At 72.9% G+C, this 115,343-nt stretch carries 96 protein-coding genes, 1 pseudogene and 3 riboswitches (1 of these 100 running past the window's edge); of the genes and pseudogenes, 52 read left to right on the plus strand and 45 right to left on the minus strand.

Going from position 1 to position 115,343, the window contains the following annotated elements; all coding sequences use genetic code 11:
• Window positions 1–109: 109 nt before the first annotated feature.
• On the minus strand, window positions 110–283 hold the full coding sequence (locus I3F58_RS04700) for a hypothetical protein (protein WP_240106902.1): 174 nt from the start codon (window positions 281–283) through the stop codon (window positions 110–112).
• A 363-nt stretch (window positions 284–646) separates the two neighbouring features.
• Here I3F58_RS04700 and I3F58_RS04705 point away from each other — a divergent pair, with 363 nt between their 5' ends.
• The 4 genes from I3F58_RS04705 to I3F58_RS04720 all read left to right on the plus strand — a co-directional run bounded on the left by I3F58_RS04705 (window position 647) and on the right by I3F58_RS04720 (window position 4,816).
• Window positions 647–1,300: a response regulator transcription factor gene (locus tag I3F58_RS04705; protein ID WP_240106903.1), complete on the plus strand. Its 654-nt coding sequence runs from the start codon at window positions 647–649 to the stop codon at window positions 1,298–1,300.
• A 4-nt stretch (window positions 1,301–1,304) separates the two neighbouring features.
• Window positions 1,305–2,537 (plus strand): HAMP domain-containing sensor histidine kinase, encoded by a 1,233-nt coding sequence (locus I3F58_RS04710; RefSeq protein WP_240106904.1) that lies wholly within the window; start codon window positions 1,305–1,307, stop codon window positions 2,535–2,537.
• A gap of 392 nt (window positions 2,538–2,929) precedes the next feature.
• A complete protein-coding gene (locus I3F58_RS04715) occupies window positions 2,930–3,226 on the plus strand; it encodes a DUF4193 domain-containing protein (RefSeq protein ID WP_010471668.1) in 297 nt (98 codons plus the stop codon).
• Between the two features lie 897 nt (window positions 3,227–4,123).
• Window positions 4,124–4,816: a hypothetical protein gene (locus tag I3F58_RS04720; protein WP_374207900.1), complete on the plus strand. Its 693-nt coding sequence runs from the start codon at window positions 4,124–4,126 to the stop codon at window positions 4,814–4,816.
• A gap of 512 nt (window positions 4,817–5,328) precedes the next feature.
• Here the strand turns inward: I3F58_RS04720 and I3F58_RS04725 are convergent.
• Window positions 5,329–5,826: a DUF3093 domain-containing protein gene (locus I3F58_RS04725; protein WP_240106906.1), complete on the minus strand. Its 498-nt coding sequence runs from the start codon at window positions 5,824–5,826 to the stop codon at window positions 5,329–5,331.
• A gap of 59 nt (window positions 5,827–5,885) precedes the next feature.
• Between I3F58_RS04725 and I3F58_RS04730 the strand changes: the two genes are divergently transcribed.
• The 6 genes from I3F58_RS04730 to I3F58_RS04755 all read left to right on the plus strand — a co-directional run bounded on the left by I3F58_RS04730 (window position 5,886) and on the right by I3F58_RS04755 (window position 10,050).
• On the plus strand, window positions 5,886–6,461 hold the full coding sequence (locus I3F58_RS04730; RefSeq protein WP_374207901.1) for a PaaI family thioesterase: 576 nt from the start codon (window positions 5,886–5,888) through the stop codon (window positions 6,459–6,461).
• Entirely contained in the window at window positions 6,461–6,985 is a 525-nt protein-coding gene (gene dut, locus I3F58_RS04735; RefSeq protein ID WP_240106907.1) for a dUTP diphosphatase, read from the plus strand. Before I3F58_RS04730 ends, dut begins: the two co-directional genes overlap by 1 nt.
• Before the next feature lies 1 nt (window position 6,986).
• Complete coding sequence (locus I3F58_RS04740; protein WP_240106908.1) at window positions 6,987–7,769, plus strand: DUF3710 domain-containing protein; 783 nt, start codon at window positions 6,987–6,989, stop codon at window positions 7,767–7,769.
• A 169-nt stretch (window positions 7,770–7,938) separates the two neighbouring features.
• Window positions 7,939–8,628, plus strand: a complete 690-nt coding sequence (locus I3F58_RS04745; protein WP_240106909.1) for a response regulator — start codon at window positions 7,939–7,941, stop codon at window positions 8,626–8,628.
• Window positions 8,629–8,826: 198 nt separating this feature from the next.
• Complete coding sequence (locus I3F58_RS04750; protein WP_240106910.1) at window positions 8,827–9,234, plus strand: OB-fold nucleic acid binding domain-containing protein; 408 nt, start codon at window positions 8,827–8,829, stop codon at window positions 9,232–9,234.
• 3 nt (window positions 9,235–9,237) lie between these two features.
• The gene (locus I3F58_RS04755) at window positions 9,238–10,050 is read left to right on the plus strand and encodes a DUF3159 domain-containing protein (protein ID WP_240106911.1); all 813 of its coding nucleotides are present in this window, start codon (window positions 9,238–9,240) and stop codon (window positions 10,048–10,050) included.
• 273 nt (window positions 10,051–10,323) lie between these two features.
• On the opposite strand, the gene I3F58_RS04760 is transcribed toward I3F58_RS04755, so the two are convergent.
• Both I3F58_RS04760 and I3F58_RS04765 read right to left on the minus strand, forming a co-directional pair.
• Window positions 10,324–10,986 carry a TrkA family potassium uptake protein gene (locus I3F58_RS04760; RefSeq protein ID WP_240106912.1) on the minus strand — a complete coding sequence of 221 codons (663 nt, stop codon included), beginning with the start codon at window positions 10,984–10,986 and terminating at the stop codon, window positions 10,324–10,326.
• Window positions 10,986–11,666 carry a TrkA family potassium uptake protein gene (locus tag I3F58_RS04765; RefSeq protein ID WP_240106913.1) on the minus strand — a complete coding sequence of 227 codons (681 nt, stop codon included), beginning with the start codon at window positions 11,664–11,666 and terminating at the stop codon, window positions 10,986–10,988. Before I3F58_RS04765 ends, I3F58_RS04760 begins: the two co-directional genes overlap by 1 nt.
• A 145-nt stretch (window positions 11,667–11,811) precedes the next feature.
• On the opposite strand from I3F58_RS04765, the gene I3F58_RS04770 reads away from it, so the two are divergent.
• The 3 genes from I3F58_RS04770 to I3F58_RS04780 all read left to right on the plus strand — a co-directional run bounded on the left by I3F58_RS04770 (window position 11,812) and on the right by I3F58_RS04780 (window position 17,329).
• Entirely contained in the window at window positions 11,812–13,140 is a 1,329-nt protein-coding gene (locus I3F58_RS04770) for a class I SAM-dependent RNA methyltransferase (RefSeq protein ID WP_240106914.1), read from the plus strand.
• 363 nt (window positions 13,141–13,503) lie between these two features.
• Window positions 13,504–15,492 carry a serine/threonine-protein kinase gene (locus tag I3F58_RS04775; RefSeq protein ID WP_240106915.1) on the plus strand — a complete coding sequence of 663 codons (1,989 nt, stop codon included), beginning with the start codon at window positions 13,504–13,506 and terminating at the stop codon, window positions 15,490–15,492.
• A 674-nt stretch (window positions 15,493–16,166) separates the two neighbouring features.
• Window positions 16,167–17,329 (plus strand): IS3 family transposase gene (locus I3F58_RS04780; RefSeq protein ID WP_240106916.1). Its coding sequence is split into 2 segments (ribosomal slippage): window positions 16,167–16,451 and window positions 16,454–17,329, totalling 1,161 coding nucleotides; the frame shifts between segments, so codons are not numbered across the junction.
• Window positions 17,330–17,697: 368 nt separating this feature from the next.
• Here the strand turns inward: I3F58_RS04780 and I3F58_RS04785 are convergent.
• A complete protein-coding gene (locus tag I3F58_RS04785; RefSeq protein WP_240106917.1) occupies window positions 17,698–19,569 on the minus strand; it encodes a DUF2075 domain-containing protein in 1,872 nt (623 codons plus the stop codon).
• An 815-nt stretch (window positions 19,570–20,384) separates the two neighbouring features.
• Window positions 20,385–21,416 carry a zinc-binding alcohol dehydrogenase family protein gene (locus I3F58_RS04790; RefSeq protein ID WP_240106918.1) on the minus strand — a complete coding sequence of 344 codons (1,032 nt, stop codon included), beginning with the start codon at window positions 21,414–21,416 and terminating at the stop codon, window positions 20,385–20,387.
• A gap of 145 nt (window positions 21,417–21,561) precedes the next feature.
• On the opposite strand from I3F58_RS04790, the gene I3F58_RS04795 reads away from it, so the two are divergent.
• Complete coding sequence (locus tag I3F58_RS04795; RefSeq protein WP_240106919.1) at window positions 21,562–21,918, plus strand: helix-turn-helix domain-containing protein; 357 nt, start codon at window positions 21,562–21,564, stop codon at window positions 21,916–21,918.
• 460 nt (window positions 21,919–22,378) lie between these two features.
• Here the strand turns inward: I3F58_RS04795 and metE are convergent, their stop codons facing one another.
• The 4 genes from metE to aceA form a co-directional block, all read right to left on the minus strand.
• A complete protein-coding gene (gene metE / locus I3F58_RS04800) occupies window positions 22,379–24,697 on the minus strand; it encodes a 5-methyltetrahydropteroyltriglutamate--homocysteine S-methyltransferase (RefSeq protein WP_240106920.1) in 2,319 nt (772 codons plus the stop codon).
• Between the two features lie 184 nt (window positions 24,698–24,881).
• A riboswitch (cobalamin riboswitch) is annotated at window positions 24,882–25,034 on the minus strand.
• A 260-nt stretch (window positions 25,035–25,294) separates the two neighbouring features.
• Entirely contained in the window at window positions 25,295–26,179 is an 885-nt protein-coding gene (locus tag I3F58_RS04805) for a 3-hydroxybutyryl-CoA dehydrogenase (RefSeq protein WP_240106921.1), read from the minus strand.
• Complete coding sequence (locus tag I3F58_RS04810; protein WP_240106922.1) at window positions 26,176–26,721, minus strand: hypothetical protein; 546 nt, start codon at window positions 26,719–26,721, stop codon at window positions 26,176–26,178. Before I3F58_RS04810 ends, I3F58_RS04805 begins: the two co-directional genes overlap by 4 nt.
• A gap of 121 nt (window positions 26,722–26,842) precedes the next feature.
• On the minus strand, window positions 26,843–28,132 hold the full coding sequence (gene aceA, locus I3F58_RS04815) for an isocitrate lyase (RefSeq protein ID WP_240106923.1): 1,290 nt from the start codon (window positions 28,130–28,132) through the stop codon (window positions 26,843–26,845).
• Between the two features lie 303 nt (window positions 28,133–28,435).
• Between aceA and I3F58_RS04820 the strand changes: the two genes are divergently transcribed.
• Window positions 28,436–29,851: a short-chain fatty acyl-CoA regulator family protein gene (locus I3F58_RS04820; protein WP_240106924.1), complete on the plus strand. Its 1,416-nt coding sequence runs from the start codon at window positions 28,436–28,438 to the stop codon at window positions 29,849–29,851.
• A 12-nt stretch (window positions 29,852–29,863) separates the two neighbouring features.
• Here I3F58_RS04820 and I3F58_RS04825 read toward each other — a convergent pair whose 3' ends face one another.
• The 9 genes from I3F58_RS04825 to I3F58_RS04865 all read right to left on the minus strand — a co-directional run bounded on the left by I3F58_RS04825 (window position 29,864) and on the right by I3F58_RS04865 (window position 41,482).
• Window positions 29,864–30,316, minus strand: coding sequence for an acyl-CoA thioesterase (locus I3F58_RS04825; RefSeq protein WP_374207902.1), 453 nt, complete (start codon window positions 30,314–30,316; stop codon window positions 29,864–29,866).
• A gap of 71 nt (window positions 30,317–30,387) precedes the next feature.
• A riboswitch (cobalamin riboswitch) is annotated at window positions 30,388–30,539 on the minus strand.
• A gap of 158 nt (window positions 30,540–30,697) precedes the next feature.
• Window positions 30,698–33,181, minus strand: a complete 2,484-nt coding sequence (locus I3F58_RS04830; RefSeq protein WP_240106925.1) for an HAD-IA family hydrolase — start codon at window positions 33,179–33,181, stop codon at window positions 30,698–30,700.
• A 94-nt stretch (window positions 33,182–33,275) separates the two neighbouring features.
• Window positions 33,276–34,343, minus strand: coding sequence for a 2-hydroxyacid dehydrogenase (locus I3F58_RS04835; protein ID WP_240106926.1), 1,068 nt, complete (start codon window positions 34,341–34,343; stop codon window positions 33,276–33,278).
• Window positions 34,340–34,999: a histidine phosphatase family protein gene (locus I3F58_RS04840; RefSeq protein WP_240106927.1), complete on the minus strand. Its 660-nt coding sequence runs from the start codon at window positions 34,997–34,999 to the stop codon at window positions 34,340–34,342. The genes I3F58_RS04835 and I3F58_RS04840 overlap by 4 nt, the downstream gene beginning before the upstream one ends.
• Window positions 34,996–36,489: an FGGY-family carbohydrate kinase gene (locus I3F58_RS04845; protein WP_240106928.1), complete on the minus strand. Its 1,494-nt coding sequence runs from the start codon at window positions 36,487–36,489 to the stop codon at window positions 34,996–34,998. The genes I3F58_RS04840 and I3F58_RS04845 overlap by 4 nt, the downstream gene beginning before the upstream one ends.
• Entirely contained in the window at window positions 36,482–38,023 is a 1,542-nt protein-coding gene (locus I3F58_RS04850) for an FGGY-family carbohydrate kinase (RefSeq protein WP_240106929.1), read from the minus strand. The genes I3F58_RS04845 and I3F58_RS04850 overlap by 8 nt, the downstream gene beginning before the upstream one ends.
• Window positions 38,024–38,239: 216 nt before the next feature.
• Complete coding sequence (locus tag I3F58_RS04855; protein ID WP_240106930.1) at window positions 38,240–39,493, minus strand: sugar ABC transporter permease; 1,254 nt, start codon at window positions 39,491–39,493, stop codon at window positions 38,240–38,242.
• On the minus strand, window positions 39,490–40,326 hold the full coding sequence (locus I3F58_RS04860) for an ATP-binding cassette domain-containing protein (protein ID WP_240106931.1): 837 nt from the start codon (window positions 40,324–40,326) through the stop codon (window positions 39,490–39,492). The genes I3F58_RS04855 and I3F58_RS04860 overlap by 4 nt, the downstream gene beginning before the upstream one ends.
• An 88-nt stretch (window positions 40,327–40,414) precedes the next feature.
• The gene (locus I3F58_RS04865) at window positions 40,415–41,482 is read right to left on the minus strand and encodes a sugar ABC transporter substrate-binding protein (protein WP_240106932.1); all 1,068 of its coding nucleotides are present in this window, start codon (window positions 41,480–41,482) and stop codon (window positions 40,415–40,417) included.
• Between the two features lie 326 nt (window positions 41,483–41,808).
• Between I3F58_RS04865 and I3F58_RS04870 the strand changes: the two genes are divergently transcribed.
• Both I3F58_RS04870 and I3F58_RS04875 read left to right on the plus strand, forming a co-directional pair.
• Complete coding sequence (locus tag I3F58_RS04870; protein WP_240106933.1) at window positions 41,809–42,630, plus strand: DeoR/GlpR family DNA-binding transcription regulator; 822 nt, start codon at window positions 41,809–41,811, stop codon at window positions 42,628–42,630.
• Between the two features lie 110 nt (window positions 42,631–42,740).
• A complete protein-coding gene (locus I3F58_RS04875) occupies window positions 42,741–44,810 on the plus strand; it encodes an RbtT/DalT/CsbX family MFS transporter (protein WP_240106934.1) in 2,070 nt (689 codons plus the stop codon).
• 284 nt (window positions 44,811–45,094) lie between these two features.
• On the opposite strand, the gene I3F58_RS04880 is transcribed toward I3F58_RS04875, so the two are convergent.
• The gene (locus I3F58_RS04880; protein ID WP_240106935.1) at window positions 45,095–46,345 is read right to left on the minus strand and encodes an MFS transporter; all 1,251 of its coding nucleotides are present in this window, start codon (window positions 46,343–46,345) and stop codon (window positions 45,095–45,097) included.
• An 86-nt stretch (window positions 46,346–46,431) separates the two neighbouring features.
• Between I3F58_RS04880 and I3F58_RS04885 the strand changes: the two genes are divergently transcribed.
• A complete protein-coding gene (locus tag I3F58_RS04885; RefSeq protein ID WP_240106936.1) occupies window positions 46,432–46,920 on the plus strand; it encodes a helix-turn-helix domain-containing protein in 489 nt (162 codons plus the stop codon).
• 93 nt (window positions 46,921–47,013) lie between these two features.
• Complete coding sequence (locus I3F58_RS04890) at window positions 47,014–47,202, plus strand: hypothetical protein (RefSeq protein ID WP_240106937.1); 189 nt, start codon at window positions 47,014–47,016, stop codon at window positions 47,200–47,202.
• A gap of 232 nt (window positions 47,203–47,434) precedes the next feature.
• Here the strand turns inward: I3F58_RS04890 and I3F58_RS04895 are convergent, their stop codons facing one another.
• The 3 genes from I3F58_RS04895 to I3F58_RS04905 form a co-directional block, all read right to left on the minus strand.
• Complete coding sequence (locus I3F58_RS04895) at window positions 47,435–48,820, minus strand: chloride channel protein (RefSeq protein ID WP_240106938.1); 1,386 nt, start codon at window positions 48,818–48,820, stop codon at window positions 47,435–47,437.
• Between the two features lie 7 nt (window positions 48,821–48,827).
• Window positions 48,828–49,352 (minus strand): hypothetical protein, encoded by a 525-nt coding sequence (locus I3F58_RS04900; protein ID WP_240106939.1) that lies wholly within the window; start codon window positions 49,350–49,352, stop codon window positions 48,828–48,830.
• Window positions 49,353–49,868: 516 nt separating this feature from the next.
• Complete coding sequence (locus tag I3F58_RS04905; RefSeq protein WP_240106940.1) at window positions 49,869–51,407, minus strand: aminopeptidase P family protein; 1,539 nt, start codon at window positions 51,405–51,407, stop codon at window positions 49,869–49,871.
• Between the two features lie 310 nt (window positions 51,408–51,717).
• On the opposite strand from I3F58_RS04905, the gene I3F58_RS04910 reads away from it, so the two are divergent.
• Genes I3F58_RS04910 through I3F58_RS04940 form a run of 7 tightly spaced genes read left to right on the plus strand, consistent with a single transcriptional unit; the run spans window position 51,718 to window position 59,118 of the window.
• On the plus strand, window positions 51,718–53,052 hold the full coding sequence (locus I3F58_RS04910) for an MFS transporter (protein WP_240106941.1): 1,335 nt from the start codon (window positions 51,718–51,720) through the stop codon (window positions 53,050–53,052).
• Between the two features lie 14 nt (window positions 53,053–53,066).
• Entirely contained in the window at window positions 53,067–53,957 is an 891-nt protein-coding gene (locus I3F58_RS04915) for a cupin-like domain-containing protein (RefSeq protein ID WP_275678143.1), read from the plus strand.
• Window positions 53,954–55,273 (plus strand): aminotransferase class I/II-fold pyridoxal phosphate-dependent enzyme, encoded by a 1,320-nt coding sequence (locus I3F58_RS04920; RefSeq protein WP_240106942.1) that lies wholly within the window; start codon window positions 53,954–53,956, stop codon window positions 55,271–55,273. The genes I3F58_RS04915 and I3F58_RS04920 overlap by 4 nt, the downstream gene beginning before the upstream one ends.
• On the plus strand, window positions 55,270–56,166 hold the full coding sequence (locus tag I3F58_RS04925) for a CoA ester lyase (RefSeq protein ID WP_240106943.1): 897 nt from the start codon (window positions 55,270–55,272) through the stop codon (window positions 56,164–56,166). The genes I3F58_RS04920 and I3F58_RS04925 overlap by 4 nt, the downstream gene beginning before the upstream one ends.
• Window positions 56,163–57,146, plus strand: coding sequence for an acetaldehyde dehydrogenase (acetylating) (locus I3F58_RS04930; RefSeq protein ID WP_240106944.1), 984 nt, complete (start codon window positions 56,163–56,165; stop codon window positions 57,144–57,146). The genes I3F58_RS04925 and I3F58_RS04930 overlap by 4 nt, the downstream gene beginning before the upstream one ends.
• On the plus strand, window positions 57,143–58,159 hold the full coding sequence (gene dmpG / locus I3F58_RS04935) for a 4-hydroxy-2-oxovalerate aldolase (protein WP_240106945.1): 1,017 nt from the start codon (window positions 57,143–57,145) through the stop codon (window positions 58,157–58,159). Before I3F58_RS04930 ends, dmpG begins: the two co-directional genes overlap by 4 nt.
• Window positions 58,156–59,118 carry an ornithine cyclodeaminase family protein gene (locus tag I3F58_RS04940; protein WP_240106946.1) on the plus strand — a complete coding sequence of 321 codons (963 nt, stop codon included), beginning with the start codon at window positions 58,156–58,158 and terminating at the stop codon, window positions 59,116–59,118. Before dmpG ends, I3F58_RS04940 begins: the two co-directional genes overlap by 4 nt.
• Here the strand turns inward: I3F58_RS04940 and I3F58_RS04945 are convergent.
• Window positions 59,102–59,620 carry a MaoC family dehydratase gene (locus I3F58_RS04945; protein WP_240106947.1) on the minus strand — a complete coding sequence of 173 codons (519 nt, stop codon included), beginning with the start codon at window positions 59,618–59,620 and terminating at the stop codon, window positions 59,102–59,104. The genes I3F58_RS04940 and I3F58_RS04945 overlap by 17 nt on opposite strands.
• Before the next feature lie 88 nt (window positions 59,621–59,708).
• Here I3F58_RS04945 and I3F58_RS04950 point away from each other — a divergent pair, with 88 nt between their 5' ends.
• Window positions 59,709–61,073 carry a hypothetical protein gene (locus I3F58_RS04950; RefSeq protein WP_240106948.1) on the plus strand — a complete coding sequence of 455 codons (1,365 nt, stop codon included), beginning with the start codon at window positions 59,709–59,711 and terminating at the stop codon, window positions 61,071–61,073.
• A gap of 13 nt (window positions 61,074–61,086) precedes the next feature.
• Here I3F58_RS04950 and murJ read toward each other — a convergent pair whose 3' ends face one another.
• Window positions 61,087–62,760: a murein biosynthesis integral membrane protein MurJ gene (murJ, locus tag I3F58_RS04955; protein WP_374207903.1), complete on the minus strand. Its 1,674-nt coding sequence runs from the start codon at window positions 62,758–62,760 to the stop codon at window positions 61,087–61,089.
• 226 nt (window positions 62,761–62,986) lie between these two features.
• Between murJ and I3F58_RS04960 the strand changes: the two genes are divergently transcribed.
• Complete coding sequence (locus tag I3F58_RS04960) at window positions 62,987–63,631, plus strand: 4'-phosphopantetheinyl transferase superfamily protein (RefSeq protein WP_240106949.1); 645 nt, start codon at window positions 62,987–62,989, stop codon at window positions 63,629–63,631.
• Window positions 63,632–63,853: 222 nt separating this feature from the next.
• Here I3F58_RS04960 and I3F58_RS04965 read toward each other — a convergent pair whose 3' ends face one another.
• A complete protein-coding gene (locus I3F58_RS04965; RefSeq protein ID WP_240106950.1) occupies window positions 63,854–64,540 on the minus strand; it encodes a phosphoribosyltransferase in 687 nt (228 codons plus the stop codon).
• A 477-nt stretch (window positions 64,541–65,017) separates the two neighbouring features.
• Here I3F58_RS04965 and I3F58_RS04970 point away from each other — a divergent pair, with 477 nt between their 5' ends.
• Window positions 65,018–67,135, plus strand: coding sequence for an RICIN domain-containing protein (locus I3F58_RS04970; RefSeq protein WP_240106951.1), 2,118 nt, complete (start codon window positions 65,018–65,020; stop codon window positions 67,133–67,135).
• Window positions 67,132–67,734: a hypothetical protein gene (locus tag I3F58_RS04975; RefSeq protein WP_240106952.1), complete on the plus strand. Its 603-nt coding sequence runs from the start codon at window positions 67,132–67,134 to the stop codon at window positions 67,732–67,734. Before I3F58_RS04970 ends, I3F58_RS04975 begins: the two co-directional genes overlap by 4 nt.
• 64 nt (window positions 67,735–67,798) lie before the next feature.
• Here I3F58_RS04975 and I3F58_RS04980 read toward each other — a convergent pair whose 3' ends face one another.
• A complete protein-coding gene (locus I3F58_RS04980) occupies window positions 67,799–68,350 on the minus strand; it encodes a histidine phosphatase family protein (RefSeq protein WP_240106953.1) in 552 nt (183 codons plus the stop codon).
• A 61-nt stretch (window positions 68,351–68,411) separates the two neighbouring features.
• Window positions 68,412–68,542, plus strand: a riboswitch (adenosylcobalamin (AdoCbl) riboswitch).
• 21 nt (window positions 68,543–68,563) lie between these two features.
• Between I3F58_RS04980 and I3F58_RS04985 the strand changes: the two genes are divergently transcribed.
• Both I3F58_RS04985 and I3F58_RS04990 read left to right on the plus strand, forming a co-directional pair.
• Window positions 68,564–68,794, plus strand: coding sequence for a CbtB-domain containing protein (locus tag I3F58_RS04985; RefSeq protein ID WP_240106954.1), 231 nt, complete (start codon window positions 68,564–68,566; stop codon window positions 68,792–68,794).
• Window positions 68,795–68,814: 20 nt separating this feature from the next.
• Complete coding sequence (locus tag I3F58_RS04990; RefSeq protein WP_240106955.1) at window positions 68,815–69,600, plus strand: CbtA family protein; 786 nt, start codon at window positions 68,815–68,817, stop codon at window positions 69,598–69,600.
• A gap of 61 nt (window positions 69,601–69,661) precedes the next feature.
• Here the strand turns inward: I3F58_RS04990 and I3F58_RS04995 are convergent, their stop codons facing one another.
• The 6 genes from I3F58_RS04995 to I3F58_RS05020 form a co-directional block, all read right to left on the minus strand.
• Window positions 69,662–70,726: a serine protease gene (locus I3F58_RS04995; protein WP_240106956.1), complete on the minus strand. Its 1,065-nt coding sequence runs from the start codon at window positions 70,724–70,726 to the stop codon at window positions 69,662–69,664.
• A gap of 16 nt (window positions 70,727–70,742) precedes the next feature.
• Window positions 70,743–71,885 carry a trypsin-like peptidase domain-containing protein gene (locus I3F58_RS05000; protein WP_240106957.1) on the minus strand — a complete coding sequence of 381 codons (1,143 nt, stop codon included), beginning with the start codon at window positions 71,883–71,885 and terminating at the stop codon, window positions 70,743–70,745.
• On the minus strand, window positions 71,882–74,962 hold the full coding sequence (locus I3F58_RS29285) for an AAA family ATPase (RefSeq protein ID WP_308354949.1): 3,081 nt from the start codon (window positions 74,960–74,962) through the stop codon (window positions 71,882–71,884). Before I3F58_RS29285 ends, I3F58_RS05000 begins: the two co-directional genes overlap by 4 nt.
• Window positions 74,943–76,136 (minus strand): hypothetical protein, encoded by a 1,194-nt coding sequence (locus I3F58_RS05010; protein WP_240106958.1) that lies wholly within the window; start codon window positions 76,134–76,136, stop codon window positions 74,943–74,945. Before I3F58_RS05010 ends, I3F58_RS29285 begins: the two co-directional genes overlap by 20 nt.
• Before the next feature lie 138 nt (window positions 76,137–76,274).
• Window positions 76,275–77,231: a hypothetical protein gene (locus I3F58_RS05015; protein ID WP_240106959.1), complete on the minus strand. Its 957-nt coding sequence runs from the start codon at window positions 77,229–77,231 to the stop codon at window positions 76,275–76,277.
• Window positions 77,231–78,100: a DNA/RNA non-specific endonuclease gene (locus I3F58_RS05020; protein ID WP_240106960.1), complete on the minus strand. Its 870-nt coding sequence runs from the start codon at window positions 78,098–78,100 to the stop codon at window positions 77,231–77,233. Before I3F58_RS05020 ends, I3F58_RS05015 begins: the two co-directional genes overlap by 1 nt.
• A 156-nt stretch (window positions 78,101–78,256) precedes the next feature.
• Between I3F58_RS05020 and I3F58_RS05025 the strand changes: the two genes are divergently transcribed.
• A complete protein-coding gene (locus I3F58_RS05025) occupies window positions 78,257–79,102 on the plus strand; it encodes a caspase family protein (RefSeq protein ID WP_240106961.1) in 846 nt (281 codons plus the stop codon).
• A gap of 273 nt (window positions 79,103–79,375) precedes the next feature.
• On the opposite strand, the gene I3F58_RS05030 is transcribed toward I3F58_RS05025, so the two are convergent.
• Together I3F58_RS05030 and I3F58_RS05035 are read right to left on the minus strand one after the other, a co-directional pair.
• A complete protein-coding gene (locus I3F58_RS05030; RefSeq protein ID WP_240106962.1) occupies window positions 79,376–79,990 on the minus strand; it encodes an HPP family protein in 615 nt (204 codons plus the stop codon).
• A complete protein-coding gene (locus I3F58_RS05035) occupies window positions 79,987–81,321 on the minus strand; it encodes a phosphoribosyltransferase family protein (RefSeq protein ID WP_240106963.1) in 1,335 nt (444 codons plus the stop codon). The genes I3F58_RS05030 and I3F58_RS05035 overlap by 4 nt, the downstream gene beginning before the upstream one ends.
• Before the next feature lie 77 nt (window positions 81,322–81,398).
• Between I3F58_RS05035 and I3F58_RS05040 the strand changes: the two genes are divergently transcribed.
• A complete protein-coding gene (locus I3F58_RS05040) occupies window positions 81,399–82,592 on the plus strand; it encodes a site-2 protease family protein (protein ID WP_240106964.1) in 1,194 nt (397 codons plus the stop codon).
• A gap of 42 nt (window positions 82,593–82,634) precedes the next feature.
• On the opposite strand, the gene I3F58_RS05045 is transcribed toward I3F58_RS05040, so the two are convergent.
• Window positions 82,635–84,107: an ATP-binding protein gene (locus I3F58_RS05045; RefSeq protein ID WP_240106965.1), complete on the minus strand. Its 1,473-nt coding sequence runs from the start codon at window positions 84,105–84,107 to the stop codon at window positions 82,635–82,637.
• A gap of 129 nt (window positions 84,108–84,236) precedes the next feature.
• On the opposite strand from I3F58_RS05045, the pseudogene I3F58_RS05050 reads away from it, so the two are divergent.
• From I3F58_RS05050 to I3F58_RS29740, 5 genes and pseudogenes are all read left to right on the plus strand, one after another.
• Window positions 84,237–84,482 (plus strand): annotated as a pseudogene (locus I3F58_RS05050) (DoxX family protein); the annotation flags it as partial.
• A gap of 252 nt (window positions 84,483–84,734) precedes the next feature.
• Complete coding sequence (locus I3F58_RS05055; RefSeq protein WP_240107045.1) at window positions 84,735–85,133, plus strand: cell division protein SepF; 399 nt, start codon at window positions 84,735–84,737, stop codon at window positions 85,131–85,133.
• A 103-nt stretch (window positions 85,134–85,236) separates the two neighbouring features.
• Complete coding sequence (locus I3F58_RS05060; RefSeq protein WP_240106966.1) at window positions 85,237–86,478, plus strand: AAA family ATPase; 1,242 nt, start codon at window positions 85,237–85,239, stop codon at window positions 86,476–86,478.
• Window positions 86,479–86,706: 228 nt separating this feature from the next.
• Window positions 86,707–87,075, plus strand: a complete 369-nt coding sequence (locus tag I3F58_RS05065; protein WP_240106967.1) for a nucleotide pyrophosphohydrolase — start codon at window positions 86,707–86,709, stop codon at window positions 87,073–87,075.
• A 125-nt stretch (window positions 87,076–87,200) separates the two neighbouring features.
• Entirely contained in the window at window positions 87,201–87,908 is a 708-nt protein-coding gene (locus tag I3F58_RS29740; RefSeq protein ID WP_374207904.1) for a DUF6099 family protein, read from the plus strand.
• 11 nt (window positions 87,909–87,919) lie between these two features.
• Here the strand turns inward: I3F58_RS29740 and I3F58_RS05075 are convergent, their stop codons facing one another.
• The 4 genes from I3F58_RS05075 to I3F58_RS05090 all read right to left on the minus strand — a co-directional run bounded on the left by I3F58_RS05075 (window position 87,920) and on the right by I3F58_RS05090 (window position 94,129).
• On the minus strand, window positions 87,920–88,159 hold the full coding sequence (locus I3F58_RS05075) for a hypothetical protein (RefSeq protein ID WP_240106968.1): 240 nt from the start codon (window positions 88,157–88,159) through the stop codon (window positions 87,920–87,922).
• A gap of 333 nt (window positions 88,160–88,492) precedes the next feature.
• Window positions 88,493–91,036: a polynucleotide kinase-phosphatase gene (locus I3F58_RS05080; protein WP_240106969.1), complete on the minus strand. Its 2,544-nt coding sequence runs from the start codon at window positions 91,034–91,036 to the stop codon at window positions 88,493–88,495.
• Window positions 91,033–92,553: a 3' terminal RNA ribose 2'-O-methyltransferase Hen1 gene (locus I3F58_RS05085; protein ID WP_240106970.1), complete on the minus strand. Its 1,521-nt coding sequence runs from the start codon at window positions 92,551–92,553 to the stop codon at window positions 91,033–91,035. The genes I3F58_RS05080 and I3F58_RS05085 overlap by 4 nt, the downstream gene beginning before the upstream one ends.
• 64 nt (window positions 92,554–92,617) lie before the next feature.
• The gene (locus I3F58_RS05090; protein ID WP_240106971.1) at window positions 92,618–94,129 is read right to left on the minus strand and encodes a helix-turn-helix domain-containing protein; all 1,512 of its coding nucleotides are present in this window, start codon (window positions 94,127–94,129) and stop codon (window positions 92,618–92,620) included.
• Window positions 94,130–94,238: 109 nt separating this feature from the next.
• Between I3F58_RS05090 and I3F58_RS05095 the strand changes: the two genes are divergently transcribed.
• Window positions 94,239–95,471 (plus strand): arginine deiminase, encoded by a 1,233-nt coding sequence (locus tag I3F58_RS05095; RefSeq protein WP_240106972.1) that lies wholly within the window; start codon window positions 94,239–94,241, stop codon window positions 95,469–95,471.
• Between the two features lie 146 nt (window positions 95,472–95,617).
• Here I3F58_RS05095 and I3F58_RS05100 read toward each other — a convergent pair whose 3' ends face one another.
• Window positions 95,618–95,833 carry a ferredoxin gene (locus I3F58_RS05100; protein WP_308354950.1) on the minus strand — a complete coding sequence of 72 codons (216 nt, stop codon included), beginning with the start codon at window positions 95,831–95,833 and terminating at the stop codon, window positions 95,618–95,620.
• Between the two features lie 5 nt (window positions 95,834–95,838).
• Window positions 95,839–97,044, minus strand: a complete 1,206-nt coding sequence (locus I3F58_RS05105; RefSeq protein WP_240106973.1) for a cytochrome P450 — start codon at window positions 97,042–97,044, stop codon at window positions 95,839–95,841.
• 233 nt (window positions 97,045–97,277) lie between these two features.
• Here I3F58_RS05105 and argF point away from each other — a divergent pair, with 233 nt between their 5' ends.
• The 3 genes from argF to I3F58_RS05120 all read left to right on the plus strand — a co-directional run bounded on the left by argF (window position 97,278) and on the right by I3F58_RS05120 (window position 101,527).
• Complete coding sequence (gene argF / locus I3F58_RS05110) at window positions 97,278–98,279, plus strand: ornithine carbamoyltransferase (RefSeq protein WP_240106974.1); 1,002 nt, start codon at window positions 97,278–97,280, stop codon at window positions 98,277–98,279.
• A 129-nt stretch (window positions 98,280–98,408) separates the two neighbouring features.
• Entirely contained in the window at window positions 98,409–99,242 is an 834-nt protein-coding gene (locus I3F58_RS05115) for an enoyl-CoA hydratase family protein (RefSeq protein WP_240106975.1), read from the plus strand.
• Window positions 99,227–101,527: a bifunctional salicylyl-CoA 5-hydroxylase/oxidoreductase gene (locus I3F58_RS05120; RefSeq protein ID WP_240106976.1), complete on the plus strand. Its 2,301-nt coding sequence runs from the start codon at window positions 99,227–99,229 to the stop codon at window positions 101,525–101,527. The genes I3F58_RS05115 and I3F58_RS05120 overlap by 16 nt, the downstream gene beginning before the upstream one ends.
• Before the next feature lie 57 nt (window positions 101,528–101,584).
• Here the strand turns inward: I3F58_RS05120 and I3F58_RS05125 are convergent, their stop codons facing one another.
• A complete protein-coding gene (locus I3F58_RS05125) occupies window positions 101,585–102,397 on the minus strand; it encodes a PaaX family transcriptional regulator C-terminal domain-containing protein (protein WP_240106977.1) in 813 nt (270 codons plus the stop codon).
• Between the two features lie 9 nt (window positions 102,398–102,406).
• Window positions 102,407–104,038 (minus strand): AMP-binding protein, encoded by a 1,632-nt coding sequence (locus I3F58_RS05130; RefSeq protein WP_240106978.1) that lies wholly within the window; start codon window positions 104,036–104,038, stop codon window positions 102,407–102,409.
• A gap of 90 nt (window positions 104,039–104,128) precedes the next feature.
• Between I3F58_RS05130 and I3F58_RS05135 the strand changes: the two genes are divergently transcribed.
• Both I3F58_RS05135 and I3F58_RS05140 read left to right on the plus strand, forming a co-directional pair.
• Complete coding sequence (locus I3F58_RS05135) at window positions 104,129–105,265, plus strand: acyl-CoA dehydrogenase family protein (RefSeq protein WP_240106979.1); 1,137 nt, start codon at window positions 104,129–104,131, stop codon at window positions 105,263–105,265.
• The gene (locus tag I3F58_RS05140; RefSeq protein WP_240106980.1) at window positions 105,262–105,660 is read left to right on the plus strand and encodes a RidA family protein; all 399 of its coding nucleotides are present in this window, start codon (window positions 105,262–105,264) and stop codon (window positions 105,658–105,660) included. Before I3F58_RS05135 ends, I3F58_RS05140 begins: the two co-directional genes overlap by 4 nt.
• 105 nt (window positions 105,661–105,765) lie before the next feature.
• Here I3F58_RS05140 and I3F58_RS05145 read toward each other — a convergent pair whose 3' ends face one another.
• Complete coding sequence (locus I3F58_RS05145) at window positions 105,766–107,160, minus strand: aminopeptidase P family protein (RefSeq protein ID WP_240106981.1); 1,395 nt, start codon at window positions 107,158–107,160, stop codon at window positions 105,766–105,768.
• Window positions 107,161–107,370: 210 nt separating this feature from the next.
• Between I3F58_RS05145 and I3F58_RS05150 the strand changes: the two genes are divergently transcribed.
• The 7 genes from I3F58_RS05150 to I3F58_RS05180 all read left to right on the plus strand — a co-directional run.
• On the plus strand, window positions 107,371–109,779 hold the full coding sequence (locus I3F58_RS05150; RefSeq protein ID WP_240106982.1) for a collagenase: 2,409 nt from the start codon (window positions 107,371–107,373) through the stop codon (window positions 109,777–109,779).
• A gap of 52 nt (window positions 109,780–109,831) precedes the next feature.
• A complete protein-coding gene (locus I3F58_RS05155; protein ID WP_240106983.1) occupies window positions 109,832–111,016 on the plus strand; it encodes an FAD-binding oxidoreductase in 1,185 nt (394 codons plus the stop codon).
• A 47-nt stretch (window positions 111,017–111,063) separates the two neighbouring features.
• The gene (locus I3F58_RS05160) at window positions 111,064–111,384 is read left to right on the plus strand and encodes a (2Fe-2S)-binding protein (RefSeq protein WP_240106984.1); all 321 of its coding nucleotides are present in this window, start codon (window positions 111,064–111,066) and stop codon (window positions 111,382–111,384) included.
• Entirely contained in the window at window positions 111,368–113,005 is a 1,638-nt protein-coding gene (locus I3F58_RS05165; RefSeq protein WP_240106985.1) for an NAD(P)/FAD-dependent oxidoreductase, read from the plus strand. Before I3F58_RS05160 ends, I3F58_RS05165 begins: the two co-directional genes overlap by 17 nt.
• A complete protein-coding gene (locus I3F58_RS05170) occupies window positions 113,002–113,934 on the plus strand; it encodes a dihydrodipicolinate synthase family protein (RefSeq protein WP_240106986.1) in 933 nt (310 codons plus the stop codon). Before I3F58_RS05165 ends, I3F58_RS05170 begins: the two co-directional genes overlap by 4 nt.
• Before the next feature lie 64 nt (window positions 113,935–113,998).
• On the plus strand, window positions 113,999–115,000 hold the full coding sequence (locus I3F58_RS05175) for a proline racemase family protein (protein ID WP_240106987.1): 1,002 nt from the start codon (window positions 113,999–114,001) through the stop codon (window positions 114,998–115,000).
• A 50-nt stretch (window positions 115,001–115,050) separates the two neighbouring features.
• Window positions 115,051–115,343, plus strand: partial view of a GntR family transcriptional regulator gene (locus tag I3F58_RS05180; protein ID WP_240106988.1) — the 5' portion only. The gene runs 379 nt beyond the window's last position; the window shows 293 of its 672 coding nt (coding positions 1–293); its start codon is at window positions 115,051–115,053; its stop codon lies off the right edge, out of view.

Consider the following 115,343-nt stretch of genomic DNA (forward strand, 5'->3'; position numbering starts at 1 on the left):
CGAGCGTCTACGTGATCTACTCACCACCTGAAACCAAGTGGTGTTGCGACGACCCCTGGAACCCAAGCAGGGGACGCCGGGGCCCTCAGAGCGCAGCGGGTGCTCCGCGTCAGACGGCGGTGGGGGAGACCTCCACGCCATGCTCGACGGCCAGGCGTCGGAGGTCCTCCAGCTCGGCCTCCTCGACATCGGCCAGGAAGTCGTCTCCCGATTCGCGAGCGCGCCTCAGGTCACTCTCCGTGGCCCTTATGCGCTGCAGCAGTCCTGCGGTGAAAGCGTCCATGGTGCGCCCCCTCGTCATGGGTCAGCGGCACGGGGGTGTGCCGAGGGTGGGTCCGATCACGCACAGCGCCTGACGCTTCTCCGCACAACGCCTGACGGACTCCGGGGACAGAGCGGCCCGTGGCGTGCCACACACAGGGCGTGATCTCGGGTGTGCAGTCGTCCTCCCCCGCACCACCCTCAGAGAAACCTCAGAAGACCGGGTGTGTCGGGATCCCGGGGGTCGCCCCGCGGCCCCACGAGTCGCCCGCGGGCCGCCTTACAGCGGGTTTACTGGCATTGGGGGCAGGATGGGCGCCGCACCGCCGATCCTGTCGGTGTCGAAGATCTGCCCGTATCCGGGCTCGGAGGAAGGAACAGCGCCGTGCGCGTACTCGTCGTCGAGGACGAGCAACTGCTCGCCGATGCGGTGGCGACCGGACTGCGCCGGGAGGCCATGGCCGTCGACGTCGTGTACGACGGGGCCGCCGCCCTGGAGCGCATCGGCGTCAACGACTACGACGTGGTCGTCCTGGACCGTGACCTGCCGCTCGTCCACGGTGACGACGTGTGCCGCCGGATCGTCGAGCTGGGCATGGCCACCCGTGTGCTGATGCTCACCGCGTCCGGCGACGTCAGCGACCGCGTGGAGGGCCTGGAGCTGGGCGCCGACGACTACTTGCCCAAGCCGTTCGCGTTCAGCGAGCTGATCGCGCGCGTGCGGGCCCTGGGGCGGCGTACGACGACGGCGCTTCCCCCCGTCCTGGAGCGCGCGGGCATCAGGCTCGACCCGAACCGGCGCGAGGTGTTCCGCGACGGCAGGGAGGTGCAGCTGGCGCCGAAGGAGTTCGCCGTGCTGGAGGTGCTCATGCGCAGCGAGGGCGCTGTGGTCTCCGCCGAGCAGCTCCTGGAGAAGGCGTGGGACGAGAACACCGATCCGTTCACCAACGTCGTCCGCGTCACGGTGATGACGCTGCGCCGCAAGCTCGGAGAGCCCCCGGTGATCGTCACCGTGCCCGGCTCCGGCTACCGGATCTGATCCCGTGGCGGGCAACTCCGCGCCGCGTCCGGCGCCCCCGAAACCGACCTGGGACCCCCGGATCCCGGCCCGGCCCCTGCTGCGGCCCACGATCCGGATACGGCTCACCCTGCTGTACGGCGGCATGTTCCTGATCGCCGGCATCCTGCTGCTGACGATCATCTATCTGCTGACCGCGCAGGCCCTGAGCAGCGCAGGCCTGCCCTTCCGGGTCATCAGCGGCGTCGTCCAGGGCACGACTCCCTGGTGTTCGCTCCCTCCGGACGGCTCCACCGGCGAGCAGCTCCACGAGGCCGTCTCGGCCTGCCTCCAGAAGCAGCGCAACCTGGCTCTGGAGGATCTGCTGCGGCGCTCGCTCTTCGCGCTGCTCGGTCTCAGCATCATCGCCTTCGCCTTCGGCTTCGCCATGGCCGGGCGTGTGCTGTCGCCTCTCGGACGGATCACCCGTACCGCTCGCCAGGTGGCCGGCTCCGACCTGAGCCGCCGTATCGAGCTGGACGGGCCGGACGACGAGCTGAAGGAGCTGGCGGACACCTTCGACGACATGCTGGAGCGGCTGGAGCGGGCCTTCACCGCCCAGCAGCGGTTCGTCGCCAACGCCTCGCACGAGCTGCGCACCCCGCTGGCGATCAACCGCACTCTCCTGGAGGTGCACCTCTCCGACCCGGACGCCCCCGTCGAGCTGCGCGAGCTGGGCAAGACGCTGCTCGCCACCAACGAGCGCAGCGAGCAGCTGGTGGAGGGCCTGCTGCTGCTCGCCCGCAGTGACAACCAGATCATCGAGCGCAAGCCCGTGGACCTCGCGGAGGTGGCCTCCCGTGCCATCGACCAGGTACGGGCCGAGGCCGAGGACAAGGGTGTGGAGCTGCGCGTGCGGACCGAGCCGACCGTGGTCCAGGGCAACGGCGTCCTGCTGGAGCGGATCGCCCTGAACCTGGCGCAGAACGCCGTCCGCTACAACGTCCAGGAGGGCGGGTGGACGGAGGTCACCACGGGCGTGGAGCACGGCCAGGCGGTGCTGGTGGTGGCGAACACGGGGCCGGTCGTTCCCGCCTACGAGATCGACAACCTCTTCGAGCCCTTCCGGCGGCTGCGACAGGAGCGCACCGGCAGCGACAAGGGCGTGGGCCTCGGGCTGTCCATCGCACGGTCGGTCGCGCGGGCTCACGGAGGCCACATCAGCGCGGAGCCGCGCGCGGGTGGCGGCCTTGTGATGCGCGTCACGCTGCCCCGGTGACACCGGCTCGGAGGGTACGGCTGTTCGCTGTACGCGGAATTTTTCCGCGGCGCTGACCCTGGTTCCCTGTGTGATCGCTCACAGCGACTTACTTCCGGTCACTTACCATGGGTGATCGAGTTTCGACCAGGAAAACTGGGAAAAGTCCGAGTTTTTGCGGGTCGAGATAACGGGAAGTACACGGGGTGGTGCCTGTGAAGCGCGCGATCTCGACCGTGTACGGTCCCGTTCGCCACCCAAACCGGATCACTCGTGAGGGGCCCGGTTGGGTGTCGATTGAGTAACAGACCTTGATGTGAGGCAAAATCTCCGCCTCAGGTCGGGCACAAGTCCGGCCTCTCACGCGTTACGTGCGCTGGAGACACCGCAAACACCCAGAGGGGGAGAGTGACATGGCTACGGACTACGACACCCCACGCAAGACCGATGACGACGTCGACCAGGACAGTCTCGAAGAACTCAAGGCCCGGCGGAACGACAAGTCGACCTCCGCGGTCGACGTCGACGAGTTCGAGGCCGCAGAGGGTCTGGAGCTGCCTGGCGCCGACCTCTCCAACGAGGAGCTGGCGGTCCGGGTCCTCCCGAAGCAGGCCGACGAGTTCACCTGCATGAGCTGCTTCCTGGTGCACCACCGCAGCCAGCTCGCCCGGGAGAAGAACGGCCAGCCGATCTGCCGGGACTGCGACTGAGGCCGGTCGGCCGTGGCAGGTGACACCCCGCACCGGAAACGGCGCTTCCGGCTCCCCGCTAGGCCGGAGGCACCTCACCAGGGCGGTACGGGCCCGGCACAGGGCGCCCACGAGGCGCCCGCCGAGCACTCCGCAGCCCTGCCCTCCCCTGAAGCGCGTGACCCCGAGCGAGGCCGACCGGCCTCGCTCGCGTCAGATCGGGCCCCTTCCCCGGACCCGGCCGACGCCGCCACCGGACGCCCGAGCCGGCGGCCCGCGCGCCGCCACCGGGGCCGAGAGACGGATTCCGAGCCGGCCGGAACCCCTGACGGGCAGACCGGGACGCCTCCACGCCGCCACGGCGGTGAGCAGACCGGCATCGGCAGCTCCACCCCCGAGTCCGGTCGCTTCCGCGACGGCGAGGACGCCCGAGACGCGAACGGAGCCGGACCCGTCGGGCGGACCGCCAGGCCCGCGAGGCGGCGCGGAGCCGACGAGGACCGCCAGATCGAGCGCGCCGCCCCCGAAACCACCGAGGCCCCCGAGCAGGGGGCTGATCAGGCTGCCGGACGCGACGAGCGTCGACACCGCGCGGGGGACGAAGCCCCCTTCGGGCACCCCGCTCCGGAGAGCACCGGCCGCACCCATGAGACGGCTGACGGGCCCGAGCCACCCGACGGGAGCGCCGCGCACCGCCCCGGCGGCGGGGACGGGCCGGATGATCCTTCCACCGCTGGGGTCGCCCCTGCTCGCGACCAGGGCGGGCACCGCACCCGCGAAGCCCCTGGCGGGCCCGGGGGAGAGACCGGCCGTGCCCCGCGTGACGCCGTCGGCCGGCCCGGTGGCCGCGGCCGCCTGTCACGGCGGGCCCGGAGCCGTACGAGTGGGGCGAATGCCGTTCGGGCCGCACGTGCGCGTGTGCGCGCGGTGGAGGCGGTCCGCCGGAGCGTGCGGAAGAGCGGCCGGGGCGCGCGGGTGGGGGTCGGCTATCTGGCCGACAGGATCATGGAGAACGCCCCGCGCATCCCGGTGCGGGACCTGGCCACCCTCCGCCGCCAGTTCCCCGGCCTCGGCCCGGAGGAGCTCGCGGACAAACTGATCGCGGGCGCGGCCGGCGCCACCGCGACCGTGGGCGCCGGTGTCGGCGCTGCCGCCATGCTGCCCGTACCGCCCGCGATCCCCGCCGAACTGGCCGCGGAGATCACCGGCGTCGCCGCGATCGAACTCAAGCTCATCGCGGAACTCCACGAGGTCTACGGACTGCGCCCGCCCGGTACGCTGCGGCAGCGCGCGATGGCGTGTCTGACCTCCTGGACGGAGGAGCGCGGCATCGACGTCACCAAGCCCACCAGCGTGACCGGGGCCTTCGGCGGCAGGATGAGGCGCGAGCTGCACCAGCAGATCATGAAGCGAACAGTTCGGAACCTGCCGAGCCTGACGCCGTTCCTGATGGGAGCGGCGGTCGGAGCGGTCATGAACCGGCGGGACACCCGTCGGCTGGCCGAACGCATCCGGAGCGATCTGCGGGCCCGGCGGGTGCCGTGGGACGCACTGCCGCCACTGCCGCCGCTGGAGCAGCCCGCGCGTCCGCTGGAGTCGCTGGGCCCGTAGTGCTCGGGTTCCTCCGGCGGTCTCCCCTCCGCCCCCGGCGTTCGAGGAGGAGCACCGTTCGAGCACGGCAGCGGGGAGCCCGGAGGCAGCCCCCGGTGTCCGCGAGGGGCGGGGGAGAGCGCCGGACAGGAGCCCGGGCCGTGTCCGGCGTACCGGCCGCAGGGCCCGGCACCCCGCACCGCCGGGCCTCTGCCGCGCTCGGGGCGGCCCGGGAGCGCCGGATGCGCCGTCGCCGCGGAGGCCGATGCTCCGGCCGACGCCCATCTCCGCCGCACACCCGCAGGCACCGGATCCGCTCACCGGCGGTCGGAGCGCACCCGGCCCGGAGCCGGCATGAGCGGCCGGAACGGACACGGTCGACCAGCAGCCGTCCGCCGTGAACGGTCAGCCGGGCGTTATGGGGGGGACACGAAGACCTCCCTGCGGTGCAGTCCCAGACAGCTCCACCACACCGGAGGTCGTCGCCGTGATCAAGCACCAGCGAGTGTCGGCAACGCTCGTGATCAATACACCTAGGCGGCGTCCCCGAGCCCCCGCAGCGCCGCCGCCAGGGCCTCCGGGTCGCGGGTTGACACGTACACGTATGGTGTCGGGTCGTCCGGGTCCGTGACCGGGACCCGCACCGCCGTCGGGACGTAGCTGCGCATCAGCATGTACGCCCGCGGGTCCGCCTTGTGCGTCCGCCAGGCGCGGGCCTCCTCCGCGTCCAGCGCCTCGGGCTCGCCCAGCGCCGCCGCCGGGATCCGCGCGTCACCCGCGACCAGTGATCCCGCCACCACCCGCACGCGCGCGGAGCCGTACGAACTCACCCCGGCCGCCGCGAGCGCACCCGTCACGATCACCGCCGCCAGCATCGGCACCGGGCCGAGCGGGAGCGCCACCAGCCCGCCGGAGACGCCCAGCAGCGCGGCGATCACCCACCACGCGCGCGGAGCGGTGAGCCGCTCGTCGTACGAGGCGGAGGACGGCGCGGAGGACGCCGGGGCCGGGGCACGGTCGGAAGGCTGCATGGATCCAAGCTTGGCACGGTGCGCCCAAGTCCCCTCCGCGCGGGTAAGGTCTGGTGGCTGTGAGCACCTCACTGACGCCTCCCGACGACGCCGCACCGCCGGTACGGCACCCCGACGCGCCCGCACCGGGCGAGCTGCTCGGGTCCCACTACGCCCACTGCTTCGGCTGTGGCGGCGCCCAGCCGCACGGTCTCCACCTGGAGGCCCGGGCGGGCGAGGGCGTCACCGTCACCGCCGAGTTCACCGTCACGCCCGATCATCAGGGCGCTCCCGGCCTCGCCCACGGCGGCGTCCTCGCCACGGCACTCGACGAGACCCTGGGCTCGCTGAACTGGCTGCTGCGGGTCATCGCGGTGACCGGCAGGCTGGAGACCGACTTCGCGCGTCCCGTGCCGGTGGGTTCCGTGCTCCACCTGGAGGCCGCGGTCACCGCCGTGGACGGCCGCAAGATCTACTCCACGGCCACCGGCCGGATCGGCGGCCCCGACGGGCCGGTCGCCGTCCGCGCCGACGCACTCTTCATCGAGGTCAAGATCGACCACTTCATCGACAACGGGCGCCCGGAGGAGATCCAGGCAGCCATGGCCGACCCCGACCAGGTCCGGCGCACCCGCGCCTTCGAGGTGAATCCCTGATGTCCCTGACTCCCCGCAGCCCCGTCGACGTGCTGATCCGCCGCCTGGATCCGGAGACGCCGCTTCCCGGCTACGCCCATCCCGGCGACGCGGGGGCCGACCTCGTCACGACCGAGGCGGCCGAGCTCGCACCGGGAGAACGCGCCATTCTTCCCACCGGAGTGTCGATCGCCCTCCCGGACGGGTACGCGGCCTTCGTACATCCGCGCTCCGGACTGGCCGCCCGCTGCGGGGTCGCCCTGGTGAATGCCCCGGGGACGGTCGATGCCGGGTACCGTGGAGAGATCAAGGTGATCGTGGTCAACCTGGACCCACGCGAGAGCGTACGGTTCGAGCGGTTCGACCGGATCGCCCAGCTGGTCGTCCAGAAGGTCGAGAAGGTCCGCTTCCACGAGGTCGCGGAGCTTCCCGGCTCGGCACGGGCCGAGGGGGGCTTCGGGTCCACTGGTGGCCACGCCGCCGCGGACGACCGGCCGGGTGGGAACCAATACGCTGCGGTCGTATCCGACCGGGAAGGACAGTGACGTGTTCGGACGTCGCAAGAAGAGCAGTGCCGCGGACACCGCGGCGAGCGAGGCCGAGCAGGTCGTCGACGCGGTCGACACCGAGGACGAGGAGGCGGCTGAGGACGACGCCGCGCCGCGCCGGGTGAACCTGCCGCCGGCGCCCCGCCCCGACGGCCCCTGGGACGTCTCCGAGGTCGCCAAGCCCGGCGAGGGCCGGGTCGACCTGGGCGGCGTGTTCGTGCCCGGCGTCGAGGGCATGGAGCTGCGTGTCGAGGTCGCCGGTGACGCGATCGTCGCCGCCACCGTGGTGCTCAGCGACAGCGCGATCCAGCTCCAGGCGTTCGCAGCCCCCAAGAACGAGGGCATCTGGGGCGAGGTCCGTGACGAGATCGCCTCCGGCATCACCCAGCAGGGCGGTGTCATCGACGAGGTCGAGGGCCCCCTGGGCTGGGAGCTGAGGGCTCAGGTCCCGGTCCAGCTGCCCGACGGAACGGGCGGTGTGCAGTTGGTGCGCTTCGTCGGTGTGGACGGCCCGCGCTGGTTCCTGCGGGGTGTGATCTCCGGCCAGGGCGCAGTGCAGCCGCAGGCGGCGGGCCTGCTGGAGCAGATCTTCCGCGACACGGTCGTGGTCCGCGGCGACGGCCCGATGGCCCCCCGGGACCCGCTCGTCCTGAAGCTGCCGAACGACGCCCAGATGGTGCCCGAGGGCATCCAGCCGGACGGGCAGGGCGGCGGCGCCTCCCGTTTCTCCGGCGACATGGGCCAGCTTCAGCGGGGCCCGGAGATCACCGAGGTCCGCTGAGCCCCCGGCACCGGGCGGACACCCGGGGCGCCTGCCCCGGGTGTCAGAATCCTGTCAAAACGGCCACGGGACCCGCACCTCTGTCCGATACGGCCGGATCTCCGGCCGTAAGGTCGACGCAGCGCGACCAGCGGCGCGCGCAAGGTACCGACAGAAAGCAGGCCGGCCCATGACGCGGGTGCTCGTGGTCGATGACGAACCGCAGATCGTACGCGCCCTCGTGATCAACCTGAAGGCTCGCAGATACGAGGTCGACGCCGCACCCGACGGGGCGACCGCGCTCGACATGGCCGTCAACCGTCATCCCGACGTGGTCATCCTCGACCTGGGCCTGCCCGACATGGACGGCGTGGACGTCATCCGGGGCCTGCGCGGCTGGACCCGTATCCCCATCCTGGTGCTCTCCGCCCGGCACACCTCCGACGAGAAGGTCGAGGCGCTGGACGCGGGCGCCGACGACTACGTCACCAAGCCGTTCGGCATGGACGAGCTGCTGGCCCGCCTGAGGGCCGCCGTCCGCCGGGCCGAACCGGTCGGCGGGTCCACAGAGGACGAGCTGGTCGTCGTCGACACGGAGGCGTTCACCGTCGACCTCGCGGCGAAGAAGGTCCACCGGGACGGCAAGGACGTCCGGCTCACTCCCACCGAGTGGCACCTGCTGGAGGTCCTCGTCCGCAACTGCGGCCGACTGGTGAGCCAGAAGCAGCTGCTCCAGGAGGTCTGGGGCCCGTCCTACGGCACGGAGACCAACTACCTCCGTGTGTACATGGCCCAGCTCCGCCGCAAGCTGGAGAACGACCCGGCACACCCGAAGCACTTCGTCACGGAGCCGGGGATGGGCTACCGCTTCGAGCGGTGAGACGCGGTGCCGGGGCCGGCCGCGGGCGGGGTGCCCCGCGGCACGGAACCGGGGACGGGCCCTCGCGTCGAGCGGTCGGATTCAAGCCCATCCGGAGACCGGGACGGAGCCTTGGGGAACACACCCCCCGCGACCACCCGGCCGTCGGGGCACGACCAGCGCCGATCAGGTGAAGGGTGTGGCCGGTACCCTTTCGGTATGAGTGCCGCACCGCGTACCGGCAGGCCACCCGCACCCCGCGGACGCCTGCGCCGCCTGCTGGACCGGTTGTCCGGCCCGCAGGACGGGCAGGAGCCGGACCGGCTCCCGGACCACGAGGAGCCCACGGACTGCACCCGTATCTCGGACTGCGGCGACCGTCAGATCGTCAAGGTCACTGGTACCTTGCGCACGGTCACCCTGCGCCCACGGGCCGGCGTCCCCGCGCTGGAGGCGGAACTCTTCGACGGCACCGCCCCGCTGGACGTGGTGTGGCTTGGCCGGCGTTCGATCGTTGGCATAGAGCCGGGCCGTGGCCTCACCGCCTCGGGCCGGATCTGCATCAGCCAGGGCCGAAGGGTCCTCTTCAATCCGAAATACGAACTCCGACCGCTCGGACAGGAGTAGCCGGTGACGCCACTCGACAGGCCGACCACCGAACAGGACGGCGCGGACCGCGCCCGCCAGCAGGGCCCAGCGGGCCACGGGACCAGCCCGGAGGGACCCGACCAGGACAAGGACGCCAAGGCGGTGACCGAGGCCGCGCTCTTCGACGCCTTCGGCGGACTGCGCGGCATGGTGGAGACGGTCCTGCCCGGCCTCCTCTTCGTCACGATCTTCACGATCAACAAGGACCTGCACATCTCGGCCCTCGCCGCGCTCGGCGTGTCCGTACTGCTCGTCCTGGTCCGGCTGATCCGCCGGGACACCGTGAAGCACGCGTTCAGCGGCGTCTTCGGCGTGGCCTTCGGTGTGGTCTTCGCGATGATGACCGGCAACGCGAAGGACTTCTACCTGCCAGGCATGCTCTACACGCTGGGCCTGGCCATCGCGTACATCGCCACCACCCTCGCGGGCGCCCCGCTCATCGGGCTGATCCTGGGCCCGATCTTCAAGGAGAACCTCTCCTGGCGCACCCGCAACCCCGGCCGCAAGAAGGCGTACGCCAAGGCCAGCTGGGCCTGGGGCCTGATCCTGCTGGCCAAGTGCGCGATCCTCTTCCCGCTCTACTGGTGGGCCGACACCACACAGCTCGGCTGGGTGCTGGTCGCGCTGAAGATCCCGCCGTTCCTGCTGGCCGTCTACCTGACCTGGGTGTTCCTCGCCAAGGCGCCGCCGCCGATCGACGTGTTCGCGGAGATGGAGGCGGCCGAGCGGGCCGAACAGGAGAAGGAGGCGGCCGAGGCCGCGCGCGCGGTGCCACCGCGCGAACGGGAGGCCTGAGCCCCGGGGGCCGTGCCTCGCCCTTCCGGTCCGGTACGGCTCCGAGGGCTGTGGCCCCGGATCGCGTGAGGCTGCGGGGGACCGGACCCCGGGGTGCCGCACGGCTCGGACAGGTGCGCTCCTCGATCCCGTAAGGCCCGGACGGGCGGGCCGCCCGCCCCCGTACGGCTCCGAAGAGCGCCACACCCGTGTCCGGGCCGAGGACCGGAAGCCCGCCCGTCGGCCGTGCCACGGCGGGGCCCCGCCCCACCTCCGTGCCGGAGGAGCCCGCCCCTACCGTCGTACCGACAGCAGCTCCTCCAGCTGCTCCTCCCGGGCCTGGGCGGCGACGAAGAGCAGTTCGTCGCCCGGCTCCAGGGTTTCGTCCGGGCTCGGCGTCAGTACGCGCGGGCCACGGATGATCGTCACCAGCGAGGTGTCCTGCGGCCAGGCCACCTCGCCGATCCGCGTACCGGCCAAGGCGGACTCCGGCGGCAGGGTCAGCTCGACGAGGTTCGCGTCGCCATGGCTGAAGCGCAGCAGCCGCACCAGGTCACCGACGCTCACCGCCTCCTCCACCAGCGCCGACATCAGCCGCGGCGTCGACACGGCCACGTCCACGCCCCACGCCTCGTTGAACAGCCACTCGTTCTTGGGGTTGTTCACCCGTGCGACGACCCGGGGCACCCCGTACTCGGTCTTGGCCAGCAGCGACACGACCAGGTTCACCTTGTCGTCCCCGGTCGCCGCGATGACCACGTTGCAGCGCTCCAGCACCGCCTCGTCCAGCGACGTGATCTCGCAGGCGTCGGCCAGCAGCCACTCCGCCATCGGCACGCGCTCCACCGAGATGGCCGTCGGCGCCTTGTCGATCAGCAGTACCTCGTGACCGTTCTCCAGCAGCTCACCGGCGATGGACCGGCCCACCGCGCCCGCGCCCGCGATCGCGACCCGCATCAGCGGCCTCCGTCCCGTTCCGGTTGCCCCGGCCCGCGGTCGAACGCCGCCTCGACCCGCTCGACCTCGTCCGTCCGCATCATCACGTGCACCAGATCACCTTCCTGCAGCACCGTCTGGGAGGTCGGCAGGACGGCTTCGCCCAGCCGGGTCAGAAACGCGACCCGCACCCCCGTCTCCTCCTGGAGCCTGCTCACCTTGTGGCCGATCCAGGCGGTCGACGTGTGCACCTCCGCGAGCTGCACCCCGCCGCTCGGATCCCGCCACAGCGGCTCGGCGCCCGAGGGCAGCAGCCGGCGCAGCATCTGGTCGGCGGTCCACCGGACCGTGGCGACCGTCGGGATGCCCAGCCGCTGGTACACCTCGGCACGGCGGGGGTCGTAGATCCGGGCCGCGACGTTCTCGATGCCGAACATCTCGCGGGCCACCCGGGCCGCGATGATGTTGGAGTTGTCACCGCTGCTGACCGCGGCGAACGCCCCGGCCTCCTCGATGCCCGCCTCACGCAGGGTGTCCTGGTCGAAGCCCACCCCGGTCACCCGGCGCCCGCCGAAGCCGGACCCCAGCCGGCGGAAGGCCGTGGGGTCCTGGTCGATGACGGCGATGGTGTGCCCCTGCCGCTCCAGGGCCTGCGCGAGGGCCGCGCCGACGCGCCCGCACCCCATGATCACAATGTGCACGCTGCCCTACCCCGTACTCCCGCTGCCAGTGGTCACCGTCAGGCATGAGCTTATGCCCCGAACCCCTCTCTGCAGGGACGTAGACTGGTGGGCTGTCGCGGCTTCACGGCCGCTCACCCCCTAGACCCTCTGGAGTCACCCCGCCATGCCGAACGCACCCGAGTCCTCGCTGGTCGGGGAGGAGTACGAGGTCGAGGTCGGCCCCGTCGCGCATGGCGGCCACTGCATCGCCCGCACAGCGGAGGGCCGCGTCCTGTTCGTCCGGCACACGCTGCCGGGCGAGCGGGTGGTCGCCCGTGTCACGGAGGGAGACGAGGGCTCCCGCTTCCTGCGCGCCGACGCGGTCAGGATCCTGGAGCCGTCCAAGGACCGCATCGACGCACCCTGCCGCTTCGCGGGCCCGGGCCGCTGCGGCGGCTGCGACTGGCAGCACGCCAAGCCGGGCGCGCAGCGCCGCCTGAAGGCCGAGGTGATCGAGGAGCAGCTGCGCCGCCTCGCGGGCCTGACCCCGGAGGAGGCCGGCTGGGACGGCACGGTGGTCCCGGCGGAGGGCGACAAGCTCCCGGCGGGCGACGTGCCGCAGTGGCGTACGCGCGTCCAGTACGCGATCGACCCCGGAGGCCGGGTGGGCCTGCGCCGCCACCGCTCGCACGAGGTGGAACCGGTCGACCACTGCATGATCGCCGCGCAGGGTGTGACCGAGCTGGGCATCGAGAAGCGCCAGTGGCCCGGTATGGCGACGGTCGAGGCGATCGCGGCGACGGGCTCGCAGGACCGCCAGGTGATCCTGACCCCGAAGCCGGGTGCCCGCCTCCCCCTGGTCGAGCTCGACCGGCCGGTCTCCGTCCTCCGCGTCCACGAGAAGGACGGCAGCATCCACCGCGTCCACGGCCGCCCGTTCGTCCGCGAGCGCGCCGACGACCGTACCTACCGGGTCGGCAACGGCGGCTTCTGGCAGGTCCACCCGAAGGCCGCCGACACCCTGGTCCGCGCGGTCATGCAGGGCCTGCTCCCGCGCAAGGGCGACACCGCGCTGGACCTCTACTGTGGCGTCGGCCTCTTCGCCGGGGCCCTCGCGGACCGCGTCGGCGAGAAGGGCGCGGTCCTGGGCATCGAGTCCGGCAAGCGCGCGGTCCAGGACGCCCGCCACAACCTGGAGGGCTTCCCACGCGTCCGCATCGAGCAGGGCAAGGTCGAGTCGGCCCTGCCCCGCACTGGCATCACCGAGGTCGACCTCGTCGTCCTGGACCCGCCCCGCGCAGGCGCCGGCAAGCAGACCGTCCACCACCTGTCCACCCTCGGCGCCCGCCGCATCGCCTACGTCGCCTGCGACCCGGCCGCCCTGGCCCGCGACCTCGCCTACTTCCGCGAGGCGGGCTACCGGCCCCGTACGCTGCGGGCTTTCGATCTGTTCCCGATGACCCACCACGTGGAGTGTGTCGCCATCCTCGAACCGGCCGCAAAGGGCTCCTGACCTGCGGTTTTACCCGTGCGCATTATGTGCGTTGTGGGCGTTACGGGCGATATCTTGACGCTGAAATGACGCTCGTGACGCTCATTTGACGCTCGTTCTGATGGGGCGTCAGTGGATTGTCGAGGAGGGCCGGTCCGCGGCGCGCACCGATGAACAGACGCGCTGCGGCGAAAGCGATGGAGCACGGCGAGCGAGGCTCGTCGGCTCCGTTTCGCTCTCGTGCGCTCGATGAGGAAGCGTTGCCGTCCATTGCCTGAGAAGGCAGTGCCTATCGCCTCGACGCGCGGCTAATATCCAGATCTCAGGTACCGGCATGCGTCCGGCCTCTGGCCTGCTGCACGTCTGAAGGAGATCGGAAGCCCGGTGAGCAGTGCTCGTTCTGGTGGGCGGGTGCTGGCTGCCCACCCCGGTGACCCCAAGCGCGTCGGCCCCTACCGGATCATCGGGCGCCTCGGCTCAGGGGGCATGGGCACGGTGTACGCCGGCCTCGACGCCGCCGGTCTACGGGTCGCGGTCAAGGTCGTCCATCCTGCCCAGGCGGACGACGCGGAGTTCCGGGCGCGCTTCCGTCGAGAAGTGCAGCTCTCCGCCCGTGTCCAGGGCCCCTGCCTCATACCTCTGATCGCGGCTGACGCCGAAGCGCCGTCACCGTGGCTGGCCACTGCCTATGCCCCAGGGCTCACCCTCGATCGGTACATCGCCGCGCACGGGCCGCTGGCCGGTGGAACCCTCTACGCCTTTGCTGCGGGCACAGCCCAGGCTCTCGCAGCCATTCACGCGGCGGGTGTCGTCCACCGGGACGTCAAGCCGCAGAACGTCATCCTGACCCCGGTCGGTCCCCGAGTCCTGGACTTCGGCATCGCTCATGCCGCCGACGGCACATCCGTGACGCGCACCGGCATTCTGACCGGCACCCCAGGCTGGATCAGCCCTGAGCACTACCGCACCGGTACGACGGGTCCCGAGGGCGACATGTTCGTCTGGGGGGCCCTTATAGCCTTCGCAGCCACCGGTTGTGCGCCCTTCGGCGGGGGAGCCCCCGACGCGGTCGCCTACCGGGTCATGTCCGAGGATCCTGATCTGCGTGGCCTTCCCGGCGAACTCCACGCCGTCGTGAGCAGCGCTCTCGCCAAGGAGCCGGGGGACCGAGTCACCGCGTGGGACGCCGCCGAGACATGTGTCGCCCTCCTCGCAGCACAGGCCACACAGGTCGCGCCGCCCGGTGCGGAACCGACACTGGTGGGCGATCTCGTCGCTGCCCAGTGGGCTGTTCCCACTCTGGACGACCCGAACTGGATACGTCCTGCCCGTTCCAGCAGACGACTCGTCGGCATCGCGGCGGTGGTGGGCACTGTCATAGGTGGCCTGGCGGGTGGAGCGCTGGCCCTGCAGCCCGACAAGACGGAGACGACTTCGACGAGTTCCCGCCCTCCCGCCAGCGCATCCCCCAGCCAGACCGCCACCATGCCGGCTTCCGCTTCACCCGCAGCGAGCTCCCAGGCTGTGGTGGAAGCCGCGTCATCCCCTACTCCTGCGAACGCGGATGAGGCGACGATCGCCACGTGGCGTGCGGCCCGTCGAGCCAAGGGGGAGGCGGAGATCGAGACCGAGGCCGCACTCGGACACGACCTCAGCTACGGCATGGGCGAGGAGTACAACTACAGCGGTCAGTACGACGTGGGCTACGCCCCGGCCCAGAGAGAGCTCTACATAGCCATCAGCGGTCCGGCCATGGAGTCTCGCGTCGTGCAGGGAGTGGCCAAGAACGCCTGCCTCACCTTGCGCATGATGGCGGGCATCTACAAGTCCCTTCCGTACGACGAGTACGTCCTGGTCGACAACACCACGTCCACGGCGCCGGCGATCGTGTGGGAGGACGACTTCCGCGCCAACACCGGCTGCATCACGCAGACCATCGACCGCACCGCCGCCGACCCCGGGCAGGAGCCGAGCTGGCACCCCACCGAAGAAGGACTGGCCGCGGCCCAGATTCCCAGCGTCGACAAGCGCGAAATCAGAGTGGCAACCGAGGCGGTCCACCAGCTCTTTGTCGACTGGAACGCCAACTCCCGTCTGTTCGAAGACCCCCGCTATATCAGCGACGAGAACACCAGCATCGGCTTCGCTCCGCACGAAGGCGTGATGTACGTGTGGGCCGCGAAGCCCGAGTGGGACCAGAGCACGCGAGAGGAGTGGGCAGAGGCCGCCGCCAGCGTGGCCTGCCGGACTGTTCTCGCGGAATCTCGCGCGGGGCAGGGATGGGGCTACGCGCAGCACGCCGTGGCGGTCCTCGACGGCGCTGGAGGTACGGAGTTCCTTCGCTGGGGCACGGCCGGTAGCTGCACGAGCTGACCTTCCCTCGGCCCTCCATGGTTGCGTCCGGTGGAGGTCAGCCGAAGGCGACGTTTGTAGAAGCCGAACGCAGGACCTTGGGCCTGCCAGCCCAGCGAGTGCACCCCGCTGGGCTGCCCATGAGGTTCGGTGACGTTCTAACCGGAGCCCTACACCCTTTGATGTGCCGCGCAGTTTCGCTGCCGAGTGCTTAGAAGGCGCTGGGTGGGTGGGGGAGTGGGGTGGCTCTGACCTGCACGGACGTCCTGTGTGGCTGATGGGCAACGAAAAGTTCAGCCGTTTTCGGGACGGCAGCGAGGGGTGCGCGCTCCGAGGGGCGATGGGCCCCCGGCCTCAGCTGCGCTGCGTTGGGATGCTCGGGTTGGTGTGCGGGGCCATGCGACTGTTGCTCAACATCCCGTTGTGCCGGCCCCGCAGGTGGCGGAGGAGGAGGGTTGCCGTGAGGTCTCCAACGGGCATGTTGGACTCGAATGCGGCCTGGCAGTTCTCGTCAGCCCCATCACGGGCTTGCGTGCAACGCTATGATCGGTTGATCGCGCAATATCCGGCATGTCTGCCAGAGGAGGCATGTTGTTGCATCAGCCCGTTCACTCCTCCAATCTCCGGGGTCTGCCGCACGATCGGGTGACATCTGAAGTGGCTTGCCTTGTTGGGCAGGTGGGAAGGATGTCGCTGTGCCGAAGCCTTGTCCGGAAGAGTTCCGCCAGGACGTCGTGCGGGTTGCGCGGAAGGTTGGTCCGGGTGTGACGGTCGAGCAGGTCGCCACCGATGTCGGGGTTCATCCGATGACGTTGTGGAAGTGGATGCGCCGGGCGGACATCGACGACGGCTCCAGGCCGGGTACGTCCAGTCGGGAGAGCGTGGAGCTGCGGGAGGCACGTGGGCGGATCAAGCTGCTGGAGCAGGAGAACGAGGTCCTGCGGCGGGCCGCGGCCTATCTGTCGCAGGCGCATCTGCCGGGAAAAGGATCTACCCGCTCGTGAAGGAGCTGGCCGGGGACGGGGTGCCCGTCGCGGAGGCGTGCCGGGTGCTGAAGCTCGCGAGGCAGCCTTACGACCGCTGGCTCGACAAGCCGGTGGCCGAGGCCGTCCTCGCCCAGGGGTATCGGGCGAACGTGCTTTTCGACGCTCACCGCGAGGACCTGGAGTTCGGCTACCGGTTCCTGGCCGATGAAGCACGCGATGCCGGGGTGTCGATGGGGGACCGGACGGCGTGGCGGATCTGCCGGGACAACCGCTGGTGGAGCGTGTTCGGCAAGAGACGCGGCCGCGGCGGTAAAACCGGCCCGCCGGTCCACGACGATCTCGTCCGTCGTGACTTCACCGCGAGCGGCCCGAACCGGCTGTGGCTCGCCGACATCACCGAGCACGCCACGGGTGAGGGGAAGCTGTACCTCTGCGCGATCAAGGATGTCTTCAGCAACAGGATCGTGGGCTACTCCATCGACGCGCGGATGAAGTCCCGCCTGGCCGTGACCGCCCTGGAAACCGCCGTGGCCCGGCGCGAATACGTCGACGGGTGCATCCTGCACACCGATCGCGGATCGCAGTTCCGGTCCCGGAAGTTCGTCCGGGCACTCGACCGCCACCGGATGGCCGGATCGATAGGGAGAGTCGGGGCAGCCGGCGACAACGCGGCCATGGAGTTCTTCTTCAGCCTGTTGCAGAAGAACGTCCTCGACCGCCGCAGCTGGACCACCCGCGAGGAGCTGCGGATCGCCATCGTGACCTGGATCGAGCGGACCTACCACCGACGCCGCCGACAAGCCGCACTCGGCCGCCTGACCCCCGTCGAATACGAGACCGTCAAGACCACACCGGCCCTCCAGGCCGCGTGACCGAACCTGTCACCCGAACCTGCACCAGACCCGAAGGACACCTGACCTGGGGTTTTGTGGGTGGGCTTGATGCGCGGTGTGGGCGTTACGGGCGATATTCTGACGCTGAGATGACGCTCAGTTGACACTTTTTCTGATGGGCAGTCAGAATGCCGTTGGGGGGGAGGGTCGGACCGCAGTGCTCCGTCTTGCTCCTGCGCTCTCGAAGGAGAGGCGTTGCCGTCCATTGCCTGAGAAGGCAGTGCCTATCGCCTCGACGCGCGGCTAATATCCGGCTTTGGCCGGACTCCACATCGCGGACATCCTCCTCTGGTCCGCCCGCAGGTCCAAACGAAACTGCCTAGGCATGACTCGGGTGCATACGACGCTCACAGCATCGGGGGGATCAGCGAGCGGAGCTTTTCACGGGTTTCCGGGTCCGTCGAGTAGATGATCGTGCCGATCATGCCCCGCGTCAGCAACACTTTGTACGTGTTGCGGACGAGACGGTCGACGTCCTCGTCCGCGGTGGCTTTGGTGAAGGAAGGGTCCTTCGAGGCGCTTCGGTCCACTACCCATCGGTCCGTGCGCCAGACGAGGTCCGGACCCATGATCACGCCGGACCAGTCGTACTCGAAGCCCTGTGCGGTGTAGACGCATCCGACCTGTCCGAACCCTGCTGGGTCGGTGGCCCAGAGGGGTGCCGGCGGAGCTCCGAGCAGGGCGCGGTCGCCATAGAGGTTCCATGGCCTGGCCCAGTCGCCGATGACCACGTCGGTGGGAAGGGTGTGCATGCTGGAAGTGATCTTTGTTGTCCACTTCCAGCAGTAGCCCGCGGACATGCGCGCACCGTAGTCCTGGGCTCGTTGGGCAGCCAGGAAGTCCTCGAGATCCCGGGGGGTGTCCGCGGTCAGGAGCTGTACCTTGTCGTCCGGCTCCCACACGGTGGGCGCGTTTCCTTCGAGCCCGAGCAGGTCGATCACCCAGCGCAGGTAGGCGTCGCTACCGCCGCACCGGAACTGGCTGTCGAGATTCACCACCGTGCAGTCCAGCCCCTGTTCGGTCGCGGCTGCTTGGATCTGTTCCACGGTTCCCATCTCGCCCGGACGCACCACTTGGTGCTGGTCCAGCAGGAACACCGGAACTCGCGCGGCGTCCATCAGCTCCGCCACCTGCGGTCGGCCGGTCCGCAGAGTCGCCTTTGTGTAGCGGTTGGCGGAGGTCCTGCGCAGCCGGTGCGCCTCGTCGCAGACCAGCACGTCGAGGTCGTTCGGCTCAGCCTCCATGAAGCTGTTGAAGTAGCGGAAGAGTCGTTGGACCTCCGGCTTGCGGGCACCGGCGACCTTGCGCATCGTCTTGGTGAAGGACTGTGATCCGGTGGCATGCAGGGCCGGTACCCCGCGCCTGTAGAGGTCGCCCAACAGGGAGAGTGCGATCACGCTCTTGCCGGAGCCCGGCCCGCCGGCCACGACGACGACCTGCTTATGGTTGGACCGCCGGGCCTGTCGGACTGCCGACATGACCGTTTCGTAGGCGAGGCGCTGTTCGTCCAGCAACACGAACTGTTCCCGGTTGCGCACCTCTTCGGCAGCAACGGTCATCAACTGCCTCGACGGCCTTACCTTGCCCTGCAACAAGGCGTCGGCTGCCTCGGCACCCGGCTTCGCCGCCAGCCTGGAGCGGAGGTAGCCGAGGAAGGCACCGCGCTGGTCGCCGGTGAACATCCGGCCCCGATCGTCCTCGGTGACGGCACGGAGCCCTGCCACCCCGAAGCCGGTCGCGTTGTGCAGGTAGGCGACCCCCGCGACCGAGTCGGGGATCCGTTCCAACGCTCCGTTGAACGAGATGAGGTAGTCGCAGTAGCCGCGCACCTGCTCGATCGGGTTGAGGACCGGATCCGGGTAGGCGTCGATGCGGCACAGCAGCGGATCGTCTTCCTCCGGGTAGGCCTCGCTCCACTGCTTCAGCTCGATCACCACGTACGAGGGCTCCCCGGTACTCGGATGAACACCTGCAAGTATCACGTCCGCCCGCTTGCTGGTCAGCGGCAGCGCGTACTCCAACATCATCTCGACCTCACCGAGCCCGGCTTCGAGGAGCGCGTTGGTGAGCGCCGGGATGCTCCGCTCCCAGGAGCGCACCTCCGACGGCTGAGGCCGATGGCGGTGTTTGTGCAGGAAGTTCTCGGTCAGGAGCTCGGCCAGCTGCCCTTCAAGGTGGGTGCGATTGGCCAACGACGCCGCAGACTCACGGAACAGCAAGGAAGTGCCCCCAGGCAGCACGAAGTAGCTCGTGCGGGTGGGGGCATGTCCTTCGGTTCCACGGAAGTGGAGCGGAAGCCCGTCGGGCCGCTGAGATGGTCTTCGCCATCCTAGAACAGGCTATGGATCAGGAGCCTGAGCTGGTCGACAACCCCGCATGTGGGGGGTGGTGACGCTCCTCTGACGTACACAGCTCCCTTACGCTGACGAAACGGAGATTCTGACCTGTGAGTCTGCCCCGTTGCTTGCTTCTCAATGTGTTCTCAGGGACGCACCACGTGGAGTGCGTCGCCATCCTGGAGCCCCTGGCAAAGGGGCACTGACGTGCCGTTTCCCCTTGCCCGAAGCGGGTGTCCACCGCGCTGACGGCGGAGTCACCGCCCCCGGAACGATCCGTGGCTGGTGGGGCCGGCCCGGGGTTCGTCGTACCCGCGCCGGACGTGCACCCGGCGGAGAACGGAGAACCGGCCGGCCGATTCGGCTGTGACGGACTGCAGTCCCGGCGTTCGGGGGCTTCTCCGTGACGTCGTCTGATGCGCCGAGCGTCGCCGTGCCGGCGGGCCGGATTGCCTGCGTGCGGGTGTTCCAACCCGGCGCCGTGGCGGCGACGGGACCGTAGTTGCTGGTGAGAACGTCGATCGTCTGCACGGCCTTCGTTCGTGTTCCGTCCGCCGTCAGCGGATTGCCGGTGAGGCTTGTGACGGCCCGTCGACGACGGACGTCCCCTGCGGCCCGTCGCCTTGGGCGGAACGAGGCACGGCAGGTGGAAGGTTCGTGGCGTCCCGCACCGGGGCCGCCGGGGCGAGGCGGGCAGGTCAGAAGCCGGTCATGGTGATCTTCCCGATGGCCCGGCCGGACTCCAGGACGCCGTGCGCCTCGCGCAGGTGCCCGGCGCTGATCCTCCCGAGGTCGGCGGTGGCGGTGGTGGTGAGGATCCCGGCGTCCACCAGGCGGGAGATCTGGTCGAGGATGCGGCCCTGCTCCGCTTGGTCGGCGGTCCGGTGCAGCGAGCGGGTGAACATGAACTCCCAGTGGAAGGAGATGCTCTTGGACTTCAGCAGACCGATCTCCACCGGACCGAAGTCGTCGATGGCCACGATCCGTCCGAAGGGCCTGACGATGTCGGCGTACGCGGCCAGGTTCCGGTCGGTCCCGGCGGTGCCGAAGACGAAGTCCACGCCGTCCGGGGCCACGGCACGCACCTGCGGGGTGAGGGGCTCACGGTGGTCGACGATGTGGTCGGCGCCCATCCGCCGGGCGAACTCGGCGGTCTCGGGGCGTGAGGCCGTGCCGATCACCGTGAGACCGGTGAGGGCGCGGGCCAGCTGGGACACCATGGCGCCGACACCGCCCGCGGCGGCCGTGACCAGCAGCGTGCCCGACTGCTTGAGGGCGCCGGTGTGCAGCCCGAGGTGTTCGAAGAGGCCTTCCCACGCCGTGAGCGAGGCCAGCGGCAGAGCCGCCGCCTCGGCGAACGAGAGCGAGGCGGGCTTGTGGCCGACGATGCGCTCGTCCACGGCGTGGAACTGCGCGTTGGCCCCCGGCCGGTCGAGGGCTCCGGCGTAGAAGACCTCGTCGCCCACCCGGAAGGACTCGGCCTCCGGGCCGACGGCGACGACGGTGCCCGCCGCGTCCCAGCCCAGGACCTTGGGCTCACCGCCCGGGTCGCTGCTCTGGCGGATCTTGTAGTCGACCGGGTTGACGGCGACGGCCTCGACACGCACCAGCAGGTCGCGCGGTCCGGGCTGCGGTACCGGCAGGACCGTGTCCTGGAGGCTCTCCGTGTCGTCCACCGGCAGGCTCTTCCGGTAGGCGACGGCGGGCATGGTCTGCGGGATCCGGCTCATGGCTGTTCCTCCTGGTCGGGTGGGATCACGACGGGCTTCCGCTGCGGCCGCAACGTAACTCTGAGGAGGTAGTAACCTGCAAGGGATGCTACTTCCCTAGGGGAAGTGACCTGGTGGGACCGGCGATGCGGAGAAGGAGAAGCTCATGGTGAGGCGCTGCGAGACGGAGCGACACGATCACCACGACGTGTACGCGGCCCAGTGCCCCTGCCGTGACGTGCTCGACCTGCTGGCCAACAAGTGGTCGGCGCTGGCCATCGGAGCCATGGAGGAGCGTCCGCAGCGCTTCGGAGCCCTGCAGAGGAGACTGGAGGGCGTCAGCCCCAAGGTGCTGACCGCCACTCTGCGCCGTCTGGAGGACCGGGGTTTCGTCGAGCGGACCGTCTATCCCGCGGTGCCCCTGCACGTCGAGTACGAGCTGACCCCGCTCGGCCGCAGTGTGGCGGAGCCACTGGCTCAGCTGCGGACCTGGGTGGAGGACCACCTGGACGAGATCGGCTGACGGCACCCGGCACTCCGGGCGAACCCGGATCGCCGCCCACCGGGCCGGTGCGGCCGCCCGGCATCGCCGTGCGGGCCCACCCTCGGCTTCGAGCCGCGCGACGGCGGCGACACGGCCGCCCGAGCCCTGCTCGAAGCCGTCGACAGCCGCTCCACCCTGCGCCTGTGCCTCCTCGGCCGGCACCTCACCCGGGCCCTCGACATCATCCTTGGAGCCACCCGCTCCCACGCCCTGGGCGCACACCTCGGGGGCCATCCCGTGCTCCGTGGGCGGTCCCCGGTGGAACGCCCGCCCGCCGGGGCCGCCCCTGACGAGCCGTGGTGACGAGGGCGACCTCTCGTCCGCGGGGGTGACCGGCATCCGCCGCCCGCACCCACGGACACGTGACAGGGACGGGGCCCGGACGTGGGGAAGCCCGGGCCCCGTCGGCCGGGTGCCGCCGGTCGGACGGCACGGCCTGTCAGGAGGCGTCGATCTCCGCGCGTACCGTACGTGCCGCCGCGACGAGGTTCTCCAGGGAAGCGCGGGTCTCCGGCCACCCGCGGGTCTTCAGGCCGCAGTCCGGATTGACCCAGAGCCGTCCGGCCGGGATCGCCTCCAGACCGGTACGCAGCAGGCCGGCGGTCTCCGCCAGGTCCGGGACCCGGGGCGAGTGGATGTCCCAGAGCCCGGGGCCGGCCGCGCGCGGGTAGCCGTGGGCGGCGAGTTCGCGGGCGACCTGCATGTGGGAGCGGGCGGCCTCCAGGCTGATGACGTCGGCGTCGAGATCGTCGATGGCCTGGACGATGTCGCCGAACTCGGCGTAGCACATGTGGGTGTGGACCTGGGTGTCCGGCCGCACGCCGCTCGTGGCCAGACGGAACGCCTCGGTCGCCCAGGCCAGATAGGCGGCGTGGCCGGCGACGCGCAGCGGCAGCGTCTCACGCAGCGCGGGCTCGTCGACCTGGATGACCGCCGTGCCGGCGGCCTCCAGATCGCGCACCTCGTCCCGCAGGGCGAGGGCGACCTGCCGTGCGGTGTCGGCGAGCGGCTGGTCGTCGCGGACGAAGGACCAGGCGAGCATGGTGACCGGGCCGGTGAGCATGCCCTTGACCGGCTTGCCGGTCAGCGACTGCGCGTACGAGGTCCAGCGCACGGTCATCGGCTCGGGCCGGGAGATGTCGCCGGCGAGGATCGGCGGCCGGACATAGCGGGTGCCGTACGACTGGACCCAGCCGTGCCGGGTGGCGAGGAAGCCGTCCAGCCGCTCGGCGAAGTACTGGACCATGTCGTTGCGTTCGGGCTCCCCGTGGACGAGGACGTCGAGCCCCGCCTTCTCCTGGAAGGCGATCACCTGCTGGATCTCCGTCCTGATCCGGTTCTCGTAGCCGTCGGCGTCGATCCTCCCGGCGCGCAGGTCGGCACGGGCGGTGCGCAGTGCGGCTGTCTGCGGGAAGGAGCCGATGGTGGTCGTCGGCAGGAGCGGCAGGCCGAGGAGGGCGCGCTGGGCGGCGGCCCGTTCGGCGTACGGCTGGGAGCGGCGGGTGTCCGTGTCGGTGACGGCGGCGGTCCGGGAGCGGACGGCGGGGTCGCGGGCGATGGGGGAGCCGGTGCGGGAGGCCAGGGCGGCCCGGTTGGCGGCGAGCCGCCCGGCGATGGCGTCGGTGCCCTGGGACAGGCCCGTGGCCAGGGTGACGGTCTCGGCCGTCTTCTGCCGGGCGAAGGCGAGCCAGCGCAGGATCTGCGGGTCGACGTCCTTCTCGGCCGTCGCGTCGAGCGGGACGTGGAGGAGGGAGCAGGATGGGGAGACGTCCACCCGGTCGGCGAGACCGAGCAGGGTGCCGAGCGTCGACAGGGACCTCTCCAGGTCGTTGACCCAGATGTTCCGTCCGTCGACGACACCGGCCACGAGCCGCTTGCCGGGCAGGCCGCCGGCGGCGGCGAGCCCCTCCAGGTTCGCGGCGGCGGGGCCGGTGAAGTCGAGCGCGAGCCCGTCGACCGGGGCTTTGGCGAGAACGGGCAGGGCCTCGCCCAGGCGGTCGAAGTAGGAGGCGACGAGCAGCCTGGGCCGGTCGGTGAGGCCGCCGAGCACCCGGTAGGCGCGCACGACCGCGGCGAGTTCCGCCGGGGTGCGGTCCTGGACGAGCGCGGGCTCGTCCAGTTGGACCCACTCCGCGCCCGCCGCCCGCAGGTCGGCGAGGACTTCGGCGTACACGGGCAGCAGCCGGTCGAGGAGGGTGAGCGGGTCGAAGCCGGCCGGGGCGTCCGGCGCGGGTTTGGCGAGCAGCAGGTAGGTGACGGGTCCGACGAGGACGGGGCGGGCCGCGAGCCCGAGCGCGAGGGCTTCCCCGAGTTCCGCGACCTGCTTGCACGAGTCGGCCGCGAAGTCGGTGTCCGGGCCGAGTTCCGGCACCAGGTAGTGGTAGTTGGTGTCGAACCACTTGGTCATCTCCAGCGGTGCCGCGTCCTGCGTGCCGCGGGCCATGGCGAAGTACCCGTCGAGGGCGTCCTCCTCGACGGCGGCGCGGTGGCGCTCGGGAATCGCGCCGACCATGACGGTGGTGTCGAGGACGTGGTCGTAGTACGAGAAGTCGCCGCTCGGGACCTCGTGGATGCCTGTGCCGGAGAGGTCATGCCAGTGGGTTCGGCGCAGTTCGGCGGCGGTGGCCCGGAGGGCGTCGGCGGTGACGCGGCCCTTCCAGTACCCTTCGACCGCCTTCTTGAGTTCCCGGTTCTGCCCCTGTCGGGGGTAGCCGTACAGGGTGGCCCGTGCTGCCGAGGCCGCGGACGTGGTGGTCACGGAGATCTCCTTCGCGAGATGAGTCCCTGAGATCCCGGGGAGGGGACGAGAGCGCGAAGGGGTGACGGACCGGACGGCACGCACGCGCGGCAGAGGCACGGTCGTCCGCCTGGTATGTCGCCGACCCGCCCTCGAGGTCACCGGGATGTCCGCGCGCGGAGGCGTCCGCGTGCGGGCGGCGGGCAGGTCTTCGGACTCGCGGGCGCGTCTCGTTGGTACGAGACTCCTACTGGCCGTCGCTTCCCAGGTCCGGTGCGTCGGACCCAGTGCGTATGACGGCGGTCGTTCCCGCTCACCGCTGCGGGGCAGTCCCGGATTCCCACCGGGTTCCCTCTTACGACGCATCCCGCCTGGCGGACGGGGCGAACCAGCTGCACGCGCCACCTTACGGAAGTCGTCCCGGGCGTGGTGGCCGCTGTCCACGATCCGGATCGTGAGCTGAGACACCCCGGTGACGGGGTGTGGGCGAGGCGCGGGCGAGGCGCGGACGGGGCAGGCCGAAGGGGCGGGGGCGCCACATCGCCTCCCGCCCCCTCACGTGGAGCGCCGGGCCCTCACCCGGTGACCCACACTCCCGCCCAGGGTCGTCGTCCTGGGCTACCGGGGCTCCTCTCCCCGGTCGTACACATGGAACCCGCGGCCGGTCTTGCGGCCGAGCAGTCCCGCCTCAACCATCCGCAGAAGCAGCGGAGGAGGGGCATGGAGAGGTTCCTTGAACTCCTCGTACAGCGACTCGGCGATCGAGGCGACCGTGTCGAGTCCGATCAGGTCGGCCAGCCGCAGCGGGCCCATCGGGTGGGCGCATCCCAGTTCCATGCCGCGGTCGACGTCCGCCGCGGACGCGAAGCCGGACTCGGTCATGCGGATCGCGGAGAGCAGGTACGGGATCAGGAGTGCGTTCACCACGAATCCGGCGCGGTCGGTGGACCGGATGACGGTCTTGCCGAGGGTCCGGGTGGCGAAGTCGTGGACGGCGGTCGCGGTCGCCGTCGAGGTGTGCAGTGTCGTGACCACCTCGACCAGGGGCAGGACGGGGACGGGGTTGAAGAAGTGAAGGCCGACGACCCGGTCCGCGCGGCCGGTGGCCATGCCCAGGCGCATGACGGGGAGCGACGAGGTGTTGGTGGCGAGGATCGCCCGCGGATCGTCGACGGCCTTGTCGAGGACGGTGAACACCTCGGCCTTGGCCGCGGCGTCCTCGACGACGGCCTCGACGACGAGTTGCCGGTCGGCGAGATCGGCGGGTTCCGAGGTGACGGTGACCCGTTCGAGGGCCGTCTCGGCGGCGGGCCGGCCGAGCTTGCCGCGTTGGACAGCCCGCTCCAGGGAGACCCGGATCCGCCGGTGCGCCGCCTCGGCCGCCTGCCGGGTCGCCTCGCAGACGATCGTGTCGAGCCCCGCCCGGGCACAGACCTCGGCGATGCCGGCCCCCATCTGACCGCCGCCGACGATGCCCACGCGCCGGATGCCGGCGCCGCTCATGACCGGACCTCCGCCGTCCGGACGAGGTGGCGCTCGTAGGCGGAGGGGGTGAGGAGCGAGGGCGGTTCGGTGACGGGCCCGGTCTGCTTCCCGCCCTTCGGTGCGGTGAAGCCGATGCGCCGCTCGACCGCGTCCAGCAGGGAGGGCTGCCCGCCTGACACATCGCCCCGGGTGGGGGCGGCGGCGTCCTCGAAGTCGGCCGTCCGCCCCCGGGCACCGGATCCGAGGGTGCCGACAGCCGTGCGCCGCCCGGGCGGGCCGGTGCCCTCCCCACGCCGGCCGGTGAGTCCGGGCGCGGGCGGCGCCTGCCGGGAGGCGTCGGCGCGGACGGCGGCGGTCGCGTCCGGGAGGCCGAGAGGGGCGCCGGTGGCCGGGCGGGCCGCCCCGCGCCGAGGCTCCTCCGGGAGCCGGTCCCCGCGCTCGGCGGAAGAGCCGGCGAGCCGGGCGGCGAAGCCCGGGGCCGCGGAGGCCGGGGTCTCGTCGTGCCGCTCGCCCGGGACGGCGAGGACTCGGACGGGGAAGGGCGGGGCGCTGCGGGGCATCGGGTTCCTCCGGGTACGGCGGGGCGGGGCGGCGACGGTGAAGGAGAAGGAGAAGGAGAAGGAGTACGGGGCGGGCGGGACGTGGATCCGCCCGCCCCGCACGGCCGTGGGGCCCGGGGGCCTAGTGGAACTGCTCCTCTTCGGTCGAGCCGGTGAGCGCCGTGGTGGAGGAGGCGGGATTGACGGCGGTGGAGACCAGGTCGAAGTAACCGGTGCCGACCTCACGCTGGTGCCTGACGGCGGTGAACCCCTGCGCACGGGCGGCGAACTCGCGTTCCTGGAGGTCGACGTAGGCGGTCATGCCGTGTTCGGCGTAGCCGCGGGCGAGGTCGAACATGCCGTGGTTGAGGGAGTGGAAGCCGGCGAGGGTGATGAACTGGAACTTGTAGCCCATGGCGCCGAGTTCGCGCTGGAACTTGGCGATCTGGTCGTCGTCCAGGGCGGCCTTCCAGTTGAAGGAGGGCGAGCAGTTGTACGCGAGCATCCGGTCCGGGTACCGGGCATGGAGCGCCTCGGCGAACTCGCGGGCCTGGGCCAGGTCCGGAGTGCCGGTCTCGACCCAGATGAGGTCGGCGTACGGGGCGTAGGCCAGGCCGCGGGCGATGACCGGGGCCATGCCGTTGCGCACCCGGTAGAACCCCTCGGCGGTGCGCTCGCCGGTCACGAACTCGGCGTCGCGCTCGTCGACGTCGCTGGTCAGCAGGGTGGCGGCCAGGGCGTCCGTGCGGGCGACGACCAGCGTCGGGACGTCGGCGATGTCGGCGGCGAGCCGGGCCGCGTTGAGGGTGCGGATGTGCTGGGAGGTGGGGACGAGGACCTTGCCGCCGAGGTGGCCGCACTTCTTCTCGGAGGCCAGCTGGTCCTCGTAGTGGATGCCGGCCGCGCCGGCCGCGATCATCGCCTTGGTCAGCTCGAAGGCGTTGAGCGGTCCGCCGAAGCCGGCCTCGGCGTCGGCGACGACCGGTGCCAGCCAGTCCGTCGGGTCCGTGCCGCCCTCGGAGGCGGCGATCTGGTCGGCGCGCAGCAGCGCGTTGTTGATGCGACGGACCACCTGTGGAACGGAGTTGACCGGGTAGAGGCTCTGATCGGGGTAGGTGTGCCCGGCCTGGTTGGCGTCGGCGGCCACCTGCCAGCCGGACAGGTAGATCGCCTGGAGCCCGGCCCGCACCTGCTGCACCGCCTGCCCGCCGGTCAGCGCACCCAGCGCGTGGACGTAGTCCAGCTCGTGCAGCTGCCGCCACAGCCGCTCCGATCCGCGCCGCGCCAGGGTGTGTTCCTCGCGGACGCTGCCGGAGAGCCGGATCACGTCCTCGGCGGAGTAGGTGCGCTCGATCCCCCTCCATCGCGGGTCCGTCGCCCAGCGCCGGGCCAGCTCCTCGGCCGCCTGTGTCGTCGCCACTGCCTGCGCCATGATGATCTCTCCTGGGATATGTCGAAGCTTGCGAAGATTCGCGGGAGGTGGTGGACGGCCCGCCGACCGCGGGGCGAGGTGTTCGGGGCCGACGGCGTCAGGGCGTGAACCGGCTCCCGGTTTCTGCTTGTCAGCGCCGTCTCTGACGGGCCGTGTGATGACTTTCGCAGTGGCGCTCCGCGCCCGGCAAGCATGGCCTCGTGCCAAGTTCTGCGAATCTTCTCCGACGGTTCTGCGAAGTCTGCGAAGCCGTGGACCGCACTAAGGTGTCGATGACGAGCAGCCGAGACCCAGGGGGTGGCCGTGAGCAGGATCTACGCGGGCGCGAGACTGCGCAGACTCCGGGAGGAGCGCGGGCTGAACCAGGCCGACCTGGCCAGGGTCCTCAGGATCTCGCCCAGCTACCTGAACCAGATGGAGCACGACACCCGGCCACTGACCGTGCCGGTGCTGCTTCGGCTCACGGAGTCGTTCGGCCTCGACCCGGAGTTCTTCTCCGAACGGGACTCGAGCAGGCTCCTCGCCGACCTGCGCGAGACCCTGGCCGACGAACTCGACCGGGCCGCACTCTCCGCCGCCGATCTCAAGGAACTGGCCGGCCGCCTGCCCCACGTGGCGGCCCTCCTGCTCGACCTCGGCCGGAGGAACCGCAGCATGACCGAGCGCCTCGCCGAACTCACCGGCTCGCGTGACGGCCTGGCCGTCCCCGGCACGGCGCGCACTCCGCACGAGGAGGTCCGCGACTTCTTCCACCGGCGCCGCAACTACCTTCACGACGCCGACCGCGCCGCCGAGGACCTCGCACACGAGATCGGCATCCGCCCCGGTGAGGTGCGGCGGGCCCTCGCCGACCGCCTCGACGAGCGCCACGGCGTGCGCGTCGCGACCGACGCCGACGACATGCTCCACCGCTACGACCCAGGCGCCCGGATCCTGCACCTGTCGCCGCGGCTGCGTCCCGGCCAGCAGGCGTTCCGCATGGCCACCCAGCTCGCCCTGCTCGAACACGACGACCTGATCCGCGCGTACGCCTCCGAGGACTACGAGGAGGCCACGACGACCTGGTCACTGGCCCGCATCGGCGTCGCCCACCACTTCGCCGCCGCCCTGGTCCTCCCGTACCGCGTCTTCCACGCGGCGGCCGAGGAGAGCCGGTACGACATCGAGCGGCTCGCCGACCGCTTCGGCCTCGGCTACGAGACCGTCTGCCACCGCCTCAGCACCCTCCAGCGTCCCCGCCTGCGCGGCGTCCCGTTCTCCTTCGTGCGGGTCGACCGCGCGGGCAACATGTCCAAGCGGCAGTCCGCCACCGGCTTCCACTTCTCCCGGGCCGGCGGCACCTGCCCGCTGTGGAACGTGTACGAGGCGTTCGCCGCACCCGGCCGCGTCCACGTCCAGGTGGCCGCCATGCCCGACGGGCAGCGCTATCTGTGGACCGCTCGGACGGTCACCCGCCGCGGCCGCGGCTGGGGCGCCCCCGGCAAGACCTTCGCCATCGGTCTCGGCTGCGAGATCCGGCACGCCTCACGCGTCGTCTACTCCGAGGGACTCGACCTGGACAACCGGGCCGCCGCCACCCCGATCGGCATGGGCTGCCGTGCCTGCGAACGCCTCGACTGCGCCCAGCGTGCGCTGCCGCCCGCGGGTCGCCCGCTCTCGGTGGACGAGAACACGGGCGGCTTCGTGCCGTACGCGGTGCGGGCCACCCGGCCGGGATGACGGCCGGATCCGTCAGGACGGGCCGGGGACCGGCACGTCGAGCGCGGGTACCGGGCGCGGGCTGCCGTCGGCGTCGACGGCGACGAAGGTCAGGGAGGCGGTGGCGACCTCGGCGGCGGGGCCGGCGCTGTTCCACCGCTCGGAGGTGACCCGCACCCCGACCGTCATCGACGTCCGCCCGGCGCGCCGGAGTCCTGCTTCGACGCTGAGCAGGTCCCCGGCCCGTACCGGGGCGAGGAAGGACATCTTGTCGACGGAGACGGTCACCGCCGGTCCGTCGGCGTGGCGGCCGGCCGCCGCGGCGGCGGCGTCGTCGATGAGCTTCATCATCACGCCACCGTGGATGGTGCCGTACAGGTTGGTGTCGTGCTCGCTCATGATGTGCGCGAGCACCACCCGGGAGCCGTCCGGTGTCTTGACCGGGCGGGAGGCGGGGGCGGGACTGGTGACGGTGGGATCGGCCACGTCAACTCTCCTTCGCGAGTCGCGGCAGGGCTGTTCCGCACGCCAGGGGTGTCGGCGTGCGGGCGGCGGGCAGGTCTTCGGACTCGCGGGCGCGTCTCGTGGTACGAGACTCCTACTGGCCGTCGCTTCCCAGGTCCGGTTCGCCGGACCCAGTGCGTATGACGGCGGTCGTTCCCGCTCACCGCTGCGGGGCAGTCCCGGATTCTCACCGGGTTCCCTCTTACGACGCCGACTGCCTGGCGGACAGGGGCGAACCAGCTGCCCCGCCAGCCTACGGCAGCGGGATCGCGGCCCGCTGCCGAGGAGGCCGGTGACCAGGGCCGTCCGGCATCCGGACCGGGCCGGTCCGTGTCACCCGCGTATCGCCTCCGGGCCGTCGCCTCACAGGTCCTGCTCGGCCCAGACCGTCTTGCCGCCCGGTGTGTACCGGGTGCCCCAGCGGCGGGTGAGCTGGGCGACCAGGAGAAGTCCGCGTCCGCCCTCGTCGAACGCCCGGGACCGTTTCATGTGCGGCGTGGTGCTGCTGGCGTCGGACACCTCGCACATGAGCACCGAGTCGCGGATGAGGCGCAGCGTCAAGGGGGGACGGGCGTAGCGGATCGCGTTGGTGAGCAGTTCGCTGGCCACGAGTTCCGTGGTGAACGACAGCTCCTCCAGCGCCCACCGGGCCAGTTGCTCGGTGACGAGGTGTCGGACCCGCGCGACCTCGACGGGATCGGCGGCGACGTCCCAGGTGGCGATCCGGGACGGGGGGAGTGCCCGGGTGCGTGCCAGGAGGAGGACCGCGTCGTCCTCCTGTTCCCCAGGTGAGAGGCCGCGCAGCACCCTGTCGCAGAGGCCTTCGAGTGAGGCCGCCGGTCCGGAGAGCAACTCGCCGAGGAGCCGTAGTCCTTCGTCCGGATCACGGTTCCCGGAGTGCGGCAGGCCGTTGGTGTAGAGCGCGAGGACACTGCCCTGGGGCAGGTCGACACCGTGGCTTTCGAAAGGCAGCCCCCCGAGGCCCAGCGGCGGACCGCTCGGGAGGTCCGGGAAGCGGACCGTGCCGTCCGGGGTGACGACGGCGGGCGCGGGATGTCCGGCGCGGGCCATGGTGCAGTGCCGGGACACCGGGTCGTACACCGCGTAGAGGCAGGTGGCCCCGGCGACCGGGGTGTGCGGTGACGGTGTCTCGTCCTCCGCCGAGTTCTCCTCCTCGTCGAGGCGGAGAACCAGGTCGTCGAGATGGGTCAGCAACTCGTCGGGAGGAATGTCGATGTCGGCCAGGGTCAGCGCGGCGGTGCGCAGCCGGCCCATGGTCGCGGACGCCTCGATGCCGTGTCCCACGACGTCTCCCACCATCAGCCCCACGCGCGCGCCCGACAGGGGGATGACGTCGAACCAGTCGCCTCCGACACCCGCGCCGGACTCCGCCGGAACGTAGCGGGTCGCGATGTCCGCCGCCGAGAGGCGGACGTTGCGGCGCGGGAGGAGGCTCCGCTGCAGGGCCAGGGACGTGCCGCGTTCGCGCGCGTAGCGGCGGGCGTTGTCGACGGCGAGCGCGGCCCGGGTGGTGATCTCCCCGGTGAGCAGGACGTCGTCGGTGTCGAACACGTCCGGTGTGCGGTGGCGCATGAAGTGGACGACGCCGAGCAGCGTTCCCCGGGCGCGCAGCGGCGCCGTGATGAGGGAGTGGACGCGGTGGAGCCGCAGGATCGCCGCGTAGCCGGGGTCGCTGCCGAGCCAGCGCCGGACATCCCGGTCGTCGGCCCAGTGCGCCGACGGCGTGTCGGCTGTCAGCGCGCGGGCCATGGGCGACAGCGGGTGGTAGTGGCACGGCTGACCGGGCCGTAGCGCGGACTCGGGACAGTCCTCCAGGACGGAGCTCTGCGCGGCGCGCAGCAGCGTCGGCTCGCCGTGCCGGGCGGGGGAGGTGTCCGGTCGCAGCACGTCCTCGAAGAGGTCGACGGCCGCGAAGTCGGAGAAGTGGCCGATGGCCAGCTCCGCCAGCTCACGCGCGGTCTCCGACACGTCCAGGGAGGTGCCCAGGCGGACACTCGCGGCGTTCATGACCGCGAGCCTCTGCCGGGTGCGGTACTGCCCGGTGATGTCGAGGGCGGAGGCGGATGCGGGGTGCGCCCGCGGAGGCCGGGAGTCGCCGGCCAGCCGGGAGAGCGCCGCCGGCAGTCCGGTCAGGGACGTGATGACCGCGTCGGCCTCGGTCAGCTCGTCCCGTCCGGGAGCGGGCGGCGCTTCACCGCGGAGCATCCACACGGTGCGCAGCCCCGCCCGCGCCGCTCCCCGCACGTCGGTGTCGAGCCGGTTGCCGACGTGGACGGCGCGTTCGGCGGGCACGCCCAGCTTGTCGAGCACGGCGCGGAAGGCCTCGGGGGCGGGTTTCTCGGCGGAGTCGACCCCGCCGAGGACGACAGCGCCGAACAGGGGGGCCAGGCCGTCGCGGCGCAGCGCGTCCCGCACCTGCGGGGGTGAGTTGGAGAGGATCCCGAGCCGGTAGTCGTCGGCCAGCGCCCGGAGCACCGGTGCCACGTCCGGGTAGAGCGACTCGACGGGGTAGGCCCAGTGCTTGGCGATGTGAGCGCGCAGCAGGCCGATGTCGCCGTCCCGGAGGAACCTGCGGGCGAACGCCGCGCGCAGGCCGGCCCCGCCCTCGCGTTCCGCCTCGTACAACGACCAGAACGCGTGTTCGTCGAATTCCTCTCCCGCGAGTTCGTGCACGGCGCGGTACAGGGCTTCGACGAAGCGTTCGTCGTCATAGACCGAGCCTCCGATGTCGAAGAGCACCGCGTCGACAGGACCGCCCCCCGTGCCGTCGCTCGGCACGCTGTGGCCTGCGGTGGCGTCGACGTCCACGCTCAGCCTCCCGGACACGGGCCGCTCCCGCTCACCACCCATCGTGGCACCGCGCCCTCCGGCACGCGAACCGCTCCGGCGGAGGCACGGCGCCTCCGCCGGAGCGTTCCGGCTACGGTGTTCCGGCCACTGTGCCGCGGCCCGTGAGGACCTCCGGATTGGCGCAGTGCGCGAGCGGCTCGCCCCGCAGGTACCGCACCGTCTCCGCGGCGCAGATCCGGGCCGCCTGATGCGCGGTCTGCTTGCTGGCACCCGCCAGGTGGGGGGTCATCACGATGCCAGGCGTGCGCAGCAGCCGTGAGCCCGGCGGGACGGGCTCCTCCGGGAAGACGTCGAACGCGGCGGCGAAGAGGTGCCCCCGGTCGAGGGCGTCGCAGACCGCGTCGTAGTCCAGCAGCCCGCCCCGGGCGCAGTTGACGATCACGGAGCCGGGAGCCATCGCGGCGATCTGCTCCGCGCCGATCATGCCGCGGTTCTCCGCCGTCAGCCGGGCGTGCAGCGAGAGCACCCGGGACCGCGCCAGCAGCTCGTCCAGGCCCACGTTGCGCACCCCGGGCGCCGCGTCCCCCGGCAGGTAGGGGTCGTGGACGAGGACGTCCGCGCCGAAGCCGCCGAGGATGCGGGCGACGCGGTGCCCGATGGCGCCGTAGCCGACCAGCCCCACGGTGGTGCCCGCCAGCTCCATGCCGACCTCGTCGTACTGGTAGTAGTCGCCGCGCCACACACCGCGGGCGAGCTCGCCGTGGGTGTGCGGGATGCGGCGCAGCGCGGCCAGCAGCAGGGCGACGGTGTGCTCGGCCGTCGCGGTGGCGTTGCGGCCCGGGGCGAACGTCACCGCGACGCCGTGTTCCGTGGCGGCCTCCAGACTGGCGTTGACCGGTCCGCCGCGGCCGACGGCGAACAGTTCGAGGTCCGGGCACGCCTCCAGGACCCTGCGGGTGAGCGGAGCCATCTGCGTCACGCAGACCCGTACGCCCTGGAGGGCCTCGATGAGCTGCTCCTCCGTGCCGGACGCCTCGTGCACCTCGGCGACGTCGCCGAACGGTTCGATGGGCCAGGGCAGGTGCAGTTCGCTGATCTCCAGCTCCCCGCGGGGGCCGCCGTGCTCGGCACGCAGCGCGTCGGCGAGCAGGCCGGTGTGGACGAAGTGGTCGCCTGCGGCGAGAATCCTGACGGTCACGGGGTCTCCTCCTCGGGTGCCGGGGCCGGGGCCGGGAAGCCGTCGAAGGCCTCGGCCGGCGTGTTGAACTGCAGCAGTGCCGCCCTGTCTCCGCCGCCGTAGCGGACCTCGGTGATCGCGCAGTTGCGCATGAGGGGGAACAGCCGCCGGTACTCCGACAGCGGGACTCCCGTCAGATGACAGAGCAGCAGCCGGTTGAGCGTGCTGTGGCCGACGATCAGGACCCTGCCTTCCGGGTGGAGACGGTGGATCTCCCGCAGACAGGCCATGCCGCGCTCGACGGCGTCGGCGGGGGGCTCGCCGTCCGGCAGGTGATGGAGCGCCGGGTCCGCGTGGAAGGCGGCGAGCCGCTCGGGGAACACATCGCGCATGTCGGCGGTGGTGAGCCCCTCACCGCGCCCGAAGTCGACCTCCCTCAGCCGGGGATCCTCCTGGGGTTCCAGGCCGGTGGCCTCGGCGGTCGGCCGGGCCGTGTCCCGGGCGCGCAGCAGCGGCGAGACCCACAGTGCGTCGGGCCGGGCGTGCTTGGCCCACGCGGCGAGCTGCTCGGCCTGCTCGCGCCCCCGTGGGGTGAGCGGGATGTCGCTGCGGCCCGTGTAGCGGTTCTCGGCATGCCAGATCGTCTCTCCGTGGCGGACGAGTACGAGATCGGTCACAGGTGGGCTCTCCTTCGTGCGTGCCGGGCGACGGCCGTCGGCAGCCAGCCGCGCTCTTCGAGTGCGTCGACCAGCTGGAGATGCTTCTCCAGCAGGCGCCGCGTGTGTTCGGGCCGCGGCTCGACCACGGTGCGCAGCCGCACCATGTCGCGGGCGGCGTCGCTGAGCGGGGTGGTGGTGCCCGCCCGGGCGAGGACGGCCATGCCGAGGGCGGCCTCGGCGTTGTCCGGCAGCCCGAGGGGGCGGGCGAGGACGTCGGCGCGCAGCTGGCACCAGTAGCGGCTGCGGGCTCCGCCGCCGGTGAGGGTCACCGGTCCGTCGAGGGGGGCGCCGAGCAGTCCCAGGTAGTCGAAGCAGAGGCGCTCGGTGAACGCGACGCCCTGCAACAGCGAGGCGTGGTAGTCGGCCTCCGCCGCGCCGTGCCGGTCACCCAGGGTGAATCCCTCGGCGTCCGGCGCGAGGAAGGGGAAGCGCTCTCCCCTGGAGGCGAGCGGATAGGTCACCAGGCTCGACGGCTCGTACCGCTGGGCTCTGGCGTCCAGCGTGGCGAGGTTCCTTCCGGGGAACGCCCGGGACAGGGCTCCCGCGCCGGTGCTGGAGGCACCGCCCGGCAGCCAGTTCCCGTCCGGGGCACGGTGCGAGTACACGACGCCCAGGGGGTCGCGCAGCCGCTGGGCGGTCACTCCCTTGAGGACGAGCGTGGTCCCGAGCACGGAGTTCCAGGCGCCGGGCTCCAGGGCACCGGCACTGATCTGGGCCGCGCAGCCGTCGGTCATGCCGGCGACCACGGGAGTGCCCTCGGGGATGCCGGTGCTCTCGGCGGCACCGGCGCACACGCTGCCGAGCACGGTGCCCGGCCGGACGACCTCGGGCAGCAGTCCCGCCGGGATCCGCAGGTCCTCGAAGAGCGCGCCGGGCCATGCCTCCCGCTCCGTGTCGTAGCCCGTCTTGAGAGCGTGGCTGGAGTCCGTCGCCACCGGGCCGCCGGTGAGCCGCTCACCGATGCAGTCGGCCTGGTGGAGCAGCCGGGCCCCGGCGGGGAGGCCGGAGTGGTTGCCGAGCAGCCAGAGCAGCTTGGGCAGCGCCCAGGAGGGCTGCGGCCGGTGTCCGAGCCGTTCCCACAGGGCGGAACCCGCCTCCGCGGCGAGCGGGGCCTCCTCGACGGCGCGGGAGTCGTCGTACATCAGTCCCGGGGTCAGGGGGCGTCCGGCGCGGTCGGCCAGCAGGATCGTGCCCGAGGTGGCGCACACGGCGACACCCCGCACCGAGGCGCCGGGGATCCCGTCGAGCGCCTGGCGGCACGCCACGCGCACGGCACTCCACCACTGCTCCGGGTCCTGTTCGTGCCGGGGGCCGTCCCGGTGGCTCCGCAGCTGCTCGGCGCCGGAGCCGCAGGTGCCTCCCGCCGCGTCGACGGCGAGCACGCGGACGCTCTGGGTGCCCAGATCGATGCCCAGCCACACGTCGGGGCGGGCGTTCGGTTCAGCCATGCGGGTCTCCGGTGGGCGTCGTACCGGCTGGGGACGGGGAGGTGCCGGGGGCGGACGGGGAGTCGGCGAGTACCTGCCAGCCGGTGGCGGACAGCTCGCGAAGGGCGAGGAACGTGTCGAACCGGGACGCGTAGAACGCGCTGCGCTCCGTGTCCGGTTCGTCGGCCTTCCGGATGCGCACGTATCTGCGGGCGGCGGTGGCGATGTCGGGTTCCTCGCCGAGGCTCACCAGGCCGCTCAGGTAGGCGCCCTTGGCGCCTACCTCGCTGTCGGCGGAACGCACGGTGCGCAGCCCGGTGACGTCGGCGATGAGCCGGCACCAGGCGTCGCTGGCCGCGCCGCCGCCGCACAGGCGCAACTCGTCGGTCGCGGCGCCGGAGGCGGTCAGGCAGTCGAGGATCACCATGGTGAGCCCTTCGAGGACCGCCCGGGCGACGTCGCAGGGCTGGTGGTCCAGGCTCATTCCCCAGAACGTGCCGCGGGCGTGCGGATCGAGGAAGGGGGCCCGTTCCCCGGCCGGCGAGAGGTACGGCAGGAAGACCAGGCCGCGGGCCCCGGGCGGGCTCTGGAGGGCGAGTTCGCCGAGCTCGGCCGGTGTGCTCAGGCCCAGGGTCCGCACGGCCCAGGCGATGACCTCCGTGCCCGCGAGGGTGGGGAAGGCCCGCAGCGCGTGGCCGGAGGAGCCGACGGCGATGGTCAGCCCGGACGGCACGCCCCCGGTGTCCGGGCCCTCCCGTACCACTTCGGTGCACAGCGTGGTGCCGAGGATCGTGCAGGCCTGTCCCGGTGTGGTGGCGCCCACGCCGATCGCGGTCGAGGCGACGTCGTACGGGGCCATCACCACGGGCAGTCCGGCCGGCAGGCCCAGCTCCGCGGCCGTCCGGGCCGTGAGTTCCCCGACCCGCTGAGCGTCGTCCCGCACCGGCGGCAGCAGCCGCTCCGCCCAGTCCAGGCCGAACAGCGCCCGGACCTCCGGGGAGTAGCGCCGGGTGCGGGGGTCGAGGAAGGGGGCCGAGGCGTCCGACTCGTCGACTGCGAGGAGACCGGTGAGCCGGAGGAAGATCCAGCCTCCGCAGTACAGCGAGGTCGACGAGCGGGCCAGCCGGTCCGGATCGTGCTCGGCCAGCCAGGCCAGGACGGAGTTGGGGAGGCCGGGGAAGGTCAGCGAGCCCGTGAGGCGGAACGCCTCCTCCAGCAGGCCGGATGCCCGCCAGTTCTCGACGACGGGTGCGGCGCGCCCGTCCGACCAGAGGATCGCGGGCCCCGTGGGCTCGCCCTTGTCGTCGACCAGCCAGCAGCCGTCGCCCTGTGCGGTGAGGGCGATGAACCGCACGCCGTCCGCCGCGTGGCGCCGGGCGGACCGGATGGTGGCCGCGACGGCCTCCCACACCGCGGTCATGTCCTGTTCGGCCCAGCCGGGCCGCGGACGCCGGACGGAGGTGGCCTGGCGTGCGACGGCCACCTCGTTGCCCTCGTCGTCCAGGACAACGGTCTTGATCATGGAAGTGCCGACATCGACCGCGAGCACGGACATCGGGATGGCTCCTTGTCTCAGCGCACCGCTGAGTGAGGGGGACGCGTGGACCGCGGTGCGGCCCGGCGTCTCCGGTGGGCAGGTGTGCTTCCCACCCCTCCAGCTTGACGGGCCGGACGGGCGTTCGGCGGGTGGCGGCCGGGGCCGGGCCGACCGCCCGCGAGCCGCGGTGCTGGTCGGCCGTCGCCAGGTGGTGGGAGACCGGCTGCCGGCCTCTCACCCGCGCCCGTGCGAGGCCCGCGACCGCCGGGCGACCGAGTCCAGTGCCACCGCGAGGAGCAGGACGGCTCCGGTGACGGCGAAGCGGTAGGCGGAGTTGAGGCTCAGCAGGGTCAGTCCGCTGGATATGGACTGGATGACGGTGATGCCGAGAAGGGCCGAGAAGGCCGTTCCCCGGCCGCCGAAGAGGCTGGCGCCGCCGATGACCGCGGCGGCGATGGCGTTGAGGTTCACATCGCCCCCGCCGCTGCTCTGGTTCGCCGACGCCAGGCGGGCGGCGGCGAGCACCCCGCCGAGCGCGGCCAGGGTGGTGCAGGTGACCAGGGCGCCCGTGTACACGCGGCGGACGTTGATACCGGCGCGGCGTGCGGCCTCGGCGTTGCCGCCGACGGCGTACAGGGCCCGGCCCCACCGGGTACGGGTGAGCACGTAGTGGGCGGCGACCACGAGGGCGATGAAGGCGACGTACATCCAGCCGATGCCCCTGGCGAGGTTCAGGTACCAGACCCCGAACTCCAGCAGTGCCAGCAGGGCGCCGGACCGCAGGGCGATCAGCCGCACCGGAAGGGCGGACAGGCGAGCCCGGGAGCGTTCACGGGCACGGGCGAAGCCGCTGGCGAAGTGCCCGGCCGCCGCGCCCAGGGCCAGGAGGTACGACAGCCAGGCGGGGACGTAGGCCGTCTGCGCGAAGTGGACCAGGGCGGAGTCGAAGGGGATGTTGATCGAACCGCGCTCGCCCAGGATCCCGAGCTGGATGCCGAGGAAGCCCAGCAGCCCGGCCAGGGTGATCACGAAGGTGGGTACTCCGAGCCGGTTGTACACCTGGGCGTAGAACCAGCCGATCAGCGCTCCGGCGGTGAGGGCGGCCAGCACGGCCACGGGCCACGGCAGGCCCTGGTTGACGAACATCACCGCCATGGCGGCGGCGGCGAGGCCGCTCACCGAGCCGACGGAGAGGTCGATCTGGCCCACCAGCAGGACGCAGACGATGCCCAGGGCCATGACCCCGACGGGCACGCTCTCCATGGCGAGGTTGCCCAGGTTGGCGCTGGAGAGGAAGGTCGGGTTGGCCGTGTCGAGCACCGTCCAGATGACGACCAGCCCGGCGATCACGGGGAAGACGCCCAGGTCACCCGAGCGGAAGCGGTCGACGAGTCCCCGGGCGGTTCCCCGGATCCCGGTGTGGACGCGCAGCCGTTCGTCGCGCAGGTCGACGGCGACGGGCCGGATGTCGGTCGTGGTGTTGTTCATGGGGTCACCTCTCCGGTGCGGGCGGAGGCCAGGGCGGCGGAGCGGCTCGCGGCCCTGCGGGCCACTACGTTGTCGCTGGCTCCGGTGATCGCCGCGACGACTTCCTCGGCGGTCACGGAACGCACGTCGAAGACGCCGTTGTTGCGGCCCAGGCGCAGCACCGCCACCCGGTCCGCGACCGCTTTCACGTCGGACATGTTGTGGCTGATCATGATCACGCCGAGTCCGCGCTCCCGGAGGCGTTCGATCAGGTTGAGGACCTCCGCCGTCTGGGCGACGCCCAGGGCGGCGGTGGGCTCGTCGAGAATGATCACCTTGGGGTCGCCCAGGAGCGACCGCGCGATCGCGATGGTCTGACGCTGGCCCCCCGACAGTGAGGCGACCGGGGTGTGAAGGCTCGGGATCTTCGCGGAGAGCTGCCCCAGGAGCTCCCACGACCGGGTCTCCATCTCGACCTCGGCGAGCCGGTGGGGGCGCACCTCGCGGCCGAGGAAGAGGTTCTGGATGACATTGAGGTTCTCGCACAGTGCGAGGTCCTGGTAGACGGTGGCGATGCCCAGTTTCTGGGCGGCACTCGGGCTGGGAACGGTGACCGGGCGTCCCTGGAAGGAGATGGTGCCGCCGGCGTCCGGCGCGTGGACGCCCGCGAGCACCTTCACCAGGGTGGACTTGCCGGCCCCGTTGTCCCCGACCAGCGCCACGATCTCGCCGGCGTGGACGTCGAGGTCGATGCCGGTGAGGGCGGCGACCGCGCCGAAGGTCTTGCTGATCCCGCGCAGGGACAGCACCGGCGTCGCGACGCCGCCGCTCCCGGCGGCTGAGGATGTGGGCATGAGCCTGCCTCGCATGGGTCTGGGGCCGCCGGGCCGCCCTGGGGAGCGGCCCGGCGGAACCCTCGGGTGGGGGATTGTCAGGGGGTGACTACTTGATGCCGGCCTTGCGGCAGGCCTCGGCATAGGCGGGTGTGCAGATCTCGGACGCCTTGAAGGGCCCGTTCTCGATCAGAGTGGTGGCGAGGTTGTCGACGGTGACCACGGTCGGCTCGAACAGCCGGGCAGGGGTGCCGAAGATCGAGGTCTCCGGGGCGGGGGTCTTGCCCTGCGCGAACTGGTGGGCGATCTCCGCCGCCGCCTCCGCCACCGTCTTGATGGGCTTGGAGATGGTGTTGTACTGCTCGCCGGCGATGATGCGCTGCGCGGCGGCGAGTTCGGCGTCGTTGCCGGTGACCGGCGGCACCGTGTCGACCCCTGAGGCCTTGAAGGCGGCGATCGTGCCGCCGGCCGTGCCGTCGTTGGCCGCGACCACGCCCGCGATCTTCCCCTTGTGCTGGGTGATCTTGGAGCTGACCCAGTTCTGGGCCTTGGTGGGGTCCCAGCCGGGGGTGTCGTACTCGTCGAGCAGCTTCAGTCCGCTCGGGTCGACGGCCTTGTGGATGCCCTTCTTGATGAGGCCGGCCGCTGCGTCGGTGGGGGAGCCGTTGACCTGGAGCAGACCGCCCTCGGCATCGGTCTGCTTCAGGTGGTCCACGAGGGACTGGGCGATCATCTGGCCGATCTTCTCGTTGTCGAACGACACGTAGAAGTCGGCCTTGCCGCCGGGGATGGGTCGGTCGTAGGCGATGACGGGAACGTCCTGCGCCTGGGACCTGCCGACGATGGTGACCGCGGCGGCCGAGTCGACCGGGTCGATCACCAGGGCCTTGACGCCCTGGGCGAGTGCGGAGTCCGCCTGCCGCTGCTGGGTCGCCGGGTCGCCCTTCGCGTTGGCGTACACCACCTCGCACTCCGCGCAGAGGGAAGCCAGCTTCGCCTCGAACAGCGGCTTGTCGAAGAGCTCGTAACGGGTGGAGGCGATGTCCGGCATCAGGAAGGCGATCTTCGTCTTCTCCGAGCCGGAGCCCGAGCCGCCGCTGCCGCATGCGGTGAGGGTGGCGAGAGCGGCGAGCGCCGTCACGCCGGTAACCGCCTTGAGTGCGCGGTGTCTGAACATCGGATTCTCCTTCGCCGCCGCCGGAGCGGCTGGGGCGTGGCCGGGGGCGCGGCACGGGGGACGCGGGGGAGCGGTGCCGTCTTTCCGGACCTGATGGGTGAGGAGCCCGCATGACTGGTCCGGTTCCTGCCGCTTTCGTGGAGCGTGCGGGGACTGTCGCCTGGGGAAGGGCCGGTGTTCGACGGCCCGTCCCTGCGGGTTGCGTGAAATCTAACTCCGAGAATGTTAAATCTGACAAGGGAGGTGAGGTTCTCTGTTATGTCTTCGCAATCGACGTGGCCACCGCCCGTCCCGTGGAGTGGGGGGTGACAGGTACCTTGAGGTGCATGAATGACAGGAAGCCCGTCTTGGCGGAGGACAACGACCGGTCCGGTCTCGGCCTGAGCGAGCGGCGTGAGGTGATACGTCGTGAGGTGCTCCGGCAGGGCTTCACACGGATCGACGACCTGGCCCGGGTGCTTCAGGTGAGTGTGATGACCGTGCACCGCGACCTGGACGCACTCGCCGAGGAGGGCTGGCTCACCAAGGTCAGGGGCGGTGCGACGGCCAATCCCTCGGCCCTCCAGCAGGCGGGGGTACGCGAACGCACGGCGGCGCTCAACACGGAGAAGGAGGCGATCGCCGCCCTCGCCGCCGAGTCGCTCCACCGCGGGCAGACCGTCTTCGTCGACGAGAGCACCACGGCTCTCGCCCTCCAGCCCCACCTGGCCGAGGCCGCGCCGCTCACGGTGGTGACCAACTTCTTCCCGCTCGTGCGGGCGCTGGGCACCGTCAAGGGCATCGAGGTGGTCGCCCTCGGGGGCCGATACTTCCCCCTCCAGGAGGCATGCCTCGGCTACCAGACGGCGCAGGCCATCCGGAAGCTGCGGGCCGACGTGCTGTTCATGTCCACCACCGCCGTCAGCGCGGGGGCCTGCTACCACAGGTCCGAGGCGACCATCGAGGTCAAACGGACCTTCATGGAATGCGCCGAACGCTCGGTTCTGCTGGTCGACCACGCCAAGTTCGGCCGCCGCGCCCCCTACCTGCTCGCACCCCTCGACGCCTTCGACCAGATCGTCACCGACTCGGGCGTGGACGACGAGGAGATCGCGGCGTTGCGGGAGGGGGGCGCACAGGTCCGCGTCGCCCCGGTGGGCCGCGGATAGCGTCCACCGGGTCCGCGCCGCCCTGCGGTCCGTGGGCGGCGTCCACATGCGGCGGCGGCCCGGTGGTGTCTTACTGGGAGTCGGGGACCGTCCCTGCTCCGCCGCACGCCGTGGACGCACCGTTGGACGCGAAGACGCCGCGAACACACCGGGGCCGACTCGAACGTCTCGGCATCCCGAGGCCGCTGGCCTGGGGATTCCTCGGTGTCCTGGTCTTCATGATCGGCGACGGTGTCGAGTCCGGCTACCTCTCTCCCTACCTCGCCGACGAGGGACTGTCCGGAAGCAGGGTGGCCCTGCTGTTCACGGTGTACGGGGTCAGCGCCGGCATCGCCGCCTGGCTGTCCGGAGCGCTGTCGGACCTCTGGGGCCCGCGCCGGGTCATGTGGACCGGCCTGACCTTCTGGGTCGCCTTCCAGCTCCTCTTCCTCCTGGTCGCCGTCCCGAAGCTGAACTACCCCCTCCTCCTGGCCGCCTACGGCCTCAGGGGGTTCGGGTTCCCGCTGTTCGCCTTCGGCTTCCTCGTCTGGATCGCCGCCGCGACACCGGCGGCCCGGCTCGGCAGCGCCGCGGGCTGGTTCTGGTTCGCCTTCACCGGCGGACTCCCCACCCTGGGCTCCCTGGTGGCCAGCGGACTCGTGCCGCGCATCGGTCCCTACCGGACCCTCTGGGCCGCCCTTCTCCTGGTGGTGGCCGGCGGACTGATCGCGCTCCTCGGCGTGCGCGATCCGACGGGCAGGCGCCGCCTGGCGCCACGGGGAGAGCGGCCGCTGTCCACCTTCCTCGGCAGCGTCACCATCCTGTGGCGCAATCCCCGGATCGGCGTCGGCTGCCTGGTGAGGATCATCAACACCGCGCCGGAGTTCGGCTTCCTGGTCTTCCTGCCGATCTTCTTCACCGAGACCATCGGGTTCAGCCTCTCGCAGTGGCTTCGCGTGCTGACCGTGATGTTCGCCGTCAACATCGTGTTCAACCTGGTGTTCGGCCTCGTGGGAGACCGCTTCGGCTGGCGCCGCACCGTGGCCGTCTTCGGCGGAGTGGGCTGCGCGATCACCACGCTCCTGCTGTACTACGTGCCCACCGCCGCCGGGAGCGACTACCCGCTCGCCCTCCTGGTGGCGGGTCTGTACGGCGCCACCCTGGCCGGCTACGTCCCGCTGTCCGCGCTCATGCCGTCGCTGGCGCCGCAGCACAAGGGCCAGGCCATGGCGGCCCTCAACCTGGGTGCCGGTGCCTCCGCCTTCGTGGGCCCGGCGATCGTGGGAGTCCTGCTCGCGCCCCTCGGAGTCGTCGGCGTCATGTGGGTCTTCGCCGGGCTCTACGCGGCGAGTGCGCTGATGACGTCCTTCCTGCGCCTGCCAAGCGAGACGGGCCCTCGCGCCCGGCGCCCGGAAGCCGCGCGGCCCGCCGGGGACGTGGCCGGGCTCGCCGCCCGGGCCGGCGGCACCCTGCTGGGCCATCCGGTGCGGCTGCGTCCCGACCCCGGCGAGGACGTGGAACTGATCCTCTTCGACGTGGGCGGCACGCTGTACGACGACGACTGCTTCGCCCAGGCCCTGTACCGGGCGGCGTGCGATCTGGGCGGCGGCACCGTGGACCAGGCGGAGTTCTGGAACCTCTACGACGAGCAGCGCGAGCGCGGCGCGGGCTCGCTGCACCGGGCGGTCGCCGGGGCGTTCGCCCCGGGCCGTGAGGAGGAGCTGCGCCGGCTGGCCCGTCGGCACTGGCACTACCCCGCCGAGGCGCTCTACCCGGACGTCGTGCCGGTCCTCACCGCGCTGTCCGGCCGTTACCGCCTGGGCATCGTCGCGAACTCCCCCCGGCAGGTGCTGGCCGCCCTGGAGCGCGACGGGCTGCGTGAGCTGTTCGCCGTCACCGCGCTCTCCGACGACGTCGGTGCGGGCAAGCCCGATCCGGCCCTGTTCCTCCACGCACTCGCCGAGGCGGGAGTCCCGCCGGACCGCGCCGTGCACGTGGGCAACCGGCTGGAGAACGACGTACGGCCGGCACGCCGGATCGGCATGCGGGCCGTCTGGATGCTGCGGGGCGAGGCCAGCCACGCCCCCACCCTGCGGCAGCTCGCGGAGCCCGACGCCGTGATCACCACGCTGACGGGCCTGCCGACCGTGCTGGCGCGCATGGCGACGGAGGGCCCGGCCGAGGGGAGGGCCGCCGGGTGAGCCACCGGGCCCGCAGCGCGGGACTCGTCCGTGCCCCCGCCGTACCGTGGCCTGTGCAGGTGAGTTCCCCCGGGTGTGCCGCCGGCCTGACGCACGGCGTCGCCTCTTGATGCCGGCGAGAGGAGGCTCTCGGTCCCGTGCTTCCCCCCGGGCGTTTCACGCGTTCCCGATGGCGCACCGCGGCGAGTGCGTGCTTCGCGCAGTGGACTCGGGTCCGGTCCCCGGTGGCGGGGGTTCCACCGGGAACCGGGCCCCAGCCCACTGCGCAGGCGCAGGGCGGGAACTCAGTGGACCTCGGACTTGTCCCGTGCCTCTCCGGTGCCCTGGGATCCCTCCCGCGCGGGGTGCGTGGCGACGCTCTCGTGCGGGAGGTCCGCGCCATCGCGGGGAAGGCGCCTGTCGGTCGCCCAGACGGCCAGCGCGCAGGCTGCGAATCCGGCCCCGAGGAGGCTGGAGGCCGCCCAGCCGTAGGCGGTGAAGACTGCGGTGGTCGCAGCCGCTCCGAGGGCGGAGCCGAGTGAGTAGAAGACCATGTAGCTGCCGATGACGCTGCTGACACGCTCCGGATACGCGGAGGTGAGCAGGTGCTGGTTGCTCACGTGCACGGCCTGGACCGCGAAGTCGAGCACCACGATGCCGACGAGGAGGAGCCAGAGCGACCACGGCAGCTGCCCGATCGCCACCCACGAGAGGATGAGCAGGGCGAGCGCGAAACCGGTGACCGGGACCGCCCGTCCTGCGTCCGCCCACCGTCCCGCGCGCGCCGCGCCGAGGGCGCCGGCGAGTCCGGCGATGCCGAACAGCCCGATCTGGCTCTCGCTCAGCTGCCACGGCGCGTCGGCCAGCGGCAGGGACAGCCCGCTCCACAGCGTTCCGAACGACGCGAACAGGAAGAACGCGATGAGCCCGCGCGTCAGGACGACGCGCTGCCGGTACAGGCCGCCGAGCGAGGCGACGACCTGCCGGTACGGGGCGGGCGGGGTGCGGCGCTCCTCCGGCGGCAGTACGGCGAGGACGAGGGCCGTGAGCCCGAGCGACAGCGCCGCGAGCACGAAGTAGACGCTCCGCCAGCCCCACGCGTCGGCGAGCGCGCCGGTGACGACGCGCGCCCCCAGGATGCCGACGACGACGCCCGAGGTCACCACACCGATGTTCCGGCCGCGTTCGGAGGGCGGCGAGACCGACGCGACGTAGGCCACCGTCGTCTGCACCACGACCGCGAACAGCCCGGCCGCCGCGAGCCCCGCGAACGCCACCCACGCGGCGGACGCCGAGGCCGTCAGGATCATGCCCACCGCGGTGACCGCGAGGTGCACGGCGATGAGCCGGCGCCTGTCGACCGCATCGCCGAGCGGCACCAGCAGCAGGAGCCCGGCCAGGTATCCGAACTGACCGGTCGCGATGATCCACCCGGCGAGTTCCGCCGGGACGCCGAGGTCGCGTCCCATCGGCACCAGGACCGGCTGCGCGGCGTAGATGCTCGCCACAGCCACAGCACAGACCACCGCGAGCAGTAACCGCCGCCATGCGTTCATCGCGCTCCCCATCGATCAGTAGCAAAGTGCAACTGATTTGACCGTACGGCATGATGGTTTCAATCCGCAACCCATTGGGAGGTGTCATGCCACGCACCACCATGCGTGCCCCGGACCTCGACTGGACCGACCCCCAGTGCCCCGTCGCCCGCACGCTCGACCTCGTCGGTGACCGGTGGAGCCTTCTCGTCGTACGCGACGCGATGGACGGTGCCCGGTCGTTCACCGAGTTCCAGCGGCGGACCGGCATCGCCCGGAACATCCTCACCGACCGTCTCCGCAAGCTCACGGCTCACGGAGTCCTCACCCAGCGCACCGCGCCCTCCGGCCGCCGCCGGGAGTACGTGCTCACCGATGCCGGCCGTGCCCTCTTCCCCGTCATCCTCACGCTGCGCCAGTGGGGAGAACGGCACGCGTTCACGCCCGGCGAGACCCACTCCGCCCTGGTCGACCAGCACGGCAGCCCCGTGCCGGAGTTCGTGCCGACCGGCGCCGACGGCACCCCCCTCGACGCCGACACCACCCATGTGCGCAAGAGCCGCCCGTGCCCCGAGCCGGAGTCCCGTCGGCAGTAGGGGGCGGTCTCAAGGGCGGTGAACGGGGCGGTGGCCCGACGCCGTCGCGGCTGCGGCGTCCGGAAGCCTCCGGAGCCATCGGCGGAACGGGCTGTGGCGGTCCAGGTCCTGGACCGCCACAGCCCGTTCCACACCGAGCGGGAGCGCCCTCCCGGGCGGATCGAGGAGGAGGCCGACGACGTCGCGGACCGGACGGCCCGGTACGCCGAGCCGGCCTCCGGTGCGGACGACGGGGGTTCGCCCTGCCGGTTCCCGCGTGGACCGGACGCCCGCGGGCCGTGAGCGTTCCGACCGGCTCGTCGCCCCCGCCGCCACGAGGGCGGCGGCCGCCGGTCCGCGCAGGTCCCCCCACGGGCCCCGCACCGCGTCGCACGCGGCATCCCTGCGGCTGCTCGCACTGCGCGGCCCCTGTACGCACGTGCGTGGGGGAACCGGCGGGGGCACGGAGCCGTCGCGCATCGGCGTGCGTGCGTGCGTGCGTGCGGGGCAGGTGAGCCACCGGGCCCGCTACGTGTCAGGGACGGGCGTCGCCGGCCCGGTCCCGGGCCAGCAGGCGGGCCGTCACCGTGGCCGTGACCGAGGCGAGGACGATCAGAGGGGTCTGGTGGGGGGCGTCGCCGCCCATCAGGAGGGTGGCCAGGACCGCGCTGGTCAGAGGGAGGCCGGTGACCGCGGCTGCGGCGGCGGCGATGCCGAGGGACAGGCCCGGGGTGACGCCCAGACCGGGGAGGCCCGCGCAGGCGACGCCCAGGGCGGCGCCCACCAGGACGGCCGGGAAGATGGGGCCGCCCCGGAGACTGCCGAGGCTGATCCCCCAGGCCAGAGCCTTGCAGGCGACGAGCGCGAGCAGGGCCGCCACGGACCAGGCGTGCGGGTGGGCGGCGAGTTCGGCGAGCGTGGCCTGGCCGGAGAGCGCCGCCTCCTCGGGAGAACGGCCCGTCAGCAGGGCGTACGCGGTGACGCACAGGCCGACCGCCGAGGCGCAGGCGACGGTGCGGGCCGCCCGGCGCTCCGGGCGGGCCGTCCAGCGCGCCGTGCGCTCACCAAGCCGGTGTGCCGCCGCCACCACGATCGCGATCAGCATCGCCGCCGGGATGCCCCACAGGAAGTCCCCGGCGTCCGGGGAGGCGTCCGGCGGCACGGTCGGCAGGGAGAGGGCGCCGACCGGAAGGCCCGTCCAGGCGCCGAAGCCGGTGAACACCAGCGCCCCCGCCGCGCTGGCCGTCAGACACGGGAGCAGGAGCATGACCAGGCGGGGACCCGCCAGTCCGGCCGCCTCCGCGATCAGGACCGAGGCCACCACCGGGCCGCCGAGGATCGTCGAGATCGCGGCCGTCGAACCCGCCGTCGCCACGACCGCGGTCGCCTCCGGGGGCGGTGGCTCGCGTGCCGCGCGCAGCGACAGCAGTGCCAGCCCGCTGCCCACCGCCATCAGCGGGGCCTCCGGGCCCAGGACGACGCCCAGCGGCAGCGTCGCCAGCGCGGCCAGCACCACGCCCGGCAGCTCCCGTGGGCCGATCGGAGTGCCGCCGCCCAGGCCGTTCACCGGCAGATGCCCCCCGCCGCCCGGCACACGCGTCACGATCGGCGCCAGGATCAGCCCGGCCAGGACGAGCATGGGCAGCCCCCACCACCACGGGGCACGGTCCATGCCCAGGGCCTCCGGGAGGTCCTCCCACACCTCGCGCTGGAGCCAGTGCTGGAGGCTCAGGAAGAAGAAGCAGGCGAGAGCGATCGGCACGCCGAGCAGGGCTGAGAGGAAGAGCAGCCTCCGGTAGCCGCGGCTGAGGAGGGTCTGGTGAAGGGCCGCCTCGCCGGGAGCCGTTCCGGGGGTGGTCCCGGACGGCTCGGGGGCGGAAGGGGCGGTGTCTCGTCGGTCGGGCGGCTCGGCCGGTCGCATGCGCTGCTCAGAAGCGGAGCGCCGCGCCCGTGTCCGCCGTGACCCCGCTCGGCAGTTCGTGCGTGCTGCGGGCCGTCGCGGTGCCCGTCGCCGCCGCGGCCACGTCCCGTACGGTCACCACCGCCACGTCCACCAGCGAGCCGTCCTGGTCATGGAAGTTGACCTGCACGATGAAGGACCGCTCGGAGCCCGTCGAGTTCTGGACGGTGACCTCGACGAGGGTGCGGCCGGTCTCGCCGTCCGTCACCGGGGTGCCCAGTGCCACGTCGTCCCGCGCGTCGACGCCGTCCGTGATCTCCTCGAACTTGCGTCCGACCTCAGCCGTGGCCGACGCCAGGACCTCCGGCGCCCGGGACGCCGCCGAGGCCGCGGCCGACGCGACGTCCGAGCCGACCGAGGCCGCCGCCGAGGCCGCCGCGCTCGCCCGGTCCAGGGGACTGCCGCCGTCGTCGTCCGCGCAGCCCGCCGCCCCGGCGGCGAGCACCGCCGCCAGCGCCAGGGCCGTCACGCCTCGTACCCACCGAACAGCCATGCCGGCCCTCCTGACTGCCTCACCTGTACGGGGCTGGTCCGCCCCCACCAGTGAAAGGCCGCCGCGTCGCACCCGCACCCCCGCCTGGGCCAGAAGCGTGGGCCGCCGGTCCGGCCGGGCGCTCCGGAGACGGCGGAGACCCGCAGGCACGGCTCAGGGCCCGGACCCGCCCGTGTCCGGGCGGCGGCTCCGCCGGACGCCTCGGGAACCCGACGGGGACCGTCGCCGCGAGGGGCGGCACCACGGAGGCCAGCCGCGTGTCACCCCTCGCCTGCGGGTACGGGGCCGAAGTGCCGGACCGCCCCGCGAGGCCTGTGCCCGGGTCACGGCACCGCGCCTCCCGTGTCTCCGGCGGGCGGGGGTGCCGGACAGCGGGTGGCGCCGTTCCCCTGCTCGCGGGTCCTCCGCCCCAGGCGGAACGCCTGCCGACGGCGCGAAGGCAGGCCGCGCCGCGGTCCGCGGCGGAGGCGCCCCCGTCCGCCCCCGTCCGCCCCGCGGTCCCGGTGCCGGCCCGGATCAGGCGTTCAGCGCCGCCATCCACGCCTCGACCTCGTCCGCCTGGCGGGGCAGGGACGCCGACAGGTTCTCGTTGCCGTCCTCGGTGACCAGGATGTCGTCCTCGATGCGGACGCCGATGCCCCGGTACTCCTCCGGCACCGTCAGGTCGTCCGCCTGGAAGTACAGGCCGGGCTCCACCGTCAGGACCATGCCCGGCTCCAGCGGACCGTTCACATACATCTCGGTGCGGGCCGCCGCGCAGTCGTGGACGTCCAGCCCCAGCATGTGGCCCGTGCCGTGCATCGTCCAGCGGCGCTGGAGGCCCAGTTCGAGGACCTTGTCCACCGACATGTCCCCGAACAGGCCCCAGGACACCAGCCGTTCGGTCAGCACCTGCTGGGCGGCGCGGTGGAAGTCGCGGTAGTCCGCGCCGGGCTTCACCGCGGCGATGCCGGCCGACTGGGCGTCGTACACCGCGTCGTAGATCTTCCGCTGCAACGGCGTGAAACGGCCGCTGATCGGGATCGTCCTGGTGATGTCCGCGGTGTACAGGTTGCGGGTCTCGACGCCGGCGTCGAGCAGCAGCAGGTCGCCGGGACGGACCGGGCCGTCGTTGCGGACCCAGTGGATGGTCGTCGCGTGCGGGCCGGCCGCGCAGATCGACGCGTACCCGACGTTGTTGCCCTCGACGCGGGCGCGCAGGAAGAACGTGCCCTCGATGTAGCGCTCGGAGGTCGCCTCCGCCTTGTCGAGGACCTTCACCACGTCCTCGAAGCCGCGCGCGGTGGCCTCGCAGGCGAAACGCAGGTCGTCCAGCTCGAATTCGTCCTTGATGCGGCGCATCTCGGACAGGAAGACGCGGAACTCCTCGTCCCGCTCGGCCGTCACCTTGTCGTGCAGGGCCGACTCGATGCCGGAGTCGTACCCGCGCAGCAGCCGGACCGGGCCCGTGGCCTCCTTCAGCGCCTCGGCCAGCTCGCGGACGTCCTTGCAGGGCAGGCCCAGCAGCCGCTCGTTCTCGGTGAGGCTGTTGCGGCGGCCGTCCCACAGTTCGCCCTGCGCGGACAGCCAGAACTCGCCGCTCTCCCGGTCCGAGCGGGGCAGCAGATACGCGGTGGCCTCGTGGCCGCCGTCCTCCGACGGCTCCATGACCAGGACGGCGTCCTCCGTCTGGTCACCCGTCAGGTAGACGTAGTCGGAGGACGGACGGAACGGGAAGAACGTGTCGTTCGCGCGGACCTTCAGGTTCCCGGCCGGGATCACCAGGCGCTCCCCGGGGAAGCGTCCGGACAGCTCGGCGCGGCGGCGCGCGGTGTGAACCGCCTGCGGGACGGGCGCCAGGTCGTGGCGCTCGGTGTCCGCCCAGCCCTGCTTCATGTTCTCGGCGAGTTCCTCGCTCACCCCCCGCTCCAGACCGTTCTTCCGCTCCTGCACGGGTTCGGTCTGCTCGTCCTCGGTGCTCTCCGGGGACTGGAGCGCCTGGTCGGTGTCCTGGCTCTCGGACGTCCGCTCGGTCAAGACTGCCTCCTGGATCGAATCGGTCACGGCCGCCCGCATCGCGTGCAGCCGGCAGCCATCGTATGGGTGATCGACGCCCGCGCAGGTCTCAACTCGTGAGACAGGCCGGGGAGTACCCCTCGGCGGGCCGGACCGCGACGTGTGCGGCCGCCCGTCGGCCCTCCGGCGCCGCCCCGCACCCCTCACCAACAGCGTTTTCGGCCTCTCCTGTCAACCGTTGACACTGTGAGGTGGCCGAACTAGCGTCTGAAACTGCCTAATTGGGCAACGAAGCCCGTGGAGACCGGAACGACCCCTCCGTGTCGACGGGCTTTTCACAAGAGGCGCTACCAGCGCTGACGGGGGAAATGTGTCCGAGAGTACGTCCGGGGGCGACCAGGCCGCGCCCGCTCCGGAATCCGGTGCGGCGACGGCGGAAACCGGTCATGCGCCCAAGAAGTCAGGGCTGGGATCGTACGTCCGGCTGCTGCGTGCACCGGGTGCGAGCCCCCTGGCCTTCTGGGGTGTCGTCGGACGGTTCCCGATCGCCATGCGCTCCATCGGCTGCCTCATGCTCGTCTCCGCCGTCACCGGCTCGCTCGGTGACGCGGGCACGGTCGCGGCGGCCATGCTGGTCTCCCAGGGCGTCGCCAGCCCGGTCCTCGGGCGGCTGGCCGACCGCCACAGCCAGCGGCGGGTGCTGCTGAGCACCTGCCTGGCCCACGCGACGGGCATGGCACTGCTGCTGCTGTCGATCGGGCTGAAGGCCCCGCTGTGGGTGATGGTGGGTGCGGCCGTCCTCACCGGGTGCACGTCGGTCTCGTTCACCTCGTTCATGCGGGCGCGGTGGGCCACGTTCGTCGACCAGGGGCTGTTGCGCACCGCGTACGCCCTGGAGTCGATGCTCGACGACACGATCTTCCTGCTCGGGCCGCTGATCGTCACCGCCCTGTCCACCTCGGTGCACCCGGCGGCCGGGCTGCTGACCTGTGCGGCGCTGACCATCGCCGGGTCCGTCGGGGTGGCGCTGCACCGCCGGTCCGAACCCGCCTCCGCGTCCGCCGCGGAGCCGGGACAGCGCCCGAAGCGCGCCCTCACCGTGCCGGGTGTGTGGATCCTGATGATCTGCTACGCGGGGATGGGCTTCCAGTTCGGCGCGGTCGACGTCGTGATGATCGCCTTCGCCAAGGAGCAGGGCTCGCCCGGGCTGGCCGGGCTGTTCCTGTCGCTGCTCGCCGTCGGCAGCCTGATCGCGGGGGCGGTGTACGGAGTGGCGAACTGGCGCCTGTCGCAGGCGCGGTTGCTGTGCGTCACCACCGGCCTGCTGACCGTCGGCGTGATCCCCCTGGCGTTCGTGCACTCCTCCCTGGTCATGTGCCTCCTCGCCGTCGTCGCCGGTGTCGCGATCTCCCCGGCGCTGATCGCGGGCAGCACGCTGCTGGAGTCCCTGGCCCCGAAGGGGTCCCTGTCCGAGGCCTTCTCGTGGCTCACCAGCTGCGGGGCCCTCGGCATCGCCTCCGGCACCGCGGTGGGCGGTCAGCTGGCGGAACTGAGCAGTTCGGCATGGGCCGCCTGGGCCGGGGTCGCGGGCGGAGCCGTCGCCCTGCTGCTGAGCCTGGGCGGCCAGCCCGCACTGACGCGCGGCACGGCGGACCGGGAGTCCGAAGGGACTCCGGAGACGGAAATGGCGGCACTGGAGAAATGACGGAGAAGGTCAGCATGGTGAGCAGCACCGCACAGCCCGGACAACCCGCGCACTCCTCACAGCCCCCGGAGCGGCTCGGCGGCATACCCGTCCCCCGCATCTCGTTCGACGAGTTCCTCGCCTTCGGGCGGGAGGCCCTGATCCGTGCCGACGTCCCTGTCGTGATCACCCTCCCGAACGGCGCCGAGGGCCTCGGCCGGGAAGGCGTCGCCAAGCGCCTCGGGGACATGTCGGTGACGCTGTTCACCGAGCCGAGCAACAAGCAGAACGAGGACCGCTGGACCACCCGGGAGATCAAGCTGCGCGAGTTCTTCGAGGACGAGCGCTACCTGCACGACCCGGGCACCTGGAACCGGATCGTCGCCAACATCCGCAACAACCCCGCCGACGTCAACGCCATCATCGGCTTCAGCGCGCGCAGACTGTTCGGTTCCGAGCGGCTGCTGAACGCCGCCAACCTGTGGATCAGCCACAAGGGCGTGTTCACCCAGAGCCACTTCGACGAGCTGGAGAACTTCAACATCGCCCTGGAGGGCCGCAAGCGGTTCGTCATGACCCCGCCCGGCTTCTGGGAGTACTACCCGAGGTCCCTGGCGCAGGGCTTCGGCGACAAGTCGCGGGTCTTCGACTTCGACGACGTCGACTGGGCGCGCTACCCGAAGCTCGCCGCCAAACTGGCCCAGCGCCGTGAAGTGATCCTGGAACCCGGCCAGATGCTCTACCTGCCGCTCGGGTGGTGGCACCAGGCGGAGTCGCTCGACGACATGAACGTCAACATGAACTTCTGGTCGTGGGACCCGAAGATCCTCCGCAGGCCGTACGTCCTCGGAGTGGCCCTCTACACAGCCGTGTTCCGGAAGCTCAAGGGAATCTACAACTACGAGCCCACGGGGGCGGCGAAGTGAGCGACGACAGCACCGGGCAGGCGCGGAGCAGCCGGGCACAGGCGGCCGGCCGGCAGACCATCACCCCCACCCACCGGTGGCGCAACAACGACAAGCTCATCGGCATCGGCAACGAGTTCTGGGACATGTCGGAGCGCAACGGGCTCGCCGGCATCGTCGCGGACCTCGACGGCAACGGCGGCCTGCGCACCACGCCCGGCCACGAGTTCATCCCGGACGGCCACGAGTTCGTCAACTTCAGCTGCTGCTCCTACCTGGACCTGGACTCCCACCCCGAGGTCATCGAGGGCGGCATCGAGGCGATGCGCCGCTACGGCGTCCTGGACCACTGCATCGCCCGCAGCCGCGTACAGATCCCCGCGATGCTGGAGCTGGAGAACTCCCTCGGCGAGCTGTTCGGCGCCCACGTCGTGTGCTCCATCGCCGCCAGCACCGCCACGTTCGGGCTGCTCCCGCTGATCGCCTCCGGCCACCTGGGCGACGGCACCCGGCCGTACATGATCTTCGACAAGAACGCCCACATCTCGATGGCCAACCTCAAACCGGTCTGCGCCGACGAGACCGAGGTCGTCACCTCCCGCCACCACGACCTCGACTTCATCGAGGACGCCTGCAAGAAGTACGCCCGCGTCGCCTACGTCTGCGACGGCAGCGACAGCCTCGGCGGCTACGCCCCGGTCAAGGAACTGGCCGAACTCCAGGACAAGTACGGGCTGCTCGTCTACTACGACGACTCCCACTCGCTGTCCGCCTACGGCGAGCGCGGCATCGGGTACGTACGGTCCCACAGCCCCGTCCTCGACGAGCGCACCATCGTCGTGGTGACCCTGAACAAGGCGTTCGGCACCAGCGGCGCGGCCATCGTGCTCGACGGCTACTCCAAGGAGACCCTGCGGATCATCGAGCGGTTCGGAGGCGCGCTGAACTACTCCCAGCTGCTCAACACCGCCGCCGTCGGAGCCGGTCTGGCGTCCGCCGAGATCCACCGGACCGGCGAGCTGACGACCCTGCAGAACCGCCTCTACAAGAACATCGAGCTGTTCGACTCGCTGATCCACACCGACCAGGCGGGCAGCACCTTCCCGATCCGGCTCGTCCCGATGAGCGACGAGACCGTGATCGAGGCGGGCCGCCGGGTCATCGAGGCGGGCTTCTACGTGTCCCCGGTGTTCTTCCCGATCGTCGCGCGCGGCACCGCCGGGCTCCGCGTCATGATGCGCGCCGGGCAGACCGAGGAGCAGATCCGCAGGCTGGGCCAGGTCCTCGTCGAGGTGGGCGCCCAGGCGGCGCCGGCCCCCGAGAAAGCCGTCCGATGAGCGACGGCGGGGCGCGGGCGATACCGCGCAGCATCCTCTACACGCCCGCGCTGTCCCTCGCCCGGGTCGTCAAGGCCTGGTCGTACGACGCGGACGTGCACCTCATGGACCTGGAGGACTCCGTCCCCCCGCAGGACCGGGCCACCGCCCGCATGGTGTGCCGGACCGCCCTGGAGAAGTCTCCGGCACCCGAGCGGGTCGCCGTACGGGTCAACCCGCTCGGCACGCTCGACGCGGTCCACGACCTGGCGATGCTCGCGGACAGTCCCGTCAGGCCCGGCTACCTCGTCATGACGATGGTCAGGAGTGCCACCGAGGTCACGCTGCTGCGTGAGACCCTCGCCTCGGCGGGGGCGCACCCCGAGATCTACGTGACACTGGAGACCCCGGAGGCCGTCGCCCGCGTCGACGCCGTCGCCGAGGCCGCCGACGGGATCGTCCTCGGCTCGGCCGACCTGGCCGCCACCCTCGGTATCGAGATCACCTGGGCCGGCATGCTCGCCGCCCGGCAGGCGATGGTCCTCGCCTGCGCCCGGTACGGCGCCGCCTGCATCGACACCGCCAACTTCCGGCTCGCGAAGCCGGACGTGCTGGCCGACGAGCTGACCCTGGTCCGCGAGCTGGGATTCCAGGGCAAGGCCACCGTCCACCCGTCCGAACTGAACACCATCAACAAGGCGTTGCGGCCCGACCCCGAGAACCTGCGGCAGGCCCGGCGCGTCACCGACGCGGTCCGGGACGCGGCCGGGGCCATCGCCGTGCTGGACGGCGACATGGTCGGCCCGCCCTTCGCCCGGCTGGCCCGCACGACCGTGGAGCAGGGTGACGCCTGGACGGCCCGCTTCGGCGGCGGGACCCGGGCGGGCCGTGGAGCAGAGGGGAGCACCGCATGACCGCCGTGGCGGAAGACCTCACCGGGGCCGGCCAACCGGCTCCGCCCCCGGGGCGGCCCGCCGCTGCCCCCGCACCCGCGACCGTCGCCGTCATCGGCACCGGCGCCATCGGCCAGGACCTGGTCAGCAAGGTCCACCGTTCCACCGGTCTCGCCTGCGCCCTGGTCGCCGGACGCAACCCGGCCTCCGCCGGACTCGCGCACGCCGCGCGGCTCGGCTACCCCACCACCGCGGACGGCATCGACGCCGTGCTCGGCGCGCCCCGCCCGTACGACATCGTCTTCGACGCCACCAACGCGATGTCCCACCTCGAACACTGGCGACGGCTCCAGCCGCTCGGCACGCTCGTCATCGACATGACGCCCAGCAAGGCCGGGCAGATGGTCGTCCCGACGGTGACCGGCACTCAGGCGCCCACCGAGCGGAACGTCAACCTGATCAGTTGCGGAGGCCAGGCCTCCGTCCCGGTCGCGCACGCCCTCGCCGGACGGTTCGACACGGCGTACATCGAGGTCGTGTCGACCGTGGCCAGCAGCATCGCGGGCCGTGCGACCAGGCTCAACCTCGACGAGTACGTGGCGACGACCCAGGCCGCCCTCACCGCGTTCACCGGAGTGTCCGCCACCAAGGCCATCCTCAACATCAGCCCGGCCGTGCCGCCCGCCACCTTCAGGACAGCGGTCCACGCCGTCGTCCCCGGTGCCGGGGAACGTGCCCGGGAGGTGCGGGCGGTGGTCGACGAGGCCGCCGGGCGGGTACGGGCCTTCGCCCCCGGGTACGAGGTGACCGCCTGCACCGTCACCGGCGACCGGATCGCGGTGTCCCTGGAGGTCACCGCCGACAGCGACGTCCTGCCCCGGTACGCCGGGAACCTCGACATCATCAACTCGGCCGCGATCCTGGTGGCCGAGCAGCACGCGGCCCGGCTCGCCGGTGCCGCGGCCGCCGGCAGCGCCACCCGGACGGAGGCGGGCCGATGAACGCCGTCGTCATCCATGACCCCACCCTGCGGGACGGCCAGCACGCGGTACGGCACCGGCTCGGCGCGGCGGCCCTGCGCGGCTACGCGGAGGCTGCCGACGCGGCCGGGATCCCGGTCGTGGAGGTCGGCCACGGCAACGGGCTCGGCGCCTCCTCCCTCCAGGTGGGTGAGGCGGCCGTCAGTGACGACGAGATGCTGGCGACCGTGCGGGAGGCGCTGCGCACCAGCCGCATGGGCGTGTTCATGCTGCCCGGCTGGGGTACGTCCGACGACCTGCGGAAGGCGCTGAAGCACGGAGCGGACGTCGTCCGCGTCGGCGTCCACTGCACCGAGGCCTCGCTCGCGGAACGCCACCTCGGCTTCCTGCGCGAGGAGGGCGCGGAGGCCCACTGCGTCCTGATGATGAGCCATATGGCGAGCCCCGCCGAACTCGCGGAGCAGGCCGTACAGGCGGTGGGCCACGGGGCGCAGGCCGTCGGGATCATGGACTCGGCCGGGCACTTCCTGCCGCAGGACGTCGGCGAACGGATCGCGGCCATCCGCGGGGCCGTCGACGTGCCCGTGATCTTCCACGGGCACGACAACCTCGGCATGGCCGTCGCGAACTCGGTCGCCGCCGCCGAGGCCGGTGCCGGGATCATCGACGGCTGTGCGCGCGGCTTCGGCGCGGGCGCCGGGAACACCCAGCTCGAGGTGCTGGTGCCGGTGCTGGAACGCACCGGATACAGCACCGGCATCGACCTCTACGCACTGCTCGACGCCGCCGAGTACGCCGAGCGCGAGCTGATGCCGGCTCCGCCGGTCACCGGCTCGCTCAGCATCGTCAGCGGGCTGGCCGGAGTGTTCTCCGGCTTCAAGCACCAGGTCCTCGACCTGTCGGCGCGCGCCGGGGTCGACCCGCGCGACGTGTTCTTCGAACTGGGGCGGCGCCAGGCCATCGCCGGGCAGGAGGACCTGATCGTGGACGTGGTGGCCGGACTCGCCGCCCGGACCGGGGAGGGGGCCGCGTGACCGGACCGGTCAGCATCGGCGCGGCGGACATGGCCGGCCCGGACCGGCTCGTACGGGTCATGGACGCGCTGGCCGAGGCGTTCGCGGACCTGTCGGCGGGCCGCACCGGCTCCCCCTCCCGGACGATCGTCCCGCACAGCCGCCCGCAGCGGGAACTGCTCGCCGCGACGGCGGTCTGGGAGCGGCGCGGGGTCGGCAGCGTCAAGATCACCACGCTCACCCCGGACAACCCGGAGCGCGGACTGCCGCTCATCCACGGCCTGGTCGTGCTGACCGACCTGGACACCGGGAGGGTCACCGCCCTCCTCGACGGCGCCGAACTCACCGCCGTACGCACCGGCGCCGTAGCCGGGCTCGCGACCCGGCTGTGCGCCCCCGAGGACGCGGCCGAACTGGCGGTCGTCGGCGCCGGGGTGCAGGCCCGGGCGGCGGTCCGGGCGGTGTCGGCGGTGCGGCCCATCCGGTCGGTGCGGGTCTTCTCCCGCACGGCGTCCCGTACGGACACGTTCGCGCGGTGGGTGCGGGACACCGTGCGGGGCCCCGCGGACCGGCCGGTGGACGTGTCGGTGTGCGGCGGCGCCGAGGAGGCCGTCGCGGGCGCGGCGGTCGTCTGCACGACGACCTCGACCGGGGACCGTACGCCGCTGGTCGCCGCAGAGTGGGTGGCGCCCGGGGCGCACGTCAACATCATCGGCGGGACCCACGAGGACGCCGTCGAGGTGGACCCGGCCCTCCTGGCGGACGCGTTCGTCGTCGTGGAGCAGCGGGCCGCCGCGCTGGAGGAGGCAGGAGAGGTGCGGGCCGCGCTGGCGGACGGGCTCATCGGCAGGGACGACCTGCACGAACTCGGCACGCTGACGGCGGGCGGTGTGCCCGTCGGCCGTACCTCGGTGTTCCGTTGTGTGGGCATGGCCATCGAGGACACGGCCGCCGCGGCGGCACTCAGCGAGACGGTGTGACGCCTCGGTCCGTCTCGCGGCAGCGGACCATGAACGACCGCTCGAAGACGATGACGGGCTCGCCCGTGGACTTCGAGCCGGTCGTCTCCACCGTGACGATCCCCTGCCCGGGGCGGGACTTCGACAGCCGCTTGCCCAGGATCCGGCTCGTCGCGTAGAGCGTGTCACCGACGTACACCGGGTCCTTGAGCCGGACCCTGTCCCAGCCCAGGTTGGCCACCGCGCGCGCCGACAGCGCCTGCACGGTCATGCCGCCGACCAGACACAGCGTGATTCCGCTGTTGACCAGCACCCGCCCGTACTCCGCGCTCTCGCCGTACGCGCGGTCGAAGTGCAGCGGGTGCTGGTTCATGGTCAGCAGTGTGAGCCAGGTGTTGTCGGTCTCGGTGATGGTCCGGCCCGGCCAGTGGCGTATCACCATCCCGGGCTCGAAGTCCTCGTAGTCGCCGCCGTGCTCCTCGGCGTACTCGTTGTCCGTGCCCTCGACGCGGCGCAGTGTCATGCGTGCATCTCCCTTGCTTCCCTTGGCTGTTGCCACTCCGCTTTATATCCTGATCATGAGTGGAGCCACAGGGGTCACAGGGGCGGGGATGAGCGTGCTTGAGGATGTCGGCGTGTCCGCCGAGTCGGGTCACCCGTGGTTCGGCACGCTGCGGCTGAGACCGCCCGCCGTGCCCACCGAGACGCTCCGGTGGCGCAGCCGCCACGCGATACGGGACCTCGGCTGGCCCCGTCAGCGGCTGCTTCCCGCCGCTCCCCTCGCAGTGCCGCGCGGCTCGTACGCCGAACTGTTCCGCGTCACCCGGGCGCTGCTCGGTCTGGTCCGCCGCACCGCCCTGGAGAGCGCCCCCACCACGGAGGGCAGACTCGCCGCGTACCGGATGCCCGCCAACGAGCACCGGCTGTTCATGGCCGACCCGTTCACCGAGGAGCGGTACGCGGACTGCGTGGTCCGCCCGGACGTGGTGATCGGGCCGGACGGGCCGCGGTTCCTGGAGTTCAACGTCAGCGGAGCGCTCGGCGGACCGGTGGAGACCCACTGCCGCCTCCGGATGTGGCGCGAGCTGTACGGCGACGACGGCGGGCGGGTGCCGTACACCACGGACGAGCCCCTCGCCGTGCGGACCGCCATGTTCCGCGAGCTGTGCGCTGAGCTGGACGCGCCGCCCCGCGTGGCGATCCTGGGCAGCGCCCGCGACCAGGGCGGCCACACCCGCTACTTCGACCTCCAGGCCGACTACCTGACCCGCCACGGGCTGGCCGCGCGCTTCTTCGAGCCGGAGGAGCTGCACGAGGCCTGGGACTGCGCGCCCGGGCTGCGCTACCCGGTGGGGCTGCGGGACTTCACGATCCCCGACTGGGAGGAGCTGGGCATCGACACCGCGCCCGTGCAGGCCGCGGTCGACCAGGGCTGCCTGCTGGTGGGCACCCAGACCTCCACGTTCCTGTCCAGCAAGCTGACCATGGGGATGCTGTCGGAGGGACGGCCGTGGATGACGGCGGCCGAACGCGCCCTCGTCGACCGCTACCTGCCGTGGACGCGGGTCCTGTCGCACCGGTGGACGAACCGCGGCGACCGGAAGGTCGACCTGGTGCCGTTCGCCGTGGCCCACCGGGAGGACCTGGTGCTGAAGGAGAGCATCGGCATGAGCGGCAAGCAGGTCGTCCTCGGCCGGGACACCGGACCGGCGCAGTGGGAGGAGGCGGTGACCAGGGCCGCCGAGACCGGCACGAGCATCGTGCAGGAGTACGTCTCCGCCCGCACCTGCCGCCTCGCGATGCTCGCGGACGGCGAGGACGAGCCGTACGACGCCGATGTCGCCCCCGTCATCGGCCCGCTGCTGTTCGGCGGGCGCCCGGCCGGGATCACCACGAAGTTCTTCGGGGACGGCAGCAGCGGCATCGTGAGCGTGCTGGGTACGAACGGGACGGACGGGTGCATGGTCGCGGTCTGAGCGATCGAGCGCCTCAGCGCCCCACCCGGCCGCGTACGGCACGGGTCAGTACGGTCAGCTCCTCCACCCGCAGGAGCCGGCCCGCGGTCAGGAACAGGACCGCGAACACCAGCAGCCCCGCCCCCAGGGTGAGCGCCGTCCCGGCGGTCCCCGTGCCGGTCACCGCCGGCATCCGGTGGGCGAGGAGCGCGGCCCCGGCGGCCGCCGGAAGCCCGGCCAGCAGCAGCCTGGTGTAGGTACGGACGGTACGGCGGCCGTCCACGCCAACGTCCAGACGCCGCCGCAGCCGCACCACCGCGGACACCGCGCCCACCGTGCAGGCCAGTCCGTAGACCCCGGCCATGCCGACGACGGCCCAGCGGGCGGGCAGCGTCCAGAAACAGACGCCGGCTCCCAGCGCGTTGACGGCGGCGACGGTCGCCGTGTTGAAGAAGGGCGTCCGGGTGTCCTCGTACGCGTAGAAGCCGCGCAGCGTGACGTACTGCACCGAGTACGGGATCAGGCCGAGCCCGAACGCCATCAGCGCGTACCCGATGTTGCGGGCGCCACCCGGGTCCCCGGCGCCGTACATCAGCACCGACATCGGTGCGCCCAGCGCGACGAAGAGAAGCGCGCACGGAACGATCGCGACGGCCGAGGTGCGCAGCCCGTACGCGAGGTCGGCGGCCACCGCGGTCCTGTCGCCGTCGACGGCGGCGCGGGTCATCCGGGGGAGGACGGCCGTCATCACGGAGACGGTGACGATGGCCTGCGGCATCTGCCACAGCTGGAGCGCGTACTGGTATGCGGTGAAGCCGGTGCCGGAGTGGCCCTGGCCGACGGCCACGTCCCCGGCCCAGGTGGCGACCTGGGAGACCACGACCAGGCCCGCCTGGTTGACCAGCACGAAGAGGATGCTCCACTTGGCGAGCCGGGCGGCCCGGCCCATGCCGCTGCCCCGCCAGTCGAAACGCGGCCGGATCCGGAAACCCGCCTCCCGCAGGTACGGCAGCAGCGCCAGCGCCTGTACGGCCAGCCCGAGCAGCACGCCGGTCCCGAGGAGCCGTACGCCTTCGGCGGGGATCGTCGCGGGTGTCATGCCGGTGGCGCCCGCCGGGCCGTACGCCCAGACGAAGGCGCCGAACGTGGCGATGACGACGACGTTGTTGAGGATCGGCGTCCACATCATCGCGCCGAACCGGTCCCGGGCGTTGAGGATCTGGCCCAGCACGACGTGCAGCCCCATGAAGAACATGGTGGGGATGCAGAACCGGGCCAGCGTGACCATCACGTCCCGCGTGTCCGGGTTCGCGGCGAGCCGGGGCGCCATGAGCGTCACGAGCAGGGGAGCGGCGGCCACGAGCACGGCCGTGAGCCCGGCCAGCCCGGTGACGACCAGCGTCAGCAGCCGGTTCGCATAGGCGGCGCCGCCGTCCGTGTCGTCCTTCATCGCGCGCACGAGCTGCGGGACGAACACGGCGTTGAGGGCACCGCCGCCGACCAGGAAGTACAGCATGGTGGGGAGCGTGTTGGCGATCTGGAAGGTGTCGTTGAGGACGGCGACGCCGATCGCCGCCGCGATGACGCTGTTGCGGAGGAAGCCGGTGAGCCGGGATATGACGGTTCCGGCAGCCATGACGGCGCTGGATCTGGCGGTGCGTGCGGCGGTGCGCGTGGCGGTGGTCGCGGCGGTGGTCGTGGCGGTCACAGGGCGCTCCTGGGCGTGAATATGATGACCCGTCAGCCTACGGGGCCACGCGCGGCGGCCTTCTCCCCTGCCCCGGAGTCCGCTGCCCCGTGGTCCGCTCCTGGGCGCCGGACGGGCTGGTCCCGGCTCCTCCGGCGTTCGATGAGCCGAGGATTCCGGGGCGGCGCCCCCGGTGCGGGAAGGGGTGGGGGTGGGGTTAGATTGGCCGCGACGTGGAGGGGGATCCGTGCTGGACAAGCTGCTCGCGCCGCCCGTGTGCCTCGCGGAGGCGTTCGAGGACCCGCCCGGCCTCGCCCCTCTCGGCCCGGAGGCCGACGACGTGGCCCGTGCCGTGGCCCGGCGGCGTCAGGAGTACACGACCGCCCGCTGGTGCGCCCGCCGCGCGCTGGGCGGGCTCGGGTACGGCCCCGTGCCGGTCCCGCGCGGTGAGCGTGGCGCCCCGGTCTGGCCGGACGGGATCGTCGGCAGCATGACCCACTGCGACGGCTACCGCGCCGCGGCGGTGGCGCGGGCCGCCGAGGTGCTGTCCGTCGGCATCGACGCCGAGACCCATGAGCCCCTGCCCGAGGGCGTCCTGGAGGCGGTGTCCCTGCCCGCCGAGCGCGGGCGCTCCGCGGAGCTGGCCGCGGCCGAGCCGGAGGTGCACTGGGACCGGCTGCTGTTCAGCATGAAGGAATCGGTCTACAAGACGTGGTTCCCGCTGACCCGCCGCTGGCTGGACTTCGAGCAGGCGGACATCACCATCGGCGTGGACGGCACGTTCGAGGCACGGCTCCTCGTGGCGGACCCGGGGATGCCCGTGGAGCGGCTCGGCGGCCGGTGGCTGGTGGACCGGGGGCTGCTGGTCACCGCGATCACGCTGGCGCCCTGACCGCGCCGTGAACGGCGGACGGGCCTGGGCCGCGGGGCCCGGCAGGCCGGTCCGCGATGTCCGCGTCGCCGGCCCGTGCCCCGCGCCGACTCCTTCCGCCGCCCCGCAGCCGGACGCACCGGACCCCGCTCGACGCCGGGACCGGCGCCCCCGGTCCGCGGACCGGCGTGATCCGCCGGCCCTCCCCGGGGGCGGGAACCCCCGAGGAGCCGGTGCCCCGCCTCACCGGTGCCGGGCCGGACGCAGCAGTGACGGGTCGGACAGCTCGCGGAGCAGGGCGATCACCTCGTCGTCCGAGACCGGCTCGTAGCTCCCGTACCAGCGCCCCACCGCCTGGAAGTCCGCGGGCTCCGACAGGCAGACCAGGGCGTCCGCCTCGGGCCGCAGTTCGGCCAGGGCCTGCCGGTCGGCGACGGGCAGGGCCAGCACCAGCCGGGCGGGCTCTCCGGCCCGTACCAGCCTGAGCGCGGCCCGGGCGGTGACGCCTGTCGCGAGTCCGTCGTCGACCAGGAGTACCGTCCGGCCGCGCAGGTCCGGTCCGGGCCGGTGCCCCCGGTACAGGTCCTGCAAGCGGTGCAGCTCCGTGCGCTCGTGGGCCACGGACGCGCCCAGCTCGTCGGGCAGGATGCCGAGCATCCGCATCACCTGGTCGTCGTAGACCGGCGGTGCCTCCCCGGCGATGGCCCCGATCCCGACCTCCGGCTGCCCCGGAAGCCCGATCTTGCGCGTGACGAGCACATCCAGCGGCGCGTGCAGGGCACGGGCCACCTCGGCGCCCACCGGTACGCCGCCGCGCGGCAGGGCCAGGACGACGGGGTCGAACCACTCCTCGCCCGTCGCCGCCTCCCGCAGCCGGGCGGCCAGCCGTCGCCCCGCGTCCCGCCGGTCCTCGAACCGGACCTCCTCCATCACCACCAGCCTCCTCGGTCCCGGGCCGTCGCCGTCCGGCCTGACCCGGAAGACGGGTGCCCATGTTCGCCTGGGCAAACCACGCCGGGGCGACTCAGTGAAATTGCACAGCGCGTAATCACCGCATCGGAACGGAGTGAGGTATTCCGGTTGACAGCATTTCGCATAGCGATCCTGATATCTCGATTTGATCACGAGATCCTTAAACAGGACTAGACCACCTGATGTCGACGCGCGTAACACCCCTTTGTTTGAAGAGATTTGACGGTTCATCAATTAGGCAACCATGGTAACGGTACGGACTCGTTCGACCCGTTCCCGTATGTCTGAATCCTCCGTACATGTGTTCTGGCAGGCTTCCGCGCACCGTCCTCTGACCAAGGAAAGGTGCGACGAAACGTGTCTGGACGACGAAGAATGCCCAAGACGCAGCGCCGCAAGCCGCGCCGACTGATACTCGCGACGCTTGCAGTAGCGATGGCAGCGACTCTGGGAGGCGTCGCCTACCAGGGCATGAACGGGGGAGAGGAACCGACGGCCGCCGCGAGCGGCGCCCAGGAACAGCTCGCCCGTCCCGCCGCCGCCTCGCCCACCGCGGCCCCCGCGCCCGCCAAGGAGCCGGCCCGGGACAAGAAGCCGGAGCCGATCACCGAGAAGCCGAAGGAGGAGCCGGACAAGGGGCTCGTCTTCGAGGGTCTCAAGCCGGCGCCCAAGGACGACAAGTGCGAGGGCGTCTACCGCACCGACAGCGGCCACTGCACGCACGGGCCCGACTCGCCCCCGCCCGGCGTCGACATCAAGAAGGACACCCCGCCGGCCGTGAAGGCCTCCCTCCCCGAGGGTGAGCCGGGCAAGCCGCCTGCCTCGGACGCGAAGCCCTCGTCGGCCCCGCCGTCCTCCGGGGCCGACTCCGGCCCGTCCTCGGAGAAGGGCGGATCCACCACCGTGGCCGCGCTGCCCGCGCTCGACGCCGCCGCGGCCACCGACCCGGACGCCGAGCCCGCCTCCGAGCCGCCCGCCGCGGCCTCCTCCCCGTCCGGCTCCTCCGGCACGGGCACGGCCGCCGGCGCCGGCTCGCGGACCGGCACCGCCGCCGCCGGCCCCGCCGGGCAGACCGTCCAGTGCGAGGGCGACGGCACCAGCGGCAACCGCGTCCAGGTCGTCTACGTGCACGCCCCCGGCAAGGACCGGTACGCCCAGTACCTGCCGTCCTTCCGCAAGTGGGCCGCCGACGCCGACCTCATCTACTCGGACAGCGCCAAGGTGACCGGCGGCGTCCGGCACATCCGCTACGTACACGCGGCGGACTGCACCCCGACCGTGCTGAACATGGAGATCCCGGCGTCCGCGCTGGGCGAGTTCAGCGCCACCAACCGCGCACTCGCCGCGAAGGGGCTCGACCGCCGCGACCGCAAGTACATGATCTTCGCCGACGCCCAGGTCTACTGCGGTATCGGCACGTTCGCGGGCGACGAGCGGCCCGGCCAGAACAACCTCAGCAACTTCGGTCCCTCCTACGGCCGTACGGACGCGGGCTGCTGGGGCGGGCACACCGCCGCGCACGAACTCGGCCACAACCTGGGCGCGGTCAACAACAGCGCGCCCAACACCAGCCGGGGCGCGCACTGCACGGACGAGTGGGACGTCATGTGCTACTCGGACACGCCGTACTACCCGAAGATGCGCATCGTCTGCGGTGACCGGAGCTACGAGAACCTCCTCGACTGCCGCAACGACGACTACTTCCACACCAACCCCAGGCGTGGCAGCTATCTCGACACCCACTGGAACATCGCGAACAACCAGTTCCTGATGCGCCAGAAGGGCAACGGCACCAACCCCGACCCGGGGCCGGACCCCACGCCGACGCCCACGCCGACGCCCACGGGCGGCACCGGGACGTACGGGCCCGCCGTCACCGTCGGCCAGATCGGCCAGGACTCCGCCGTGGTCAGCTGGCGGGCGGCGTCCGGCGCCGCCTGGTACCAGGTCCACCTGAACGGCAAGCCCATCGGCTGGATCCAGGGCACCAGCGCCCGGGTGCACACCCTGTCGCCGGGCACGCAGTACTCCGTCGCCGTGTCCGTCCGGTACACCAACGGCAAGGACAGCCGGGTCGGCCGCGCCGCGTCCTTCCGCACGGCGGGCAGGAACGGCGGCACCACCCCGACGCCCGACACCGCCTACCTGCTGATGAACGGCGCCACCGGCAACGCCGCCGAGGTGTGGGGCGCGCGCAAGGGCGACGGTACGGTGCTGGTGGGATCGCAGCGCAACGGCTACGCCCAGCAGCGCTGGTACTTCGACAAGGCCGGGAACGGCACCGTACGGATCCGGTCCGCCGTCTCCGGCAAGTGCCTCCAGCTCGGCGGGCGCGCCTCGGCCGGCATGTGGGTGGCCCAGCAGACCTGCGGCTCCGCCGCCGCCCAGCAGTGGCGGGTCAGCGCGAGCGGCAGCGGAGTGCGGGTGGCCCCGGCGGGTGACAGCCGCCTCGTGCTGGCCGTCAGCAACCGTACGTACTACGGCTCCTGGCTGATCGAGCTGCAGTACGCGTCGAACAACCCGGCTCAGGTGTGGACGGTCCAGAAGCCGTGACACGACGAGCTGTTTCTCCGGTGGCCGTCGCCTGTGCGGTGCTCGTGAGCCTGTGTCTGTGGCTGATCGCCACGGCACCGGTCGCGGTCGCGCACGGCGACGGCCTCCGGGCCGAGATCACGGGTCACGCCTTCGGGCGGGTACAGATGACGGTGACCTGGGCGGACGACGGCGATGCCGTCGACGAGCCCCTGGCGGCGACCGTCAACGCGGTGAGCGCGGACGGGGCGACGGCGCTCGGACCGTGGCGGTTGGTGCGGGAACCGGGCGACGCGCGCCGGTACGTGACGGGGGAGGCGCTGCCGCCCGGGCGGTGGAAGGTGACCGTGGACATCGGTCATCCCGCGCTGGGCAAGGCGCAGGGGGACCTGACGGTCTCCCCGGGGACCCCCGCGTCCCCGAGCACCTCGGCCGGCCCGGGCCCGGCCGCGAGTGCGGACCCGAGCCCTGCCGTGAGCCCGGTGCCGAGCCCTGCGGCCGCGGAGGAGACGAAGCCTCAGGCCCAGGGCGCGGGCTGGGTGGTACCGGTCGGCGTCGTGGCGGGGGTGGGGGTGGTGCTGGGCGCGGCGGCTGTGTGGGTGCGGCGCCGTCGTGGCTGAGGTTCCACTCCGCGGCCCCGCCCGAGAACCGGGGGCGGGGCCCCGGCCTGCGCGGGTGACCCCGTCAGGTCAGCCGTATGTGCCAGCGGGTCGCGTGGTGGGTCAGGGACGTCACCGACAGGGGCTCCACGTCCACGCGCCAGAAGGCCGTCGCCGGCGCGTTCAGCGCGTGGAGGACCGCCGCCCGGACGACCGCGGGAGGGACGACCGCCAGGACGGCGCCCGGGTGGTCGGGCAGGGACTCCAGCCGGGCGGCGACCCTCGCGCACAGGGACGTGACCGGCTCGCCGCCGTGCGGGGCCGCGTCCGGGTCCGTCGTCCACACGGCCAGACCCTCCGGGTCCGACGCGGCGACGTCGGACAGCGCCCGGCCCCGCCACCCTCCGACGTCCAGGTCCCGCAGGGACTCGTCCGTCTCGGCCGCCAGCCCCAGCGCGCCGGCCAGCGCACGGCAGCGGGGGGAGGGAGCCGTACGGCATCCGGCTGACGGGGAGGGAAGCGAAGGGCGCAGTTCCGCCGCGCGGGACAGCGTCCGGGCGTCCAGGGGAGACTCTTCGCCGAAGCGTGGCGGGCCCGTCGGCGGCGGGGCGGACAGCAGAAACAGGCGGGTCGTCATGGGGCCGGATCCTAAGGTGCGACTTACGCCACCTTGGCGGAATCCGTGCGGAGCGCTACCGTCTTGGCGACAGAGACGACAGCGTGATGGAAGTCCGGTGCAAATCCGGCACGGTCGCGCCACTGTGTGCCGCCCAGAGCGGTGAGTCAGACCCCGCGCGGTCGTCGAGTGCTCCAACGACTGGGACGCGTTGTTCCCCCAGGAGGTCTCGCCATGGCCGACTCCGCCGTCAGCCCCGCCGCCGTTCTTCCCACGACGGTTCCGGCCGTCACCCCGATTCCCGTCCGGGAGATGCTGCCCTGGGCAGCCTTCTTCGGCACGCTCATGCTCGTGCTGCTCTACTTCGTCGGCGCCGAGCAGAGCGCGCTGGCGGTCTTCTCCGGCGACGCCGTGCACGAGTGGGTGCACGACGGCCGCCACCTGCTCGGCTTCCCCTGCCACTGAGCGCGCGAGGAGCCCTGCACATGAACTCCGCAACAGTGCGCGCCCTTCTGGTGCGCGGCATGCTCGCCGGGATCGCGGCGGGCCTCGTCGCGTTCGTCGTGGCGTACCTGCTCGGCATCCCGTCCGTGAACGCATCCATCGCCTACGAGGAGGCCCAGGCCGCGGCCTCGGCGGGCGGCGGGCACAGCCACGAGGCCGGTGAGGAGGCGTTCAGCCGACTCCAGCAGACGACCGCCGGCCTGGCCACCGGCGTGGTGGTGTTCGCCGTGGCCCTGGGTGGCATCGCCGCGCTGGCCTACTGCTTCGTCCTCGGCCGCGTCGGACGGTTCCGGGCCCGCGCCACCGCCGCGCTGGTGGCGGGCGCCGGGTTCGTCACCGTCTCGCTCGTCCCGTTCCTCAAGTACCCGGCGAACCCGCCGGCCAGCACCGAGGACGGTACGGTCGACCAGCGGACGGCGCTGTTCTTCCTGATGATCCTCCTCAGTGTGCTCCTGGGGACCGGTGCGGTCCTGCTCGGGCGGCGGCTCGCCGCGCGGCTGGGCAACTGGAACGCGTCGGTGACGGCGGGGGCCGCGTTCGTGGCGGTGATCGCCGTCGCGATGGTCTTCCTGCCGTCCGTCAACGAGACGCCCAAGGACTTCCCGGCCGGCGTGCTGTGGGAGTTCCGCCTCGGCGCCGTCGCCATCCAGGCCGCGCTCTGGGCCTCCTTCGGGCTGCTCTTCGGGCACCTCGCGGAACGGGTGCTTGAGCCCCGGCCCGTCACGGAGGCCGCCGCGTCGTCCGTACCGGTGGCCGCCGCTCGGTGACGCACACCTGTGAGGGGTTCCACGGCCGGGGGCGCGCCCGGCCGCGGAACCCCTCATGCGTTCATACGAAGTTGAGATCCGCCCGGCGCACCAGGGGGTCCTCCAGCATCGTCCACAGCGGCACCGCGTAGTTGCCGAAGCCGTAGCGCCCGCCGAAGTGCAGTCCGAGAACACGGTGGTCGTTCAGGTCGAAGACGGGTGAGCCGCTGTTGCCGCCCAGTGTCGAGCAGTCGTGTGTCATCACGTTCTTCTCGGCCAGCAGCCGGTTGGCGGCGCCCGGCTGGAGGCGCTTGACGTTGTAGATGTCCATGAAGATCCGGCGCATCGACTCGGGCTCGTTGCGCCGCCCGTCCCAGGCGGGGTGCCCCACCACGTACACCGGGTGTCCCGGCAGGTCGGCCGGGGCGTCCGCCGCGACCGCGAGCGGATCCGGCAGCGGCTCGCCGCCCGGCACCGGGGCCACCCGCAGCAGTGCCATGTCGGCCTCGTCGTGGATGCCGATCACCTCGGTCAGCGCGTACGCCGGGCCGCCCGTGCCCGGCAGCCGCCCGAACTCCCGGGCGAGGTCGAGGTCCGCGCTGAGGCCGGGCTGGAACGTCCACGCGGCGCCGTCGCCCCGGGTGAACTCCGCCGCCACATGACGGTTCGTCATGATGACGTCCGCGCCCACCAGGAATCCCGTGCCCACCCAGTCCAGGCTCACATGGCCGGTCACGTCCACCCGGCCCACACGGCTGACCGAATCGCGGATGGCGGCCCGGTGGTGGTTCAGCACCTCCCACTCGCCCTCCTGCGGGGCGAAGTCGGCGGCCTGCACCAGGATGGCCGGGCGGCCCTCCAGCAGGACGATCGCCTCGATCCCGAAGGACTCGTCGTCCCCGACCTCGTCGTCCCGCCCCTTCGCGAGCTTCTCCAGGCCCCGCGCCCCGGCTGACAGCACCCGGGCCCGCTCCTCCTGGGCGAACCGGGATATCTCCGTGCCGGGCGCCTCCTCGGGGGGCGGCTCCACATCCGACTCGGGGACCTCCCGGTCCAGTCCGTCCCGTACCCGGTCCGCCACCGCCCGCAGGTCGGTGAAGATCTCCCGGGGTCCGGCCGCGACCGGTGACCTGCTCCGGCTTCCCATGGCACGCACGCTCCTCTCAGCCCTGCGACCTGCGCTGCTGCGCCTGCTCGATCTCCTCGTGCACCTCCCGGCTGTGCCGCGCGAGATGGTCCATGACGGCGGTCAGCTGCGTGCCGACGTTCACGAACGCCGCGCTCTTCCCCTGGAACGACACGTCCTCCACCCGGTGCGAGCCCCGGTGCAGCGCCACCACCTCCCAGTCGTCCGTCAGCACCGGCGAGCCCGAGGAGCCTCCCTGGGTGTCGGTGAAGTACCGCAGGTCGCGCTCGTCGGCCCGGAAGACCAGGTTGTTCCGGAGTGCCACCCGCTTCTCCGCGCCGCCCGGATGCTGGATGATGTTCACCGCGACCGGCGCCCCCGCCGTGACCTGGAGCGCCTTCCCGGCGAGGGGAAGCGCCGGACGGGCAGCGGACGGCAGGGCCGTGGTGAGCCGCAGCACCGCGTAGTCCAGGTCCGGGTCGCAGGCGGCCAGTTCCGCGACCGCCGCCTCGTCCTCCGTGCCGGTGTCGGCGCTCTCGTAGTCGAAGCGCACCCGGGTCTCGCGCGCTTGGCGACGCAGGTCCCCGTCCTCCGCGAGGGACGGTGAACCGCCGCTCGCCGTACGGGCGTTGACCACATGGTGGTTGGTCACCATGAGTGTGGGCGTGACCAGCCAGCCGGTGCCCAGGTGGGGGCCGGGGCCGACCGGCTCACCGTGCTCGTACGCGGGCACGGTGAGCCGGGCCACGGCCAGCCCCGCCCGGTCGCCGCCGCGCAGGAAGGTGAACGGCACGGTGTCGTCCCGGTGCACGATCCGTTCCTTCAGCTCCGGCACCGGAAGCCCCGCCAGCAGGTCCGGCTCGCCGCCCGCCTGCCGCGCCACCTCGTCCAGGGCCCGCTGGAGCACGGCCAGCGGTGCCGCCTCGGTGGTCCTGCGGACCGCGTTCCGCAGCCACAGCTCCAGCGGCACCGTGCCGTCGACCAGCCGTGACGTCTGGTTCATCGTCACCAGATCCGACTCCACCTGGGTGAGGGGCGCCGGGTACAGCTCCAGCCGGCGCACATAGGTGCCGAGGATCCCCTCGAACAGCCCCTTCCGCATGCCCAGATCACCGAGCCCGGCGTCCAGTGCCGCGTCCCGGACCGCGACGACCGCGTCCGGCGACAGATAGCGAGTCATGGCCCCTCCTCTCCCGTCCCGGTACGGAGGGCGGACGCGACGCCCGCCGCGATCTGGCCGTCCCTGTCGCGCAGCACCAGCAGCCGCCGCGTCAGCTCGTCGAGCGTGCCCCGTTCCCGCGCCAGCCGCAGGATGTCGGTGACCCCGGACGCGGGGGTGTCACCCGGCCCGGCCGGGGGCGGCGGGGCAGCGGGAGACGGTGACGGCCGCCCGTTCGGGGGGCCTTCGGGCTTCCCCGGCGGCCGGGGCGCGCAGCCCCCCGAGCCGTACGACCGGGCGGGAGCCCCCTGCACCGGCCCCGCTGCCCGGTGCAGGATGTCCATCAGCGGCGGCAGCAGTTGCGCGTCCCGTTCCACCGCCCGCCGCAGCGCCGAGCCCAGCACCTCCAGCACCCGCTCGTCGTCCGGCAGGCCCACGAGCTGGAGCGCGTGGTCCAGAGCGCGCGCGTCCAGCGTGTACACCTGCGAGGCCACCCCTCGTACGAGCGCGGGCTGCCCGGCCAGGAGCCGGTCGGGAATGCCCCGCAGCCGCCGCGCCAACTCCGCGTCGGCCTCCCGCACCCCGGCTTCCCCGGCCCGCTCCCGGACCGGCACCCCGGCCTCGGGACCGGCACCCGTCTGTTCCCGCATCCCTGCCTCCAGCCGTGCCCTGGCCAGCAGCGTGCCCATCGCCTCCAGGTGCTGGCCCCGCCCGATCGCCACGTCCTCCGCGAGCCGCAGCTCCCGGTCCGCGGCGTCCCGGTCGCCGTCCTCCTGCGCCAGCCGCGCCGACAGCAGCAGCAGCTCCAGGCGGCGCTCCCCGCAGCCCGCCTCCCGCGCCCGCTCGATCGCGTCCGACACCACGCCCCGCGCCTCCGCGCGCCTCCCCGTGGCGCTCAGCGCCTCCGCCAGCAGCACGTGCAGCGGCCCGCACGGCGTCCAGGGCCGCCGTTCCTCCAGACACGACAGAGCCTGGTGGGTGAACCCCTGCGCCAGCAGGTCCTCCACCCCGTGCGCGGTGATCCGCTCCCAGTCCTCCTGGTCCGCCTCGGCCATGACCAGCTCCGAGGCCCGCCCCCGCCCCTGGCCGCTGTGCGCGGTCAGCAGCGCCGCCGAGCGCGGGCTCATCTCCTCCTCGGCACCCGCCAGCAGCCGCGTCACGCCCGGCAGCCACCGCTCCTCGACCGTGCGCGGGTTCTCGTTCAGCCGCAGCCGGTGGTAGATCTCCTCCGCCCGCGCCGCCGTACCCTCCCGGCCCGCGTAGTACGCCACGGCCCGCCGCTCCACCTCGGGCAGCAGCGAATCGGGGTCGCTGTCCGCCAGCCGCAGCATGATCGCCCGCACATCCGGCCGCACCCGCACGGCCTCCGGGCCCACCGGCTCCACCAGGTCCAGCCGCGACAGCGTGCCGAACAGCCGCCGCGCCGCCTCCGCCCCCGGCACCTCCACCCCGCACGCCCCGGCCAGCACCTCCCGTACGACCTCCGGGGTGATGACCCGCAGCACCAGCCCGGCGTGGGCCAGGCGCCGCACGTCCTCGTCCGGGATGTGCTGGAGGATCCGCTCGTACAGGATGCCCTGCACCAGCAGCTGGTCGACCTGCCGGAAGAAGTCCCGCCGCCGCTCCGGCAGACTCCGCATCAGATCCCGCAGCCCGGCGGCGTCCCCTCCGGCGAGCGCCACGGCCCGCGCGGCGAGCCGCAGGCTCAGGGGATGCCCGCCCACCCGCTCGGCCAGCTCCCGCGCCAGCGGCTCGTCCGTCACCCCCGACTGCCGCAGCAGCTCCACCGACGCCTCCGTGTCCAGATCGCGCAGCTCGATCTCCACCAGGTCCGGCCCGGCCGCCGGGTGCCCGACCGGGGCACGCCCCGACACGACGAACCGGGCGTGCGGATACGTGTCGCAGAAGGCGAAGTAGATCGCCCACATCCGGCCCAGCACCGGCGACCACCGGTACTGGGCCTCCTCGAAGGAGTCCAGCACGATCAGGAACGGCGGCTGCTCCGGGGCCACCGCCCTCGCCAGGACCTCGCCCACCCGGCGGAACAGCGCGCTCTCCTGCTCGCTCGCCTGCTCCAGGAACTCCCGCGAGGACCGCCGCCCCAGTCCCGCCCGGGTCGCCGCCAGTCTGTTCAGGTCCGCCACCTGCTCCTCGCCCGCACGCTGGTCGCGCACCAGCCGCAGCCCCTCGTCGGCCAGTGCTTCCAACTCGTCGTGGAACGCCGGGAACTGGACGGACAGCTGCCGGGCGGTCTCCGCCACCATGGTGATCGGCTCGTGCACGGACAGCGACGGCCGCTCGAAGTCGATGTACGCGAAGGGGAACGGGAACTCCCGCCCGGTGCCGGTCCCCGCCGGCTGGTCGTCCGGGCTGAGCGCGTCGAGCAGGAAGTGCGCCATCAGCGTGCTCTTGCCCATGCCGCCGCGCCCGTGCACCAGCAGCGGGGGAGCGGGGGACCCGTCCGCGTCCGCCGGGTCGGTCACATGGCGCCGCATCCCGGCCAGCTGGGCGGCCCGCCCCACGAACGGGGCCCGCACCAGCCGTTCCAGCGGCTGGATCAGCCGTGCCCTGTCCAGCTCGCGCCGCACCGCCTCGGGGCCGGGCAGCCCGGTCACGCCCGGCACCCGGGCGAGCCACAGCACCGCCTGGAGCAGATCCGCCAGCTCCTCGGCGTCCGTCCCCCGTACCCGGGGCGGCTCCCCGCGCAGCAGCGCCAGGCACGCCCGCTCCGGCCCGGCCCCCTCCGGCACCGCGCCCAGGTTGCCCTCCAGTGCCCTCAGCGCCGCCTCCGGACCCTCCAGGGAGCGCAGCGCCGCCTCACGCGCCTCGGGCGTCAGCGTCCACCGGGCACCCTCCGCCGTCCCGGCCGCCGTGCAGTCCTCCGTCAGTTCCATGACGGCCCGCCCGGTCGCCCGCTCCTCACCGGGCAGCCGAAGTGCCCTCGGGTCGAAAGCCGTCAGCAGCGAGGCGGCCCGGCGGTAGCCCATGCGGGCGTCCGGCACCGGCCCGGGCAGCCCGAGGGCGGAGCACAGCTCGTCGCGCAGCCGCTCACGGAACAGCTCCCGTACGGCCACGGGGTCAGAGGGCTCGGTAGACACGGACCGCTCCTTCCACGGCGCTGCACAGCCGCCGCATGTAGCTGTCGCGCTCACGGGCGCCGCCACAGGCGGGCCCCGCCCGGTCCCCGGGCTCGCCCACCGCGTGCAGGACCTCCGCCAGCGCCACCTCCGCCAGCTCGGTCAGTGCCGCCTCCCGCTCCTGCGGGGCGAGCTCCCGGAACCGGACGGGCGGCGGCACCTCCCGGAAGCAGTGTGCGAGGAGCGTCCTCAGCTCGGCGGGTCCGGCCACCCGCGCCCGGTCCCGCTGGATGCTGTTGCGCAGATCGTGCGGCAGCGGGCGGGCCGCCTCGCTGTAGCCGAGCAGGACCAGGCGCGGCGGCTGCTCGCCGGGCCTCGGCTCGTACTCGGAGACGGCCCGCGCGAGCTGGCCGATCAGTTCCCACACGTCCGAGCCGGGGTCGAGCCGGTCGCACTCGTCCAGCACGAACCAGACGGGCGCCTCCGGGTCGGTCGCCTCCCGCACCACCCGCAGCACCGCGCTGTACCGGGTCGGCAGCAGGTCGTCCAGCCCGGTCGCACCCGGCGGCGCCGGGGACAGGGCCGTGTCGGCCTCGACGAAGGCGGCGAGCTGTGCCAGCACCCGGCCGGCCGTCGACGCCGGGTCGAGGATCACACGGACCGGGCGGAAGCCGCGGTGCTGCCCGATGTGCCGGATGAAGGTGTACGTGTACGACCTGCCGCTGTCGGGCTCACCGTCCACCACCAGCACCGCCGTGTGCGGGTTCGTCAGGAAGGTGCGCAGCTCGGTGCGCAGGTTCTCCCGGTCCAGGAAGGCCTCGGTGCCGTTCTTCAGCAGGTACCGGCCGAACGGGTCCTCCGAACCGTGGGTCCGGGCGTCCTCCCGGAGCCGCGCCAGGAAGTCCCCGGCCATGTGGGCGTCCTCGTGATCGGCCAGGCCCGTCCGCAGCAGCGCCTCCAGCAGGGCCACCTGCCCCGGGATCGACCTGAGCGACTCGCCGACCAGCTCAGCGGCGTTGTCGGCGGGCCTGGCGGTGAGCTTCAGCCGGGTGACGAACGCCGTGGCGAAACCGGCCCGCTCCAGCGCGGTGTGCGGGTCGAGGGTCTTGAACAGGTAGACCAGCGCCCACTCCTTGACGGTCTCCCATTCGGTGGTCTCCAGCGGCATCGCGCACCTGCCCGGTGTGGTGGTCACCCTCCCGGCCTTCTCCGGCAACCCCGCCCGTGCCCTGGTTCTCCGCCCCTCCATTCGCCATGGTCACACCAGGCGGGAGCTGCTGCAATCCGGTCGGTGACCGGCCCGCCACCAGGCGGCCCACCGGTCGGGCATTCCTCAGCGGGTCCGGGCGCACACCCGCCGTACCGGGTCCCGTACCAGCACGTCGGAGAGGTACTCGGCAGCCGCATGGTGGTTCTCGCCGTTGTTGCGCACCAGCACGTCCGTGATCCGGCCGGGCGGGGCGTACTCGGGCCGCAGGGTGTGGTCGAGCGCCACCAGGTCCCGCGCGTCGGACGCGTTCAGCCACAGCCCCGTACGGGACGGTACGGCGGGCGGCGCGGCCAGGCAGTCCTGTACCTCGGTCACCGCCAGCGGCGACCCGAGCGTCACGAACAGGTCCACGCGGGGGTTCCGGGCCGCGAGCACCTCGTACGCGACGACACTGCCGAGGCTGTGGCCCACGACCACCAGCGGTCCTTCCCGCCCGTCGTCGCCCTCTCCGGCCCCGGCCGCGTCCAGCGCGTCCGTCACGGCCTGCCGGATCGCGCGCCCGGCGGCGCCGAAGAAGTACGCGTGCACATCCTCGAACACATGCTGGACCAGCAGCCGGAACAGCGCCGTCCGCGCCGGCCGGGGCAGCGGCAGCGCCTCCGGCAGCGGCTCCTCGCCGGGCCCCGGCCGAGGCTCCTCCGCCAGCGCCAGCGCCTCCGCCATGTACGTCATGTCCCGCAGCCAGCCGCCCAGGGCACCGCCACCCGGGACCCGCCCGGCCGCGCCACCCGCCCGGGCCTCCGTCGCCGTCCGCGCCATGAACTGGGCCGGGTCCTCCAGCGCCGGCGGCCGGGGTGCCTCGCGCTCCCGCTCCGCCTCCGCCACGGCTGTCGAGGCGCCCTCCAGCGGGTCCGGCACGGGATCGGGCAGCGGCCTCTCGTGCAGCACGGGCGCCCAGTACGCCAGGTGCGACAGCTCGCCCATGTCCCGGCCGAACAGTGCCCGGTCCCACTGGGACTTGAGCAGTTCGGCGCGCGGCTTGGGACCGGCACCGTGGACGTACACGATCCGGGCGGCCATCACAGGTCCATCAGCGTGTCGTCCGGCGACTCCAGCCGCCGCCACCGCTCCTCCGGGGCCCGCGGCACCGGCATCAGGTCGGCGGGCGGCAGCGGGCCCAGATCCAGCCCGGTCAGCTCCACCACGTCCGCGACCGGCACCTGGTACGTGCGGAACGCGCCCAGCGGCGGCGGCGCCCCCGGCACCGAGCCGACCAGCGCGCGCTCGGCGTCCCGGGTGAGGTCGGGGCTCTGGTCCAGCACGTACGCGGTCGCCGCCAGCTGCCCGCCGTGCACGAACGCGGCCACTTTCCAGAAGCGCAGCGGCACCTGGATGCCCCGGTACGGCGGGTCGGCGTCGTGCAGGACGGGCCCGGTCAGCACCACCAGCCTGCGCCCGTACTCCGACGCGTGGCCCAGCAGATAGTCCTCCACCCCCAGCCACACCTGCTTGCCCTGGTTGAAGACATCGGCCTGCGGCGCGGCGTTGGTGTAGTAGAACGTGTCGTCCCCGGCACGGACCGCCACCGCGCCCCACACCGGGTCGAGCCGCCGCACCAGATGGCCCCGGTCCAGGGAGTTGTTCCGGTACACGGCCGGGCCCGCCTGCCAGTCCTCGGGCACCCGGGGATCGAGCCGCCAGTCGTCGTCGCGGCGCGGGTTCTGCAGCTGCGCGCCGTCGATGCCCACGGCGGTGGCCGCCGCGAGCCGCCGGTCGGGCCGCAGCACCACGCTGAAGTGGGTGTACGGGAGGACGACCGTCTCCACACCGGGTCTGCTGAGCCGGGGCAGCGGCACGTTCGGCACATCCGTGCCGAGGAAGCCCTCGTCGAAGCCGGTCCGGTCCGCGAGGTCGTTCCGCCGCTCATCCGACGGATCAGAGAAGCTCATGATGCGAGCGGTACCCGGGCGGCGGCCCGGCCCCAACGGCGCGGTGCCGACGCCACCCCATCAGCGCACGGCGGGGTTCGGGACGGCCCGGCCCGAGGAAGGCATCGCGATGGCCCCCTGCCGTCGCCGCCTTCCGTCCCCCGAGGAGACCCCCCCATGGCGCCCACCGGCCTCTCCCTGCACATCGGACTCAACACCGTCGACCCCGCCCGCTACGGCGGCTGGGACGGAAGGCTCCTGGCCTGCGAGTACGACGCCCACGACATGGCGGAGCTGGCCCGTGCGGCGGGCTTCGCCGACACCGTCCTGCTCACCTCCGAGGCGACGGTCGACAACGTCACCGCCGCCCTGGGCGAGGCGGCCCGGCGCCTGCGCGACGGGGACGTCCTCCTCCTCACCTACTCCGGCCACGGCGGCCAGCTCCCCGACGAGACCGGGGACGAGGCCGACGCGCTGGACGAGACGCTGGTCCTGTACGACCGGGAGTTCCTGGACGACGAACTCCAGCGGGAGCTGGCGGGATGCGCCGACGGCGTGCGGATCCTGGTGCTGCTGGACTGCTGCCACAGCGGCACCGCCATCGAGACCCGCGACAGACTGGCCCCCGAGGTCCTGGAGGAACAGTTCGGCACCGCCGACCGGGACGAGGTGGAGGCCGCGGCCCGGCTGATGCCCGCGGTCCAGCAGGGCGCCGCCTACCAGCGGGACAGGGGCTTCTTCCAGGACCTCCAGCGGGAGCTGCGCGCGGGCGGCGGCCGGGAAACGGCCGACGCGGTGCTCATCTCCGCCTGCCAGGACGACCAGCTCGCCGCCGACGGGCGGAAGAACGGCAAGTTCACCGGCACCCTGCTGAAGACCTGGGACCAGGGCGCATTCCAGGGGGACCACAAGACCTTCCACCGCGCGATCCTCCGTCACATGCCGCCGAGCCAGACCCCGAACCTGCACGTCACGGGGCGCCCGTCGGACGAGTTCATGGCCCAGCGGCCGTTCACCGTGTGACGGCGTGGCCGCCGGCCCTTCCACCTCCGGCAGCGCTCAGCCGAACAGCGCGGGCACCCGGATCGTGTGGACCGGCCGCCCCCTCGGCAGCCCGCCCCAGGCCGACCGGCCCCGGGCGGACCGCGGCCGGTCGCCCGGCACCGGGTGTGCGGGCAGCCGCCCGCCGGGCGACCCCTCCGTCCTCGCGTCGCCCTGCGGGCTGCTCCTCGGAGCCGTACCCCTCCGGCCACCTGACATCTCGCCACCCCTTTCCGTCCTGCCGTTCGGGCCTGTTCACGGGACCGGGGACACCCGGCCGCCGTCCCTGCGGGGCGGCAGGCCGGGCAGCACCGGGAACGGGCAGGGCGGCAGCGCGCCCAGCCCGGGCACGCTCCTGACCGGCCGGCCCGCCAGCGCCGACACGACGTCCGCCGCGCTCAGCAGCCCGCTGAGCCGCCCGTCGTCGCCCACCACGGGAAGTACGTCGCAGTCGTTGGCGTCCATCACGTCCAGGGCCTTGCGCACCGGGTCGTCCCGGTGGATCACCACGCAGCGCCTGCCCCGTACCAGATCGCCGGCGTACCGGCGGGTCAGCGTGACGGCGGGCGCCGCGCAGACCACGGCGACCTCCGCCCGGTCCAGCACACCGGCGCAGCGGCCGTCCGGCCGGACCACGGGGAGGTGGCGGGCGCCGGAGCGCTCCAGCAGCTCCCACGCCAGCAGCACGGTCTCCCCGGAGGCGATCGTCACCATCGACGTCCGCATCACGGTGGCCGTGGCCCGGCTCAGCACGGGCGCGCCGCCGGACCTTCCGGTCGCCTCCCCGGGCTCGTCCCCGCCCCCGTACGAGGAACTGTCGGGGATCCGGCCCTCCAGGATGTCCTTCAGCACGTGCTGCCTCGTGCTCACGGTGCACCCCCCGCCCGTCCTTCCGCGCCCGCGTCCGGTCCCGCCGGTGGCAGATGGCGCAGGAACCACCCGGTGGCCAGCTCCTCCACCTGCCGCATCGCGCCCGGCTCCTCGAAGAGATGTCCGGCGCCCGGTACCACCTCGACGGCGTGCACACACCGCATCCGCTCGGCCGCCCGGCGGTTGAGCGGCAGCACCGCGGCGTCCGCGCCACCCACGATCAGCAGGGTCGGCGCCCGCACGTCCGGCAGCACCGGGTCCGCGAGGTCGGGCCGCCCGCCCCGGCTGACCACCGCGGCGATGTCCGCGTCCGGATCGGCGGCGGCCGTCAGCGCGGCGGCGGCGCCCGTACTGGCCCCGAAATAGCAGACGGGGAGGACGCCCCGGGTACGGCGCAGCCAGCCGGTGGCCCCGGCGAGCCGCCGCCCCAGCAGCGGGATGTCGAAGACCAGGTCACGGTCCTGGCCCTCCGCCTCGGTGAGCAGATCGAACAGCAGGGTCCCCAGGCCGTGCTCGTTGAGCGCCCGGGCGACGGCCCGGTTCCGGGGACTGCGGCGACTGCTGCCACTGCCGTGTGCGAAGACCACGACGCCGGGCGTCCCGCCGGGCACGGTCAGATCCCCGTCCAGCCGGACCCCGCCGACATCCAGGACGACGGCCTCAGGCCGAGCGGAGCCGGTGCCGCCGGGGGGAGGGGCGTCCGCGTGCCGGGCGAGCAGGTCCGCGACCTCCTCGTCACTCGTCTGGGAGAAGTCGTCGTACCACTGCCCGACCGCGCTGAACAGGGCGGGCGCCGACAGGCACACCACCTCGTCCGCCTCGCTGCGCAGCAGCGCCAGTGCGTCCGGCGGGGCGACCGGAACGGCCACCACGACCCGCGCCGCGCCCTGCGCCCGCGCCACCTCGCAGGCCACCAGGGCCGTCGACCCCGTCGCGATGCCGTCGTCGACCAGCACCGCGGTACGCCCGGCCAGCGGCACGGCGGCCCGCTGCCCCCGGTAGCGGCGCAGCCGCTGCTCCAGCACCGCCCGCTCGGCCTCCTCAACCCGCGCCATGTCGGGCCCGCGGAGCCGGGCGGCCTGCACGACGGAGTCGTTCACCACCCGTACCCCGCCCTCGCCGATCGCGCCGAAGCCCAGCTCGGGCCGGGTCGGCACCCCCAGCTTCCGCACGACGATCACATCGAGGGGCGCGCCGAGGGCCGTGGCCACCTCGTGCGCCACCGGGACCCCGCCGCGCGGCAGCCCGAGCACGACGGGGTCGTCGAGGGGCAGCCGCGCGACCGCGTCGGCGAGCCGCCGTCCGGCGGACACACGATCCGGGAACTGCATGTCGCCCTCCTGCCTGCCGCCGACCCCGGGAGATGAGCCGCCGGGGTGCCCGGCGCGCTGGGGACGGGGCACCATGGATGGGAACGAAGAAGGTGAAGGCCGTGCGGGCGAGTTTCACCCTGGGACGCATCGCCGGAGTACGTGTCGGCGTGCACTGGAGCGTCCTGTTCATCTTTGTTCTCATCGTATGGGGCCTTTCCCAGGGACGCTTCCCGGAGGTCCACCCCGGCCACCCGGTGCTCCTCTACTGGCTGACCGGGCTGGTCACGGCCGTGGTCTTCTTCCTGTCGCTGCTCGCGCACGAGCTGGCGCACGCCGTCGTCGCCCGGCGTAACGGCGTCGACGTCGACGACATCGTGCTGTGGCTGCTGGGCGGGGCGGCCCGGATGCGCTCGGAGGCACCGAGCCCGTCGGTCGAGCTGCGCATCGCCGGGGTCGGCCCGCTGGTCAGCCTGCTGCTGGGCGGGGTGTTCACGCTCGCCGCCTGGCTGCTGATCCTGCTGTCCGCGCCCGGGCTGGTGGTGGAGGGGATCGTCTGGCTGGCCGCGATCAACATCCTGCTGGCCGTCTTCAACGCCGTACCGGCGGCGCCGCTGGACGGCGGGCGGCTGCTGCGGGCGCTGCTGTGGTGGCGGACCGGTGACCCGCTGCGGGCCACCGCGGGGGCGACGGCGGCCGGGCGGGGGTTCGGCTGGCTGCTGGTGGTCGTGGGTGCGCTGCTGTTCGTGCGGACGGCAGCGTTCGGCGGGCTGTGGCTGGCGCTGATCGGCTGGTTCCTGGTGGCGGCGGCCACGGTCGAGGGCCGCCAGGCGCAGGTGCGGAGCGTCCTGGCGGGTGTGCCGGTACGGCAGGCGATGACGGCGGGCCCGGTGACCGTAAAGGCGGTGCTTCCCGTGGCGCAGTTCCTGGCGGACCCGCGCTACCGGTACCGGCACTCGGCGTTCCCGGTGGTCGCGGAGGACGCGGGTAACGCGGAGGGCGCGGAGGAGGGGGAGCGGCCGGTCGGCCTGATGACCCTGGAACGTGCCCGCGCCGTGCCGGAGGACCGGCGCGGGACGGTACGGGTCGAGGACGTCATGGTGCCGCTGGACGACGTCACCGTCGCCGCCCCGGACGCCCCGCTCGCGGACCTCCTCCCGCGGATGGAACCGGGCGCCGACCACACGGTGCTGGTGGTGGAGGAGGGCCGGCTGGTGGGCGTGGTGTCCTCGTCGGACGTCACGCGCACGGTGACGTGGCTCAGCTCGGTGCGAGGCCGCGGGCGCGGCTGAGCCCTCGGCCCGCCCGCCCCGTGCGGAGCCCGCCGTACGGCCTCACGCGCCGTGGTACAGCCGCTCCGCCCCCACCAGCACCACGTCCCCCGCCTCCTCCGCGGAGCGGAGTGCGTCACTGAAGCCGGCCGCCCCGTAACACGCCGGCACCACCCGCCCCACATCCTCCCCCCGCTCCGCGAGCGCCTCCCGCACCTTCCTCAGCCGCTCCAGATGCGGAAGGTCCATGACCTCACCCCACCGCGCGAGCCCCACCGACAGCAGCGGCCCCGGGCGCCCGCCCACGTCCTCGCCCCGCACCACGACCTCGCCCCGCGGTCCGGACCGGCCCGCCAGGGACCCGTGGCCGACCCGGCCGGGCGCCGCGCCGAAGGTGCCGGGTGCCGCATGATCCCGTACCCATGCCCGGCACACCTCCGCGAAGTGCGGGCCCAGCACTGCGGACTCGAACACCGGCCTCGCCCGCGCCCACACCTCCGCGGCCCGGCCCCGGTCACCGTCCAGAAGGGCGCGGTACGGCCGTACGACGGCATGCTCGAAGGCCATCAGCGGTTCGGTGACGCGCAGTCGCGTGAGCTGGGGCCGCAGCGCGTCCGGTTCGCCGTCCAGCAGCTCGTGCTCCTGGAGCAGCGCCAGCCCGTGCGACACGTCTCCGAGCGAGGCACCCACCCGGTCCGCGACCTCACCCGGCGTGGCGGCCCCGAGGGCGACGGCGGCCAGGACGGAGTGGCACAGCGCCCGGTCCCAGCTGTCGGCCTCCTCGTGCACGAGCCCGGCAGCCTCGTGGAACAGCGGTGTACGGGGGTCCAGCACGGTCCCGCACATCCAGGCGTCGAACCCGCCGCCTTCCCCCGCCGGGGTCCGGTCCGCCACGAGGGCGTGCCGGTACGCGGGTGTACCGCCCACCACGGCATGCACACGCAGCGCGAGCAGCGGGTCGTCGATCTCCCAGAAACGGGCGGCCTCGCGGTATCCGAAGGGCCGGACGTCCAGGTCCAGTGCGACCAGCCCGGTCAGCGGCGAAGGCCCGCAGAACAGCCTGCGCATCACCGGGTGCGAGCTGCCGCTGAGCAGCAGCCGGGCCCGTCCGCCACCCGGGGCGCTGCCGGAGCGCCGCCGGAGCACCGCGTGGAGCACGGCGGGCAGTGAGGGGCTCTGCCGTACGAGCCGGGGGAACTCGTCGAGGACCACGGGCAGCGGCTCCCGGTCGCCCAGCGCGAGCAGGCCCTCCAGGGCCTCCGCCCAGTCGCGCGGCGGCACGGCGCCGCTGTTCCCGGTGTGCAGAGCCAGCGCCTCACCGAGCCTCCGCAGCGACTCGGCCTCCACCGCGTCGTCGGCGCAGAACAGGAACCCGCCCGTCGTCTCGGTGAGCGCCCGCAGCAGATGCGTCTTGCCCTGGCGCAGCCGCCCGGTGACGACTCCGAGCATCGGCCCGGGTGTGGTGTCCGCGGCGAAGCCGTCCAGCGCCTCCCAGACGGCGTCACGGTCGAAGACCGCATCGGGCTTGGCGAACATGTCCCGCCTCCTCGCATCCAGCGTGACAGAAGCCACTGGTGCCCGCCCGCCCGACAGGTCGGGTCGAGGAAAGTACCCTGGGAGGCAGATGCTCTATTCCTTCAGCAGCCCGACGAGCTGGAGGGCACGATGGACGTACTGGTGCTGACAGGGCGCATCCTCTTCGCTGTCGTTTTCATCGGCTCCGCGCTGAACCACCTCACGAACACCGGGAACATGGCCGGGTACGCCGAGAGCAGGGGCGTCCCGCCGCCCACACCGGCGGCCGTCCTCGGCAGTCTGCTGATCCTGGTGGCCGGCGTGATGCCGGTGCCAGGCGTCCGGGCCGACCCGGCCGCGCTGCTCCCCGCGGTGTTCCTCCTCCCGGCCGGCTTCGTGATGCACGCGTTCCGGAAGGAGAGCGACCCCGTGCAACGGCTGGGGGAGACGACCCGTTTCAAGAAGGACTGGTCGCTCGGCGGCGTGGCCCTCATGCTGCCGGCCTTCTCTCCCGCGCCGGGTCCGATCCCGGACCGACCCTCACCGGGCCGCTGTTCGGCATCGGCCGACGACGGCCGACGGAGACCGGCCGTGGAGGCGCCCGTGTCGGAGTTGGGCCGAACGGGTGAGGAGCGCCAGGATGGGCGTATGAGTAGGTACGAGAGGTACGACGTCACCGACGAGCAGTGGGAGGGCCTCGCCCAGGTCGTTCCGCTGCGGGGGCGCGACGAGTGGCCGTCCAGGGTCGACCACCGGATGATCGACCGGGACGAGGACGCCGCGGCGCAGCGCCGCATGGTGGTGTTGCGGGTGCAGGTCTTCGCGGACGCCCGCGAGGTCGCGGAGTACCTGGTCGCCCAGGTGCCGGTGCTGCTGGACCTGACCAGCGCCGACGGCGACGTGGCCAAGCGCATCCTGGACTTCAGCAGCGGGGTCGTGTTCGGCCTCGGCAGCTCCATGCACCGGGTCGACCGGAACGTCTTCCTCCTGACCCCGTCCGGCACGGAGGTGGAGGGAACGGCCGCGGCGGCGGTGCCGCACGCGTGACGAACCCGCACGCGTGACGGTCGTCCGCCGCGCGTAGCCCGTTCGTAGGAGGCGTGTTCGGGCGGAACGGTTCAGCTCTGTGCGCCGCTCGTACCGTGCGGTCATGGACTCCCCTCCGTGTGACCGCCTGCCGGACACGGCAGCACCTCCACAGGGCACGGCACATCCGCTCGCCACGGCCGAACATCCCCCGGAGCGGCCGGTGGTCACCGAGCTGCGGCTCTCGGCCTTCCGGGCGCACCGCGGGGCTGTGCTGCCGGTCCGGCCGCTCACGCTCTTCGCCGGGGCGAGCGGAAGCGGCAAGTCCAGTGCCCTGGAGGTGTTCGAGGCGCTGGCGCTGCTCGCCGGGGGTGTCCCGCTGGGAGGTGCTTTCCCCGACCCCGCCGGGTGCGTGCCGGACGGTGCCCGCGCGGACCGGCAGGGCCGCCGCGGCTTCCGCGTCGGCTGTACGGCGGAGGGCCCGGCCGGAGCCGTACGGCTGGACCTCGCCGTGCAGGCCGAGCCGCGGCTGCGGATCGTGGGGGAGCGGCTGACCGGGCCGGACGGACGCACCCTGCTGGCCACGGCGCTGCGGGACCCGGCCCGGCCCGTGGTGCATGCCGAGTGGCACACGGCGGGTCCCACGCCGGTGACCCGCGCACCGCTGCCGGACGACCGGCTGGCCACGGCCCTGGCGCCGCTGCGGGTGGCGGGCCGGACGGACGGTCAGCTCCGGGTGCTCGCGGCTGCCGAGCAGATCCTCGTCGCGCTGCGGTCGGTGTTCCCCTGCGATCCGCAGCCGCACCGGATGCGGCAGCCGGTGGCGCCGGGCGAGGGGCGGCTGCGGCGCGGCTGCGACAACCTGGCCGAGGTGCTGTACCGCACCCGCGCCGACTGCCGCACCCGGCACGCCCGGCTGGTGGCCGCGGCGGGCGCGGGGTGTGCCGGTCCCGTGCGGGGCCTGGAGGCGCGGACGCTGCCGGACGGCATGCTGCGGGCGGTGCTGGAGCGGGCGGCCGGCGGCGTCGTGACACCTCTGGAGCGGCTGGGGGACGGCGAGCTGCGCTACCTGGCGCTGTCCCTGGTGCTGCTGACCGGCCCGGGGGTGCTGGCCGTGGACCAGGCATTGGAGGTGCCGGGGGCGATGCAGGCGCTGACCGTGCTGGCGGACGGCCTTGACCGGGACCTGGACGCACGGCAGGCCCGCGAACTGACCGCGCTGGCCGCGCGGATCTGCGGCGACGGCCACATGCGCCTGATCGGCACGGTGGGCGGCACGGGGGCGGCGGCAGCGCGGGGCACGGCGGGCGCGACGCTGGTGGAACTGCCGGGCCCGGAGGACAGGGAGGCCGGCCGGACCCGTTAGCGCTCCAGCGGCGGTGCGTCTCCTGAGCGTCGTCCGGGCCGCACTCGTTCTTGGGGGGCCTGGGTTCCGGCCGGATGCCGAAGGACCGGGAAGCCCGCCGGTGCGGGAACCCGGCCACCGGGGCGGACGGATCCACCGGCGGATCACCGGCGGAGGGGCACCGGCCCCGCCTCTCTGGAAAGCCCTCCCCGCCCGACGCGTCGGCTCGACCTGATAGACCTGTGCACCGTGACGGATCTGGATGTTGAGGCGCTGCAGCGCAGACTGGCCGAGTTCGCGGCATCGCGTGAGTGGCAGCCGTACCACACCCCGAAGAACCTGGCGGCGGCGCTGAGCGTCGAGGCGGCCGAACTGCTGGAGATCTTCCAGTGGTTGACGCCGGAGGAGGCCGCGCGGGTCATGGAGTCCCCGGAAACGGCGCACCGGGTGGCGGACGAGGTCGCTGACGTGCTGGCCTATCTCCTCCAGTTCTGCCGGGTGTTGGGCGTCGACCCGCTGGCCGCGCTCTCCGCCAAGATCGACCGCAACGAGGTCCGCTTCCCCGTGGGACGCCCTCCCGGGAGGGCTGCTCGGAAAGATCGTCACTCTTCGGAGTGAGCGACGTGTACACACGGAGATTCCTGTCCACAGAATTCCGAATTCCCCTGGCTTTTGTGCTCGGACAGCTTCACTCTGGGTAGTGACTCTGTGAGCGGAAAGTCGTACGAACGGGGGCGGCGTCCATGGATGCGGAGCGACTCATCGCGGTCAGCAGACGCGATCTGGCGGAGAGCCGGGAGGTACGGGACGTCATGGCGGCGGCCTGGCGGGCGCAGCGGCTCGCGCAGGCCGTCGGGGATCTCGTGGCGTTGAGCGGTCCGAGGGAGGTGCGGGGCGAGGCGCGTGCCCTCGCGGAGACAGGAGGCCGGGGTGGCGAGGGGGTCGCCGTGCGGCTCACCGAGGTCACGGACCTGCGGCGGACGTTACTGCACCTGGGCGCGCTGCTGGGGGACGTGGGGATCGCCCTGGTGGGGGTGGCCTGCGCCACCGACGAGGAGGGGCTCTACTGGCAGAGCATCGACGCGATGGACGCGGCGGACGAGTCGCGTGATCGCGTGCGCGCGATGCTGGCCCGGCTCCCCGGGCAGACACCTTCGGGCACCCGGGCAAGCCCGGAGGTCCGGGCCACCCGGGCGAGACCGCCCGGCACGCCGCCCAGAGACGAGGACCACGAGCACAGCGTTCACGAACAGCAGGACACCGGAGGGGCTCTGGGTCACGACGGCCGGCGCCCCGCCCCGGAGGACCGGGTCCGGACGGAGGGGGAACGCCCGGACCGTTGCCGTGCACGAGCACGGGCGGATCGCGACGACGGGCTCAGCGCCCCGTCACACGACCCGCACGGGGTGCGACAAGCGGCGAACCCAGCCGACAGGGCGGCGAGTTCATGACGGGCGCGGCATCACCGGAACCGCCGGTGTCCCGGGCCGGACTCCGCGCCCCGGTCGTCACGGTCCTGCCGGTCCTCGTTCGAGCGGTGCGCCGAGGACTGCAGGTCGGCGTCCAGCTGGGACAGATCCGCGGTGAGCGCCGCCATCAGCTCCTCCATCTGCTGCAGCAGACCCTTCGGGGTGCCGGAACCCTGCTGCTCGGGCATGTCCGGCGTGGACACGGCCTGTCCGGGCACGGCTTCCTGCGACATCACGGCCTCCTCGGCCCAGGTCCTCCCCGACGGGGAAGGACGACGAGAGAGCGACGCACCGGCGCTCGCCGCCGACGCGTGGGCCGGGCGGTCCGGCACCGCCGACCCAACGATCACCCCACCACACCGGTCACGAACCGTCACGACGGCGTTGACGCCGTTCGAACACCCGGAGACACCACGTTCAAGCCGGTCCGCGGCAGCCCTCCGGGGGAGGCCGGGGGACGAGTGGCGAAGCCGCCCCTTCCCGTCGCCGGGGGGCTCAGCCCCCCGGCGACGGGAAGGAACGGTGCGGGGGAAGGAGCCGGCCCGGCCGCCCCGCCCCCTTGCGGCTCACAGCCGGGGGTCCACCGGCTCCGACTCCAGCGCCAGCACCGCGAACACCGCCTCGTGCACCCGCCACAGAGGCTCGCCCGCCCCCAGCCGGTCCAGGGACTCCAGCCCCAGCGCGTACTCACGCAGCGCCAGAGACCGCTTGTGCCCCAGGGACCGGCTCCGCAGGCGCCCGAGGTTGTCCGGCCGCGTGTACTCGGGCCCGTAGATGATCCGCAGGTACTCGCGTCCCCGGCACTTGACCCCCGGCTGCACCAGCCGCCCCTGCCCGTCCCGGGCGAGCGTCTCCACGGGCTTGACGACCATGCCCTCGCCGCCGCGCCCGGTCAGCTCCAGCCACCAGTCGACACCGTCCCGCACGGACGCCTCGTCGCCCGTGTCGACATACAGGCGCCGGGTGGTCTGCAGGAGACCGCTGGGGTCGCCCTCCACCAGGCGGTCCAGCAGGCCCAGCTGCTCGTCGTGCGGCACCGCCGCCAGACTGCGGCCGCGCGCCGCGAGAATCTGGAACGGCGCGAACCGTACCCCGTCCAGCCCGTCCACGGTCCAGCAGTAGCGCCGGTACGCGTCGGTGAACGCCGCGGCGTCGGCGGCGCGTTCCCGCTGCCTCGGCAGCAGCCCGCCCACGTCCACGCCGCGCGCCGCGGCCGCATCCAGCGCGGCCACCGCCCCGGGGAACACGGCCGACGAGGCGGCGCCCACCGCCGCGTACTGGCTGCGCAGCAGACCACCGGCCTTCAGCGACCAGGGCATCAGCTCGCCGTCCAGCAAGAGCCAGTCCGTGCCCAGCTCCTCCCACAGTCCGGAGGCGGACACCGCCGAGCGGATGCGGCCCAGCACCTCCTCCGTCGTGCCCTCGTCGGAGAAGAACGGCCGGCCCGTGCGGGTGTAGAGGGATCCGGTCGGTCCGGACACCCCGAAGTGCTCGCGGGCCGCGTCGGCGTCACGGCAGACCAGGGCCACGGCGCGCGATCCCATGTGCTTCTCCTCGCACACGACCCGGGCCACCCCGTCCGCGGCGTACTGGGCGAACGCCTCAGCCGGGTGCTCCAGGAACCCGTCCAGCCGGGAGGTCGCCGTGGGCGCCATCGTCGGCGGCAGGTAGGGCACCAGCCGGGGGTCGACGGCGAAGCGGCTCATGACCTCCAGCGCCGCCGCCGCGTTCTCCTCCCGGACGGCGACGTTCCCCGCGTGCGCGGTCGTCACGACCCGCCGCCCCCGCACATCGGCCAGGTCCAGGGGCCGGCCCTGGTGCCCGCCCGGCGCCTCGGACACCAGCGGCTTCACCGGCTCGTACCAGACCTTCTCGGCCGGTACGTCGACCAGTTCACGCTCCGGCCAGCGCAGCGCGGTCAGCTTGCCGCCGAACACGGCGCCCGTGTCCAGGCAGATGGTGTTGTTGATCCAGGAGGTGTTCGGCACCGGCGTGTGGCCGTACACCACCGTGGCCTCACCCCGGTACTCCTCGGCCCACGGGTAGCGGACCGGCAGCCCGAACTCGTCGGTCTCTCCGGTCGTGTCGCCGTACAGGGCGTGCGAGCGGACCCTGCCCGAGGTCCGGCCGTGGTACTTCTCCGGCAGGCCCGCGTGACAGACCACCAGTCGGCCGCCGTCCAGCACGTAGTGGCTGACCAGCCCGGCGATGAAATCCCGCACCCGCTCCCGGAACGCCTCGTCCTCCCGCTCCAGCTGCTCGACGGTCTCGGCCAGCCCGTGGGTGTGCCGCACCGCGCGGCCGTTCAGCCAGCGGCCCAGCTTGTTCTCGTGGTTGCCGGGCACGCACAGCGCGTTCCCGGACGCGACCATGTCCATCACCCGGCGCAGCACGCCGGGGCTGTCCGGGCCCCGGTCGACGAGGTCGCCGACGAACACGGCGGTCCGCCCCTCCGGGTGCCGCCCGTCCTCGTAACCGAGCCTGGCCAGCAGCGCCTCCAGTTCCGCGCTGCACCCGTGGATGTCACCGATGATGTCGAACGGCCCGCTCAGATGCGTCAGGTCGTTGTAGCGCCGCTCCAGCACCACCTCGGCCGCGTCGGCCTCGGCCACCCCCCGCAGGATGTGCACCTTGCGGAAGCCCTCCCGCTCCAGGCCGCGCAGCGACCGGTGCAGCTCCCGGCGGTGCCGCCGGACGACGTGCCGGGGCATGTCCGCCCGGTCGGGCCGGGACGTGTTGCGGGCGAGGCAGACCTCTTCGGGAACGTCCAGCACGATCGCGATCGGCAGCACGTCGTGCTCCCGGGCCAGCCGCACCAGCCGGCGGCGGGCATCCGACTGCACGTTCGTCGCGTCGACCACGGTCAGCCGGCCGGCTGCGAGGCGCTTCCCGGCGATGTAGTGCAGCACGTCGAACGCGTCCCGGGTCGCGCTCTGGTCGTTCTCGTCGTCGGAGACCAGGCCCCGGCAGAAGTCGGAGGAGACGACCTCGGTCGGCTTGAAGTGCCTGCGGGCGAACGTCGACTTGCCGGACCCGGTGGCGCCGATCAGCACCACGAGGGACAGGTCGGTGACGGGCAGCCTGCGCGGCGTGACGGTCTCGGTGGTCATGCGGCCCTCCCCGCCTTCGCGGCCTCGGTGTTCGCGGTGCCGTCGCCGCGCCGGGTCGTCGCTTCCGCGGCGTTCAGCGTGAACACGGCCATCTGTGTGGGCGGTCCCACCTCCGGGTCGTCCTGGCCCACGGGTGCGAAGGTCACCGCGTACCCGTGCCGCCGGGCGACCTCCCCCGCCCAGGCGCGGAACTCGGCGCGGGTCCACTCGAAGCGGTGGTCGCCGTGCCGCACATGACCGGCGGGCAGGGACTCCCAGCGCACGTTGTATTCGACGTTCGGCGTCGTCACGAGCACCATGCCCGGCCGGGCCGCGCCGAACACCGCGTACTCCAGTGCCGGCAGCCTCGGCGGATCCACATGCTCGATCACCTCGCTCAACACGGCCGCGTCGTAGCCCTTGAGCCGCTTGTCCGTGTACGTGAGTGAGCCCTGAGTCAGCGTCACGCGCTCCGCCTGGCGCTCGCTCATCCGCTCCAGGCCCAGCCGCCGGGCCGCCAGGGACAGCGCCCGCGTGGACACGTCCACCCCGAGGATCTCGGTGAAGTGCGGCTCCTTCAGCAGCTCCCGCACCAACTGGCCCTGCCCGCAGCCCAGGTCCAGCACCCGCTGGGCACCGGCCGAACGCAGCGCCGCCGTGATCGCCTCCCGCCGCCGGACCGCCAGCGGTACGGGACGCTCCTCCGTGTCCGACGCCTCGTCCACGGCGTTGTCCAGCTCCTCCGCCGCGGAGTCGTCGGACGCCGCCAGCCGCGCCAGCTCCAGCCGCTCCATGGCCCTCCGGGTCAGCGACCGGCGCCGCGCCAGGTACCGGCTGGTGATCAGCTCCTGCTCCGGATGCCCGGCGAGCCAGCCCTCACCCGCCCGCAGCAGCTTGTCCACCTCGTCGGCCGACACCCAGTAGTGCTTGGCGTCGTCCAGCACCGGCAGCAGCACGTACAGGTGCCGCAGCGCGTCCGAGAGCCGCTGCTCGCCCTCCAGCGCGAGCCGCACGTACCGGGAGTCGCCCCACTCGGGGAACCGCTCGTCCAGCGGCACCGGTTCGGCGCCCACCGTCCACCCGAGCGGCTCGAACAGCCGCCGCACCAGCTCGGCCCCGCCGCGGGCGGGCAGTGCCGCGATCTCCACCCGCAGCCGCAGGGCACGCCCCACCAGCTCGGGCCGGGCGGCGCACTGGCCCTTGAGCGCGCTGGAGAACACCCCGCCGAGCGCCACCGCCAGCAGCGACGAGGCAGCGTACGGGCGGTCGTTGACGTACTGCGCGAGGCTTGTGTCAGGTCCCCGCCCCTGGTCCCGGCCGCCGCCCTTGCCCTTGCCGCGCCGGACCAGAGCGACCGGATCCACCTCCAGCAGGATTGCTGCCGTGCACCGTTCGGGCGTCGCCTCCGGATAGAAGACATGAGCCGTGCCATGGGAGGTGGAGAAGGCCTGCGCCCGGTCGGGATGCTTGTGCAGCAGGAAGCCGAGTCCGGTCGCGGGACTGTCAGGGGTACCGGTCGTACTGATCGTCAGGAACACCCGTACGAGTATTCCCCGGCGGGTGCTCCTCCTCCACGGGATTTCTCCTCCGAGGGATCTCTCCTCACCGGTGGCTCACCTGGGGTGACGGCGGTCCGGCGCCGCCGTCACCGCTGAGTGCCGCCATGGCCAGCCACAGTTCGTGCTTGGCGCTCGGGGCCTGGAGGAGGGAGCGGCCCAGTGCCTGTTCCGCTCGGCGGAGCCGCTTGCGCAGGGCGGCGGGGGAGATTCCGAGGGCATCGGCGGCGGGCGGGATCCGGGTGTCGGCACGCAGCCAGGCGCGGATCGTCTCGGCGCCGTGGGGAGGTCCCTGGTGTCCGAGCGGGGCGAGTTGGGCGCGGGCCCAGTCCTGGGCGGCGGGGGCGGCGAGCACGTCCGGCAGGGAGAGGGGGCGCCCCGGGGTCTCCGCGGGCGCGGCGCCCTCACCGGACGGCGCCGCGCCGGGGGCGGTGTGCAGCCGCAGGGCCAGCCAGGCGGTGGCCTGGCCGGGGACGCGGGCCAGGTCCAGGCCGAGCAGTGTGCTCAGGAGCCGGACACGGCTGGTGAGGGTGTTGCGGTGCAGCTTCAGATGGCGGTTCGCCGCGCTGCCGAACGTCAGCCACGACGACAGGGTGCCGAGCAGTTCCGAGGCCCCCGGATCGGCGCGGCGGGCCGGTACGTAGGCGAGGCAGGGGGCCAGGACGCGAGCCGCCCAGGCCCGGCCCCGGCCGGTGACTAGCCGGTCCGTGCCGGCGCGGTGGCCGAAGCCGGCGCAGCGGTCCGGCAGGCCCCGGGCCACGGCCAGGGCGTGGAAGGCCTGTTCGTAGCCGGTCGCCGTCTCCCGCAGGGGGAACTCGTCGCTCATCCCCATGCTCCACTCGGCGTCCTGGGCGGTGACCAGCCCTTCGACCCCGCCGGACGGCTCGCCTGGCCGCGCTTCGCCGCCCGCCGTGCCGTGGATCCGGGCGGTGGAGGGCACCAGGGCGATCAGGTGCCGGGGCCGGACCGGGCAGGGCACGAGCCAGGTCCGCTCACCGGTCAGCCGGGCGACTCTGGCGGCGAGGGCGTCCCGTCGCCCGGCGGGGCACTCCACCACGAGGACGCGCAGGCTCTGGGGCAGCGGGGGCCGCAACGCCGCCGCGATGCGCTGGGCCGGGGGGATCTCACCGACCATCAGCAGGTGCAGCACCGCCTCGCGGCTGTGCGCCTCCGCCGACCGCAGACGCAGGCAGTCGCGCTCCGCCCGCTCCAGCCGCTGTGCCAGGCCCAGCACCCGGGCGGCCTCGGTGAGCGGCCCGCCCGCGGGCCGCCCGTCCCGCAGGGTCGCGGCGAGATACGGCGCGCCCCCGTCCACGGCGAGCGGGACCAGGTGGACAGGGTGCCGCCGGTCCCCGGGCCGCAGTGCCGAGGCCAGGGCGGCGGTCTCGGCCTGGGCCTGCTGCCGGGGCGCCGCCAGAACCTCGCCGTCCGCGCCCAGCACGGCGGCCGCGTGCGCCTGGTGCCGCACCAGCCAGTCGAGGATCTGCCCGGTGGCACCGGGGCGGCCGACCAGGCGGGTGAGCGACAGGGCCGTCTCGTCACGCCAGGATGTGGTCATGCCAAGCACGGTAGCGCGACGCGGACGGGCGGCGCTCCCGCCCCCGCACCTGGCTGACGTTTCCGTATGCACCGGTGCCACACGGGCCCCGCTCGGACAGGATGGGGGCATGGGATTCCACGTCGACTCCGAGACCGGGCGGCTGCGCCGCGTCATACTGCACCGACCCGACCTGGAGCTGAAACGGCTCACGCCGACCAACAAGGACGCCCTGCTCTTCGACGACGTCCTGTGGGTGCGGCGCGCGCGCCAGGAGCACGACGGGTTCGCGGACGTCCTCACCGACCGGGGTGTCCAGGTCCACCTCTTCGGCGACCTGCTGCGCGAGGTCCTGGAACTGTCCGCCGCCCGCAAGCTCGTACTGGACCGGGTGTTCGACGAGAAGGAGTACGGGCCGCTCGCCACGGACCACCTGCGAGCGGCGTTCGACGCGATGGACACGCCTCAGCTGGTCGAGGCGCTGGTGGGCGGGATGACCAAGCGGGAGTTCCTGGCCGGGCACCGCGAGCCGACGTCCGTGCGTTTCCACGTGATGGACCCCGACGACTTCCTGCTGCCGCCGCTGCCGAACCACCTCTTCACCCGGGACACCTCCGCCTGGATCTACGACGGTGTCTCGATCAACGCGATGCGCTGGCCCGCCAGGCAGCGGGAGACCGTCCACTTCGAGGCGATCTACAAGCACCACCCGCTGTTCACCGGACCCGAAGCCGGATCGTTCCACCACTGGTCCGAGGGCCAGGACGACTACCCGTCCACCATCGAGGGCGGGGACGTCCTGGTCCTCGGAAACGGCGCCGTCCTCATCGGGATGAGCGAGCGGACCACGCCCCAGGCCGTGGAGATGCTGGCCAGAGGCCTGTTCGCGGCCGGGTCCGCGCACACCATCGTGGCCCTCGACATGCCGAAGCGGCGGGCCCTGATGCACCTGGACACGGTGATGACCATGGTCGCGCCCGACACGTTCACGCAGTACGCGGGGCTCGGCATGCTCCGCTCGTACACGATCGAACCCGGCGTCGGCGGGCAGGCCCTGAAGGTCACCGACCACCCGCCGGAACACATGCACCAGGCCATCGCCTCGGCGCTCGGCCTTCCGGCGATCCGCGTCCTGACCCCGCTGCAGGACGTGCACGCGGCGGAGCGGGAGCAGTGGGACGACGGCTGCAACGTCCTCGCGGTGGAGCCCGGGGTGGTCGTGGCGTACGAGCGGAACGTCACGACCAACACGCATCTGCGGCGCGAGGGGATCGAGGTCATCGAGATCCGGGGCAGTGAGCTGGGCCGGGGCCGCGGCGGCCCCCGCTGCATGAGCTGCCCCATCGAACGGGACGCGGCGTAGCCGTACCGGTGGGGGCGCTGCCCGCCACCGACCCCGCCCCCGCTCCGCGTCTCCTCGAACCCCTCCGGCTCTGAGGACTCTTCGAGCGGGTGGCCGGGGGCGGGACCGAACGCAGCCCCCCCGGTGCCCGGGAGGCGCGCCCGCGGTCAGGCCCGCGGCCCCACCGTCCCCGCGCCGTCCCGGACGGTGATCGCCTGCGCCGGGCACGAGTCCGCCGCGTCCAGTGCCAGGTCATCCGCCGAAACGGCATCCCGCACCGGCTCGCCCCGCCCCCCGGCGTCCAGCCGGAACAGCTGGGGCGCCAGCGCCGCGCACATGCCCGAGCCCATGCACCGGTCCCGGTCGACGTCCAGACTCCACACGGGCCTCACCACCCCACCGGCATCTCGCGCGGCCCCCTGACCAGCATCTGGTTCTTCCATACGACATCCCCCGCCAGATGGAGGTCCGGGAACCGGCCGATCAGCGCCTGGAGCGCCTCCTGCAGCTCCAGCCGGGCCAGCGGCGCGCCCAGGCAGTGGTGGACCCCGTGCCCGAACCCGAGGTGCTGCACCCCGGCCCGCGTCACGTCCAGCGTGCCCGGCGCGTCGAACCTCAGCGCGTCCCGGTTGGCGGCGCCCACCGCCACCAGCACCGGCTCGCCCGCCCGTACGAGCGTGCCGCCCACCTCCACGTCCTCCTTCGCGTACCGGGGGAACGCCGCCCCGCTGCCCAGCGGCACGAACCGCAGCAGCTCCTCCACCGCGCCGGCCATCAGCTCGGGGCGCTCACGCAGCAGTTTCAGCTGGTCCGGGTGCTCCAGCAGCGCGTACAGGAAGTTGGGTATCTGGCTGGCCGTCGTCTCGTGCCCGGCGACGAGGATGCCGACACAGAGGTCGACGAGTTCGAGTTCGCTCAGCCGGTCGCCGGTGTCCCGCGCCTCGATCAGGCCGGTCATCAGGTCCGGGCGCGGGTGCTTCCGGTGATCCTCGATCAGCGCCGCCATGTAGGCGCGCAGTTCCTCCTGATTGCGGAAGAACTCCTCGGCAGTCAGGGAGCTGGTGGACAGGGCCGCGTCGCTCCAGACCCGGAACCGGGGCCGGTCCTCCTCCGGCACGCCCAGCAGCCGGCAGATCACGGCCACCGGGATCGGCAGCGCGTAGTGCTCGACGAGGTCGGCGGGCGGGCCCATCGCCTCCATCTCGTCGAGGAAGCCGTGCGTCAGCTCCCGCACCTGGGGGCGCAGCTTCTCCACCCGGTGCACGGTGAACGCCTTGGCCACGAGCGTGCGCAGCCGCGTGTGCTCGGGCGGGTCCATGCTGAGGAGGCCGCTGTTCTGCTGTGCCTCGGACTGCCGGGGTTCGTCGTGCCGGGCCGCGTCCGCCCGGCTGAAGCGGCGGTCACCGAGGACCAGCCGTGCGTCGGCGTACCGGGTGGCCAGCCAGCCGGGCTCGCCGTAGGCCATGCGGACGCGTAACAGGCCGGGCCGCTCCAGGGCCGGGCCGTAGTCCTCGGCCAGATCGAGCCCCTCGGGTTCGTTGAAGGGGTACGGGACCGGGGTGTGGTCGCGTCCGTGCTCGTCGATGGCTGTCATCGTGGTGTTGACCTCCCTGTGGCGTCAGCGCGTACGACGCTAGGAGGGGGGCAGGACGGGGTCAACGGTGCGGACGGGCTCGCTCGGGGCTCTCCCCCCCACCCGGCGCCCGTCGCGTCCGGTGGACCCGTGCGGCGGGCACGGGTCCGGCCACCGGCCCTGACCGTATAGGCATACGGGATGTCGTATACACTTCCAAGCTCGTCCCCGCCGACCGACCCAGGAGCGCCCCCATGGCCACCGATCTCACCGGCCGCCACTTCCTCAAGGAGCTGGATTTCACCGCCGACGAGCTCCGCGGCCTCGTCGGCCTGGCCGCCCGGCTGAAGGCGGCCAAGAAGGCGGGAACCGAGGTCCCGCGGCTGCGTGGCCGGAACATCGCCCTGATCTTCGAGAAGACCTCCACCCGCACCCGCTGTGCCTTCGAGGTCGCCGCCGCCGACCAGGGCGCCTCCACCACCTACCTGGACCCGTCCGGCTCCCAGATGGGCCACAAGGAGTCCGTCAAGGACACCGCGCGCGTCCTCGGCCGGATGTTCGACGCCATCCAGTACCGGGGGGACAGCCAGGCGGCCGTCGAGGAACTGGCCGCCCACGCCGGCGTCCCCGTCTACAACGGCCTCACCGACGACTGGCACCCCACCCAGATGCTCGCGGACGTCCTCACCGTCACCGAGCACACCGACAAGCCGCTGGACCGGGTCGCCTTCACCTACCTCGGCGACGCCCGCTACAACATGGGCAACTCCTACCTGGTCACCGGCGCCCTCCTCGGTATGGACATCCGGATCGTCGCCCCCCGGGCGTACTGGCCCGCCGACGGGATCCTGGCCGGGGCCCGGAAGGCGGCCGAGGTGAGCGGCGCCCGCATCACGCTCACCGAGGACGTCGCCGAAGGAGTCCGGGGAGCCGACTTCGTCGCCACCGACGTGTGGGTCTCCATGGGCGAGCCCAAGGAGGTGTGGGACGAGCGCATCGCCGCCCTCGCCCCGTACGCCGTCACCATGGACGTCCTGCGCGCCACCGGAAACCCGCAGGTCAGGTTTCTGCACTGCCTGCCCGCCTTCCACGACCTCGGCACCGCGGTGGGGCGCGAGATCCATGAGCGGCACGGCCTCACCGAGCTCGAGGTCACCGACGAGGTCTTCGAGTCCGCGCACTCCGTCGTCTTCGACCAGGCCGAGAACCGCCTGCACACCATCAAGGCCGTCCTCGTGGCGACCCTGGCGGACTGAGGCGACGGGCCGGTCGCACCGCCTCGTGCGTGTCGCGCGTTCCTGACGACAGTCATGGAACGGTGATACCGTCGGGAGTCGGAAGGCAGCACCAGCGTCGACGCCGACGCCGTAGGGAGGCCGCACCGCATGAGCCCGTTCACCGGTTCCGCGCCCCACACCGAGGCCGCGTCCTGGCGGCACCTGAAGGTCACCCTGGACGACGGCGTCGCCACGGTGACCCTGGCCCGTCCCGCCAAGCTCAACGCGCTCACCTTCGGCGCCTACGCCGACCTGCGCGACCTGCTCGCCCAGCTGTCGCGCGAGCGCGCCGTCCGCGCCCTCGTCCTCGCCGGCGAGGGCCGCGGCTTCTGCTCCGGCGGCGATGTCGACGACATCATCGGCGCCACCCTCGCCATGGACACGGCCCGGCTCCTGGACTTCAACCGGATGACCGGCCAGGTCGTCCGCGCCCTGCGTGAAGCGCCCTTCCCGGTCGTCGCCGCGGTGCACGGCGTGGCCGCCGGGGCCGGGGCCGTCCTCGCCCTCGCCGCCGACTTCCGGATCGCGGACCCCTCCGCCCGGTTCGCGTTCCTCTTCACCCGTGTCGGCCTGTCCGGTGGCGACATGGGCGCCGCCTACCTGCTGCCCCGGGTCGTCGGGCTCGGCCACGCCACCCGCCTGCTGATGCTCGGAGAGCCCGTCCGCGCCGCCGAGGCCGAGCGCATCGGCCTGATCAGCGAGCTGACCGACGAGGGCGCCGCCGACACCCGCGCCGCCGAACTCGCCCGGCACCTCGCGAACGGCCCCGCCCTCGCCCACGCCCAGACCAAGGCGCTGCTCACCGCCGAGCTGGACATGCCGCTGGCCGCCTCCGTCGAACTCGACGCCAGCACCCAGGCCCTCCTCATGAACGGCGAGGACTACGCCGAGTTCCACGCCGCCTTCACCGAGAAGCGGGCCCCCAAATGGCAGGGGCGATGACCATGCGTGTCGCCGTCATCGGGGGCGGCCCCGGCGGTCTGTACGCCGCCGCCCTCCTCAAGCGCCTCGACCCCGCCCGCGAGGTCACCGTCTGGGAGCGCAACGCCCCCGACGACACCTTCGGGTTCGGCGTCGTCCTCTCCGACGAGACCCTCGGCGGCGTCGAACACGCAGACCCGGACGTCTACCGGGCGCTCCAGAGGGAGTTCGTCCGCTGGGACGACATCGACATCGTCCACCGGGGCCGTCTCCTCACCTCCGGCGGCCACGGCTTCGCGGCCCTCGGCCGCCGTACGCTCCTGAAGGTCCTCCACGACCGGTGCACCGACCTCGGGGTACGGCTCCGCTTCCGCACCGAGGCGCCGCCTGCGGCAGCCCTCGCGGAGTCGTACGACCTGGTCGTCGCCGCCGACGGCGTCCACAGCCGTACCCGGGAGGCACACGCGGAGGTCTTCCGCCCGACCGTCACAGGCCACCGCTGCCGGTATATCTGGCTCGCCGCCGACTTCGCGTTCGACGCGTTCCGCTTCGAGACCGCGGAGACCGAACACGGCGTGATGCAGCTCCACGGCTACCCCTACTCCGGCGACTCCTCCACCGTCATCATCGAGATGCGCGAGGAGGTCTGGCGGGCCGCCGGGCTCGACGATCCGGATGTCGGCGACACCGTCGGCCGTTGCGCCAAGATCTTCTCCGAGGCGCTGCGCGGCCGTCCCCTGCGCTCGAACAACTCCGCGTGGACCACGTTCCGCACGGTCGTCAACGAGTGCTGGTCGCACGGGAACACCGTCCTCCTCGGGGACGCCGCCCACACCGCGCACTTCTCCATCGGCTCCGGCACCAAGCTCGCCGTCGAGGACGCCCTCGCGCTGGCCGCCTGCCTCGAGGAACGTCCCGCTCTCGCCGAAGCCCTCACCGCGTACGAGGAGGAACGCCGCCCGGTCGTCGCCTCCACGCAGCGGGCGGCGGCGGCCAGTCTCCGCTGGTTCGAGGACCTCGCCGGGTATGTGGACCAGCCGCCCCGCCAGTTCGCGTTCAACCTGCTGACCCGCAGCCGCCGCGTCACCCATGACAACCTGCGGCTGCGCGACCGGGCCTTCACCGACGCCGTCGAGCGGGACTTCGGCTGCGCGCCCGGCACCCCGCCCATGTTCACCCCCTTCCGCCTGCGCGGCCTGACCCTCCGCAACCGGGTCGTGGTCTCACCCATGGACATGTACGTCGCCGAGGACGGCGTCCCCGGCGACTTCCACCTCGTCCACCTGGGCGCCAGGGCGCTCGGCGGCGCCGGACTGGTCATGACCGAGATGGTGTGCGTCAGCCCCGAGGGCCGCATCACCCCGGGCTGCACGGGTCTGTACACGGACGGGCAGGCGGCGGCCTGGCGGCGGGTGACCGACTTCGTGCACGGCCGCGCCCCCGGCACGGCCGTCGGCGTCCAGCTCGGCCACTCGGGCCGCAAGGGCTCGACGAGACTGATGTGGGAGGGCATCGACCAGCCCCTCGGCCAGGGCAACTGGCCCGTCGTCGCCGCGTCCCCGCTCCCGTACCTCCCGGGCGTCAGCCAGGTGCCGCACGAGCTGGACCGCGCGGGGATGACGGCGATCCGTGAGGACTTCACGGCGGCGGCCCGCCGCGCGGCCGAGGCGGACTTCGACCTGCTCGAACTCCACTGCGCGCACGGCTACCTGCTGTCCGGCTTCCTGTCCCCGCTGACGAACCACCGCACGGACGGGTACGGCGGCTCCCTGGAGAACCGCCTGCGCTACCCCCTGGAGGTCTTCGACGCGGTACGGGAGGTGTGGCCCGATGACCGCCCGATGACCGTCCGGATCTCCGCCGCCGACTGGGCGCCCGGCGGCACCTCGGCCGAGGACGCCGTCGGGACCGCCCGCGCGTTCGCCGCGCACGGGGCGGACGCGCTGGACGTCTCCACCGGCCAGGTCGTCTCCGAGGAGCGCCCGGAGTTCGGCCGCTCCTACCAGACCCCGTACGCGGACCGCGTCCGCAACGTCCTGGGCGTGCCGGTCATCGCCGTGGGCGCCATCTCGTCCTGGGACGACGTCAACTCCCTCATCCTGGCCGGCCGCGCCGATCTGTGCGCCCTGGCCCGCCCCCACCTGTACGACCCCCACTGGACCCTCCACGCCGCGGCCGACCAGGACTACACGGGCCCGGGCGCGCCCTGGCCCCTCCCGTACCGCGCGGGCAGCCGCAAGCCGCCGACGGGCCGCACGGACGCCCCGAAGCCGCGCCTGACGCTGGCCGCGCGCCCGAGGGGCTGAGACACGGGGCCGCCGCAGGGGCGAGGAACCCGGGGGAGTCCGGGGGACGGGCGCCGTTCAGGCGCGGAGGCCCACGAACTCCGCGCCCGGGTCCCGCAGCCGCGCATGCAGCTCCGCGAAGACCTCCGCCGCCCGGGCGCCGGGCCAGCCGGCCGGGAGCAGCTCCTCCGGAAGCCCCGGGTCGGCATAGGGCAGGCGCCGCCAGGAGTCCAGCGCCAGAAGGTAGTCGTGGTAGGCCTCCTCCGGCGGGCCCGAGGCCTTCTGCCACCGCCGCAGCACCGGCTCGTGGAGGTCCAGGAACTCCTCGTGCTGTTTGGCGATCGACGCCAGGTCCCACCAGCGGCCCACCGCCTCCACCGTCGCCGTGAAGCCCAGGTGCTCCCCCCGGAACAGGTCCACATAGGGGTCCAGGCGCAGCCGCTGGAGCGTGTGCCGGGTCTCCTCGTACAGCGCGGCCGGGGCGATCCACACGCCCGGTGCCGCCGAGCCGAATCCGAGGCGCGCGAGCCGGGACCGCAGCAGATGCCGCTTGTGGCGCTCCGTCTCCGGGACGGAGAACACCGCCAGCACCCATCCGTCCGCGAGCCGGGGCTCCACGCGCGCGTAGATGCGCCGGTCCCCGTCGTCCAGCAGCTGCCGGGCGTCCTCCGACAGGGCGTACCCCGCCGCCCCGCCCGCCGTGCGCTCCGGCACCAGCAGCCCGCGCCGCTTCAGCCGGGACACCGACGAGCGCACGGACGGAGCGTCGACGCCCAGCGCCCCCATCAGCCGGACCAGCTCGGCCACCGGCAGGGGCGCGTCGTCGGGCGTCCTCCCGTACGCGCCGTACAGGGAGACGATCAGGGAACGCGGGGTGTGCTGCTCGGCCACGCGCCCACTCTAGGCACGCAGCCGGAACCGCTGCAGCTTGCCCGTCGGCGTGCGCGGCAGGGCGTCGAGGAACACGACCTCGCGCGGGCACTTGTAGGGCACGAGCCGGGACCGCACGAACGACCGCAGCTCCTCGGCCGTCGTCTCGTCGCGCGGGAGCCCGTCCCGCAGCACCGCGTACGCCACCACCACCTCCCCGCGCCGCTCGTCCGGGCGGCCCACGACCGCCGCCTCCAGCACGTCGGGGTGGGCCAGCAGCGCCTCCTCCACCTGCGGCCCCGGAATGTTGTAGCCGGCCGAGATGATCATGTCGTCGGCGCGGGCGACATAGCGCAGATAGCCGTCGGCGTCCCGGACGTACGTGTCCCCGGTCAGGTTCCAGCCGTCGCGCACGTACTCGCCCTGCCGCTCGCCGCGCAGATAGCGGCAGCCGACCGGGCCGCGCACCGCCAGCAGCCCCTCCTGCCCGTCCGGCACCGGCCGCCCGGACGCGTCCACTACGCGCGCGTGCCACCCCGGTACCGGCACCCCGGTCGTGCCGGGCCGGATGGCCTCCCCGGCGGCCGACACGAAGATGTGCAGCAGTTCCGTCGCCCCGATGCCGTTGACCAGCCGCAGCCCCGTGCGCTCCCGCCACGCGTGCCAGGTCGCCTCCGGCAGGTTCTCGCCCGCCGACACGCAGAGCCGAAGCGAACCGGTGTCGTACGGCCGCGAGGCCAGTTCGTCCAGCATCACCCGGTAGGCCGTCGGCGCCGTGAACAGCACCGAGACCCCGTGCTCGGCCACCGCGGGCAGCAGATGCCTCGGCCCCGCCTGCTCCAGCAGCAGCGCCGACGCACCCGCCCGCAGCGGGAAGATCACCAGCCCGCCGAGGCCGAACGTGAAGCCCAGTGGCGGCGACCCGGCGAACACGTCGTCCGGGCGCGGCCGGAGCACGTGGGCGGCGAAGGTGTCCGCGACCGCCAGCACATCGCGGTGGAAGTGCATACAGCCCTTGGGACGGCCCGTGGTCCCGGACGTGAAGGCGATCAGGGCGACGTCGTCGGCGGCCGTCGCCACGGCCTCGTACGGCTCCGGCCCGCTCCGCTCGGCCCGCCGCAGCAGGTCGTCGGGCGCGTCCCCGCCGAACGCGGTGATCCGCAGCCCCGGCACCTCGGCCTTCACCAGGTCGTCCACCGACCGGATGTCGCACAGCGCGTGGCGGACGGCCGCCATCTCGCACATCACGGCCAGCTCCCTGGGCCGCTGCTGGGCCAGTACGGTCACGGCCACGGCGCCCGCCTTCATCACGGCCAGCCAGCAGGCCGCCAGCCAGGGCGTGGTGGGGCCGCGCAGCAGCACCCGGTTGCCGGGCACCACACCCAGCTCCCCGGTCAGCACGCGCGCGACCCGGTCGACCCGCTCCCGCAGCTCCCCGTACGTCCAGACGCCGCCCGTCCCGTCACGGAATGCGGGCCGCTCCGGACCGAACCGCTCCACGGTGCGGTCCAGCAGCTCCGCCCCGCAGTTGAGCCGTTCGGGATACCGCAGACCGGGGAGGTCGAAGACGAGGTCCGGCCACTGCTCGCACGGCGGCAGATGGTCCCGGGTGAACGTGTCGACGTGTGCCGAAGGGGTCGAAGGGCCTGGCGTCGGATCCATCGGTTGCGCCCCCTTGTCAGTGGTGGGCTCGCTCCACGAGCGTATCGTGAAGGTGACGACAGTCAACGGTGCGCGATAGATGGGGGCCTGATGCCCGTATTCTCGCTCGAACCCTCACACACCGCATGGTGCGCGGAGCTGCGTGAACTCGCCGTGCGGCGGCTCCGGCCACTGGCCGAGAAGGCGGAACCGGGACGGGTGAACCGGCCGCTTGTCGCGGCCCTCGGGGAGCTGGGCCTGACCGGCCGGCTGTTCACCGCCGGGGCGCTGGAGCTGTGCCTGATGCGCGAGTCCCTGGCGTACGGCTGCACCGAGGCGGAGACGGCCCTGGCTCTCCAGGGGCTGGGGGCTCACCCGGTCGCGGCGTTCGGGACGGCCGCCCAACGGGACCGGGTGCTGCCCGGCGTGACGGCGGGCAGCGCGGTCGCCGCCTTCGCGCTCAGCGAGCCCGACGCGGGCTCGGACGCGGCGGCGCTGGCGCTGCACGCCGAACGGGACGGGGCGGCCGGCTGGCGGCTGACCGGCGAGAAGCGCTGGATCTCCAACGCGCCCGAAGCCGATCACTACACCGTCTTCGCCCGTACGGGTGAGGGCGCGGGCGCTCGCGGCATCACCGCCTTCACCGTGCCCGCCGACCGCCCCGGGCTGACCGGGGAGCCCCTGGAGATGCTGTCCCCGCACCCCATCGGCGCGCTCGTGTTCGACGGGGTGCAGGTCACCGGCGACGACGTGCTGGGCGAGCCCGGCGGGGGATTCCGGGTCGCCATGCACACCCTGAACCTGTTCCGCCCCAGCGTCGGGGCCTTCGCCGTGGGCATGGCGCAGGCGGCGCTGGACGCCACGCTCGCCCACACGGCGGCGCGGCCCGCGTTCGGAGGCGTCCTGAAGGACCTTCAGACGGTCGCCCACCAGGTCGCGGAGATGGCGACCCGCACGGAGGCGGCCCGCCTGCTCGTGTACGCGGCGGCGGCCGCGTACGACACGGGCGCGCCCGAGGTGCGGACACGCAGCGCCATGGCCAAGCTCCTCGCCACGGAGACCGCCCAGGACGTCGTGGACACGGCCGTGCAGCTCCACGGGGCCCGCGCGCTGCACCGTGGGCACCTGCTGGAACACCTGTACCGGGAGGTCCGGGCCCCGCGCATCTACGAGGGCGCGAGCGAGGTGCAGCGCGCGATCATCGCGAAGGGGCTGTACGAGCCGTACGGGAAGGAGGGGGGCGCATGACCCCCGACCGCGTCAACCCCGCCGAACTGGCCCCGCCCCGGGGCTTCTCCCACGCGGTCGTCGCCACCGGCACCCGCGTGGTGTTCCTGGCCGGCCAGACCGCGCTGGACGGGGACGGCAAGGTGGTGGGCGACACCCTGCCCGCCCAGTTCGAACGGGCCCTCGCCAACCTCCTCGCCGCCCTCCGCGAGGCCGGGGGCGCCCCCGCCGACCTGGCCCGGGTCACCGTCTACGCGACGGACGTCGCCGCATACCGGGCGCGGGCGCCCGAACTGGGCGCCGTCTGGCGCCGTCTGGCGGGCCGCGACTACCCGGCGATGGCCGTCATCGGCGTGACCCGCCTGTGGGACGAGGAGGCCCAGGTGGAACTGGACGGTTTCGCGGTGCTGCGGTGACCGGGGCTCCGCCTCCGGACTCCCGCTCCCGGGAGGGCGACGCGGGGTCCGGGGCGGAGCGCCGGTTCCGGGACGGGACGAGGCGGGGGAACGGCCCCCGGAGGCTCACCCCTCCAGCAGGCCCCCCATCCACTCCTCCACCGCGTCCGCGGTCCGCGGCAGGCCAGCCGACATCAGCCGCGCCCCCTCCGCCGTCATCACCAGGTCGTCCTCGATCCGCACCCCGATGCCCCGCAGCTCCGGCGGCAGGGTCAGGTCGTCCGGCTGGAGGTACAGCCCGGGCTCGACCGTGAGGACCTGGCCCTCCTCCAGCACCCCGTCCATGTACGCCTCCGCCCGCGCCTGCGCGCAGTCATGGACGTCCAGGCCCAGCATGTGGCCGCTGGCGCACAGGGTGTACCGGCGGTGCAGGTCCCCCTCCGCGTTCTTCAGCACGCCCCACTCGGCGAGCCCCTCCGCGATGACCCGCATCGCCGCCTCGTGGAAGTCGCGGAACCGCGCGCCCGGCCGCAGCGCGGCGATGCCCGCCTCCTGGGCGGCGAACACCAGGTCGTACGCCTGGCGCTGGACCGGGGAGAACCGTCCGGACAGCGGCAGGGTGCGGGTGATGTCGGCGGTGTAGAGCGTGTCCGTCTCCACACCGGCGTCGAACAGCAGCAGCTCGTCGCGGTCGAGCGGGCTGTCGTTGCGGGTCCAGTGCAGAACGCAGGCGTGGGCGCCGGACGCGGCGATCGTCTCGTAGCCGAGCCCGTTGCCCTCCGCGCGGGCCCGCAGCCCGAACACGCCCTCGATCCAGCGCTCGCCGCGCGGGTGGGCGAGAGCCTGGGGGAGGGCCCGCACGACGTCCTCGAAGCCGGTCGTCGTGTGGTCGACGGCCAGCTGGAGCTGCTCCACCTCCCACGCGTCCTTCACCAGCCGCAGCTCTGACAGCGCCGCCGCCAGCTCCGGGTCCGCGGCCGGCACGCGGCCCGGCGGGAGGGTGCCGCCCAGCTCGTCCAGATGGGCGCAGCGGATCCCGGTGAGCCGCTCGGCCTCGCCCAGGTCGGGGCGGCGGCCGACCCAGAACTCGCCGTAGCGGGCGTCCCGGTAGAAGGCGTCGTCCCAGCCGCCGTCGGCGTTGGCGGTACGGGGGGAGCGGGGGCGTATGTAGAGCACCGCCTCGTGGGCGTGCGGTCCGGACGGCTCCATCACCAGGACGTGACCGGCCTGGTCCTCCCCGGTCAGCCCGGTCAGCCAGGCGTACGCGCTGTACGGGCGGAAGCGGTGGTCGACGTCGTTGGAGCGGACCTTCAACTCCCCTGCGGGGATGACCAGTCGCTCGCCGGGGAAGCGCGCCGACAGCCGGGCGCGGCGGGCGGGGGTGACCGCGTGGGCCGGGACGCGGCTGTCCTGCGGCAGCGGTGTGGGCTCCCACCGCTCGGTCATGAAACGGGCCAGATCGGTGGAGACGGACAGGTCGTGGCTGCGGGTGCGGCGCCGGTCGGCAGTGCTGTCGGTCATCGCGGGCTCCAGGAAATCGCGGTGAGGGGTTGTCAGTGCCATTTCACATTACTATGTTACAGCTCACATTGCAGTGGCATGCACCGGTCAACCTTCGGTGGCCATGCGTCGACAGCCCTCTGTGATGCGGACGTTCGTGCCCGAGAGGGGGCGCGGATGTACCCCCCACTTCACCCCTCACACACCCACAGGAGCCGCAAGGTGTCCCAAATGCCACCCCGTACATCACCGCGCAAGGCTGCAAAGCATGCGATATCCCGCTCCAGGTCCCTGCGGGCGGCCCTGCTCGCCGGTGCCGTCGCCACGGCGCTGATCGGCACCACGGGCGCCGACGCCCTCGCCGGGCAGGACGCCCCGCCCCGGGCCGTGTCCCCGGCCGCCGCGACCGGCGCCAGGGCGCCCGAGGCGTCCGCGGGGCACGACCCCCGGGACGAGGTGCTCCGCCTGGGCAAGACGCCCAAGCCGGTCCCCGTCAGCAAGGAGGCCCCCGGCGAGCACGCCGCGGCCGGCGGCCGTGTCCCCGGGGCCGTCCCGGACGCCGAGGCCCCGTCGGCGCGCCGCGCCACGGCGGGTGCCCCGCGTTCCGCTGCCGGTGTGCCCTGCACCCTCGACGGCGTCACGGGCCTCGCCCCCGAGGCATTCGCGGACTTCCTCGGCGACCCGGCCGTCACCGCCGACGGCTGTCTGCGCGGCCTCGTCTGGAACTGGGACAGCCGCCTCGCGCCCGTCATGTCGGACGCGCACGTCCAGGCCGTGTCGAAGCGCGCGGCCTCGCTCTCCGGCGGGCACGACGGCAGGAACGGCGACAATCTGCTGGAGATGTTCACGTACCTCCACGCGGTCGTCTACCACGACTTCTCGCGCGGCGAGATCGACGTCACCGACGGCCCGACCACCGACGCCATGCGGGTCGCGATCCAGTCCTTCGGTGGCGCGCCCCGGACGTTCGACGCCACGGGGACCAACGCCCAGACCCTGCGCGAGGCCCTCTATGCCGGCAGTGCCCCGGGGCTGCGCCATCACCAGCTCAAGCTGATCCCCAAGGTCCTGGCCACGATGGACCAGTACCACCCCGGAACCAATGAGGACCCCACCTGGGCCGGCGCCGCCCTGGCCGGGCTCTCCGTCAACTACCTGGGGCTCTACTCCGGCAACAACGACACGGCCTTCCGCTCCGCGGTGGCCCGCGACGGCGGCTACCGCGACAGCTTCCGGCGGTTCGTGAACTACACCCACCTCAAGGACACGGCCAACGAGTGGACCGTGCGGGACGCGCTCCTGGAGTACGGCCGCTTCGGCGAGGTCGGCTCCCTGAAGCAGCGGATCGTGACCGACCTCGGAGTCCTGCTCGGCGAGGTCGTCGACCGGTGGAGCCAGGGCAGCCAGCCCTGGGCCAAGATCGCGTCCTGGCTCAACTACTACGACGCGTGCGAGCCGTACGGCGTGTGCAAGGAGGACATCGAGAAGGTCCTCTTCCCGCACACGTACACCTACGACAGCGGCGCCATCAAGGTCCGCACCGGGCTGGACAAGGCCACTGTCGACCAGCTCTACTACGCGAGCAAGCAGGTCAAGGCGCAGTTCCACCGCGTCCTCGGCACCGAGGAGCCGCTGGCCGGAGACCCCAACAGCACCCTGAACACCGTGTTGTACGCGTCCCGCGCCGACTACGAGAACTACCACCCGCTGCTCACCGGCATGGGTACCGACAACGGCGGCATCTACATCGAGCGCGGCGCCACCTTCTACACGTACCAGCGGCGCGTCCCGCAGGACTCGCGGCTGACGCTGGAGGAGCTGTTCCGTCACGAGTACGTGCACTACCTCAACGGCCGCTGGGCCGTGCACGGCTTCTTCGGTGAGGGCCCCTGGTACCAGAACGACCGCACCACGGCGATGGACGAGGGCACGGCCGAGTTCTTCGACGGCGCCACCCGCGACGACGGCATCGCCGTCCGCAGGTCCCTGGTCCAGGGCGTCGTCAACGACACGGCCGGCGGCGGCCCGCGGATGACCGTCGACCAGATCCTGCACGCCACGTACGACGGTGACGGCTTCCGCTTCTACAGCTACGCGGGCACCTTCTTCGAGTACCTGTGGACCGAACGGCCCGGCACCCTCAAGGAGATGTACCGGCACCTGCGGGGCGACGACCCGGCGGCCTTCGACGCGTGGCGCGACCACCTGGGCGGGGACGCCGCGATCCAGCGCGAGTACGACGCCTTCCTGGACCGGCAGATCGAGCGCCTGCCCGAGCTGTTCGTCCCGGACACGACGTACACCCGGAACGACGGGCTGCGCGAGACCACGGCCGGTGCCGTGCGCTCCGCCTTCTCCTCCGCCACGTCCAACAGCCCGGTCTGTGAGGCGAACGGCGACACCGGCATGCCCCGCTTCGTGTGCACCGGCCGCATCACGGCCAACCTGGAGAACGCCGGGAATCCGGACCAGGTGTTCAAGGACATGTCCGAGACGGTCGATTACTTCATTCTCGACCGTGCGGGCGAGGCGTCCCCGAACCTGGCGGACATGAACTGCTCCTTCGGCGAGGTGGAGGTCTGGTCGAACCGCGTGGCCGGCACTGCCCCGTACACCTGCGACGGGCCGCTGAAGAAGTAGCCGGGAAGCCTTGTGGGCGCTCAGTAGAATGTGAAATATTACTGTCGTGCCCATGAGAAACCCCGGACAGTCCGGAACCTCCTTCGACGCCGTGGTCGTCGGCGCGGGAGTCGTCGGAGCGGCCTGTGCCTACTACGCGGTCCGCTCCGGCCTCTCCGTCGCCGTCGTCGACCGCGGACCCGTCGCCGGCGGCACCACCGGAGCCGGCGAAGGGAACCTCCTCGTCTCCGACAAGGAGGCGGGGCCCGAGCTCGACCTCGCGCTGCTGTCCACGGGGCTGTGGCGCGAACTCGCCCAGGCCCTCCCACCGGAGGACGCCATCGAGTACGAGCTCAAGGGCGGTCTCGTCATCGCACCCGACGAGACCGCCCTGACCGCGCTCCGCGCCTTCGCGAAGGCCCAGCGCGAGGCGGGCGTCACCGCGCACGAGGTGCCCGCGGACGGGCTCCACGCGCTGGAGCCCCGGCTGGCGCCCGGCCTCGTCGGCGGCGTCCACTACCCGCAGGACGCACAGGTGCAGCCCGCCCTCGCCGCCGCCGCCCTGCTGCGCGCTGCCCGCCGCGAGGGCGTCGCCGCACTGTGGCCGGGGGAGGAGGTCACCGCTGTCCTCACCGACCGGCACGGTGCCGTCCGGGGCGTCCGCACCCCGCGCGGCGACCTCCTGGCCCCCGCCGTCGTCAACGCCGCGGGCCCCTGGGGCGGCGACCTCGCCGCGCTCGCCGGGGCACACCTGCCGGTCCTGCCCCGCCGCGGCTTCGTCCTCGTCACCGAACCGCTCCCGCCCCGGACGGTCCGCCACAAGGTGTACGCCGCCGACTACATCTCCGACGTGGCCAGTGGCTCCGCGGACCTCCAGTCCTCCCCGGTGGTCGAGGGGACCCCCGCAGGGCCCGTCCTCATCGGCTCCACCCGCGAGCGGGTCGGCTTCGACCGCGGTCTCTCCACCGAGGCCCTGCGCCGCCTCGCGAGCCGTGCCACCGCCCTGTTCCCGTGCCTCGCGGATGTCCACGCCATGCGCGTCTACCACGGCTTCCGCCCGTATCTGCCCGACCACCTCCCGGCCATCGGCCCCGACCCGCGCGTCCCCGGACTCCACCACGCCTGCGGCCACGAGGGCGCCGGCATCGGCCTCGCCCCCGCGACGGGCCTCCTGACCGCCGCCGCCCTCACCGGCGGCACCCCGCCCCTGGACATCACCCCGTTCCGTCCCGACCGCTTCGCGTCAGGCGGCGGGTGAACCCGCCGGTTCGCCGTTCCGCCGCCCCACTTCCAGGAGCCCCGCCCATGAGCCCCGCCCCCGACAGGCCGCTGCGTCTCGTACGTGCCGAGCCGGACGCCCCGTACACCTTCACCTTCGACGGCCGCACCCTCACCGCCCTCCCCGGCCAGACCGTCGCCGCCGCCCTGTGGGCCGCCGGGATCCTGTCCTGGCGCACCACCCGCGACGGTGGGGCACCACGCGGCGCGTTCTGCGGCATCGGCAGCTGCTTCGACTGCCTCACCACCGTCAACGGCCGTCCCAACCAGCGCGCCTGCCTCGTGCCCGTACGCCCCGGGGACACCGTCGTCACCCAGGAGGGCACCGGCTATGACAGCGCCCGCTGACCTCGCCGTGATCGGCGCCGGGCCCGCCGGGCTCGCCGCTGCGGTCACCGCCGCCGACCTCGGGCTGACCGTCACGCTGCTCGACGCGGGGGAGCGGCCGGGCGGCCAGTTCTACCGGCACCCCGGCCCCGGGCTCGGCGCCCGGCGGCCCGAGGCCCTGCACCACGGATGGCGGCACTTCGCCTCGCGGATGCGCAGGCTCGGCACCCACCGGGACGCGGGCCGTATCGTGCACCGGCCGTTCCACCACGTCTGGACGGTCGTACCGGACGACGGCGTTCCGGGCGAGGCGCGGGTCTGGCGGCTGCACGCCGTGGCCGGGCCCGACGAGACGCCCGTCACCGTCCGCGCCCGCGCCGTGCTGCTCGCCACCGGGGCGTACGAGCGGCAACTGCCCTTCCCCGGCTGGACCCTGCCCGGTGTCGTCGGCGCGGGCGGCGCCCAGGCCATGCTCAAGTCCGGGCTGGTCCTGCCCGGCCTCGGGGTGTCCCCCGGACGGGCGGAGCCGAGACCCCGGATCGTCGTCGCGGGCAGCGGGCCGCTGCTGCTGGCCGTCGCCGGTTCGCTCGCCGCCGCCGGGGCCCGGGTACCCGCCGTCGTCGAGGGCGCCGACTACACCGCGTACGCCCGCTTCCTGCGGGTCCTGGCCCGCAACCCCGGCAAGCTCGGGGAGGGCGCCCTCCACGGCGGCGCCCTGCTCCGCCACGCCACCCGGCTGCTCACCCGGCACGCCGTCACCGCCGCGCACGGCACGACCCGAGTGGAGGCGGTCACCGTCAGCCGCCTCGACCGCGACTGGCGCCCCGTCCCCGGCACCGCCCGCCGCGTCCCGTGCGACGCGCTCGCCGTCGGCCACGGCCTGGTCCCGCAGCTCGAACTGGCCACCGGTCTCGGCTGCGCCACCCGCCGTGCCCCCGACGGCACGCCCGCCCTCGCACTCGACGACGACCAGGCCACCTCCGTTCCCGGCATCTGGGCGGCGGGTGAGACCGGCGGCATCGGCGGCGCCGACCTGGCTCTCACCGAGGGCGAGCTGGCCGCGACCGCCATCGCCCGCGCGCTGCGCACCACACCGCGGACCCGGTACGCCCACCCGGCCACCGCTCCCGGGGCCCCGGCCCCGCACGACCCCGCTCCGTCGCACGGCACCCCGCCCGCCCACGACCCGCCCGCCCACGACCCGCCCCCGCACAGCCCGCCCCGGTCCGTCGGGCCGGAGGCCCAGCACGGTGCGCCGGCCGACCCGCGCCGCACCGCGGCCCTGGTCCGCCGCCGCGCCCGCCTGCGGGGCTTCGCGGATGCCATGGCCGCCGCACACCGGCCAGGCCCGGGCTGGGCCGACTGGCTGCGCGGCGACACCGAGGTGTGCCGCTGCGAGGAGGTCACCGCCGACCGTGTCCGCGAGGCCGTAACCGAGCTGGGAGCCCGGGACGCCCGCACCGTCAAGCTGCTCACCCGCGCCGGAATGGGCTGGTGCCAGGGCCGCATGTGCGGCCAGGCCGTCGCCCGTCTCGCGGGAGAGGACCCCGCGCCCGACCGGCGCCCGCTCTCCTGCCCCGTACCCCTCAGCCACCTGGCCGAGCTGCCCGCACCCGAACCGATCGAGGAGCCCGAAGCATGACCGCCGCCCGCACCGCCGCCCAGCCGAACGCCGAGGACACCCGCAAGCGCCCCTGGCACGGCATCATGGTCGCCACCGCCCTGCCGATGCGCGAGGACCTGACCGTCGACTACGACTCCTACGCCGAACACGTCGCCCGCCTCATCGCGGACGGCTGCGACGGCGTCGTCCCCAACGGCTCCCTGGGCGAGTACCAGACGCTCACCGACGACGAGCGCGCCCGGGTCGTCCAGGTCGCCGTCGAAGCGGCCGGCGACGGCGCCCGCGTGATGCCCGGCGTGGCGGCCTACGGCAGCGCCGAGTCCCGCCGCTGGGCCGAGCAGGCCGCCGGACTCGGCTGCGGCTCCGTCCTGCTGCTGCCGCCCAACGCCTACCGCGCCGACGAGGCCGCCGTCCGCGCCCACTACTCCGAGGTCGCCGAGGCGGGCGTCCCCGTCGTGGCGTACAACAACCCGTACGACACCAAGGTCGACCTCACCCCGGAGCTGCTCGCCCGGATCCACGCCGACGGCAGCATCGTCGCCGTCAAGGAGTTCAGCGGCGACGTCCGCCGCGCCTACGAACTGGCCGAGCTGGCACCCGAGCTGGACCTGCTGATCGGCGCCGACGACGTCCTGCTGGAACTCGCCCTCGCCGGGGCGGTCGGCTGGATCGCCGGTTACCCGAACGCCCTGCCCGGCGCCTGCCGCTCCCTCTACCAGGCCGCCGTCGGCCAGGACCTGGATCTCGCGCTGCCGCTCTACCGCGCGCTGCACCCGCTGCTGCGCTGGGACTCGAAGACCGAGTTCGTGCAGGCCATCAAGCTGTCCATGGACATCGCGGGACGCCCCGGCGGCCCCACCCGGCCGCCGCGCGCGCCGCTGACGGAGGAGCAGACCGCCGCCGTCCGCGCCGCCACGGAGAAGGCGCTGGCCGAGGGCATGGACTGACGGCCGGACAGCCGTGAACGACGACACACCCAGGTAAGGACGAGACAGCCGGAGGTTCCCGCCGATGCGTACCAGACATGTCTTCCACGCGGTCGACTCGCACACCGAGGGCATGCCCACCCGTGTCATCACCGGCGGTGTCGGGGTCGTGCCCGGCGCCACCATGGCCGAGCGCCGCCGCCACCTCATGGAGGAGCTCGACCACGTCCGCACCCTGCTGATGTACGAGCCGCGCGGTCACTCCGCGATGAGCGGCGCGATCCTCCAGCCGCCCACCCGGCCGGACGCCGACTACGGAGTCCTGTACATCGAGGTGTCCGGGGCACTCCCCATGTGCGGCCACGGCACCATCGGCGTCGCGACGGTCCTCGTCGAGACGGGCATGGTCCCGGTCACCGAACCGGTCACCACCGTCCGTCTCGACACCCCGGCCGGGCTGGTCGCGGTGGACGTCCAGGTCGAGGACGGCGTCGCGAAGGCCGTCACCCTCACCAACGTCCCCGCGTTCAGCGTGGCCCTGGACCGCAAGGCCGAGGTGCCGGGCCTGGGCACGGTGACCTACGACCTCGCGTACGGCGGCAACTTCTACGCGTTCGTCCGGCTGGACGACCTCGGGCTGCCGTTCGACCGGTCCCGCAAGGACGACCTCCTGGCCGCCGGGCTGGCCGTCATGGACGCCGTCAACGCCACGGACCGACCGGTCCACCCGGAGAACCCGCAGATCAGCGGCCTGAAGCACGTGTACCTCGCTGCTCCCGGCTCGGACGCCTCGCACTCCCGGCACGCGATGGCCATCCACCCGGGCTGGTTCGACCGCTCACCCTGCGGCACGGGCACCTCCGCCCGCATGGCGCAACTGCACGCGCGCGGCGAACTCCCCCTCGGCCGGGACTTCGTGAACGAGTCCTTCATCGGCACGCGCTTCACGGGCCGCCTGGTCGAGGAGACCGAGGTCGGCGGCCTGCCCGCGGTCGTCCCCACGGTCACCGGACGGGCATGGATCACGGGCACGGCCCAGTACTTCCTGGACCCGGACGATCCCTTCCCGGCGGGTTTCCTACTCTGAGGAGCCCGCGACAACGAAATCACGCAGCACCGCAGCCCCGGAGGCAGACCATGGGTGGCCATCTCAAGCAGTCCAACCTCATCACCGCGCAGGAGCGCCTGCGCGACCAGGTCGCCCATGCCCTGCGCGCCGCCCTGATCTCCGGTGAGCTGCAGCCCGGCCGGGTCTACTCGGCCCCGACCCTGGCCGCGGACTTCGGCATCTCCGCCACCCCGGTGCGGGAGGCGATGCTCGACCTGGCCCGCGAGGGCCTCGTCGAGCCGGTACGGAACAAGGGCTTCCGGGTCACCGAGGTCAGCGAACGGGACCTCGACCAGTACACGGAACTCCGCGCCCTGATCGA

The organism is Streptomyces sp. MUM 203J, assembly GCF_022414595.1.
In the GTDB taxonomy this organism is placed as follows: domain Bacteria; phylum Actinomycetota; class Actinomycetes; order Streptomycetales; family Streptomycetaceae; genus Streptomyces.

Coding starts and splice junctions, on each gene's coding strand:
- I3F58_RS04700 (WP_240106902.1), bottom strand. CDS start 283: ATGGACGCTTTCACCGCAGGACTGCTGCAGCGCATAAGGGCCACGGAG.
- I3F58_RS04715 (WP_010471668.1), top strand. CDS start 2,930: ATGGCTACGGACTACGACACCCCACGCAAGACCGATGACGACGTCGAC.
- I3F58_RS04725 (WP_240106906.1), bottom strand. CDS start 5,826: ATGCAGCCTTCCGACCGTGCCCCGGCCCCGGCGTCCTCCGCGCCGTCC.
- dut (WP_240106907.1), top strand. CDS start 6,461: ATGTCCCTGACTCCCCGCAGCCCCGTCGACGTGCTGATCCGCCGCCTG.
- I3F58_RS04745 (WP_240106909.1), top strand. CDS start 7,939: ATGACGCGGGTGCTCGTGGTCGATGACGAACCGCAGATCGTACGCGCC.
- I3F58_RS04750 (WP_240106910.1), top strand. CDS start 8,827: ATGAGTGCCGCACCGCGTACCGGCAGGCCACCCGCACCCCGCGGACGC.
- I3F58_RS04760 (WP_240106912.1), bottom strand. CDS start 10,986: ATGCGGGTCGCGATCGCGGGCGCGGGCGCGGTGGGCCGGTCCATCGCC.
- I3F58_RS04770 (WP_240106914.1), top strand. CDS start 11,812: ATGCCGAACGCACCCGAGTCCTCGCTGGTCGGGGAGGAGTACGAGGTC.
- I3F58_RS04790 (WP_240106918.1), bottom strand. CDS start 21,416: ATGAGCCGGATCCCGCAGACCATGCCCGCCGTCGCCTACCGGAAGAGC.
- I3F58_RS04795 (WP_240106919.1), top strand. CDS start 21,562: ATGGTGAGGCGCTGCGAGACGGAGCGACACGATCACCACGACGTGTAC.
- I3F58_RS04805 (WP_240106921.1), bottom strand. CDS start 26,179: ATGAGCGGCGCCGGCATCCGGCGCGTGGGCATCGTCGGCGGCGGTCAG.
- I3F58_RS04810 (WP_240106922.1), bottom strand. CDS start 26,721: ATGCCCCGCAGCGCCCCGCCCTTCCCCGTCCGAGTCCTCGCCGTCCCG.
- aceA (WP_240106923.1), bottom strand. CDS start 28,132: ATGGCGCAGGCAGTGGCGACGACACAGGCGGCCGAGGAGCTGGCCCGG.
- I3F58_RS04845 (WP_240106928.1), bottom strand. CDS start 36,489: ATGGCTGAACCGAACGCCCGCCCCGACGTGTGGCTGGGCATCGATCTG.
- I3F58_RS04850 (WP_240106929.1), bottom strand. CDS start 38,023: ATGTCCGTGCTCGCGGTCGATGTCGGCACTTCCATGATCAAGACCGTT.
- I3F58_RS04855 (WP_240106930.1), bottom strand. CDS start 39,493: ATGAACAACACCACGACCGACATCCGGCCCGTCGCCGTCGACCTGCGC.
- I3F58_RS04860 (WP_240106931.1), bottom strand. CDS start 40,326: ATGCCCACATCCTCAGCCGCCGGGAGCGGCGGCGTCGCGACGCCGGTG.
- I3F58_RS04865 (WP_240106932.1), bottom strand. CDS start 41,482: ATGTTCAGACACCGCGCACTCAAGGCGGTTACCGGCGTGACGGCGCTC.
- I3F58_RS04870 (WP_240106933.1), top strand. CDS start 41,809: ATGAATGACAGGAAGCCCGTCTTGGCGGAGGACAACGACCGGTCCGGT.
- I3F58_RS04880 (WP_240106935.1), bottom strand. CDS start 46,345: ATGAACGCATGGCGGCGGTTACTGCTCGCGGTGGTCTGTGCTGTGGCT.
- I3F58_RS04885 (WP_240106936.1), top strand. CDS start 46,432: ATGCCACGCACCACCATGCGTGCCCCGGACCTCGACTGGACCGACCCC.
- I3F58_RS04895 (WP_240106938.1), bottom strand. CDS start 48,820: ATGCGACCGGCCGAGCCGCCCGACCGACGAGACACCGCCCCTTCCGCC.
- I3F58_RS04900 (WP_240106939.1), bottom strand. CDS start 49,352: ATGGCTGTTCGGTGGGTACGAGGCGTGACGGCCCTGGCGCTGGCGGCG.
- I3F58_RS04905 (WP_240106940.1), bottom strand. CDS start 51,407: ATGCGGGCGGCCGTGACCGATTCGATCCAGGAGGCAGTCTTGACCGAG.
- I3F58_RS04915 (WP_275678143.1), top strand. CDS start 53,067: ATGGTGAGCAGCACCGCACAGCCCGGACAACCCGCGCACTCCTCACAG.
- I3F58_RS04925 (WP_240106943.1), top strand. CDS start 55,270: ATGAGCGACGGCGGGGCGCGGGCGATACCGCGCAGCATCCTCTACACG.
- I3F58_RS04930 (WP_240106944.1), top strand. CDS start 56,163: ATGACCGCCGTGGCGGAAGACCTCACCGGGGCCGGCCAACCGGCTCCG.
- dmpG (WP_240106945.1), top strand. CDS start 57,143: ATGAACGCCGTCGTCATCCATGACCCCACCCTGCGGGACGGCCAGCAC.
- I3F58_RS04945 (WP_240106947.1), bottom strand. CDS start 59,620: ATGACACTGCGCCGCGTCGAGGGCACGGACAACGAGTACGCCGAGGAG.
- I3F58_RS04950 (WP_240106948.1), top strand. CDS start 59,709: ATGAGCGTGCTTGAGGATGTCGGCGTGTCCGCCGAGTCGGGTCACCCG.
- I3F58_RS04965 (WP_240106950.1), bottom strand. CDS start 64,540: ATGGAGGAGGTCCGGTTCGAGGACCGGCGGGACGCGGGGCGACGGCTG.
- I3F58_RS04970 (WP_240106951.1), top strand. CDS start 65,018: ATGGCAGCGACTCTGGGAGGCGTCGCCTACCAGGGCATGAACGGGGGA.
- I3F58_RS04980 (WP_240106953.1), bottom strand. CDS start 68,350: ATGACGACCCGCCTGTTTCTGCTGTCCGCCCCGCCGCCGACGGGCCCG.
- I3F58_RS04985 (WP_240106954.1), top strand. CDS start 68,564: ATGGCCGACTCCGCCGTCAGCCCCGCCGCCGTTCTTCCCACGACGGTT.
- I3F58_RS04990 (WP_240106955.1), top strand. CDS start 68,815: ATGAACTCCGCAACAGTGCGCGCCCTTCTGGTGCGCGGCATGCTCGCC.
- I3F58_RS04995 (WP_240106956.1), bottom strand. CDS start 70,726: ATGGGAAGCCGGAGCAGGTCACCGGTCGCGGCCGGACCCCGGGAGATC.
- I3F58_RS05000 (WP_240106957.1), bottom strand. CDS start 71,885: ATGACTCGCTATCTGTCGCCGGACGCGGTCGTCGCGGTCCGGGACGCG.
- I3F58_RS05015 (WP_240106959.1), bottom strand. CDS start 77,231: ATGGCCGCCCGGATCGTGTACGTCCACGGTGCCGGTCCCAAGCCGCGC.
- I3F58_RS05020 (WP_240106960.1), bottom strand. CDS start 78,100: ATGAGCTTCTCTGATCCGTCGGATGAGCGGCGGAACGACCTCGCGGAC.
- I3F58_RS05025 (WP_240106961.1), top strand. CDS start 78,257: ATGGCGCCCACCGGCCTCTCCCTGCACATCGGACTCAACACCGTCGAC.
- I3F58_RS05035 (WP_240106963.1), bottom strand. CDS start 81,321: ATGCAGTTCCCGGATCGTGTGTCCGCCGGACGGCGGCTCGCCGACGCG.
- I3F58_RS05040 (WP_240106964.1), top strand. CDS start 81,399: ATGGGAACGAAGAAGGTGAAGGCCGTGCGGGCGAGTTTCACCCTGGGA.
- I3F58_RS05045 (WP_240106965.1), bottom strand. CDS start 84,107: ATGTTCGCCAAGCCCGATGCGGTCTTCGACCGTGACGCCGTCTGGGAG.
- I3F58_RS05055 (WP_240107045.1), top strand. CDS start 84,735: ATGAGTAGGTACGAGAGGTACGACGTCACCGACGAGCAGTGGGAGGGC.
- I3F58_RS05060 (WP_240106966.1), top strand. CDS start 85,237: ATGGACTCCCCTCCGTGTGACCGCCTGCCGGACACGGCAGCACCTCCA.
- I3F58_RS29740 (WP_374207904.1), top strand. CDS start 87,201: ATGGATGCGGAGCGACTCATCGCGGTCAGCAGACGCGATCTGGCGGAG.
- I3F58_RS05075 (WP_240106968.1), bottom strand. CDS start 88,159: ATGTCGCAGGAAGCCGTGCCCGGACAGGCCGTGTCCACGCCGGACATG.
- I3F58_RS05080 (WP_240106969.1), bottom strand. CDS start 91,036: ATGACCACCGAGACCGTCACGCCGCGCAGGCTGCCCGTCACCGACCTG.
- I3F58_RS05090 (WP_240106971.1), bottom strand. CDS start 94,129: ATGACCACATCCTGGCGTGACGAGACGGCCCTGTCGCTCACCCGCCTG.
- I3F58_RS05095 (WP_240106972.1), top strand. CDS start 94,239: ATGGGATTCCACGTCGACTCCGAGACCGGGCGGCTGCGCCGCGTCATA.
- I3F58_RS05105 (WP_240106973.1), bottom strand. CDS start 97,044: ATGACAGCCATCGACGAGCACGGACGCGACCACACCCCGGTCCCGTAC.
- argF (WP_240106974.1), top strand. CDS start 97,278: ATGGCCACCGATCTCACCGGCCGCCACTTCCTCAAGGAGCTGGATTTC.
- I3F58_RS05115 (WP_240106975.1), top strand. CDS start 98,409: ATGAGCCCGTTCACCGGTTCCGCGCCCCACACCGAGGCCGCGTCCTGG.
- I3F58_RS05120 (WP_240106976.1), top strand. CDS start 99,227: ATGGCAGGGGCGATGACCATGCGTGTCGCCGTCATCGGGGGCGGCCCC.
- I3F58_RS05130 (WP_240106978.1), bottom strand. CDS start 104,038: ATGGATCCGACGCCAGGCCCTTCGACCCCTTCGGCACACGTCGACACG.
- I3F58_RS05135 (WP_240106979.1), top strand. CDS start 104,129: ATGCCCGTATTCTCGCTCGAACCCTCACACACCGCATGGTGCGCGGAG.
- I3F58_RS05140 (WP_240106980.1), top strand. CDS start 105,262: ATGACCCCCGACCGCGTCAACCCCGCCGAACTGGCCCCGCCCCGGGGC.
- I3F58_RS05145 (WP_240106981.1), bottom strand. CDS start 107,160: ATGACCGACAGCACTGCCGACCGGCGCCGCACCCGCAGCCACGACCTG.
- I3F58_RS05150 (WP_240106982.1), top strand. CDS start 107,371: ATGCCACCCCGTACATCACCGCGCAAGGCTGCAAAGCATGCGATATCC.
- I3F58_RS05155 (WP_240106983.1), top strand. CDS start 109,832: ATGAGAAACCCCGGACAGTCCGGAACCTCCTTCGACGCCGTGGTCGTC.
- I3F58_RS05160 (WP_240106984.1), top strand. CDS start 111,064: ATGAGCCCCGCCCCCGACAGGCCGCTGCGTCTCGTACGTGCCGAGCCG.
- I3F58_RS05165 (WP_240106985.1), top strand. CDS start 111,368: ATGACAGCGCCCGCTGACCTCGCCGTGATCGGCGCCGGGCCCGCCGGG.
- I3F58_RS05170 (WP_240106986.1), top strand. CDS start 113,002: ATGACCGCCGCCCGCACCGCCGCCCAGCCGAACGCCGAGGACACCCGC.
- I3F58_RS05175 (WP_240106987.1), top strand. CDS start 113,999: ATGCGTACCAGACATGTCTTCCACGCGGTCGACTCGCACACCGAGGGC.